Source organism: Lactiplantibacillus songbeiensis, assembly GCF_005405125.1.
Classification (GTDB): Bacteria; Bacillota; Bacilli; order Lactobacillales; family Lactobacillaceae; genus Lactiplantibacillus; species Lactiplantibacillus songbeiensis.
Map to the genome: position 1 here is coordinate 57672 of NZ_BJDL01000001.1, position 90073 is coordinate 147744.

At 45.3% G+C, this 90073-nt stretch carries 77 protein-coding genes and 1 other annotated feature (1 of these 78 running past the window's edge); of the genes, 18 read left to right on the forward strand and 59 right to left on the reverse strand.

The annotated features are described in order from the left end of the window. The 40 genes from FFM77_RS00235 to FFM77_RS00430 all read right to left on the reverse strand — a co-directional run. Positions 1-432 carry the start of a YdcF family protein gene (locus FFM77_RS00235; protein ID WP_137633738.1) on the reverse strand. The gene continues 591 nt to the left of window position 1, outside the view, so the window shows 432 of its 1023 coding nt (coding positions 1-432); it begins with the start codon at positions 430-432; the stop codon falls past the left edge of the window. A gap of 370 nt (positions 433-802) precedes the next feature. Further along, positions 803-1783 (reverse strand): ribose-phosphate diphosphokinase, encoded by a 981-nt coding sequence (locus tag FFM77_RS00240; RefSeq protein ID WP_137633739.1) that lies wholly within the window; start codon positions 1781-1783, stop codon positions 803-805. Between the two features lie 661 nt (positions 1784-2444). Continuing rightward, positions 2445-3827 carry a bifunctional UDP-N-acetylglucosamine diphosphorylase/glucosamine-1-phosphate N-acetyltransferase GlmU gene (glmU, locus tag FFM77_RS00245; protein ID WP_137633740.1) on the reverse strand — a complete coding sequence of 461 codons (1383 nt, stop codon included), beginning with the start codon at positions 3825-3827 and terminating at the stop codon, positions 2445-2447. Between the two features lie 119 nt (positions 3828-3946). Further along, positions 3947-4789 carry a pur operon repressor gene (purR, locus tag FFM77_RS00250; RefSeq protein WP_137633741.1) on the reverse strand — a complete coding sequence of 281 codons (843 nt, stop codon included), beginning with the start codon at positions 4787-4789 and terminating at the stop codon, positions 3947-3949. A 208-nt stretch (positions 4790-4997) separates the two neighbouring features. Further along, the gene (locus FFM77_RS00255; protein WP_137633742.1) at positions 4998-5795 is read right to left on the reverse strand and encodes a metal ABC transporter permease; all 798 of its coding nucleotides are present in this window, start codon (positions 5793-5795) and stop codon (positions 4998-5000) included. Beyond that, on the reverse strand, positions 5788-6480 hold the full coding sequence (locus FFM77_RS00260) for a metal ABC transporter ATP-binding protein (RefSeq protein WP_137633743.1): 693 nt from the start codon (positions 6478-6480) through the stop codon (positions 5788-5790). The genes FFM77_RS00255 and FFM77_RS00260 overlap by 8 nt, the downstream gene beginning before the upstream one ends. 388 nt (positions 6481-6868) lie before the next feature. Beyond that, the gene (locus tag FFM77_RS00265) at positions 6869-8125 is read right to left on the reverse strand and encodes a MucBP domain-containing protein (protein ID WP_137633744.1); all 1257 of its coding nucleotides are present in this window, start codon (positions 8123-8125) and stop codon (positions 6869-6871) included. Between the two features lie 49 nt (positions 8126-8174). Next, complete coding sequence (locus tag FFM77_RS00270) at positions 8175-10868, reverse strand: BspA family leucine-rich repeat surface protein (protein WP_137633745.1); 2694 nt, start codon at positions 10866-10868, stop codon at positions 8175-8177. 610 nt (positions 10869-11478) lie between these two features. Beyond that, positions 11479-12327 (reverse strand): glycosyltransferase family 8 protein, encoded by an 849-nt coding sequence (locus tag FFM77_RS00275; RefSeq protein WP_137633746.1) that lies wholly within the window; start codon positions 12325-12327, stop codon positions 11479-11481. A 19-nt stretch (positions 12328-12346) separates the two neighbouring features. Further along, entirely contained in the window at positions 12347-13294 is a 948-nt protein-coding gene (locus tag FFM77_RS00280) for an alpha/beta hydrolase (RefSeq protein ID WP_137633747.1), read from the reverse strand. Positions 13295-13447: 153 nt separating this feature from the next. After that, positions 13448-14314: a 4-(cytidine 5'-diphospho)-2-C-methyl-D-erythritol kinase gene (gene ispE / locus FFM77_RS00285; RefSeq protein WP_137633748.1), complete on the reverse strand. Its 867-nt coding sequence runs from the start codon at positions 14312-14314 to the stop codon at positions 13448-13450. A gap of 297 nt (positions 14315-14611) precedes the next feature. Continuing rightward, positions 14612-14866, reverse strand: a complete 255-nt coding sequence (locus FFM77_RS00290) for a Veg family protein (protein ID WP_137633749.1) — start codon at positions 14864-14866, stop codon at positions 14612-14614. 106 nt (positions 14867-14972) lie between these two features. Beyond that, the gene (gene rsmA, locus FFM77_RS00295) at positions 14973-15860 is read right to left on the reverse strand and encodes a 16S rRNA (adenine(1518)-N(6)/adenine(1519)-N(6))-dimethyltransferase RsmA (protein WP_137633750.1); all 888 of its coding nucleotides are present in this window, start codon (positions 15858-15860) and stop codon (positions 14973-14975) included. Between the two features lie 11 nt (positions 15861-15871). Further along, on the reverse strand, positions 15872-16432 hold the full coding sequence (gene rnmV / locus FFM77_RS00300) for a ribonuclease M5 (RefSeq protein WP_137633751.1): 561 nt from the start codon (positions 16430-16432) through the stop codon (positions 15872-15874). Continuing rightward, positions 16419-17195: a TatD family hydrolase gene (locus FFM77_RS00305; protein ID WP_137633752.1), complete on the reverse strand. Its 777-nt coding sequence runs from the start codon at positions 17193-17195 to the stop codon at positions 16419-16421. The genes rnmV and FFM77_RS00305 overlap by 14 nt, the downstream gene beginning before the upstream one ends. A 666-nt stretch (positions 17196-17861) precedes the next feature. Continuing rightward, a complete protein-coding gene (gene metG, locus FFM77_RS00310; protein ID WP_137633753.1) occupies positions 17862-19910 on the reverse strand; it encodes a methionine--tRNA ligase in 2049 nt (682 codons plus the stop codon). Between the two features lie 164 nt (positions 19911-20074). Next, a complete protein-coding gene (gene citG, locus FFM77_RS00315; protein ID WP_223876734.1) occupies positions 20075-20962 on the reverse strand; it encodes a triphosphoribosyl-dephospho-CoA synthase CitG in 888 nt (295 codons plus the stop codon). Continuing rightward, complete coding sequence (locus tag FFM77_RS00320) at positions 20955-21650, reverse strand: GntR family transcriptional regulator (protein ID WP_137633754.1); 696 nt, start codon at positions 21648-21650, stop codon at positions 20955-20957. Before FFM77_RS00320 ends, citG begins: the two co-directional genes overlap by 8 nt. Before the next feature lie 727 nt (positions 21651-22377). Further along, on the reverse strand, positions 22378-23757 hold the full coding sequence (locus tag FFM77_RS00325; protein ID WP_137633817.1) for an oxaloacetate decarboxylase subunit alpha: 1380 nt from the start codon (positions 23755-23757) through the stop codon (positions 22378-22380). Positions 23758-23771: 14 nt separating this feature from the next. Then, positions 23772-24320 carry a citrate lyase holo-[acyl-carrier protein] synthase gene (gene citX, locus FFM77_RS00330; protein ID WP_171001519.1) on the reverse strand — a complete coding sequence of 183 codons (549 nt, stop codon included), beginning with the start codon at positions 24318-24320 and terminating at the stop codon, positions 23772-23774. Continuing rightward, the gene (gene citF / locus FFM77_RS00335) at positions 24313-25845 is read right to left on the reverse strand and encodes a citrate lyase subunit alpha (protein WP_137633756.1); all 1533 of its coding nucleotides are present in this window, start codon (positions 25843-25845) and stop codon (positions 24313-24315) included. The genes citX and citF overlap by 8 nt, the downstream gene beginning before the upstream one ends. Position 25846: 1 nt before the next feature. Further along, positions 25847-26725, reverse strand: a complete 879-nt coding sequence (citE, locus tag FFM77_RS00340; protein ID WP_137633757.1) for a citrate (pro-3S)-lyase subunit beta — start codon at positions 26723-26725, stop codon at positions 25847-25849. Beyond that, a complete protein-coding gene (citD, locus tag FFM77_RS00345; protein WP_137633758.1) occupies positions 26713-27018 on the reverse strand; it encodes a citrate lyase acyl carrier protein in 306 nt (101 codons plus the stop codon). The genes citE and citD overlap by 13 nt, the downstream gene beginning before the upstream one ends. After that, positions 27005-28009, reverse strand: coding sequence for a [citrate (pro-3S)-lyase] ligase (gene citC / locus FFM77_RS00350; protein WP_137633759.1), 1005 nt, complete (start codon positions 28007-28009; stop codon positions 27005-27007). The genes citD and citC overlap by 14 nt, the downstream gene beginning before the upstream one ends. 428 nt (positions 28010-28437) lie before the next feature. Continuing rightward, positions 28438-28560, reverse strand: a complete 123-nt coding sequence (locus FFM77_RS14110) for an OadG family protein (RefSeq protein WP_137633760.1) — start codon at positions 28558-28560, stop codon at positions 28438-28440. Positions 28561-28575: 15 nt separating this feature from the next. Further along, entirely contained in the window at positions 28576-29697 is a 1122-nt protein-coding gene (locus tag FFM77_RS00360; RefSeq protein WP_137633761.1) for a sodium ion-translocating decarboxylase subunit beta, read from the reverse strand. Between the two features lie 13 nt (positions 29698-29710). Beyond that, positions 29711-30109 (reverse strand): acetyl-CoA carboxylase biotin carboxyl carrier protein subunit, encoded by a 399-nt coding sequence (locus FFM77_RS00365; RefSeq protein WP_137633762.1) that lies wholly within the window; start codon positions 30107-30109, stop codon positions 29711-29713. After that, positions 30109-30447: a hypothetical protein gene (locus FFM77_RS00370; RefSeq protein WP_137633763.1), complete on the reverse strand. Its 339-nt coding sequence runs from the start codon at positions 30445-30447 to the stop codon at positions 30109-30111. The genes FFM77_RS00365 and FFM77_RS00370 overlap by 1 nt, the downstream gene beginning before the upstream one ends. 233 nt (positions 30448-30680) lie before the next feature. Next, positions 30681-32027, reverse strand: a complete 1347-nt coding sequence (locus FFM77_RS00375) for a CitMHS family transporter (RefSeq protein WP_137633764.1) — start codon at positions 32025-32027, stop codon at positions 30681-30683. A 340-nt stretch (positions 32028-32367) separates the two neighbouring features. Continuing rightward, positions 32368-36438, reverse strand: a complete 4071-nt coding sequence (locus tag FFM77_RS00380) for a bacterial Ig-like domain-containing protein (RefSeq protein WP_137633765.1) — start codon at positions 36436-36438, stop codon at positions 32368-32370. A 249-nt stretch (positions 36439-36687) separates the two neighbouring features. Further along, complete coding sequence (locus FFM77_RS00385; RefSeq protein ID WP_137633766.1) at positions 36688-36948, reverse strand: hypothetical protein; 261 nt, start codon at positions 36946-36948, stop codon at positions 36688-36690. Positions 36949-37037: 89 nt separating this feature from the next. Then, entirely contained in the window at positions 37038-37880 is an 843-nt protein-coding gene (locus FFM77_RS00390; RefSeq protein ID WP_137633767.1) for a DUF72 domain-containing protein, read from the reverse strand. After that, positions 37877-38578 (reverse strand): NAD-dependent protein deacylase, encoded by a 702-nt coding sequence (locus tag FFM77_RS00395; RefSeq protein WP_137633768.1) that lies wholly within the window; start codon positions 38576-38578, stop codon positions 37877-37879. Before FFM77_RS00395 ends, FFM77_RS00390 begins: the two co-directional genes overlap by 4 nt. Before the next feature lie 150 nt (positions 38579-38728). Then, positions 38729-39688 carry an IpaB/EvcA family protein gene (locus FFM77_RS00400; RefSeq protein ID WP_137633769.1) on the reverse strand — a complete coding sequence of 320 codons (960 nt, stop codon included), beginning with the start codon at positions 39686-39688 and terminating at the stop codon, positions 38729-38731. 1 nt (position 39689) lies between these two features. Next, complete coding sequence (locus FFM77_RS00405) at positions 39690-40958, reverse strand: hydroxymethylglutaryl-CoA reductase, degradative (RefSeq protein ID WP_137633770.1); 1269 nt, start codon at positions 40956-40958, stop codon at positions 39690-39692. A 4-nt stretch (positions 40959-40962) separates the two neighbouring features. Next, positions 40963-41904, reverse strand: coding sequence for a Ppx/GppA family phosphatase (locus FFM77_RS00410; RefSeq protein ID WP_137633771.1), 942 nt, complete (start codon positions 41902-41904; stop codon positions 40963-40965). A 511-nt stretch (positions 41905-42415) separates the two neighbouring features. After that, positions 42416-43411: a tRNA dihydrouridine synthase gene (locus FFM77_RS00415; RefSeq protein WP_137633772.1), complete on the reverse strand. Its 996-nt coding sequence runs from the start codon at positions 43409-43411 to the stop codon at positions 42416-42418. Between the two features lie 294 nt (positions 43412-43705). Next, positions 43706-44587, reverse strand: a complete 882-nt coding sequence (locus tag FFM77_RS00420; protein ID WP_171001520.1) for an Abi family protein — start codon at positions 44585-44587, stop codon at positions 43706-43708. 172 nt (positions 44588-44759) lie between these two features. Further along, positions 44760-45779: a tryptophan--tRNA ligase gene (gene trpS, locus FFM77_RS00425; RefSeq protein ID WP_137633774.1), complete on the reverse strand. Its 1020-nt coding sequence runs from the start codon at positions 45777-45779 to the stop codon at positions 44760-44762. Positions 45780-46550: 771 nt separating this feature from the next. Further along, positions 46551-47327 carry a carbon-nitrogen family hydrolase gene (locus FFM77_RS00430; RefSeq protein ID WP_137633775.1) on the reverse strand — a complete coding sequence of 259 codons (777 nt, stop codon included), beginning with the start codon at positions 47325-47327 and terminating at the stop codon, positions 46551-46553. Positions 47328-47499: 172 nt separating this feature from the next. Between FFM77_RS00430 and helD the strand changes: the two genes are divergently transcribed. Then, positions 47500-49809: an RNA polymerase recycling motor HelD gene (gene helD, locus FFM77_RS00435; RefSeq protein WP_137633776.1), complete on the forward strand. Its 2310-nt coding sequence runs from the start codon at positions 47500-47502 to the stop codon at positions 49807-49809. 449 nt (positions 49810-50258) lie between these two features. Here the strand turns inward: helD and FFM77_RS00440 are convergent, their stop codons facing one another. Together FFM77_RS00440 and brnQ are read right to left on the reverse strand one after the other, a co-directional pair. After that, positions 50259-51434, reverse strand: a complete 1176-nt coding sequence (locus FFM77_RS00440) for a cation:proton antiporter (RefSeq protein WP_137633777.1) — start codon at positions 51432-51434, stop codon at positions 50259-50261. A gap of 42 nt (positions 51435-51476) precedes the next feature. Continuing rightward, positions 51477-52853, reverse strand: coding sequence for a branched-chain amino acid transport system II carrier protein (gene brnQ, locus FFM77_RS00445; protein WP_137633778.1), 1377 nt, complete (start codon positions 52851-52853; stop codon positions 51477-51479). A 157-nt stretch (positions 52854-53010) separates the two neighbouring features. Beyond that, positions 53011-53322 (reverse strand) — a binding site (T-box leader). Between the two features lie 286 nt (positions 53323-53608). Here brnQ and FFM77_RS00450 point away from each other — a divergent pair. The 4 genes from FFM77_RS00450 to FFM77_RS00465 all read left to right on the forward strand — a co-directional run bounded on the left by FFM77_RS00450 (position 53609) and on the right by FFM77_RS00465 (position 57149). After that, on the forward strand, positions 53609-54490 hold the full coding sequence (locus FFM77_RS00450; RefSeq protein WP_223876735.1) for an AraC family transcriptional regulator: 882 nt from the start codon (positions 53609-53611) through the stop codon (positions 54488-54490). Positions 54491-54584: 94 nt separating this feature from the next. Beyond that, a complete protein-coding gene (locus FFM77_RS00455; RefSeq protein WP_137633780.1) occupies positions 54585-55382 on the forward strand; it encodes a Cof-type HAD-IIB family hydrolase in 798 nt (265 codons plus the stop codon). Further along, positions 55379-56548 carry an MFS transporter gene (locus FFM77_RS00460; RefSeq protein WP_137633781.1) on the forward strand — a complete coding sequence of 390 codons (1170 nt, stop codon included), beginning with the start codon at positions 55379-55381 and terminating at the stop codon, positions 56546-56548. Before FFM77_RS00455 ends, FFM77_RS00460 begins: the two co-directional genes overlap by 4 nt. After that, a complete protein-coding gene (locus FFM77_RS00465) occupies positions 56535-57149 on the forward strand; it encodes a sugar O-acetyltransferase (RefSeq protein ID WP_137633782.1) in 615 nt (204 codons plus the stop codon). The genes FFM77_RS00460 and FFM77_RS00465 overlap by 14 nt, the downstream gene beginning before the upstream one ends. Before the next feature lie 117 nt (positions 57150-57266). Here the strand turns inward: FFM77_RS00465 and FFM77_RS00470 are convergent, their stop codons facing one another. The 4 genes from FFM77_RS00470 to FFM77_RS00485 all read right to left on the reverse strand — a co-directional run bounded on the left by FFM77_RS00470 (position 57267) and on the right by FFM77_RS00485 (position 62105). Continuing rightward, positions 57267-57752 carry a type III toxin-antitoxin system ToxN/AbiQ family toxin gene (locus FFM77_RS00470; protein WP_137633783.1) on the reverse strand — a complete coding sequence of 162 codons (486 nt, stop codon included), beginning with the start codon at positions 57750-57752 and terminating at the stop codon, positions 57267-57269. 236 nt (positions 57753-57988) lie between these two features. Further along, the gene (locus FFM77_RS00475; protein ID WP_137633784.1) at positions 57989-59320 is read right to left on the reverse strand and encodes a dihydrolipoyl dehydrogenase family protein; all 1332 of its coding nucleotides are present in this window, start codon (positions 59318-59320) and stop codon (positions 57989-57991) included. 288 nt (positions 59321-59608) lie between these two features. Further along, positions 59609-60577: an ABC transporter ATP-binding protein gene (locus FFM77_RS00480; RefSeq protein WP_137633785.1), complete on the reverse strand. Its 969-nt coding sequence runs from the start codon at positions 60575-60577 to the stop codon at positions 59609-59611. Between the two features lies 1 nt (position 60578). Next, the gene (locus tag FFM77_RS00485) at positions 60579-62105 is read right to left on the reverse strand and encodes an ABC transporter permease/substrate-binding protein (protein ID WP_137633786.1); all 1527 of its coding nucleotides are present in this window, start codon (positions 62103-62105) and stop codon (positions 60579-60581) included. Between the two features lie 203 nt (positions 62106-62308). On the opposite strand from FFM77_RS00485, the gene FFM77_RS00490 reads away from it, so the two are divergent. Beyond that, complete coding sequence (locus tag FFM77_RS00490) at positions 62309-62725, forward strand: Lrp/AsnC family transcriptional regulator (RefSeq protein WP_137633787.1); 417 nt, start codon at positions 62309-62311, stop codon at positions 62723-62725. A 37-nt stretch (positions 62726-62762) separates the two neighbouring features. Here the strand turns inward: FFM77_RS00490 and FFM77_RS00495 are convergent, their stop codons facing one another. Together FFM77_RS00495 and FFM77_RS00500 are read right to left on the reverse strand one after the other, a co-directional pair. Next, entirely contained in the window at positions 62763-63893 is a 1131-nt protein-coding gene (locus FFM77_RS00495) for a GGDEF domain-containing protein (protein WP_137633788.1), read from the reverse strand. Positions 63894-64003: 110 nt separating this feature from the next. Next, entirely contained in the window at positions 64004-65359 is a 1356-nt protein-coding gene (locus FFM77_RS00500; RefSeq protein WP_137633789.1) for an FAD-dependent oxidoreductase, read from the reverse strand. Between the two features lie 137 nt (positions 65360-65496). Between FFM77_RS00500 and FFM77_RS00505 the strand changes: the two genes are divergently transcribed. Continuing rightward, the gene (locus FFM77_RS00505; RefSeq protein WP_137633790.1) at positions 65497-66192 is read left to right on the forward strand and encodes an EAL domain-containing protein; all 696 of its coding nucleotides are present in this window, start codon (positions 65497-65499) and stop codon (positions 66190-66192) included. Positions 66193-66269: 77 nt separating this feature from the next. On the opposite strand, the gene FFM77_RS00510 is transcribed toward FFM77_RS00505, so the two are convergent. Next, a complete protein-coding gene (locus FFM77_RS00510) occupies positions 66270-67160 on the reverse strand; it encodes an oxidoreductase (RefSeq protein ID WP_137633791.1) in 891 nt (296 codons plus the stop codon). Between the two features lie 128 nt (positions 67161-67288). Between FFM77_RS00510 and FFM77_RS00515 the strand changes: the two genes are divergently transcribed. The 4 genes from FFM77_RS00515 (at position 67289) to FFM77_RS00530 (ending at position 70879) form a co-directional block, all read left to right on the forward strand. Continuing rightward, entirely contained in the window at positions 67289-68239 is a 951-nt protein-coding gene (locus FFM77_RS00515) for a Gfo/Idh/MocA family protein (RefSeq protein WP_137633792.1), read from the forward strand. 18 nt (positions 68240-68257) lie between these two features. Continuing rightward, on the forward strand, positions 68258-69169 hold the full coding sequence (rihC, locus tag FFM77_RS00520; RefSeq protein WP_137633793.1) for a ribonucleoside hydrolase RihC: 912 nt from the start codon (positions 68258-68260) through the stop codon (positions 69167-69169). Continuing rightward, positions 69169-69423 carry a hypothetical protein gene (locus tag FFM77_RS00525; RefSeq protein WP_137633794.1) on the forward strand — a complete coding sequence of 85 codons (255 nt, stop codon included), beginning with the start codon at positions 69169-69171 and terminating at the stop codon, positions 69421-69423. Before rihC ends, FFM77_RS00525 begins: the two co-directional genes overlap by 1 nt. A gap of 154 nt (positions 69424-69577) precedes the next feature. After that, positions 69578-70879 carry an ATP-binding protein gene (locus FFM77_RS00530; RefSeq protein ID WP_137633795.1) on the forward strand — a complete coding sequence of 434 codons (1302 nt, stop codon included), beginning with the start codon at positions 69578-69580 and terminating at the stop codon, positions 70877-70879. Positions 70880-70992: 113 nt separating this feature from the next. Here FFM77_RS00530 and FFM77_RS00535 read toward each other — a convergent pair whose 3' ends face one another. Beyond that, on the reverse strand, positions 70993-71475 hold the full coding sequence (locus FFM77_RS00535; protein ID WP_137633796.1) for a GyrI-like domain-containing protein: 483 nt from the start codon (positions 71473-71475) through the stop codon (positions 70993-70995). A gap of 92 nt (positions 71476-71567) precedes the next feature. On the opposite strand from FFM77_RS00535, the gene FFM77_RS00540 reads away from it, so the two are divergent. Further along, positions 71568-72476, forward strand: a complete 909-nt coding sequence (locus tag FFM77_RS00540; RefSeq protein ID WP_137633797.1) for a helix-turn-helix transcriptional regulator — start codon at positions 71568-71570, stop codon at positions 72474-72476. 59 nt (positions 72477-72535) lie between these two features. Here the strand turns inward: FFM77_RS00540 and FFM77_RS00545 are convergent, their stop codons facing one another. The 3 genes from FFM77_RS00545 to FFM77_RS00555 form a co-directional block, all read right to left on the reverse strand. Continuing rightward, the gene (locus tag FFM77_RS00545) at positions 72536-73072 is read right to left on the reverse strand and encodes an acetyl-CoA carboxylase biotin carboxyl carrier protein (protein WP_137633798.1); all 537 of its coding nucleotides are present in this window, start codon (positions 73070-73072) and stop codon (positions 72536-72538) included. Positions 73073-73179: 107 nt separating this feature from the next. Beyond that, positions 73180-73500, reverse strand: a complete 321-nt coding sequence (locus tag FFM77_RS00550) for a hypothetical protein (protein ID WP_137633799.1) — start codon at positions 73498-73500, stop codon at positions 73180-73182. A 149-nt stretch (positions 73501-73649) separates the two neighbouring features. Continuing rightward, on the reverse strand, positions 73650-74120 hold the full coding sequence (locus FFM77_RS00555; RefSeq protein ID WP_137633800.1) for an RrF2 family transcriptional regulator: 471 nt from the start codon (positions 74118-74120) through the stop codon (positions 73650-73652). Positions 74121-74248: 128 nt separating this feature from the next. On the opposite strand from FFM77_RS00555, the gene FFM77_RS00560 reads away from it, so the two are divergent. The 3 genes from FFM77_RS00560 to FFM77_RS00570 all read left to right on the forward strand — a co-directional run bounded on the left by FFM77_RS00560 (position 74249) and on the right by FFM77_RS00570 (position 77135). Then, entirely contained in the window at positions 74249-75445 is a 1197-nt protein-coding gene (locus FFM77_RS00560) for a DUF2075 domain-containing protein (RefSeq protein ID WP_137633801.1), read from the forward strand. A gap of 29 nt (positions 75446-75474) precedes the next feature. Continuing rightward, positions 75475-75984, forward strand: a complete 510-nt coding sequence (locus FFM77_RS00565; RefSeq protein WP_137633802.1) for a YbhB/YbcL family Raf kinase inhibitor-like protein — start codon at positions 75475-75477, stop codon at positions 75982-75984. Between the two features lie 233 nt (positions 75985-76217). Continuing rightward, positions 76218-77135: a hypothetical protein gene (locus FFM77_RS00570; protein ID WP_223876736.1), complete on the forward strand. Its 918-nt coding sequence runs from the start codon at positions 76218-76220 to the stop codon at positions 77133-77135. Between the two features lie 84 nt (positions 77136-77219). Here FFM77_RS00570 and FFM77_RS00575 read toward each other — a convergent pair whose 3' ends face one another. The 3 genes from FFM77_RS00575 to FFM77_RS00585 form a co-directional block, all read right to left on the reverse strand. Next, entirely contained in the window at positions 77220-77588 is a 369-nt protein-coding gene (locus FFM77_RS00575) for a DUF1304 domain-containing protein (RefSeq protein WP_137633803.1), read from the reverse strand. Positions 77589-77706: 118 nt separating this feature from the next. After that, positions 77707-79212, reverse strand: coding sequence for a multicopper oxidase family protein (locus FFM77_RS00580; RefSeq protein WP_137633804.1), 1506 nt, complete (start codon positions 79210-79212; stop codon positions 77707-77709). A gap of 1167 nt (positions 79213-80379) precedes the next feature. After that, positions 80380-80958 (reverse strand): matrixin family metalloprotease, encoded by a 579-nt coding sequence (locus tag FFM77_RS00585; RefSeq protein ID WP_137633805.1) that lies wholly within the window; start codon positions 80956-80958, stop codon positions 80380-80382. A 225-nt stretch (positions 80959-81183) separates the two neighbouring features. Between FFM77_RS00585 and rpiA the strand changes: the two genes are divergently transcribed. Then, positions 81184-81852 (forward strand): ribose 5-phosphate isomerase A, encoded by a 669-nt coding sequence (gene rpiA, locus FFM77_RS00590; RefSeq protein WP_137633806.1) that lies wholly within the window; start codon positions 81184-81186, stop codon positions 81850-81852. A 1172-nt stretch (positions 81853-83024) separates the two neighbouring features. Here rpiA and FFM77_RS00595 read toward each other — a convergent pair. Beyond that, the gene (locus tag FFM77_RS00595; protein WP_137633807.1) at positions 83025-84341 is read right to left on the reverse strand and encodes an ammonium transporter; all 1317 of its coding nucleotides are present in this window, start codon (positions 84339-84341) and stop codon (positions 83025-83027) included. Between the two features lie 441 nt (positions 84342-84782). On the opposite strand from FFM77_RS00595, the gene FFM77_RS00600 reads away from it, so the two are divergent. Next, a complete protein-coding gene (locus FFM77_RS00600) occupies positions 84783-85745 on the forward strand; it encodes an L-lactate dehydrogenase (protein WP_137633808.1) in 963 nt (320 codons plus the stop codon). Positions 85746-86129: 384 nt separating this feature from the next. Next, complete coding sequence (locus tag FFM77_RS00605) at positions 86130-86594, forward strand: hypothetical protein (RefSeq protein WP_137633809.1); 465 nt, start codon at positions 86130-86132, stop codon at positions 86592-86594. A 42-nt stretch (positions 86595-86636) separates the two neighbouring features. Here the strand turns inward: FFM77_RS00605 and FFM77_RS13940 are convergent, their stop codons facing one another. Then, positions 86637-88190, reverse strand: coding sequence for a glycosyltransferase (locus tag FFM77_RS13940; RefSeq protein WP_171001521.1), 1554 nt, complete (start codon positions 88188-88190; stop codon positions 86637-86639). 100 nt (positions 88191-88290) lie between these two features. Beyond that, a partial coding sequence (locus tag FFM77_RS00615; protein WP_171001522.1) for an Ig-like domain-containing protein occupies positions 88291-90073 on the reverse strand: 1783 nt, incomplete at its 5' end.

Sequence of the window (90073 nt, forward strand, 5' to 3'; positions counted from 1 at the left end):
AAAACTGAACGTAAAATAACCCGTTAAAATAAACGCCAGTCCCAATGCTTTCCACAACCACTGCCAATGCCAGGTCAGTGCGTTAATCACCGCTGACACCAGCATTAAGACCAGCAAAAAACCGACAATCGCCAGTAACGTATAGTGTAAGTGCCAGCCTTCTTTGTGTAGCAGACGATAACTATAACGCACAAAACTAATCGCGACAACTAAAATGACGATTGGCAAAATGATATAGCCAGCCAGCTTCAAGCCAACAATCAAAAACTGCCAAAACGGACTAGCTTGGTCGCTAACGGAACGGTAGCCGGCAAGTGCCAAACCAGCAAGTGCAATTAAAAATAAGTGGCCAGTCAACCAGCGGCGGCGATCCGTCAGTTGCAATGTCACCGCGCTCACTAGTGCAAGACTACCCCAATAAAACCAATCCACGTTAACCACCCTCTTTTTGTTCTATCAGTTTTAATTATAGCTAATTTCAGTGGTCGATACCAATTGCGAGTTTAATCAGTGCATGTTGTTAGTCAATTAATAAATTTACACTTAGTACTAGTTGGCTTAAATTGCCACTCTGGTTGGCCCAGAATCGGCTGGAACGTGGTGGCCACGTTTTCGAGCCACAGGGCGGTCTCGAAAGCCGGGCTTTATCTAAGTCGAAAACCACGACTAAGATAAACGACACCACTGAGCCAATTCTGGACCGCCCGTCGTTAATTAACGGACATTAGAAAAGGCCCATTAATACATTGTGGCAAAAAAAGACACGTTCAGCTTACGCCAAACGTGTCTTAAATTATTAGTCTTAGTTTTCTTCGTTGTGGAAACGATTCTTGAATAATGGACTAACCGGTTTGTTTTCATGGATAAACTTAATCGCTTGACCCATTAATTGACCAACTGAAACTTGTTCAATCTTGTCAATTTGCTTTTCAGCTGGTAAAGCGATTGAATCAGTCACAATTAACTTCTTAATTGGTGACTTTTCAATTCGTTCGATAGCTGGGCCTGAAAGTACGGGATGCGTACAACTAGCATAAACATCTGTCGCACCAGCATCCATCAAGGCTTGGGCACCTAATGTAATGGTCCCAGCGGTATCAATCATATCATCGATCATGATCGCGCGTTTACCCTTCACATCACCGATAATATTCATCACTTCGGCCACATTAGCACGTGGACGACGCTTATCAATAATAGCAATTGGGGCTTTCAAGAATTCAGCCAATTTACGAGCCCGTGTCACCCCACCATGATCTGGTGAAACAACAACGGCATTTTCATCTAAATGATGAGTAAGGAAGTAGTCAGCTAACAGTGGCGCACCCATTAAATGATCCAAAGGAATATCAAAGAAACCTTGGATTTGGGCAGCATGTAAGTCCAATGCTAAAATCCGAGTTGCCCCGGCAGTTTCCAACATGTTGGCAACTAACTTAGCGGTAATTGGTTCCCGTGAACGGGCTTTCCGATCTTGACGGGCGTACCCATAATAAGGGATGACCACGTTGATCGTCTTGGCACTGGCCCGCCGTAACGCATCAATCATAATCAATAATTCCATCAGGTTGTCATTAACAGGAGCGGAAGTTGATTGAATGATGTACACTTGGTCACCACGAATACTTTCCTCAATGTTAATGCGAATTTCGCCGTCACTAAAGCGATCGACTGATGTCTTACCCAATTTAACACCAACGGCTTCAGCAATTTTTTCTGCCAATGGTTTATTTGAATTCAAAGCAAAAATCTTTAACTTTGGATCAAAATACTGTTCTGACATAATTTCCTCCATTCGAAAATTTATTCTTACTAAATAATATGCATTTTAGCGTTGAAAATCAAGCCCCCTTAGCAGTTATAAATTGCGTCAGACTGGGCTGGAGGCGAATACTTCGGGTTTTCAGCGGGTTTGACTTTTTAATATTAAAGTTTCGTGAGGCTGATTTTATTGATTATGCCTATTAGCCCGGTCCTAGCGTAGGCCTCGATGGTAACGGTACCACCAAGTTAGATCAATTTAAAGTCTAACAACTGACTTATTGATACCCAACTACCTTTAAAACCCGAACATTTTTTGTAATTTAGCGAACTTATAAATTTTCCAATTCAGTCGTTTCCTAAAATGCTGATTGCAATGACTTAACGTTTGTTTACAAATAGCCAATATTTAACGTCGGGCGGGCTAGAATTGGCTCAGTGGTGTCGTTTATCTTGGTCGGTGATTTTCCGACTTAGATAAAGCCCGGCTTGGAAGACCGCACTCTGGCTTCCAAACGTGGCCACCACGTTCCAGCCGATTCTGGCCCAACCAGAGTGGCAACCTATATCCAACTAGTACCAAGCGCTAGTCAAATGCAGCGTTGGAACCTACCGAGTGACTGCTTTAAAAAAGCACCACCAAATTCACAAGAAACGTGACTTCAGTGGTGCTCAATAATTAATTACATATTTTCGGGTTCATGTGGTAATTTCTTCCAATAGTCCGGCTTGTTCGTCTGCCGAGCCCGGGCAATCGCCATATCGTGGACCTTCACATCATCGGTGATGGTTGAGCCAGCCGCGATGAAGGAATGATCCGCCACATCGACTGGTGCCACAATGTTAGAATTACTCCCAACAAAGGCAGAGTCACCAACATTCGTATGATGCTTATTGACACCATCGTAGTTGACAAAGACAACCCCACAACCAACGTTGATGTCTTTACCTAACGTGGCATTCCCTACGTAAGTTAAATGACCAACCTTCGTCCGATCGCCAATCTTAGCCTTCTTGATTTCGACAAAGTTGCCCAAGTGGACATGTTCACCAATCTCAGCTTCTGGCCGCAAATGACTGTATGGGCCGATATTGCTATCAGCATGCATAATTGAGTCTTCCAAAAATGATGACGTCACCGTGACACGATCTTCAATCGTCATATCATGAATTTCAGAATGCGCACCGATAAAGCAATCTTCACCAATCGTCGTGTTGCCTTTAATCAAAACACCAGGTTCGATAATCGTATCGGCACCAATCTTAATGCCAGCATCGATATACGTATCATCTGGGTTAATAATGGACACGCCATTTTCCATGTGGTGTTCATTGATCCGCTTTTGCATCACTTTAGTGGCTTGCGCCAAAGCTGCCCGCGTGTTAACACCCATTGATTCATCGAAATCTGACATTTGATAAGCCGCCACAATATCGCCTTGTTCCTTCATGATTTCAATCACGTCGGTCAAGTAATATTCACCTTGCGCATTATCGTTGGTAACTTGATGTAATGCCGCAAACAATGCTTGGTTATCAAAACAATAAACCCCGGTGTTAATTTCGTGGATTTCTTGTTCTTCTTTTGTCGCGTCTTTTTGTTCAACAATCTTTTCAACGATCCCTAAATGATTCCGAACGATGCGGCCATAGCCTTGTGGGTCTGGCGCATTGGAGGTCAAAATCGTGCCGGCCGCTTTTTTAGCTTGATGATATTCAAATAATTCTTCTAACGTTTCCGCGCGGAACAAGGGGGTATCACCACTAATGATTAAGGTCATCCCATCCTTATCCTTCAATAGAGGTTCAGCTTGCAAAACAGCATGGCCGGTCCCTAATTGTTCAGTTTGTTCCGCATATTTGGTCCGGTCGCCAAGCGCTTGTTCAACGTCTTTGGCACCATGGCCCACAATCGTCACGATGTTATCCATCGAAACGGCTTCAACTTGGGTCAACACGTGGTCGACCATCGATTTGCCGCATACTTGATGCAGCACTTTGACTAACTTGGATTTCATCCGCGTCCCTTTACCAGCGGCGAGGATAATTGCATTTTTGGTTGTCATAACAAATAAAGCTCCTTAGTCTTCAGATAACTCAATGATACCAAAGATTGATCTAATTGTCGCCGGTCTTTAGTAGCATTGGCTTGACATGTGTCCAAAGACAATCTTAAACCTGCACCCTACTTTTGGTCTTCCGCCCCGAAGACCTTTTCTAAGTAGTTACCGGGAATCACTTTAATGGCTTTTTCGTTGTCATTAACGTTGGTGACTCGCAATAATGACGTGTAATCATCGATCAATCGATTACCCGTAAAAGCCGCTTCTGCGAAAACGGTGATGCCGATTAAGTTCGCATCGAATTCTTCGATTAACGTCTTCATCCCGTTAATCGTCCCGCCGCCCTTCATGAAGTCATCGACAATCAAGACATTGGCGCCTTCTTGTAAGCTACGCTTGGATAATTCCATCTTCTTAATCCGTTCAGAAGACCCGGATACATAGTTCACACTAACCGTGGACCCTTCCGTAATCTTAGAATCGTTCCGAACGATCACAAATGGCACGTTTAAGTAAGTTGCCACGCTTTGGGCAATCGGAATCCCTTTAGTCGCCACCGTCATAACAGCATCGATCTTTTGGTTCAAGTATTGTGTCGCAATCACCCGGCCGACTTGCCGTAAGATTTCTGGTTGGCCCAAAATATCTGATAAATAAACGTAGCCACCTGGCAAGACCCGGCTTTTGTCGGCTACTAGATCCGTCATCTTATCAATGAAAGTTTGTGCTTCTTCTTTTAAAATATACGGAATGAACCGCGCCCCACCAGCCGCGCCGGGAATCGTTTCTAAGATCCCCGTCCCACGCATCTGGAAGGTCCGCTTGAGAATCGTCAAATCTTCACTAATGGAAGATTTCGCTGATTCGTAGCGTTCCGCAAAGAACGTCAATGAAACTAATGTATGGGGCCGTTCTAATAAATAGCGCGTCATATCAATTAAACGTTCGCTTCTACGTACTTTCATGTTTCCACCTCAACCTAAATCATCTTTTTTAAAGTCTATGCAAAATGATAACACAAACGTTCGGGAATTAGCTAGGCTTTCATTATTTTTTTCCAAAACAATCGGAATTTCTTAATAATTTCGCTTTAAAAAAGACTTTCACGGAATATTCACCCGGAATTTATGAACAATCACAAAAAAGAGCTAGTCAGCCGACTAGCCCAATGCCTTAACTACCAACGTGTAACCGTTGATACCCTAAGGCCGTAAAATAAAAGACACATTCAATCGCAGCAATAAAGAAACTGACCGGTAAATTGGTCACATACCCCAAATACAGGCCCAACCACACGCCGACGATGGCAAATAAAATCGAGACACCAATCATCTTGCTGACGGTGTGAACAAAGTAACGTGCCGCCGCGGCTGGCAACGTTAATAGGATAAAAATCAACAATGACCCAACAATCTGGGCCGCCACACTGACACTCATTGCGACTAGCACCAAGAAGACCACTGAAATCGCAGTCGTCCATAAGCCACTCACCCGTGCACCAATCGCATCGAATGAATCAAACTTTAAAGGCCGGTACAACGCCAACATCACGAGTAAGACAATCCCTGATAAGACAGCCACCCGTAACACATCACCAGCCGCAATTCCAATCACGCTCCCAAATAAAATGCTGGTCGCATAACTCGACGTTTGATTTGATAAGGATAAAAATAAAATCCCTAATCCAATAAATAACGCCGAAATTGCAGAGATTGAAGCTTCGCGGCGGGACTGTTTGACACTCATCTGCCCGACAATCACTGAACTGATCACCGTAAAGATCAACATCCCGGATAAGGCAGTCCAGCCCATAAAGATCCCGAAAGCTGCCCCGGCAAAGCCAATCTCTGACAAGGTATGGGTCAAGAAAGATAAGTTCCGGGCAATGACGAAGACGCCAATCGTGCCGCAAATAATGGCAATAAACGTCCCGGCCAAATACGCATTGCGCATAAACGCTAAACTAAACATCGGAAACCTCCTTCAATTGTTCAACCGACATTCCTGCCATCGCCCCAAATTCCTGTTGACCGGGTCGCAACGCTAAATAATGTTTGGCGTATTGCTTAGCTAACGGTAAATCGTGGGTAATAAATAACACGGTGATATGACTCGTCTGGTTGAGATTCTGAACAAGGTCTAATAATTCATATTTCATTTCATTATCTAAGCTGGCCGTGGATTCATCCAAGATCAATAATTGGGGGGCTTGGACAATCGCTTGGGCCAAGTATGCCCGTTGCTTTTCCCCGCCGGATGCCATTCCTAACGGCCGCTGTTTGATTTTCTTAACATTGGTCACACGTAATGCCGTATCGACTTGGCGGTGTTCAGCTTTCGAAAGCCACGGTCGCCAACCACGCATATTTAAGCTAACAAAATCTTCAATAGTTAACGGATATTCTTGGTCTAAATTTCGAAATTGTGGCACGTAGCCAACTTTAATCGCTTTTTTACTTGGAAAATACTTGATTTGACCACTCGTTGGTTTGAGCATCCCCAGCAAGGCGCGAATCAAGGTCGTTTTCCCGACCCCATTCTCACCGATGACCGTTACAAAGTCCCCTCGCTGAATCTCAAAGTTCAAATCTTTAAATACTTGGTTATTGGGAAACGCAATCCCCAAATGCTGAACAGCAATTAAGGGTGCCGTCATATTTTTGCCCCCATCTCTCTTATTAAGGTAAATAGTAATGATTACCATTTTAGTTTACCTGATTCGGTTGATTTGTCAATAGGTGGTCATAAAAACGACCAGCTCGAGATGAACTGATCGTTTTTGATTAGTGACTATACTTGCCACTCTGGTTGGCCCAGAATCGGCTGGAACGTGGTGGCCACGTTTTCGAGCCAAAGTACGGTCTCGAAAGCCGGGCTTTATCTAAGTCGAAAACCACGACTAAGATAAACGACACCACTGAGCCGATTCTGGGCCGCCCGTCGTTAATTAACCGCTAACTTCTAGACTACTCAATATTTTATTCCAGCAGTTGAAAAACTAACCAGCAAATGGCAACTTTAATCGACATCAACCATAATCTGATTTAGTTACGGCGACGCTTGCTTTCAATCCAGGTTCCTAATGTACCTAGCAAAAGCAGCACACCGGCCCAGCTACCAACTTGCGTGGACTTTTCAACCGTTTGTGGCAATTGCTGACCCGCTTTGATAACTGGCTTGGCTGGTTCAGTAGTTGGCGTTAGCTTAGTTGCCTGAGTTGATACAACTGCTTGCTGCTCGGAAATTTCAGCATCACCAGTTTGACCGGTCACTGTGGCTGGCTTAGTACCAATAACTGTAGGTTTCACCTGATGTTCAGGATCTGGCTGAACATTTGGTTTCGTCGCCGGCTGTGTCGGCTGAGGTTGCGTCACGGTTGGCTTAGGTTGAGGCGTTGGCGCTGGTTGTACCGTCGTTGGTGGCGTAGTCGGCGTCACTGGTTCAGTTGGCGCAACTGCCTGCAAGGTCAACGCGACCATCTTCGCCCGACCATCATTCGTTTGCAACGTAACCGTATAATGACCCGCTTGCGTGAAATCAACCTGACTGAAATCTGGTCTAACCGTTACCGCTTGACCAAACTTATCAGTCGCCTGAGCTTGAAAATCAGTCACTGTTGGCCGACTACCACCAAGCGTCATCGTATAATCAGCTGCTGTAAAGCTTTGCCGATTAGCTAAGACATGTAACATTACCTGCTTGATTTGTTTAGCAGCCGTTAAGGTCACTTGATAATCACCGGCTCGGTTAAAATCAACTTTGCTCAAATCAACGGTTACCGGCATCGCCGTCCCAGCTTCAGTCGTTGCTTTAGCCTGAAAATCAGTGGCAGTTGGCTGCACATCGCCCGCAATCATCGTATAATCTTGCCCAGTTAGACTGGCTTGTGACTGATATTGATACTCATAAGTGACCGTTTGCGCGGTGGCTGTGAATTGACCCTGCGCATTACCATAGACTCGTTTCAACTGATAATGGTCAAAGGTTAATGCGGTCGTCTGATACGTTGCACCAAGCTGACCAGTTAACGTTCGTTGATCAGCTAGCTGCTTACCGGTTGTATCAACATACCTAACCGTAATCAAAGCTCCCGCCGTTGGTGATGCAGTGTAAACATACGTAATCGTTTGTGGTTCTGCACCAAACGTTATATTCGACTGGCCAACGATTTGACTTAACTTGTAACCATCAATAGCAATTGGGGTGCTTTGATAAGTTGTGCCAATTGGCTGGGTGACGGTCTTAGCCGCTGCCAACACTTTTCCGGTCGTATCTTGATAATGAATCGTTAGGTTGCCCATCGCTATCGGGTCTTGCGTATAATGATACGTTAATGTCCGCGCCTGATTATCATAAACGCCACTCGGTTGAGTTGGACTTAGCCACTAAGGTGTAGCCCTCAAAGGAACGAGCCGTACTCTGATAAGCGTCCCCAATCGGCCCGCTTAGTGTCGCAGTAGCCAACATTTTTTGATTGGTATCATCAAAGTAAGCCACCGTGATTGGCGCACCAATTGTTCTGGTATAAACATACGTCACCACTTGGCTGGGACTATGCAGTACGCCATCTGGTGTATCGCCCTGTTGCATTTTAAACGTATAACCTGTAATCGTTGGCTTGGTTAAATCCAAATCTGGCAATGATCGACTGAGGCCACCAACTTGATACGTATCATTCACAACACCCCGGAATGACTGTGACGGTTGCAATTCTTTTTGATTTTCATCCTGGTATTGAATCGTCACCGTTGCTGGGACCGTTTGTTGCCAGACATAGGTCCGCATCGCGCCTGGTTTATCAGTGGCTAATACTTGCGCGGCCGTCTGCAGGTCACCTTCTGGATGATGGAGTGACGCTGTGGGCGTGTGATGGCCACCATCATCGACGAGTTGCCAGTATGGCTCGACATTGATGTAAGTCCCGGTGTCGTCGGTGAGCTGTGTATGGTTGCCGGGAGCATCTGGTAAACCAATATCAGATGTTAAAATTGTATTTGGACCCATCGTCACTTTCCAAAGAGACGTACAACCTGCAAATATATTGAATAATCTTGAGTAACCCTCTACATCATGAATTTGATCCTCAGCGCCACTCATATCAATTTTGCTTAAATCAATCTCAGTTAAACTGCTACAATCATTAAACATATATGCTAGTCCAACACCTTTAGCAGCAGTAAATCCAGTCAAATTGACTGACGTTAAACTAGTACAACCAGTAAAAAGGCTCCAAAGTATTGCTTCCTTATCAAAATTCCAATTTGAAATATTGGCAGTAACTAAACCAGTATCATGATAAAACATAAAGCGCATTGTTTCGATATTTCTAGTATCAAAATGACTAAGATCGATTGCAGTTAATGCCGTATCCTCACTAAACATTGATTCCATCATCGTTGCTGCACCTGTACCGAATTTATCCAAACCATTTATTGTTGTTAATTCAGGACAACCTGCAAAAGTAGAATTCATATTAATTGCCACAGAATTAGTTAAAGTTCCCAATGTTATGGTCTTTAAAAATCGATTTCGGGAAAACATAAAGCGCATATCAGTAACACTGTCCGTACTAAAGTTTTTAACAGATTTAGGTGATAAATCTAAGGATGTTAAAGCAGTATAGTCAAACATATTTCCCATATTAGTAACCTTAGACGTATCAAAGTTACTGATATTCAACGAATTCAGGTGCTCATTCGTTTCAAACATGCCTGACATGTCTGAAACCTGACTAGTATCAAAGCTAGATAAATCCAACTTTGATAACCAATACAAGTGATTAAACATTTGAGACATATTCGTTACATTTGACGTATTAAATTTAGCCAAATTTAGTGATGTAACACCGTCATTCATCGCAAACATTCTAGCCATATTTGTCACATGACTAGTGTCAAATCCTCCTACAATGCTTAAATCTTGACAATTAGTTCCATAGAACATACCGCTCATATTAGTCACGCGACTAGTAACAAACTTATCACTATACTTAAGAATCGGTGAAGAGCCTCCATAGAAGTCTCCGATAGAATCGAACATGTTACTCATATCAATAACATTCGACGTATCAAAATTAGTGAGGTCAATAACCTCTATGACCCTACAATCTTTGAACATATTAGACATATCACTCACTTGACTAGTATCTAGTTTAGTCAAATCAACATCTGCTAATTTTTCATCGCCATCAAAAAAGCTCGACATGTTCCAAGTTTTACTAGTATCCAATTTCGTTAAATCAATGGTTGTCGCATTTTTCAAGTTTGCAAACAACTCAGCTGCGTCTGGAGCAGCAACCACGCCATCTTCAACTACCACTGAAGTGATACGCTCGTCATAGTCACCCCAAGTTGGTTTAACTATTGTTGCATTACCAGTCTGACCCGCATGAATTGTCAAAACGCCAGCCGCATTAATATCCCAATTAGCCGTCCCATAAACACCATTGGCCGGCAAGGTGAGTTCAGGCGTATCTACAGTGACCGCCGCCATCCGTGATTGTTGTAAATTTGACCGTAACCTATTACTGGCTATACCATTTGCAGCCGACTTATCATTGGCAGGTGCCGCACTGGAAACTGACGCCGCTGAGCTGACTGGTTTAGCATTACTATCACTCGTCAGCTGCCCACCAGCTGAGCTAACACTGGTTGGGACACTAGCAGCCGAACGTTCATTGTTAGATTGATCACTGACTGCACCACCAGCTTCACTCGGCATTGCTGAGCCAACCGATGACGTGCCACCAGATTGCATACTTTGGGCTGAGCCAGCTGTTGCACTTGTTTGACTCGTTCCACTAGCGGCAGCTGATTGACTACCCTGACCAGATGTCTGGCTCAACGTCACTTCTTTAGGCTGTTCACTCCCAGGCACCACTTGTTCAGGTTGACCACTAGTCGCATTGTCAGGTGCATTCTCAGTATCAGCTTGACCAACTAGTTGGTGACCCGCTAATCCCGCAGTCATCCCAGTCGTAATCAGCAACATCGTCAACCACTGTTGGCAATCCTGATGTACATTAGTTTTAGTTTTCAAAGTCATTATAATAACGTCCCCTCGCAATTAATTAACTTGTTTAACTCAACTAAATGTTAACACATCGATCATTAAAATAGTTAACTATAATTATAGCCATATAAGCTACCACGTCATTTTCATGAATTAAGGTGATCGTAACAAGGTTTAGTTTGATAATTGAAAAATTAAAACGTTATTTTTAATAATTTTTTTAATTTTAAAAACCAGCATTTACTGAGAGTTACCCTAAAAATCTAATGTCTCTCACATTGCATTGTTGCCTCAGACACCGTATAGTCAACCTATCATCAGCTAGCAATCAATCTCACCGCTAAATAACTAGTAGAAACGAGGCCTGCACTTGAAATTTTTAAAACAACTTAAAGCAATCCGCCGTCAATCTATCATTCTGGACCTAACCCTTATTAGTAGTATCGGCCTGATAATCACGCTGATTGGTAGAAGCACCTACACGGCTGCACGTCATTATTTTCTGTTAGCTGTCATTTCAACAGCCATCTTCTTCAGCTGGTGGCTCTATCTAGTTATTCATTCAAGAAACTAAAAATAGCAGTGCGACCAGCTAAGCCGACCACCAATGGCCACTTAACTCGTCTCACTGCTATTTTAATTACTATTCAACTACTTGTTTTAAGCTCGCTAATAAGCGTTGTAACTGTTGCTGATAATTCAAAAACAACCCCGTAAACTTACCATCGCTGCTAGCATCCCAAGGCTTCGGTGTTCCACAGTAATGTAGAATCACCGTATTCGTCATCACCCAATGAATATCATGCTGTGTTAGATTGCGCGTCTGATAGATCAAATATTTACGGGTATCATAGTTCCAGATCTCTTCAGGAATCTCTAAAATATCGGTACCATACAAGAAGTTCAGAATATCTTGATCTGGCAAAATCAATTCACTTTCATGCGTTTCAATCGCGTTCGTAATATCATTAAGCCTAATCTTAGCACGGGCTTGATCCAAATCAATCACCAAGACACCCGAGTTAAAGTAACTAGTCGTCGTGCCTAATCGTAGCTGATTCACACTATCGACTAGCTTGGTCACCCCACGATGCGCCGCAGCGGCCAACATATGACCAGCTAAGTCCAGCTCCCATAATGGTCGTAACGAATTGATCACCAACAAATCCGGATCTAAATAGATCACGCGTTTCACTTCACGCGGGAGAATTTCACCACTTAATAAGCGGAAATACATCTCTTTAGGGTACCGTTTAATCAACGGTACGCCCGCCGTGAAGTCCGCGTCAACGGGCTCGTTACTGAACTGCCAGCCGAAACTTGCTGTCAGTTGTGCCACCGCGGCCACTTCCGCTGGCGTCAAACTCGCATGCAACAGCCACAGATGAACTCGTTCACCCGGATTATTGACATGCACCGAGTACAGCATCACTTTGAGCGGCGCCAAGTAGCCCGCATTCAACGTTACTAGTAAATTAATCTCATCAGTCAAAATGTCCACCGACTTTCGTTTATTCAGTCAGACCGACTTGTTCGGTCAAGAATTCACTCAACACCGCTTGATATCGGTCAGGATGCGTCCGCACTGCCTCAACATGACCGGCTTCCGGATCAATATATAAACTCTTCGTTTGTGTTAATTGATTGTATAAATGATGGGCATTACGCACCGGCACCGTCTGATCATGACTACCATGAATCATTAAGATTGGTAGGCCGCCTTTTTGAACTTGCTGTAAGATTTCGCCGTCACTGAACGCATAGCCCGCACTGCTTCGGGCTAACCGGTTCGCCATTGGCATAATTAGACTTGCCGGTAAGTGAAACTTATGACTAATCCGGAACTTTGCTTCATCATAAAGATTAGCATAGCCACTGTCTTCCACAATCGCCTTTACATTATCCGGCATCGGTTCACCGCTAGTCGCCATCACCGTCGCGGCACCCATCGAGATGCCCATTAGCACCAACTCCGTATCTGGTCCCAATTGTTCTAACGCCATGGCAATCCAACGCTGATAATCCAGCCGATCTAACCAACCATAGCCAATCGTATGGCCCTCACTATCGCCAAACGCTCGGGCATCTGGTAATAAGACCTCATATCCCAAGCTCATAAAGATGCGGGCATACGGAATCATTTGTTCGCGTGAATGTCCCAAGCCATGTGCTAGAATGGCTAAGCGGCCATTTGCCTTAGGATTCGGTAAGTAGGTGGCGACTAAGTTCAAGCCGTCAAATGACTGGACCAACCATTGTTGCTTAGGTTGTTTGTCATACCAGAAATTTTCAATCTCCGTATTTTCTGAACGGGACAACGCTTGCCCCCGTTGCTTTTGATCATCACTGACATGCATCGCCACATTATAGGCGACCGCGCCGCCAAGCAACGAACCCGTGTAGGTGGCCGCACCTACAACCCCGGCCAATTTCAAACTCAATTTCGTTGTTGCTTTCATCGTCACCCACCTCATTTCTTACCTTTAATTTAACCATAATTGACCGAGTTTGTGCATGATTCACGACTATCTTTCAGGATTTTTAACTTGGTAATAGCCTTTTAATCAATATAAAAAGCACCACCAACTAAACCTAGTCAGTGATGCCAACAATTAACGATCCGCCAAATTAACGGGCCGCACTAAATAAACTTCTTTGCAGAACCCCTTTAGCGAATTATAGACCCGCTGAGCGCGTGATTGTTTACGGCACACGCCAAAGACGGTTGGCCCCGTACCGCTCATTTGCGCAGCATCGGCCCCAAACGTTAATAATTGTTGTTTAATTTGCATAATCTCCGGGTAACGCTTCGCCGTAATCGGTTCGAGCACATTCCCCATGTTCTCAAAGACGCGCGCCAGTTCGCCAGTCTGAATGCCAGCTAGTAAGCCCTCAATATTAGGATGAGTCTTCAATTGATCATAATCAACTTGCCGCAAAATGTTCGGTGTCGACACACTGATCTTAGGTTTGGCCAACACAATCCACATCGGTGGTAGCTTAGGCAGTGGAGTGACAATCTCGCCCTTGCCCGTCACATGTGCTGTTTGGCTGTACACACAATATGGCACATCGGAATCAATCTGTAACCCTAATCTAGCTAACGTCGCTAAGTCTAAATTCAATTCCCACAACCGATTCAGTCCACGCAAGACGGCCGCAGCATCTGAAGAGCCACCACCCAGTCCAGCGGCGACCGGAATCGTCTTTTTGATCTTAATCTTCACGCCGCTATGAATCTGGTAACGCCGCTTCAATAAGCTCACCGCTTGAAAAGCCAAGTTGCGCCGATCATTGGGTAAAAAGCCGCTATCAGTCGCCACCTCGATCCGGTTAGCTTTAATCGTCTCAATTTGGACATAATCGGCCAAATCCACCGAGGTCATCACCATATTCCATTCCTTGTCGCCATTGTGATGCTCGAACAATGTATCTAAGCCTAAATTGATTTTAGCTGGCGCTTTTTCCACAATCTGCACGCGTCTCACCCTCTTCATCGGTTAATTAGTTGACTTGCCGAAGTGACTTGATTTGAATAACTATTAGTCAGCAAACATGTATAGTAACGATTACTTTAGCTAGCTAATTCTAGTCAAACTAACCAATCTTAGCCGCTAACTGTCAGTATTCACTGCGTTTATCCTGGGCAGTCAACATTGGCCCAACCAGAATGACAACCAACCGCAAGTCTTATTTCTTATAATTATACTAATTTAAGGGCAAAATAAAAAGACCTTGCTTGGGGGTCTTAATATTGGTGATTCGCGCAATGCGAATTAGGCTTCTTCAGTTGTTTCATCTTCGAAGGCGATTTGAACGTTCTTGGTTAACACATCCGTGTAACTATAGGAGACCCGTTCAAATGAGTTTTCTTGTTGGTCTAGATCAACGACAAACACAGAACGGTACGTTTCTTTTAAGATACCATGACGTTCAGTGGTCTTCTTCCGCCCGGCTTGGGCCACGACTTTCATCCGTTGGCCGATCCGAGAGTCGAGCTTATCTTTAATAGCAGCTAGTGAAATTGGCATTCAGAAACCTCCTCGTATGTGAAACTACTATACTAGCTTTTCATGAAAAAGTCAATATTATATCACAAGGTTTTCTGATGTGCAACTGTTTTGTCATAATTAAATGCTAAAGTAAATCAGCCGCATGTAAGGCATCGGTCAAGGTAATAAATTCATCAACCGTCAAGCGTTCTGCCCGGATTTTTGGATCAATACCAGCTGCGTCTAACGCTGTTTGAATCGCTGTTTTAACCTCTGGTTGTTTGCCAAATAAACTTTGCATATTATTCCATAAATTCTTCCGCCGATGGGCAAACCCAGCTTTCACAACCTTGAAAAATTCGGCTTCGTCGAACGGCACATGCGTCCGTTCCGGTAAGGCCGTTAACTTAACAATCGCTGAATCCACATTCGGTGACGGCACAAAGACTGTCCGTGGCACAACCATCGCTAATTCGGCGGCCATCCGATATTGCACAGCAATCGTCAATGAACCATACGCTTTAGTCCCCGGTTCCGCCGCTAAACGATCGGCGACTTCTTTTTGCATCATGACCACGATGTTATCAAAGGTCACACTACCCGCTAACACGCTCATTAAAATAGGCGTCGTAATGTAGTAAGGCAAGTTAGCCACTAGCTTCAATGGCCGATCTGGATCTAAATGTTCGGCAATCATAGCTGGCAAATCGACTTTTAAGATATCTTGATTGATGATTTCAACATTGTCATAATCGGCTAGCGTTTCATCTAAGATTGGTAATAACCGGTCATCAATTTCAAAGGCTAAAACTTGATGGGCGGCGCACGCCAAGTATTCGGTTAACGCCCCAATCCCAGGGCCGATTTCAATGACGTTATCTTCTGGACCAATGTCTGCCGTAGCGACAATGTTATGCAACACGTTTTGGTCGGTCAAGAAATTCTGACCTAAACTCTTTTTAACCCGTAATCCATAGGCATTCATGATTGCCTGAGTGCGGGCGGGGTTCGCAATATCGATTTCTTTACTCATTAATGACTCCTCTATTGTTCGTCGGTTAGTTGTTCAACCGCTTGCCAAAAATCAGCCGGTTGAATTTGAAATAGTTGTAGGCGTTTGGGTAATTGTTTCCCATTAACATAGCCAATTTTTAACAGTTCGCCCAATTGTTCACGTCGTTTGCGCGCAGCTGGGCCTGCTAATAAGCCGGCCTTAATCAAGTCCGCTCGTGAGATCAATAACGGTGCATCATCAGGCTTCTCAGTGTATAAATTAGCCAAGGCCGCTTGAATTGCAGCCGGACTAGCATGTTCAACGCCTAGACTGCCGCCTGCTTTCGTGGGTACGCCAGCTGCCCGTGGTAAAAAGGCATGTTGTACCCCCGGCACTGCTTTGGAGATGGTCTTACGAATTCGTTCCCCAGAATAATCTGGATCAGTGAACACGATTACCCCACGACTGGCTTGTAGCCGCTTAATTTGGGCCAACGTTTTGGTATTAATCGCGGACCCATTAGTTTCCAAGGTATCCGCATTGACGGCTAACGCGAGCCGCTTAGTGTCGTCCTTACCTTCGACGACAATCACTTCTTTAATCTTCTTCAATCTTAAATAATTCCTCAGCATTCTGATAAGTTTGTGCCGCAATCGCTTCCGGCGTGGTATCACGCAACTTGGCTACGGCTTCGACCACGTAACGCGTAAAAGCTGGCTCATTTTGCTTGCCGCGATACGGTTCCGGCGTTAGATACGGGGCATCCGTTTCCACTAATAGGCTTTCCGCAGGTGTTTGCTTCACTGATTCGTGAACGTCATCCGCATGCTTAAATGAGGCCACCCCACTGTATGAAATATGCATCCCCAAGTCCAAGAAACGCTTCAACCATTCTGGATCGCCATTGAAACTATGCATGACCCCACCTGTATCCCGAATATCCGCAGCCTTTAAAATCTTGTACGTATCTTCAAAAGCATCGCGATTATGCACTGAAATCGGGACCTGCATGTCTTTGGCAATTGCCACTTGGCGCGCAAAAATCTTGCGCTGCACATCTCGTGGCGATGTATCCCAATGATAGTCCAACCCAATCTCACCTAAAGCGACAACTTCGGGCAATTGTAACTGCTCAATAAGAACTTGCTCCGTGTCCTTAGTATAATTCTTGGAATCTTCTGGATGCCAACCAACAATGGCGACTAACTCGGGATATTTTTGCGCTAACTTAATGGCATCAGCATTCAACTGAGTATTCGAACCTACGATTGCCATGCGTTCAACCGATAGCGCTTTGGCCTGTGCCAAGTATTTCGGCACGTCATTAATAAATTCTTCACTATTTAAATGGGTATGAGAATCAAAAATCCGCATCTTAACACCCTCACTTTTAGTTTTTATAGTCTGTTACGCTTGGTACTAGTTAAAATTGCCGCCTACCGGTTGTTTTCTAAAATGCTGGAACGCTGTGAATCATTTTGAAGCCAAAGGTCAGTCTTCAAAACTGACCTTGGTCTAAGTCCGAGAAATTCGCTCAAGCTAAGGCCAACGACATGGCTGAGCATTTTAGAAAACAACCTTGCGGCTAAAGTAACTGGCTAAACATAACGCTTCAGTCATATACCAACCGTCCGATAATTAACGATAGGCGCTCAGTAAGACCGTCCTGCAACCAAGAACTGGTCTGCAAAGCACTCGTCCTGATTGCTCCGCCTATTTAACTGTCAAATAAGTTCGTTATCATCCATCAAAGACAACTGATCACCGGCTGTCAAAGCTAGCGTAGGGCGGGCCGGATGATGCTCAGTGGTGTCGTTTGACTTGGTCGAGTGGTTCTTTCTCGGCCTTAGTCAAAGCCCGGCTTGCGAGACCGCTCTTCGGCTCGCAAACGTGGCCACCACGTTCCAGCATCAATCCGGACCAACCGTAGCGGCAATCAACACTAAATCAAAACATTCTTATTGATTTTAACACGTTTCACGTCGTAATAAAAAAGCTTGAGCGTTTTACGGCCCAAGCTTTCAGAAAAATCGTTTAGTTTTATGAAATCAATGACCCGTTAACCAAGTTGTCGGGTACGGTGATCAATTGAACTTGACCATCGTGTTCCGCTGAAAGTAACATGCCTTGGCTGACTTCGCCACGCATCTTGCGTGGCTTTAAGTTACCCACGATAATAACTTTCTTACCGATTAACACGTCTGGTTCTGGATACCACTTGGCAATCCCAGAAAGAATCTGACGATGATCGGAATCACCGGCATCTAATCGGAATTGTAACAGTTTGTCGGCACCCTTTAGCTTCTGAACCGCAATGATTTCTGCCACCTTTAACTCCACTTGATCAAAGACTTTAATATCGGTCTCTGGCTTCGTTAAATTCAGTTTAGTTTCAGTTGGGTTCCAGTCGCCTTCAACTTCAGCCGCATGTTTCGCAGCTTCCATCGCGGCACGGCCCTTCTTCTTGTCGGACTTCGTCATTTGGCCCTTCAAGAAGTCGACTTCAGCGTCCATATCAACCCGTGGGAAGATTGGGGTCCCTTTAGCAACAACCGTTGCGCCAGTTGGCAAATCGCTGAATTTTAAATCAATCAAGCTGATTTCAGCTGCTGGCAACCCTAATTGCGTAAAAATTTCTTTAGGCGCATGCGTCATCACAGGACTAACCAAGCTAGCGATGACCCGCAAGCTGGCTGCCAAGTGGGCCATGACACTCGCTAACTTGTCCGCGTCTTCAGCCACATCACTCTTAGCTAATTGCCAAGGTGCCGTTTCATCGATGTACTTATTTGTCCGGCTGACCAGTTTCCAAACTTCCGCTAAGGCATCTGACAAGTGCAAGGCATCCATGCAGCTATCATAATTGGTGATGGTTTCGGCCGCAACGGCTTCTAAGTCGGCATCAAATTCAGTGACACCTGCTTTAAAGGCTGGCACTTGGCCATCTTCATATTTGTTAATCATCGCAACGGTCCGATTTAACAAGTTTCCAAGATCGTTAGCCAAATCATAGTTGACCCGGGCAACGAAATCTTCGGGTGTGAAGACCCCATCGTTACCATAAGGAATCGCGCGAACTAAGTAGTAACGTAAGGCATCTAAGCCGTAACGTTCGACTAAAGTTTCTGGATAGATGACATTGCCCTTAGACTTCGACATCTTACCATTACGCATCGTTAACCAGCCATGACCAAAGACCGTCTTAGGTAATGGTAAACCGAGCGCATGCAGAATAATTGGCCAATAAATCGTATGGAAACGTACGATTTCTTTACCGACCATCTGGACATCGGCTGGCCAATACTTGTTGAACAAGCTTTCATCATCGCCACCATAACCTAAGGCGGTGATATAGTTGATCAGTGCGTCTAACCACACGTAAACCACGTGCTTAGGATTACTCTTGACCGGCACACCCCAAGTAAAGCTAGTCCGTGAGACTGCTAAGTCTTCCAAACCAGGCTTGATGAAGTTATTGATCATTTCATTCATCCGGTTAGCGGGTTGAATGAAGTCTGGATGCGTCTGATAATAATCTAATAACCAGTCCGCATACTTGCTCATCTTGAAGAAATAAGATTCTTCCTTAACAAGTTCAACTTCATGACCACTTGGGGCTTTCCCACCGATAACTTTACCGTCATCATCACGGTAAACTTCAGCTAATTGGGTTTCGGTGAAATATTCTTCATCATCGACCGAGTACCAGCCTTCATAATGGCCCAAATAAATATCGCCGCTCTTTAATAAACGTTCAAAGATTTCTTGAACCGCTTTTTCATGGTAATCATCAGTCGTCCGAATGAATTTATCATTGGAGATTTCCAGTAATTGCCAGAGGTCTTTGATTTGTTTGACCATGCCGTCAACATATGACTTAGGATCAGTATTGAGCTTTTCGGCTTTTTCTTCAATCTTCAAACCGTGTTCATCAGTCCCAGTTAAGAAAAAGACGTCATAACCCTTGGCACGTTTATAACGCGCTAAGGTATCGCACGCAATCGTCGTGTACGAGTTACCGATGTGTAATTTCCCCGAGGGGTAGTAAATCGGCGTGGTAATATAATAGGTTGGTTTCGTTTCTGCCATGATTTTAGTTCCCTTCAAACAGTTATAAATTAGCTTATAATTTCATTTTAGTTAGATTCTTTCTCATTGTATCATACTTCCAACTATCAGTGGTGCTAGGCCGTAATCAGACCACTTAAAAAAGCAGCAAATCAGTTTAAAATTCGCTGCCAAAATCTCATGATTTAGATCAAAGTTAAAGGTGACACTTGCAACTGATCGAAGAATATCCCTAACGCTAACAAGTCGGCAGTACCACCGGGACTAAGATGCCAATCGATCAACTGCTGATCAAGATCCCGCAACGCTTTAACTAAAGTGGTCCCCGACAAATCAGCCACTTGCAACTCACGTGCCGCCGTCTGCACTTTAGCTAGACCCGCTTGGCCGCCACGATGTAATAAATTAACATCTTCTAGTTCGGCCATCAAGTATAACATCAACTTCAAATAACGCTCGGTAACTGGTAAATCAGTATGCAACCGTAACCACGGTAACGCTAATTGTTGTAACGCTGGATAACCAGCTTCAGCTTCCCCACGAATCCCAGTAACCCCATAACGCACATACAGTTCTTCACCGTATGACAAGTGGTCTTTAATGCTGACATGCTTAAAGTCAGCCGCCGTAATGCCGGCTGTCATCGTTTGAACGGCCGTAAAGACCGACTGAAAGTGTTCTGCTTGTAACGTGGCCAAAGTCTGCGTCTTCAAGCACCAGCCTAGTGCGCCTAATAAAACAGCGTACGAAAAATTAGCGCCTTTGTGCGTATTGACTTGATGGGTCGCCAGCAACATCATGCGTTCACCTTGAGAGCCAGCGCGCCGTAAACTGGCAAATAAATGCGCCAAGTCAGGGCTCGCTTGTCCTAATTTTAAATATAATTTCAAAAACGGTGACCAGGCTTGAATACTGGTCATAAATAAATCGTAATCCATATCGTCATGGGCGCCGGCTGAAAACGGATCAACTAGGCCCGGCTTGGGCGCTAGTGACACTTCAGCGACGAGCGATTGTTGGGCGAAGCGGCTGATCAACGTCAGCGTATCGGTCATTGGAGTCGTTTTAATCAAGGTGTCGTTCCCTCATCTCTTTAATGATAAATTGCAGTGACTGACCTAAATGCTCGCGAATAATTAAATTGATTTGAACTTCATCGTGATTAACCATCGCTTGGTAGATCCGCCAATGTTCTTGCAGCGCTAACGCTCGTCGTTCCCGTGACATGATCGAAATGTCCCGAAAATAGACGAGGTATGCCTGTAATTTGAAAACAATCGTGACCAGATGGGGCATGTCACAGTGATTATAAATAAATTGATTAAAGTCGGTAAAGTAGCTAACGACGGTTTGGTCAGGGACTTCATCAAGCTCGGCTTCCGTTCGTTCAAGTAACTTACGTAGTTCTTCAAAGTCAGCCGTCGTCATTTGTGACATGGCTTTACGAGTCGCGAGTGAATCAAGTTCTTTGCGAATATCAAAGATTTCATAGGCATCTTTGACCGTGATACCTTTGACCATCGTGCTGACCCCCGGCGCGCTGGCAACCAAATCCTCTTCTGCCAGTCGCCGTAATGCATAGCGAATCGGGGTTCGACTAACGTTGAGTTCTTCAGCGAATTTCTTTTCATTGATCCGGGTGCCCGCCGGAATATCTCCTAAAATAATTGTCTTCCGAAATGCTTCAAAGACCAAATCTTTTAGGGGCTGGTTCTGGGATAAATCCAAATTATTAGCAACAGCTTGCACGATAGCATCCATGCGGTCCCCTCCGTTCATCTTACGACCCGTGAGATTAGGATTCATTTTACTTGCCACTCTGGTTGGTCCAGAATCGGCTGGAACGTGGTGGCCGCGTTTATGAGCCACAGGGCGGTCTCATAAGCCGGGCTTTGACTAACCCGGAAAATCACCGGCTAAGTCAAACGACACCACTGAGCCAATTCTGGCCCGCCCGACGTTAATCAATAATCATTTATGACTTAATGCTTATCGATACCAACTAATACTAATCTCAGTCACCCTCCATTATATCAGACCACGAAAGCGTTTCCGTTACAGTCAGCTTACATTTTAAGGGTTTACAACCTAATTTTATGACGAACCAATTCAAAATCTAACAATTGCTGGTCAGTGACAGTAAAATTTGTCATGCTTTACAATGTAATTCGCTAACGCTAACTCATCAGCTAAACAGTCAACACAATCGCACACCGACTAACTGTGCTTGTCATACCGGCTTTAATTGCTAACCGTTATTAGCGTAGGGCGGGCTGGATGACGCTCAGTGGTGTCGTTAGACTTAGGCTGGGTGCTTTTTCCCCAGCCTTAGACTAAGCCCGGCTTGTGAGACCGCTCTTTGGCTCACAAACGTGGCCACCACGTTCCAGCGTCAATCCAGACCAACCGAAGCGGCTAACTTAACCCATTTTCAAACAACAAAACCCGTAACCAGTGGTGCAAGCTGGCTGCGGGTTGTTTCAGTCGGTTAGACTTCTGGTGCAAAACTCAAATCGATTTTTTGCACGGGGACATCGTAGAATCGGTCTTCACGCCGACCTAAGAAATCACGGCCTTGATCTGGGAATAACCCATAGATCAAGATGTCTTCCATGCTATGTGCATAGTCGCCAATCTCGGCTTTAAAGCCCGGTAATTGTGGCGCGATATCATCAGCCGGCCGCGTGGTAATCGGCTGTTCGTCGCCAATGATGGTCTTGATCATATCAGGTGCAATCGCTACTGGCGGGCGGCCGTATAAGCCACGCACGTAATCTTTGATTTCATTTGGAATCAACTTATAGCGTTCGCCACTCATCACGTTCATCAATGCTTGCGTCCCAACCATTTGTGACAATGGTGTCACTAATGGTGGATAGCCTAAGTCGCCACGCACTTTCGGCACTTCGTCCAAGACTTGTTCGTACAAGTCTTCTTGACCCGCATCTTTCAGTTGGGCCAATAAGTTAGACAACATCCCACCCGGCACTTGGTACCGCAAGGATTTTGGTTGAACGTCCATTACTTTAGGATTTAAGCCGCCATCACGACGAAAACGGTCACGAATGGGGGCAAAGTATTCGGCAATTTCAGCGGCCAATGTTTGATCAACTGGCACATCATAACCGAGATCTTTTAACGCCACTAACATTGATTCGGTCGCTGGTTGACTTGTCCCCCCAGCAAATGGTGAACTAGCGGTGTCAATAATATCAGCGCCGGCTTCCACGGCCTTGATATAAGTCATATCCGCAATGCCAGAAGTCGCATGGGTATGGATTTCAATCGGAATCTCAATCGTCGCTTTTAATTCACTGACGAGGTCATAAGCCCGTTGTGGGGTTAAAATACCGGCCATATCCTTGATGCACAAGGAATCAGCTCCCATATCAGCCATTTCTTTTGCTAGCTTAACGTAGTATGGAATCGTATGAAAGTCACTCGTGGTATACGAAATCGTCATCTGCGCATGACCACCGTATTTCTTGGTGGCCGCTAAAGCAGTACGTAGATTACGCGTATCATTTAGCGCATCGAACATCCGAATAATATCGATTCCATTTTCGATCGACTTTTGGACAAAGGTTTCGACCACATCATCAGCATAGTTCTTGTAGCCAAGAATGTTTTGCCCACGTAATAACATTTGGAGCTTGGTGTGTTTGACATGCTTACGAATCTCGCGTAGACGTTCCCACGGATCTTCATTCAAATACCGCAAGCAGGAATCAAAGGTGGCCCCGCCCCACACTTCAAGCGCGTGATAGCCGGCTTGATCCATCTTGTCCAAGATCGGTAACATATCACTAATCGGCATCCGGGTGGCAATCAGGCTCTGTTGACCATCCCGCAAAACAGTTTCCATCATTTCAACTTTTTGACTCAAACTTCTCGCCACCCTTCTGTAATTAAACCATCAACGGCTTGTTGGACTTCCAATAACCCATGTTTTCGTGACCGGCTACAAGCCTTGGCATCGCCACCGCAAATCAGGCACGGCCGGACGGGTAAGGCGAGTCCGTGACGACTGGTTTGCGTTAAATTGCCAGCGTCCAAGGTCAACACATCCAGATCACATAATTGGGCAAAGCCAGCTTGCTGTTCAAACTGGATCAACGCCCGTTTCACTTGCGCGGCCGGCACATCCAAGACCAAGTAGAATTCAAAACCCGTTGGCCGATCAAAGCTCATCTGAACTAGGACAGCAGCGCCATATTGGTGCGTCAGACTAGTCATAATTGCTTGATACTGCTGGGTCAATTGCGGTCCCGTCTTAATCGGTCCGGGGATCCGGACTGATGACCAGACGAGCGTCGCACTTGGATGGGCTTGCAAGACGGCTAACTGCTCCGCCGCGCGCCAATCACGGGTTGCTAACATTTGTGGCAACGTGATTTCGGGACCAGTTAGATTTTGGAACGTGCTAGACATTTTTGACCACATCGATCAAACTGCCATCGCGATATTCAATTAAAGCCACTGTTTGGTCACCGTATTCGATCTTTTCAGGCACACCGGTAATCGCATAAGCTTTATCTTTTAAATCATCAATCGTCAGTTGCGGCACTTTTAAGTCTTTGAACATTTCGACTAAGTCTTGACGTGCCGGATTAATGGCAATTCCCAATTCTGTCACGACAACGTCCACACTAGAACCTGGAGTAACGACCGTCGTCACAGCGTCCACGATAGTTGGGATGCGGCCCCGGACAACCGGTGCAATCACCATACTCAACTTGCAAGCAGCACTAGTGTCAGAATGGCCACCAGACGCGCCGCGAAGCACCCCATCAGAACCAGTAATAACGTTCACGTTGAAGTCAGTATCAACTTCCAGTGCGGATAAAATGGCAATATCTAGTTGATTGATGACCGCACCCTTGCTCAGTGGTGACGCATACATATTGGCATCGATTTCGTAATGATCTGCATTTTCAGCGAGGGAGATGGCTGACGGATGATCAAAGTCTTGCACATCGATCAACTTGTCGACTAAGCCTTCTTTTTGCATTTCGACCATCGCATTGGTGATCCCGCCTAATGCAAAGCTCGCTTTAACATCTTCGTCAATCATTGTTTGGCGGAGGAAGCGACTAACCGCTAAGGCCGCACCGCCACTCCCAGTCTGGAAGGAGAAGCCGTTCTTGAAATAGCTCGATGCGGTAATCACTTTAGCGGCATATTCAGCAATCAATAATTCTTTCGGATTCTTCGTAAACCGAGTTGCGCCCTTCGCAATCCCATCTGGATCACCAATCGCATCAACTTGGACCACGTAATCAACATCCGTTTGCGGAATGCTAATCGGCGTGTTCGGATATGGCATCAAACTGTCAGTAATCGCCACAACCTGGTCGGCATACTTCGCATCAACCATCGCGTAACCTAATGACCCACAAGTCGCTTTGCCTTTAGTCCCATTGATATTACCGTATTCATCAGAACTTGGCGCGCCTAAGAAAGCCACGTCAATATGAATGTCACCGCTGGCAATGGCCCGCGCACGACCACCGTGCGACCGAATCACGACTGGATTCGCCATAATGCCACTCGAAATTGCGGCGCCAACTTTGTCTCGTAACCCACTCGACGTGATATTGGTAACCACGCCATTCTTGATATGATCAATCAACGGTGCATGCACATTTGCAATTGAGCTAGGGGCAATCGACAAGTTCTTGATCCCCATCTTGGCAATTTCGGCCAAGACCATGTTCATCACAAAGTCGCCTTCGCGGAAATGATGATGGAAGGAAATCGTCATGCCATCTTTTAAGCCAGTCTTGACGATGGCTTCATGGATACTGCCTAATAGTTTACTCTCGTTAGGTTTGATCGGTTTAATGGTTTTAGTGGCGGCCTGATAGCTGTCGATATGGGCAAATTCGCCATCATAAACGCCGTATTGGTCGGCATATTTAGCCGGAATCTCACGTTTTAATTTATTTTCAACCATCTTAGTCCACCTCCATATTAGTGGCCTTGGCTAAGGCTAAGACCCGTTCGGCCCGTTCAACAATTGGTTTATCAACCATTTGGCCGTTAACTGCAATCACACCAGACCCTTTGGCTTCGGCTTCACGAATCCCCGCCATGACTTCTTGGGCTTTTTGCACTTCTTTAACGGTTGGCGCATAAATGCCATTGATTACTGGAATCTGACGCGGATTGATGACGGACTTGCCATCAAACCCAAGTTGCTTGATCAATTCTGTTTCATGACGCAAGCCTTCCTCATTATCAACATCGGAATAAACCGTATCGATCGCTGCAATTCCGGCAGCCCGAGCGGAATGTAAGATGTAGTTACGAGCAAAGGACAATTCCGCCCCATCTGGATAACGGCGGGTCTTTTGACTCGTCACATAATCTTCAGCGCCCAGCGCAATCCCAATCATCCGGTCGGAAGCTTTGGCGATTTCACGCGCATTCAAAACGCCTTCTGCGGATTCGATGGCCGCCATCATATGGGTGGTACCGGCTGGAATATCGTATTTAGCTTCCACCGCGGTAATCACGGCATCTACGTCGATAATATCTTGCGCGGTTTCCGTCTTTGGTAACCGAATGACGTTAATGCCCCCCAGGACCATCGCTTCGATATCTTGCTTACCACCAGCATCTAAGGCGTTAACCCGCACGACCGTTTCAACTGATGAATAATCAAACGTTTTCAATGCTGAGTAAACCAAGACCCGCGCCGTATCTTTTTCTTTTAGTGAAACGGCATCTTCAAGGTCAAACATCACTGAATCGGCCCCATATAAGACGGCATCGCGTAACATTGCTGGATTCGCCCCGGGGACGAACATCATTGTTCTTCTTAAACGTTCCATGAGTTCAACGCCTCCCAATCGTAATCCGTCTTGCCTTGTAAGCGATAAGCTGCTGCAATCGTGCGGGCCTTGATCGTGCAATCTAAGGCGCCTTTATCAACAGCTTCAACGGCAATATCATTAATGCCTAATTTTTGTAAAACTTCAGTCATCAGTGCTGTAATATGCGCACCGAATTGTTTCTTAACGTTACTGTCGAGGTCAATGGTAATGCCACTGGCGTTGGGCTTTAAGGTAATCATAATGTCGCTAGATTCCATGGTCCCCACCGTGACGGTTTTAGCTGTTTGCATGTGGTTGACTCCCCTTCAAATAGTGATAACTAGTGGCTGGCACTAGTTTTTTAACGGTGTCCCAGTCATTAGCCGCGAGTGCTTGCCGCACCTTCGTGGCGCTGACGGGTTGCGCATCGACTGTCAATCGTGGGACAACAGTCAATTGCAGTTGACCAGTTAAGACTTGCGCCAACTGGTCATTGTAGACTTTGGTAACGGGCGAATAAGGCTCGTCACCGACAAACCGGTGATGAATGTCCAAGATTGGACTGATTTTACGTAAGAATAACGTGGCATCGAGTTGTGCTTGTTCTTTAGCGACCGCTAAGTCTGCCTGATCTTTCAAGAAGTACGCTGGGAACGTGGCGTTGGCTACCAAATAATGATTTGTTGGCAACACAATCACCCGCGGCTGGTCAGCAACGGCTTGTTGGACCATCTTTAACCTTGCCTGCGTATCAAATTGCGACCGGTCTTCGGAAACAACGAAGACGTAAACCACATCGCAAGTTGCTAAAGCAGTCTGGATTAGATGCAAATGGCCATTCGTAAACGGATTGGCATTCATCACAATCGCCCCTGCATTAGTACTCGTAACTTTCCGCTGATCTAATAACAATTGGTAGGCATTCAGATCCGGGTACCCGCGTTCAAGCAAGACCACGTGCGTCGTGGCGACCACGGCTTTAAATCCGAGCGCTTCGAAATACGGAGCTGTACATGGCTTGGTATAGACAAAGGCCTGTGACTGTTGCTGTTCATCTAATTGATCAAGTAACGCTTTAATTAGCGGGGCTAATAAATTTTGGTGCGTTTCCGTTGTGGCAACGGCCACGCATTTAATAATGTTCTGATAAAGCGAACCAGTCGCGACCAAGTTGTCATCATCGTATAAACCGATCGTATAATCAACTTGCTCATCCGCCATTAAGCCCGCCTGCGTCAATAGTGTTTGCCATTGTCGTTTCGCTGTCGGATTAATGTCGAACCACAGTCGTTTAAGTTGCATGCCGTCACCTCCAAAAGTGTCGTTGTTTTATTGTCGCTCCGGAAAATCTGGATTGACGCTGGAACGTGGTGGCCACGTTTGTGAGCCATAGTACGGTCTCACAAGCCGGGCTTTTACTAGTCCGGGATAGATCGCCCGGCCAAGTAAAATTTCACCACTGAGCATCAATCCAGATTTTCCTGCGCTAGCAGCTACTTAAATTTAAGTCGGCTTTAAAAGCTAACTTCTAATCTCATGACCGATTCACCAAGCTATCAACCGAATTAACGCCGGGCGGGCCGGACAATGCTCAGTGGTGTCGTTTATCTTAGTCGATGATTTTTCGACTTAGATAAAGCCCGGCTTGGAAGACCGCACTTCGGCTTCCAAACGTGGCCACCACGTTCCAGCATTGCTCCGGACCAACCAGAGTGGCAACTATTAGCTACTTATTTAGCTGGAAAGACTTTGATCAAGAGCTTGGAAATCAGGTAAATGACGAAGAGGACTAAGAACACGCCACCCATCCCAAATCCCATTAGTTCAAATGCGATTTCTAAATTATGAATCATGGTGTTAGCCTCCCTTTACATGAAGAATGATAGCAACAGGCCACCAGCGATAACTGAGCCAATCTGACCAGAAACGTTGGCACCAACGGCATACATTAAGACAAAGTTCTTTGGATCTTCTTCGGACGCCATCTTTTGGATCACCCGACTAGACATTGGGAAGGCCGAAATACCGGCGGCCCCAATCATTGGATTGATCTTTTCTTTCCGGAAGACGTTCAATAACTTGGCGAACAAGACCCCACCGATGGAATCCATAACGAAGGCCACGAGTCCAAAGGCGATAATCATTAACGTTTGTAAGTTTAAGAATTGGTCAGCCTGCAGTTTAACGGAAATCGTTAACCCTAACAGGATACTGACAATGTTAACCAATTCATTCTGCGCGGTATTGGATAAGCGGTCTAAGACCCCACATTCCCGCAGCAAGTTTCCAAACATTAAGAAACCGACCAATGGTAATGAGATTGGGGCGATAAAGCCGGCCAAAATCGTGACGATAATTGGGAAGAGAATCTTGGTTTGCTTCGAAACGCTTTCGGCTTTGTAAGTCATCCGAATTTGGCGTTCCTTCTTAGTCGTGACAGCTTTAATAGCGGCCGGTTGGATAATCGGTACCAACGCCATGTACGAATACGCCGCCACGGTAATCGGCCCCAGCAGATTCTCTGCTAACTGGTTCGAAACGAAGATGGCGGTTGGACCATCCGCGGCGCCGATAATCCCAATAGAAGCTGCTTCCTTAATATCGAAACCAAATAAGACGGCCACGATAATAACGAAGAAAATCCCAAATTGCGCCGCAGCGCCAAATAAGAGCATGAACGGATTTTGTAATAATGGTCCAAAATCAATCATCGCACCAATCCCAATAAAGATTAAAAGTGGAAACAATTCGGTCGTGATTCCGGCTTTGAAGAGGACATCCAAGACCCCTTCGGCTTTGGTGCCACCGACAGTTTGGGTTAAAACCCCGGTCCCTGGAAAGTTAACCAGAATGGACCCCAGCCCCATTGGAACTAACAGTGTTGGTTCATATTCTTTTTTGATACCCAAATACATCAAGATGCCACCAATCAGCATCATCGCGATTTGGCCTAAGGTAATTGAGGTAATCCCCTGAATTAAGGTTTCCACATGCTTACTCCTTTCAGCTGATCTTAATCAGCGCGTCACCGGCATTCACCGTGTCATTTTTATCGACAAATAATGTTTCCACAACGCCAGCTCGATTGGCAACGATTTCATTTTCCATCTTCATTGCTTCTAAGACTAATAATGGCTGGTTTTCAGTAACTTGGTCACCTGGTTTAACTAGGACTTTAATAATCGTCCCTGGCATCGGTGCATCCATCGCATCGGCCACGTCAGCGGGTGCTGCTTTCGGGGCAGACGCTGGGGTTGGTGCGGGGGTAGTTGCAGGTTGTGGCGCGGCAGTTGGTGCGGGTGCCACGGCGACTGGGGCAACTGGTTGCGCCACACCGCCGATTTCTTCCATTTCAACCAAGTATTCTTTACCATCAATGGTGATCTTAAATTTACGTAACATTAGTGCTGGTCAACTCGCTTTCTGATTGTTTTGACGACGAATTGACCGTCGCCGGTAGCTAAAGCACAACTGCTCGCAATAACGCTAACAAGCTGGGCTTCCGGATTTTGCACATAGAGCTTTTTTAACACTAACTGACTATCGGGAACCGCGGTTGCCGTCACGCTGGCAGCAATCAGACTTGGAATGAGATGGTCATGTGGATCGACTTCCAAGTACTTCGGGACGGTCACCCACGTTTCAGCTGGTTCAGCCGGCACAGTCGGTGTCACCGCCGGCTGGTCGGCCGGGGCGCTGGCCGCTTCGTGATGAAATAACGTTTGCCAAAAACTAGCCATGCGGATCACTCCTTTAATTTGTTTAGTCAGCGGCAACTGGTAAATCGCTTACAATTTAAAACTGACCACTCATTGCCGCTGAACCCTTGCTTCCATCATATAACCAAATGTTGATTCAGATTGTTCTTTTAATGTTCTATCGACATCCTATGAGTTGACCCGCAGCTTGCTTATTGGCCATTTACGCGGCTAAGCAGGTTGCGGGTCAATGGCGTTGCGTTACCGAATTAAACTCATTGTGGAATGTAGAATGGCATGTGGCCGGTCAAGAGAATCGTAACCACGAAGATGGCGAAGACGCCGAGTGCGTACTTGGCGGTTTCCTTTTGCCAAGCCCCCATGTCCAAACCAGTTAAACGTAGTAACAAGTAGATAAAGGCTACTAATGGACTGAGTAAATGGAACGCTTGACCCATCAAAGAAGCGAGCGCCATTTGCATGTTGGTAAAGCCGTATGCCCGCCCAGCTTGAGCTAAGACTGGCAAGACCCCAAAGTAGAACCCGTCGTTTGATAGGAAGAAAGTCCCAGGAGCAGAAATCGCAGCAATCACTAAGCCCCAGAAACCGGCTAATTGATGCGGGATAATTTGGGTAAAGCTTTGAGCCAAAGCCGTCGCCATCCCAGTTCCTTGGAAGAGACCCATGAAGACCCCCGCCGCGAAGACTAAGATAACCACTTGCACGGCGTCACCACCGTTAGCACCAATTCGCTTGGATTGGTCTTTGAGCTTTGGATAGTTGACCATCAACGCGATACAAGTTCCGACTAAGAAGAGCAACAATGGTGGCATTTCTAAAGCTTTGATGAATGAACCGGCAACTAACCAAGCAATCAAAACAATGGTTAAGATACCGTTGAATGCAAAGTTCTTTGGCCGACGAATCTCAGCAACATCTGGATCAGTGACTTGGGTCATCGCATCGATTTCAGCTGGTGATAATTCTTTAATACCTAAGCGTTTACGTTCTTTACGACCCATACTAGGCGCAACGATAAAGGTGACGTAAAGTAAGGCTAAGATCATCCCAGGCATCACGTAAGCTAAGATACTGGCATCAACATCTAAGACGGCCATTGCTCGTGCAGTTGGCCCACCCCATGGGAGTAAGTTCATGATCGTGTTTTGTAAGATAACCAAAACCCCTAAGTTCATCATTCGCATGTTTAACTTCTTGTAAATCGGAATAAAAGCCGAACAACAAATCAAGGTGGTAGTCGTCCCATCCCCGTTCAAGGAAACGGCCGCCGCAACGATGGCTGTGGCCATTAGGACTTTCATTGGATCACCTTTAGCGAAGAGAATCATCTTCTTGGTGATGGGATCAAATAACCCCGCGTCCAGCATAATCGAGAAATAAAGAATCGCAAATAATAGCATGATCCCGGTGTTGGCAGTGGTCTTGATCCCTTCGAGGACGAAATCACCGATTGTACCTTTTTTGGCAACGCCGGCGACCATCGCAATAATGGCGAAAACTAATGGAACCAATACTAAGGCGGTAAATGGTGATAATTTCTTCTTCATGATAATGAACATGAAGACGACAATCATGGCATATGAGATAACTGTTAGTAACATGGTTTCAACTCCTTTTATTTTTCTACAAGCAAATCATATCGGATTGAAAGCGCTTTTACTACCGTTTTTGTGCGGAAGTACACAGAAAGAACACTTTGATATTCCAGTTCACAGCAAGTTTCGTTGCGCGAAAATGTATGTACATTTAAGTCTAAAGGTGTTGTTATGATAGGCATCATTGGCGTTTTCACGTTAACGCAACCATGCACTTCCGCTAACGATCGGCCTAGGCCGCTTGCTCACTACTCAACAATGACTAAGCTTTAATCCTAACCAAAAACAATCACCAAGTCTGCTAAACTTGGTGATTGCATGATGATTGAACTTATTCAAGTTAATTCTAATTATGGCGCCGTTTCAATGTAATTCCTAAGGTTGCTAAAACTGCTGTCGTCGCTAATAAAATGGTGCCTGTTAGTGAAGGTTTGGTTTCACTCGTTTGTGGTAACGGCTTTTCCACCATCGCCTGCTTGCCAACAGTTAATTTATCGACAGCCTTTAATTGTGCTTTGGCTGGTCTAATCGTCGCCATCGCTGATTGCGTTGTTGCCGATTTATTTGTGACCATTACTGCTTGAGTTGTTGCTGCTGGTTTGATTGTTGCCGTTACTGATTTCGTCGTCACTGATTGCGTCGTCGCTGCCAAATCAATGGTAGCCATTGCTACTTGCGTCGTTGTTGCGGATTTAATCGTAGCAGCAGTCAGTTGACTTTGCTTAAGGCCAGTCTTAATGACAGATTGACCAGTCTTTTGATTAGCCGACTTGACCTTAACAACCGTCTTAACAGCTTGCTTGGTGCCATGTTTGGCCGGTGAGACGATTGGTTGATCTGGCTGGTCTACATCAGTTGGGGGCGTCACGATTCCACCATTATTCGGATGATCTGGTGTTGGCGTTGTACCGGGATCAGTCGGTGTTTCTGGATTAGTCGGTGTACTTGGATTAGTTGGTGTCTCTGGATTAGTTGGTGTACTTGGATCAGTCGGCACCTCAGGATCAGGCGTTGACGCCAACACCGTAACCGTCATTGACTTAGTCAGTTGATGGCCAAATCGATCTTGGTTCGTCACTTGCAACTGATACTTGCCGGGCACAGTGGTGTTAACCGTTCCAGTAATCGTTAATTGACTAGCTGAGATCGCTTGACCTAGCGCATTCGTCGCCAGTTTAACGAGGCTCGCTGGATCAAAGGTTGTCCCTTGAGTCACAGTTAGGGCATCCGTTAATTCCAAACTCAGCGCACTCACATTAATCGTTATGGGTTGCTTGACTGTATTTTGATATTGGTCACGATAACTGACCCACATCGTGTAAGTGCCGCCTTGCTTGAGATTAACCTGACTGACGTCGTAGCTTAACGCCGTCTTAGCTAGCGGTTGACCATCTATGCCGGTAGCAGATGTAACCGCACTAGTTGGCTCAAAGTTATCCCCAAGTAATAAGTTAACTTGTGGCACTGTTTGAATCGCAATTGGACTAGCTTTTACCGTTACCGTCAAGACTCGTTGCAACGTATTACCATAAGCATCGGTATAGCTTACCGCCACCGGATAGGTCCCTGCTTTGGCCGTATTCAATTGGCTCAAGTCAATTGTCAGGTCTGCTAGTGCTACCGCTTGCCCCGTCGCATCTTTTGCGGTGATGAGTTGAGCGGCTAGATCCAAAGGTTCGCCAACAATTAATTCAGTCGTTGGTTGCACAGTCAAGGCTAACCGACTAGAAACAACGACGATTTGAACTTGTTTCGTCAACTGATTGCCAGAGTTATCCTGATAACTGACCGTTACCGTATAAGTCCCGGCTTTTTGCGGATCAACCGTGTTATCGATAGTTAAGCCATTCGCTGTTGTCATGTCAGTCCCCATGGCAGTTACGGCGGTGGTAATGACACTTGTCGGGTCAAAGGTTGTTTTTGGTCCGGCAATTAATGGCTGGGTTGGAGCCGTTAAGTTTAACGTTGCCGTATTTTCAATCACGCGAACCGTCGTTGTCGCTGTGACCAGATTACCAACCGTATCCGTGTAATCAGCTGAGATGGTATAATCGCCAGCTTTAGTTAAATCAACTTTATCCACACCAGTAAACGTAACACCGGCAGCGTCATCAACTGATTGCCCAGCAGCATTTATCAGGTTATCGAAATAATCAGCTATTGATAATTTAGCAGTTGGTCCAATAATAATCGTTGGTGCTTTTAAATTAATCTTAGCCTGACTTTCAACCAAGGTTAAAAAACTAGTTTGTGTTAGCAAAACATCATCTGTATTGCGATAACTAAAAACAAACTTATAAACAGCAGGAATCGTATAATCATTAGTTGTTATCGGACTACCATCCGCATAACTTTCAATAACTTGTACCTGGTCCTGGCCAACAACCATGGGACTACCACTATCAATAGTCCCAGTGAGTAATTTTGGAATTACAGCTTGCATTGCCGCCAAGTTGGCTTCTGCGTCTGACCCTATAACAACAGTGACATCTTGGCCACCGATAGTCGCTTTACTTTTACGTTCAATAACATTGACATTAATTGGCGCCGAAAATTGATTACCTAGTGCGCTAGTATAGGTCAACGTTATTGGATACTGACCTAACTTAGTTTGATTAACTGAACCAGTATAACTAAACTGACTGGGGTCAAAGTTAAACACGTCTTCACCACGCGCATCTTTCAGGCTAGCAATCCCAGATATCACGCTCCAATCGGTATTCTGATAGATATTAATGTCTTGTCCCGTCAATTGGGTCCGATCGCTATAATCTTCTTGAGCAAGATAGGTCTCAGCAGTACCTGTAGCGCCTTTCCGATAAAAATCATCAAGCTCTTGATACGTTAAAACTTCACTCGTGCGCGCATTAACCCATTTACCCGTATATGGGTATGTCGTAACTTGACCGATATTGTTATACCAAGAGAAGTCCTCAGAAATAAATTTAAATGTCGGACTGACCTTTAACTCAACCAGATCAAAAGTATTACCTTGACCTGACGCATACCCCATCATTTCACTATTGTCAGTTACCTTTGTCATGTTCCAAGTGCTTAAGTCAAGATATGTCACACCTGAGAATTCGAACATAGATGCCATAATCGTCGCACTTATAGGCGTCCAAGAACTAACATCTATATTCTTCAATGCCGTTGTGCCATAAAAAGCTCGCCAGAACGTAGTTACCTTGCTAACGTTCCACTTACTAACATCCACATTTGCTAACTTCTCTGAGTTCTCAAAGAGTTCCGACATATATTCGACTTTACTTGTATTCCAGTTAGTTGCATTAACTGTAACCAAATCACTTGATCTTAAAAACGTCCCATCCATATTAGCTAAGTTATCGGTATGCCAGTCATTGACTTCGATATCAGTTACACCGGTCGTATAGGAAAATAGTTTCGACATATCGGTAACGCTATGGACATCCCATCCATTCAGATTAACGACATCATCTAGCTTCGAACCAAAAAACATAGAATTCAAACTAGTAGCCTGACTAACATCAACTTGATTCAGGCCGGTGACCCCATTACTCAAATATGAAAACAAGCCCACACCATTCAGGCCAGTAACCACTAACTTTCCAGTCACTGCCATCGACTTAATATCATCACGATTCAATTTTTGGAGAGCGTTGTCTGCATCGGTATACGTAAAGTCGGGACTACCAAGCGTGCCACCGCCTAAGGTTAACGCCCCGTTACTAGCATCAAATGACCAGGCAACGTCACCATTAACGCCTTTAATAGCCGTTGATACCGCAGTATCGCGTAATAAAGCACTACGACTAAGTTGTCTGGGGGCTTGGCTGGTGACCATTGCCTTAGCAACTTGACTAGTTTGACCGGTAGTCGCCGTTGATGCAGCCTGTTCAACAGTCAATTGTTTTGTATTATTATCCTTAGCACTCATCACGGCTGAGCTTGCAGGTGCCACATCACTTGATTGATCTTTCGGTACTACACTGGCCACTGCTTGACTCGACTGACTAGTCGCACTTTGACTGTTACCATCAGTTTGACTTTGAGCTGCTGAACTAGCTCCTGATGTTACCGACTGAGATTCAGTTGCGCCAGATTGAGATTGCTGACTACTGGCGGCCGAACTAGCAGCTTCCGAACTATTGGCAGTGCTATCAGTACTGGTCGTAGCCGACTCCGCCTGACTGTAATTAGATTGTGTCGATGCTGGTGTGGCTGACAACTTGACACTGTTACCCTCACCACTAGTAGTTGCCGCTGCCACCTGAGTCGTGGCAGTTGCCGGCTTAGCAGTCGTCCCAGCTGTATCCGCCTGGGCAGTCGTTGTATTCCCAATCTGCCAAGTTAATAACGTTAGACCTGCAAAGACCCAGAAACGTCCCTGTTTGTACATCTTATAATGCAATTTTGATCCCATTTTTTTTGCCATTCTAAGAACCCCTCATCATTCAAACAGTAGCTTTAACTTATAATGTTCGTATAGTTAACCCATAAACTCATTATACGGCTAAAATATCGAAAATATTATATTTTTCAACAAAAAATATTAAGAATGCCAAGAAAACTAAGTCTAAAACTGACCTTGAATATGAGATGACACTTTAAGCTATGACTTGGATGTACCTAAGAACACAAAAAAAGCACCCACAAATGTGAATGCTCTTCAACCTTATTCGCTTTACCAGTCACCGAACTTCTCATCTTTAAGTTCAGTCAATAGCTTCTGATAACGTTCTGAATTCATTGCCCCTTCAAAATGGGCATTTTCTAGCTTATTAAACCGATCCGCTAAATAATACGCGGATAAATAAAGTGTTAACTTACGTTTCACAATTGCTTCGGGATCTAAATCATCCGAAACTTGATGTGAGCTAACGACCATTTCAGCAAACTTACGCCGGTCTAATGATAAGTTGCAACTGTCTTCTGATTCTGTCATGTCTGATACCCCCTTGATTAATCAGTCTTTCCATACGTTCAGGGTATCATAATCCATGACTTGACCACTGTTTTTTAAGTGTTCTTTTATCAGAACAAGTCCAACTGCTGCGGCCCTAGATCACCGAATGACACGCCCAATAGATCCTTTAAAGCCAGTGCGTTATCCGCGGCATCACCACCGGAATTATTATTAAAGATCACACAGACTTCATCCGTCTGGGGCTGCAAGTCTTCGACCATTGTCTTAAAGGCCATCAACTCCGTCTCATTATAACGATACAACGTGCGTTGACCGCGCCAATCTTTTCCTTTAGCTGACCAACCTTGCTGATTACGACCATGGAGTCGCATAATTGCTAATTTAGGGCTGGTCACAACGGGTTCCATTGATACCCCATCATTCATGGCGTGCGGTTCATCGACAATGACATGAATCAGGCCTAAATCTTTCAAAAAATCAAAAACCGAATCCTTAACACCGGCTTCATACCAGCTTTGATTCCGAAACTCGACCGCAATCGGCACGCCTGGCAACCACTGCACCATCCGCTGTAAATAATGGAAATTCCGCGTTGACCGTTCGAAAAACGGTGGAAATTGGAATAAGACGGCCTTCAACTGACCATGCTGAATTAACGGTTTCAACATCGCGCGGTATTCACGATAAGCCGTCTTTAAATCGTCCATCGAAAGGCCATCTTCATAAGTATCATGCAGCGTCATTGTCTGATTAGCTTTTAAAATAAATTGGAACTTGGCTGGAACTTCTTTTTGCCATTTAGCCACGGTACTAACTTTCGGAATCCCATAAAATGGGGTATCAACCTCGACAACTGGTAGCACTCCTGAATATTCCGTCAATGTTAAGTTATCCGTACCACCCAGCAAGCTAGGATGTTCTGTCCAAGTCGTTAATCCAAGTGTAATCATGTTAGCGTCAGTCCTTCAAAAAATTCAACCGCATTTAATTGGACCATCTCAAAGTCAAATGGCAATTGTAACGGCTCTTCATTAATCGCCATCACTTTCGCGTCAGTCGCGCGGTAATCGATCAATCCGGCAAAGGGATAGACCCGAAACGAGGTCCCACAAATCACGACCAGATCAGCTTGTCGCAACAAAGCCAACGATCGGTCAACATTTTGCTGATTAATCCCCTCATCGTACAAGACGACATTGGGCCGTAAGTACCCGTGGTCTGTCGTATGATACGGTGACTTTAAGTAGTCCGCCCACGGCACTGCTTGTCCACACTGCGTACAGTAGACCTGGTACAAGTTACCATGAAATTCGACTAAATTTTTAGTTTCGGCCACTTGGTATAAATTATCAATATTTTGCGTAATCACCCCAGCCTGCCCGCGTTGCGTCAACGCCGCCATCTTTTCATGAATAACGTTAGGCTTGGCTTCTGGATGATACAAATTTTCCTTTAGATAATGGTAAAAGCCAATGGGATCAGACTCGAGATAGGCATGACTGAGATAATATTCGGCATTATGATGGCCGGTGTACAAGCCATTCCTAGATCGATAATCCGGAATTCCTGATGGTGTCGAGACCCCGGCACCAGTCATGAAGACAATGTGCTCGGCCGATAGTAGGGTCTGTTGAGCTTTAGTTGTCATGATTTGAGAACCTCCTTTGCGTTAGTTTGCTGAAACGTGTTCGGCCCGACTGCGTCCTCCGCTTGCTACGCCAAGCAGCCATACCGGAAGTTCACCGGTATCACTGTTTGGCTAGGCAATGCTCAGACGCAACCCGTCGAACCTCTCACTCTATCTAGTCGTAAACGGCACATGCAATCGGGCAAACAAATCCTTAACCTGCATCCCATACAATTCCTTAAAGAAGTCATCACTCTGCTTTTCAGCTGGTGCTGGTATTACGAAGGCATTTTGTCGGTCACCTTTATTCAAGCCGATAAAAGCCCGCGTGTGTTGTTCCGTTTCAATCATTTCTGAATGATAAATATCGAACAACTGACGCACTTCTAGTCGTTGTTGTCGGTCACTAAGCACGCTTTGCATCGTCACGAATTCACTGCCATGCAATAATGGCAAATCCCAGTCCAACATTTGATCATCGAACGCCTTGAATAATTTAACAACTGTCCGCCGCATGGCAAATGGCGTTTCAACCGGTTTGGTATCAATCACTGCGTACAACTTTTTAGCTGCGGCCCATGACTTTGGAAAGTCCGCTTCAATCTTAGCCAAACGTTGATCACCTAAGTCACCATTAAAGAAGACCAATAAGTCCGTTAACGTTAATAGCCGTAACGTCATCATCGCATCGTCTTGATTAGGGTCTTCAGGATCAATCGTGGCATAAATACCTTTGAAGTATAAATCTTCAATCTCGCTATCGATTAAGTCATGTTCTCGTTGCTTTTGGACAATCAACACATGGGCAACGGCATCATAAAGTTCAGTCGCAATCGCCATCAATTGTTCATCTAATTGGGCATTGTTCGTTGTTAAGTTAAACGTCATCTGTGGGAAACCTTGCAACAATAGTAAGAGGTGCATGATTTCGTGTGACGCCGTATAGTTAGGCGCCATAATGTCACTGACATGCACTTCAATATCGCCATTCTGCATCAATTGGGTCGCTTGGTCATGGCGTACATAACCGGCCTTTTGGTCACCGAATGTAACGGTCACGTTACCTGGGAAAATGGAATTTGTCGCACTTAATAAGTCTTTTACTTGTTGTGATACTTTTAATTCAGTCATCTTAATTTTCATCCTTTGTTTGCCGATACGTGGCAATGAGTTGTTGTGTTGTCGCTAAATCTTGTTGTGGCGCTTGTTCAAGCCGCTGGAGAATAATAGGCAATTCACTCGGTGTTGCCCCGGCCGCCAACGCTAGTGATTTCAGTTGCAAGTGCATATGGCCTTGTTGAATCCCAGTTGTCACTAACGCGCGTAACGCCGCTAAATTCTGGGCTAATCCCACGGCCGCCATTGTCTTCGCTAAATCACCCGCGGTCGTAATCCCTAGTAACCGCTGATTCAATTGAGCGAGTTCGTTAATTTTAATCGACCCACCAACCACACCAACGGGTAACGGCATGGTCAACGTGCCACTTAAAACTCGGCCATCGGTGGTCCAAGTACTCATGCCGCGATACTGACCATCTTTAGCAGCATAGGCATGGGCACCACTTTCAATTGCCCGCCAGTCATTTCCGGTCGCGATTGCGACGGCGTCAATGCCATTCATGATGCCTTTATTGTGGGTCGCCGCGCGATACGGATCAATCTGAGCAACCGTGCTAGCCGATGCAATCTTTTTGGCGACCAAGTCACCCGCATAACGACCGGCTTGTAACAACGAAACTGGCAGTTCACAAGTCGCCGTTACCAGACTAGCCGTGGCAAAATTAGATAAGATACTCATCAACGCATTCGTCTTTGTTAAAACACCGATTGATTTGGCGACCGCCTCCAACATGGTATTGAGCATATTAGCGCCCATCGCGGCCTGAACGTCAACGAACAGATCAATCGACAAGTAACCTTGACCTAACTGCCGTACCCGCAACTGCCGGGCCCCACCGCCACGCTTTTTCAAGCTTGGATGGGCATCATCAGCCACTTTTAATAAGCCCGGTGCATGGGCCTTGATCAAATCTGCCGTTTTTTCGGGTGCCGCTAACTGTTCTAACACGATTTGACCGATCATCTCACGTTGGTTTAATTCCGTCTTAAAGCCACCAGCCCGTTTGATAATTTTGGCACCATTGCTAGCTGCCGCAATCACGGACGGTTCTTCAGTGACCATCGGGACAATTCTTGGCTGGTCATCAATCACAAAGTTCACCGCGACGCCCATGGGTAATGGATAATCGGTTAAATAATTTTCAATAATCTCATGATGTTGCGTCAAATAATATTTTTTGAATAAAGCCGCTTCAGTTGACGATAAGTGGGCATTTTCGGCCACGATTGCGGTCCGTTCCGCCCAGCTCTTTTGATAAAAATGGCGAAAATCAGCCGTCATATAATCATTCCTTATCTTTAGGTTCCGTTTTCTGATTTAAATGTTCAGAGATAATGCCTTCGCGCACGCCACTTTCAGAGAAGATGACCCGATCACTGTCAAGCATCTGCAACAAGGTCACTAATGGCAACATGCCACCGACAATGATGTCAGCGCGGTCATATTCCATTCCTGAAATATCTTGGCGGCCAAGTCGCGACCGCGTCAAGAAGTCAAGGAACGTATGATAAACCGTCTCCGTCTTTAAGCGATAGCCATGAATATCTTCGACTTTAAGCTTCTGTTGACGTCGACGATTGATGCGCGCTAACGTCCGATTGGCCCCGCCAAGTAAAATAATCGGAAAGTGCATGGCTTCCGTCAGCCACCAAATATCTGCCAATCGATTGCGAAGAAACATCTGCGCTCGAAATAAGTTAGCTGAGGGCACGACATCATCTAGTTCAAATTGTTCCGATAACGTAACCGCGCCAAACGGCACACTGATCAGTTGCTTGGCCTGACCGCCCTTGACTAGAATCAGTTCACAACTAGCACCGCCAGTATCGAGAATCAAGCAATCATTGACGACCAACGAGTTTGCAACGCCTAAATAATCATAATAAGCTTCATCATCGCCAGATAGGACTTTCAGATCCAGACCAACTTCTTTTTTAACCCGTGCTAAGAAAGCCGCCTGATTCTGCGCCATCCGAACCGCGGCCGTAGTAATCCCAATAACATCGGTATTGGGCATCCGCGAGTAGATCCGCTTAAAGTGTTGCAAAGCTTTGATGGTGCGATCAATGGCCGTGGCACTTAATACGTGTTGTGCGCCCATTCCTTCTGACAACCGGGTATCCTCTTTAATCCGCTTAATCTCATCCGCCGTTCCATTCGGGTGTAGTCGATTAACGGCCATCCGCGCCGAATTCGATCCCAGGTCCACAATTGCTAAATTCTTCATAACACCACGCTCGCTTTTCATTTTAAGTCACTCGGTTATTTTAGCTTAAGGCGATCATATCATTCAAAAGTCGCGCCTTAAAACCAAACATTCTGTTGTATTTATTTTACCATTAAATTCCCAGCGTGTGATGGTCAACGGTCGCGTCTCACCAGACCGGTTAGTCCATCAAAAAAGCCCAACACACCACTTGTATGCTGGACTTTCTTACAAATAATTCAGTTTTCAGACTAGATTGAATTTGCATCTACCAACTAGCCGCTAAGCCGCCATGAATCATTTTAGAAACCAACAACTCGACTAATCTTGTACCTTAAACTAAACATGCACATCGTTCATAAAGTGCCAGTTAATTAACGCCGGGCGGGTCAAAATTGGCTCAGTGGTGTCGTTTATCTTAGTCGGTGGTTTTCCGACTTAGATAAAGTCCGGCTTGGAAGACCGCAGTTTGGCTTCCAAACGTGGCCACCACGTTCCAGCCGATTCTGACCCAACCAGAGTGGCAATCCGCCTAGTTAGCTAACGGCGACTCATCCAAAATCTGTCGAGCTTCTGCGGTGGACTTGGCATCCATCATCGCGTTGCGTAATTCAGTCGCGCCTAACTCTGGACGCGCATAGATCTTGAAGAAGCGTTTTAATGATGGGAAACGCGGCACATCGTAGCGTTGGCTAAAGTCGTCGAACAAATCTAATTGATAACGCAACAGATCCAATAATTCTGCCAATGAATGTGGTTGGGGCTGTTGCTCAAACGCAAACGGACTCGCGAAGACGCCACGGCCAATCATAATGCCATCTAATCCGGGATGCGCTTTGGCTAAAGCCACTCCAGCCTGATAGTTCTCAATGTCCCCATTAATTTGCAATAACGTCTCCGGTGCAATCGCATCGCGCATCTTAATCAACTCATCGATCACCTCAAAATGGGCGGGGACTTTACTCATTTCTTGTTTCGTCCGCAAATGAACGGTCAACACCGCCACGTGCTGTTCTAGCAACGTCGGAATCCAAGTCTGCATCTCATCGAGTTTACTGTAGCCTAAACGGGTTTTCGCACTGACGGCCAACCCCGATGACTTAGCAGCCGCAATCACATCAACCGCCCATTGCGGATTACGAATCAAATCGCTGCCACCGTGATTCTTAATGACCGTACCATCGGGACACCCCATGTTAATATCAATCGCCTGATAGCCTTGCGCTTTAACCGCTACCGCAGCACTAGCAAAATCCGCCGGGTCGTTGCCCCATAGTTGAACCACCGGCATTTGAGATTCAGCTGGCGCCACGTATAACCGACCGTGTACCGGAAACTTCGTCTTGGGATTCGTAATACCTTTAGCGTACACAAATTCCGTAAAAAATGCATCGGGGGCAGCGGCACGACTGATGACTTGCCGAAAGACAGTGTTACTAACGGCTTCCATCGGGGCCATCGTAAAAAATGGCCGCTGTTCAGCGCGAGCCTTAGCTGCAATTTGTTGCCAATATCCTGATTCTGTCACGTTTCAGATGCTCCTCTAGCTAATTAATTATGGGATTAAGTTTAGCATTAATCGCTAGCACTTGCAGAGTCAATGTTTTAGGTAATTCCAACAAGCAAGTTCTCGGTTCAAGCAATACATTAGGTGCTTCCCACCGCCACCAAATACTAGTCAATTTCCCATAAAAAATCTTCACAATAAAAAAGTCATGCATATTCGACCAAATCAACAAAGATCCGGTCGAATATGCATGACTAATCAATATTAGAATGACATATATTATTATGACACAAGATAGATTAATCTTGACAAAGCTTACTTTTTTAATACCTCACACCAATCTTCAGGAAATCCCCAGTCGTTTAAACTGACATTTTCCAAGGTTCTTGTATAATCACAGAGTTCATCAATACAAGAATTATAATATGCTGAACTGAAGCACAGTTCGCGTAAAATATAAAAAGCTGGAAAAACGGTTGCTTTCCTTAATTCTGGACAAGATGTTATATCTGTTTTAAAAAATTTAGGCGAAGTAGAAAAGGTCCGTTTAAATGTCCGACTATTATGTGCACAGCAGTTACGCGCCAATGTTAAATAATGTAGCCAGTTCTCCAACCTTTTATTAGTTAAGCCACCATATGTGCCTCTAACGAAATCCTTTTGATCTTCAGTTTGTAAATCTGAAAAGAACTTAGAAAATGTTCCTAGCGAACACATCTCAAATACAACCCATAACGGAAATGTATTCTCGTAGTCATCTCGATAATGTTTAACATATAATTCATTACGCGTCCCAGCCTTCTTTGCATCATCACTAATTTTATCTAAAAAATCAGTTTTATAGTCAATTGCGCGGAAGAATCCATCATCCGCATAGCAGAGAGGATCATATTTTAACGCTAAAAAATTACCTAATCTTGACTTAATCTGTGTTTCGACACGTACGATTAAACTAAGTAACAACATATGCATTTTTTGATCCAACATGTAGGCACCATACACTTGCTCAAATGTCACATTATTATCAAAGTGATCCTTTGAATCATAGAATGGAAAGCAGTACCCTTTAAACTTGAAATAACCAATATTTTCAAGTTTTTGTTTTACTTCTTCTGAGTTAGTAACTTTCAACCCTCGTTGGAACAAAATATCGACTTGCTGCCCAACTGTTGTTGCGGCACGTTCATATTTTCCCATTATATTTTCTCCAATGTACAAAAAAGTCCTCACTTGGGCCACATTGCTAAGAGGTGTGTGAGGTGCTGTTGATATCATAGTACCTTACACTCTAATTTTTTTCAAGCATAGCATCACTCTAATAAAAAAATTGCCGCCGCTTTTTTTAAGTGACGACAATTTTTATTAAGCCTTATTTTTCAAAATAATTAATCCCAATGGCCGCTTGCATTTCACGCCAAGTTTGGTCCGCAACCACGTTGGCTTTGGCAGTCCCAGCCTTTAAGATCTGCATCACTTGGGCAGGATCAGCTTCATAGATGGCACGTCGTTCGCGGATCGGCCGTAAGACCCCATCCAATACTTCGATCAAGTAACGTTTGATCTTCACATCGCCTAAGCCACCATGTTGATATTGGGCCTTTAAGTCGGCAATCTTGGCTTTATCTTCACCGAAGATATCTAAGTAAGTGAAGACCACGTTGCCTTCAATTTTACCAGAATCTTCAACGTGGATATGATCAGGATCGGTGTACATCGACATGACTTTCTTTTGGACCGTATCGGCATCGTCAGCCAAGTAAATCGCATTGCCTAAAGACTTACTCATCTTAGCGTTACCATCTAACCCTGGAATTCGGCCTAACCCTTTAGGTGGGAAGTAGCCTTCTGGTTCAACCAAAACATCTTGTTGATACGTCCGGTTGAAGCTCCGCACGATTTCGCGCGTTTGTTCCAACATTGGTTCTTGGTCATCACCAACGGGAACCGTAGTGGCTTTAAAGGCAGTGATATCGGCAGCTTGGCTCACCGGATAAACAAAGAAACCAGCAGGGACACTTTCACCAAACGCCTTTTGCTTGATTTCTGTTTTAACGGTTGGGTTCCGATTCAAACGCGCCACCGTCACTAAGTTTAAGAATTGGTTCATCATATCCGTTAACGCAGGAATTTGCGATTGCACTAAAATGGTTGATTTTTCAGGATCAATCCCGACAGCCAAGTAATCCATCGCCACTTGTAATAAACTCTTCCGAATCTTTTCTGGATCATGCGCGTTATCCGTCAACGCCTGGTTATCTGCAATCATAATGTATGAATCGTAATCACCGGTATTTTGTAACGCGACCCGGTTACGTAATGACCCGACATAATGACCAATGTGTAACCGGCCAGTGGGGCGATCCCCAGTTAAAAATACTTTTTTTGTCATGTTAATATCCTCCTATTTATTGATACAAAAAAATCCCAATCAACTATTACTAGTCAATTAGGACGCATTACCGTGGTACCACCTAAATTGCAGAAACTGTTTCTGCCACTCATTACGCCGATAAGGGTGGGTACCCGGTCTAAACTCCGAATCTCCAAAAAGCCAATTCGATTGTCCCTCCTAGCTTGCAGCAATTGCTAGGTCTCTGTTGGTTGGACGCCCTACCGTTCTTTTCTTCAACGATTATTTGATACTAGTGTAAGCGTTACGCGCGCTGGTGTCAAAGTTAGTTTTTCAAGTAATGATTTTTGTTGAAATCTTCAAAAATCATTAGCGTTTATCTAATTTTAATACGCTTGGTACTAGTTGAAATTGCCGCCTGCCGGTTGGATTCTAAAATGCTGGAACGCCATGGGCCATTTTGAAGCCAAAGTGCGGTCTTCAAAACTGGCCTTGGCCTAAGTCCGAGCACCCCACTCGCACTAAAGCCAACGACACGGCTGAGCATTTTAGAATCCAACCTCTCGGCTAACTAACAGGAATCAAATAATTAATCGTTAATTTTTTAATTTCCGTTAGTTAACGCCGAGCGGTCCAGAATTGGCTCAGTGGTGTCGTTTATCTTAGTCGGTGATTTTCCGACTTAGATAAAGCCCGGCTTGTGAGACCGGTCTGTGGCTCGCAAACGCGGCCACCACGTTCCAGCCGATTCTGGGCCAACCAGAGTGGCAATTTAAGCCAACTAGCAACAAATCAATTTTATCCTAAATGCTAATACAACTCAGTCCGCCGATCCGCAAAGACTGGCATACTCCCCCGAACGGCAGCCACCTGCTGCAAGTCTATTGTCGCGGTCACCACAGTTGGTTGATCCTGCGTTTCGGCGACCACTTGCCCCAGCGGATCAATCACTAATGATTGACCGCCAAAGTCATTATCAGGATCACTACCGACGCGATTAACTGCCACAACGTAGGCCTGATTTTCAATGGCCCGTGCTTGCAACAGGAGCCGCCATTGTGGCAGGCGCACGGTTGGCCACTCGGCTGAGACAAAAATTACTTGTGGTCCCTGGGCAGCTTGCTTGCGTAACCATTCGGGGAAACGGATGTCATAACAGATGACGCCCATCGCTGGCACCTCATCGAGTACAAATCGATTCTCAGTCCGACCAGCTGTAATATAGCGGTCTTCACGCATCAATCCGAAACGATGGACTTTATCGTAGCGACTCAGTAATTTCCCTTGCCGATTAACAACTAACATTTCATTATAGTAGTGACCGTTGCGGGCCACCGCCACCGAACCACCTACGATATTAATCTGGTATTGCCGTGCCAAATCAGTTAGAACCGTTTGCGTCCGAACGCCATTGAAATCTGCCAATTGGTCAAGCGCTGTTAAGGCATAGCCGGTATTCCACATTTCTGGCAAAACGACCACATCCGCCTGCTGAACAGCGGCCTGTTTGATTGCGGCCGCAACGCGACGATAATTCTCATCTGGATCACCGAACTTAATATCAATTTGTGCTAACGCTACTTGCATCTCGTCACCCGTTTTTTATTAGAATTATTAAAATAATCTTAGAATAAAGTGGCATTAGTTGCAAGCACATTCATTCGTTAAAATGCAGGCGCTTTGATTGACAGCGCTCCTAAATCCGCCTAGAATTGTTCAAGCTATTTACACGAGAATTTAAACGGGAGGCTGGCTGCCAATGACAACACCAGATCAAGAACAACAACAAGAACAGCGCCGAGTAGATACGGTCGTTAAACAGATCAAGGCTCGCGCTAAAGAGACCGACCGTTTGGTGGCTAAGGCCCACCATGATACCGACATCATTCAAAAAAACTACGGTGACAACAACTCCGTCAATACCTTTGAAGTTGATGACCGGATTGAAACCAACGCCGAACTGCAACAACAAAAACAAATGGTCGAACGAGCTGTCGAATCTGAAGCCATCTTAAATCGACAAGTTGGTGTTTTAAAAGACCTCAGCAACTCACCTTACTTTGGCCGCATTGACATCCAAGATGACCCCGCAGATGATCCCGAACGCCTCTACATCGGGACCGCTTCGTTTGTCGATGAACATCAAAACTTTCTCGTCTACGACTGGCGCGCCCCAATTTCTTCCGTTTACTATAATGGGACGCTCGGCAAAGTCGCCTACCAAGCACCCGCTGGCGAACAAACAACCGAGCTATTGAAGAAACGCCAATTCCAGATTGATCATGGTCAGATCAACAACATGTTCGATACGAACGAGACCGTTGGTGATGAGATTCTGCAATCCGTTCTCGGAGAACAAAACGATGCCTATATGCAAAACATCGTGGCCACGATTCAAAAAGAACAAAATGATATCATTCGTGATACTTACAGTGACCTATTAGTCGTCCAAGGCGTCGCCGGGTCTGGAAAGACCTCCGCGATCTTACAGCGGATCGCCTTTCTGTTATACCATTCACGCGCTTCACTCGAAGCTGACCAGATGGTGTTATTCTCACCTAACCGGCTATTCAGCCACTATATTTCGGAGGTCTTGCCGAGTTTAGGGGAACGTAATATGCGCCAAGTGACGTTAGCGGAATTCCTCAGTGCCCGTTTTCAAGGCCTAACCGTCCAAAGTCTCTTTGAACGCTACGAAAGTGACCAACAAGCCCCAGCGACCAGTGCGGCGATTCGTGACTTTCAAGAAGGGGCCGCCTTTATGGCCCAAGTTGACGCCTATTGTCACCAGTTACCGGCTGACAAGCTGCGGTTCACTAACATCGTCTTCAACGGCGATGTCTTCTTCACCCGCGCAGAAATCACAGCGATTGCCACTAGCTTACCCACTGCCATGCAACCAGCTGACCGGTTCTTAGCTATCAAGAACACGTTGATCAAACGACTTAAACACCGCATCGATCATGAAGCTCAAGCTGATTGGGTCAACGAACAGATCGACCAATTATCGGATGAAGCCTATCACGACTTACTTGGTGACAAACGCCGTGGCGCCTTTCAATCGTTGGATGATGAAGTCTTCTATATTGGTAAGCAAATCGTAACCAAGCGCTTGCGCCAAGTTTATGATGCCATTTATAACGGCTATTTCTTAGATACTTATGAACAATACAATGATTTCTTAGCTCAAGTCGACTGTCCAGCCGCGGTTACCGAAACCGATTGGAACGCACGAATCAAAGCCTTCCGTGCCGGAATTGAATACCACCGGATTGACTTAATTGACTGCGCGCCGCTCTTATTATTACGCGATATTTTAACCGGTAGCGGACAAAATCGACGCATGCAATACCTATTCGTCGATGAGATGCAAGATTACTCGTTAGCGCAATTGCTTTACATTAAGCACGCCTTTCCACTTGCCAAGTTCACCCTACTAGGTGACAGTGAGCAAGCCCTATTCAAAGGAATCGAACAACCTAAACAGTTACTAGAACGTTTACGCGATGCCTTTCAGGTACGGCGGGCTAATTTAATTACGTTGAATAAGAGTTATCGGTCGACCTTACAAATCACGAATTTCGCTAAAGCGCTTTTACCAGATGGCGACCAGATTCAAGCCTTTACACGAGAGGGCGCCTTACCGAAAGTGATGATTCGTTACGATGAAGATAGTGCCTTACAAGGTTTACTGACGGAAGTTCATCAGCAGCTTGAACACACCCACACGGTCGCTGTTTTGACACGGAATATGGCAGATAGCAAGAAAGTCTACCAATTCTTGAAACATCATACCGTGGCGACATTGATGGCGGATAGTGACCGGACGATGCCACAGGGCGTCATTGTCTTGCCGATTTACTTAGCTAAAGGGTTAGAATTCGATGCCGTCATTGCCTATGACATTTCCGCTCAGAACTACCCAGATGCGAATTCAGTTGGCTTACTCTATACGATTGCGTCACGGGCAATGCACCACCTAACGCTACTCAGCGTTGGTGATGTCTCACCATTAATCGTACATCTTGATCCCACGTTATTTACCATTGAACATCAAGTCCGCGTCTAACTACCGGGCACTAAAAAACATCTTCAGCTAATTTAGCCGAAGATGTTTTTTTAATAAGTTAAGTTTTGATTGATGCAAATTGCCACTCTGGTTGGCCTAGAATTGGCTGGAACGTGGTGGCCACGTTTTTGAGCCACAGAGCAGTCTCAAAAGCCGGGCTTTATCTAAGTCGGAAAACCACCGACTAAGATAAACGACACCACTGAGCCAATTCTAGTCCGCCCGGCGTTAAAAAGTCTTACTTTCAAGTTAGTCGTCAACCATATTAATCCGATCATTCAGCGTAGGGCGGGCTGGATGACGCTCAGTGGTGTCGTTTGACTTGAGCTGGGGGATTTTTCCCAGTTCTAGTCAAAGCCCGGCTTGAAAGACCGCTTCTCAGGCTTTCAAACGCGGCCACCACGTTCCAGCGTCAGTCCAGACCAACCGTAGCGGCAACCTAAACTAGTTTACGCCGACTTATCGCTAACCACTAACTTTGGTGCCCGGTTAATGGCGTCTTTTAGGACAAATGGTGCAATGATGGTGACCAGAATAATGACTAAAATAACGTCTGAATAATAATCGCCGGATAATAAATGCGCAGAGAATCCAATTTGAGCCGTGATCAATGCCATTTCACCACGAGAAATCATCCCCGCACCGACCAGATAATTACTCGACCCACTAAAACCGTTCAAGCGAGCGCCCAGGCCACAACCGACTAATTTCGTTAGGACACCCAAGACCGTCATCACCGCAATGAATGGTAGTGCTGCCCAGAAACCGTCAAACGTCATATTCAACCCAACGCTGGCGAAAAACAACGGAATAAACATCGTATAGCCGACCGGTTCCACACTGATATCGACTTGGTGCTGATAGTCAGTTTGAGCAACCGCGACCCCGGCGAAGAATGCGCCAATCGCACCACTCAGGCCGACTAAATCCGCAACCCAAGCCATTGCCAAACAAATGATAATCGCTATAATCGTGGGACTGGCTGCCATCAAAAGATGGTCACTCAGTTGCATCAAATACGGTGCAACCCACTTCACTAATAAGAAGACGCCCACAAAAAACGCGACTTGTTCCAATAAGACGATACCGATATTAGATTGCGTCCCACTACCAGAGTCACCCATCATCGAAATCATCAGACTTAACAAAATGACCCCAATAATATCATCCGCGACGGCTGCACCGAGAATCGTCGCGCCCTCTTTAGTATCCAGTGCCTTGAACTCTTTTAACACTTCGACGGAAATAGAGACTGACGTGGCCGAAAAGATCACGCCGATAAACAATGACTCAAACCACGTAAAGTGAAATAACCGACTCGTGACCCCCATAATTACGACTGGAAAAATCACACCGATGACGGCCACAATAATAGCTGGCCGCAAATACTTCTTTAGCAACGTCAGATTACTTTCCAAGCCACCAATAAACATCAGGACAATCACCCCGATGTCCGAAAACGTTTGGACGAGGGTATTGAGCTGGACCCAATTTAAAATCGCCGGTCCCAGCAAAACGCCCACCAAAATTTCCCCAATCACGGCCGGAATCCCGGCACGATGGGCAAAGTGTCCCGCTAAGGTCGTCGCAACTAATAATAAACACAAAGTTCCTAAAAAGCTCACTGCCATCCATCCTTTAAATATGTCGTAAGTTCATGATACACCTTAATCTTGATTCGTTTTGTAACTGCGCGCTGCCAAGGTCCGTTGAATCAGGTAGCCACCCAGGCCAATCGCTAATCCAATCAACGCTGGGACCACCCAGTCCATACCCAACTTCGCCATCGGTAAAGTTTTCGCATCCCAAGCTAATAAGTGTTGCGCCCAACCTTGTCGCGTCACGATTGCGGGAGCCGAACCCAGCGCATCGAATAATGCTGGTATCAAAGTAAACCCAGTCGTCCAACGATAGACACCCGTATTACGATGAAATAGCGGTGACAGAATCGATAAGACGATCAACGTAATCGCTAAAGGATACAAGAACATGAGCATTGGCGTTGACCAAGCGATAATCTGATCCAAACCAATATTGGCAATTAAGAACGAGGCGCCACAAGAAAGCCGATTCCAAGTTCGATAGGAAATCTTTGGGAATTTCACATGTAACGCTTCTGAAAATGACGATGCCAAGCCAACCGCCGTCGTTAAACAAGTTAACGTAGCCATAATCGCTAACATAATCTCCCCAGGAACGCCGAAGAACGCCTTGGCAATTTGTGAAAAGGCAATCCCGCCATCGACTGACAACTTAAAGTGGGTTAACGATGTCGCGCCAAGCCAGATTAAGCCGAGATAGATCAGTGCTTCTAGCGAAATGCTCAACAAACTAGATTTAGCAGCCGTTTTCGCAATCGCCGTTGGGTTATGCTGTCCTAACCCACGAATAACCGTGACAACGGCAATCCCGAATAGTAAAGCAGCTAAGGCATCCATCGTATTATACCCTTGTAAGAAGCCATTCAGAAAAGCATGTTGCTGATAAGCCGTCGTCGTAGCGGTCATTTTCGCAATACCTAAAGGATGCGTAAACGCCATCCCAAAGATAACCGCTAGCAGAATCAAAAAGGCCGGATTGAGCAACTTGCCGATCATGTCCACAATTCCCGTTGGTTTCCGGGAAGCCCAATAGGTGATACTGAAGAAAATCAATGAATAAATGAACAAGTAAAACGGGGCTTGACTGGTACTGATATGACTAGCAATCCCAATCTGAAACGGCGTTGTGGCCGTCCGTGGTGTTGCAAACAACGGGCCAAGGGTGGCGCAAGTTAGCATCATAAATGCTGTGGCGTAATGTTTGCCAATTGGCCGGGCAAGATCATAAATACCGGTACTGCGGGTAATACTAATCGCAATAATGCCGAGTAACGGTAAGAGTGTCCCGGTCAATAAGAAGCCCCAACCAGCCGTTAACCAATGACTACCGGCCAATTGACCTAAATGAATCGGAAAGATAAGATTACCGGCACCAAAGAACATGCCGAACAACATTGAACCGATAATGAGATAATGTTTGAATGTTAATTTTTGATTGGACATAAGCAAAGACTCCTCGTGTGTTGACTGTAGTAACGACAGCTAATTCGTCATTGCTTGGCACTCGACTAAGACCACCATAACTTGTTGTTTGAAACATGCACTCGTCCTCCTTCATCATCAAACGAAAAAAAGCGCCCTTTGAAAATCACTAGGATTTTCAAAGGGCGCTTGCGCGCGGTACCACCTTTGTTTGTGCTGGACATTTGTGTGTCCGGCAGCTTTGATCGCGTACAGTAGGGGTTGAAATGTGTTCGGCTCGACTACTTCTTCCACTTACTTAGAAGCAACCCGTCGCGCCTCACAGACTACGATACGTTCACACGATAATGGGTGTCCCCAGCCGACACTTACTGACGCTCGCATCGGCAGTTCACAGGTTACTTTCATGACTGGCTCAAGACTGACTTCCACTACCCGTCAGCTCCCTAGACTTGATCCCAGTTATTACTTTCCTGATCATCACAATTGTTTTCTCATTTATTTTTAATATTTGCAATCATAAACTCATTTTAATGTTTTGTCAACATCTGGTGCTAAGTTCATTTTTAACTGTTCTTCCAACCAGATTGATGCTTACCATTGAAATTTGTTTTGACCGACCAATCAAAAAGCGGTTACAATACCTATAGTACGACATTTAGTGCTAGTTAAAAATATCGACTGATCGTTCATTTATAGCAACCCAGTCATTAACGACAGACCCACCAGGATTGGCGATTTAATCCAACTAGATCCTGTCAGATTTCTATATTGAGGTGACACCATTGCAAATTCAACATGAAGCCGTCCAGTCTATGCCACGACTCCCTTTTAAATATTATGAACACGACCCGCTAACGACCATTAATGTCGCCCCGCATTGGCATCAAGGTATTGAACTCAACTACTTGCTCGCCGGTGACACCTTAACCTTTGTCACGGACGGACAGACACAACAGTACCAACCGGGCGACATCTGGGCGACGAATCGCCGCAGCGTCCATAGCGCTACTGGTAGCCCAGACGCTGACTGGGATGAATTCGGGCTGATTATCGATGATGATTACTTGTTGACGCAACTGCCAGCTAGTGCCAATTGGCAACTAACTTTAGGCTTGACCACGGCTAAGACAACGCACCCTACTAGCTATACCGTGATCCAGCAACAATTATTGACCATCCATGACTTGCTCCAGCACCCTGTTACCGACACCGTTCGCTTACAAGTGTTGAGTCACTTCTTTCAGCTATTAATTGAACTAGATCAACATTTCGTCATTTTGAAAGACGACACGACAACGAGTCCCAATCAATCACTAACCGATACCGTTATGACGACCATTAATGACCACTATGCTGAACCGATTAGCGGCACGACTTTAGCTGAACAATACCACGTTTCACTAACGACCTTGAACCAACAATTCAAGACCAATTTACAACTATCCGTTAATCGCTACTTACGGCTGGTTCGCTTAATGAATGCCCGGCGTTTACTACTATCAACGGATATGAAAGTTGATTACATTGCCGTCCATTGCGGGTTCACTTCCGCTAAGACACTCAACCGCAATTTTAAAGCTTGGAAAGGACTGACGCCAACCGATTATCGTCAAGCCTACCAGCGCTATCATCAAATTGATACCAATTGCCTTTAAAAATGACCCCTATTCAAAATTTCAGCATGCTAAACTACGTTCGGTTACTTGAAACCGAGCGTTTTTATTTTAAAAATAAAAGGAGTTTTCCCTCATGATTAAACTAATTGCAACTGATATGGACGGGACATTTTTACGACACAATATGACTTATGACGAAGACCGCTTCGCCACTTTACACGCACAACTGCAGCAACAAGGGATTCGCTGGGTCGTGGCCAGTGGCAATCAATACTACCAATTAAAATCATTTTTTAAGCAATATCCGGATACGATTTACGTCGCTGAAAATGGCGCTTATATTCGTGACCTTAAGCAGATTTACGCGGTGCATGCCTTTGACCCTATCGCTGTCGCAGCCATTTTACCGAAACTTCAAGCGATACCGCATTTGCAGATCACCGTTTGCGGCGTCCGACGCGCCTATGTTCTCACTACGGAAGACCCGGTCCACATGGCAGATGTAAATCGCTACTATCCAGAACTAGCAAGTGTCGACCACTTTACCGACATTGATGATCAAATCCTCAAATTCGCCATCACTTGCCCAGTTGCCGAAACCGATGCGATTGTTGCACAATTACGAACGGCTTTGCTAGGCCTCGCCGTCCCGACTAGCAGTGGTCACGGTGACATTGATGTCATCCAGATTGGCACCCATAAAGCGGCGGGACTACAAGAATTAGGTAACGTTTTGGGTATCGGTCTCAATGAGATGTGCGCCTTTGGCGATGGCGGTAATGACTTAGAAATGCTGCAGAAAGTCGGTCTCGGGGTGGCGATGCAAAATGCCCAAGCGCCCGTCAAAGCCGTCGCTGATGACCAGACGACCGATAATGAAAGCCAAGGCGTCTTAAACTTTATTAGTGATTTACTGGTTAATCCGCAATGAAGACGCCCAGTCAATTAACCACCGCGAGCATTTTAAGTCTGTCATTCGTCAGTGCCGTCACCACGGTGATTACCGGGATCATTCCGCAACTAACCGCTGAATTTCCACAAATCGCGCCAACGTTGATCGAATGGCTCGTCACGAGTGCGAATCTAAGTGCGTTGGTCACCTTGTTGCTCAACCCTTGGCTGACCCGCCGTTTCGGCAGTCGGCAGCTGGTGATTAGCGGCTTGCTAGTGAGCGCCGTGGCCGGAACCCTCCCCATACTCGTCACTAATTTTGCCGTACTGATGGCCAGTCGAATCGTGCTGGGACTCGGGATTGGCCTATTCTCACCACACGCGATTGGTCTGATTGCACACGTCTACCACGGTGAGCTGCGGGCCCGGCTGCTGGGCTATCAGACCGGCCTGTCAGCGTTAGGCAATGCGATTTTACTCGTCTTAGCCGGCTGGTTAGTCATTTTAAGTTGGCGTGCCGTCTTCTTACTGTACCTGATTTTAGCCGTTTTGGCGCTGCTAGCAGTCAAAGCATTGCCGGATTTTCGACCGACTGCCTCGACCACTAACCAAGCTGAATCCTTACCAGCTTCTAGATGGACTCTATTAGTACTGACTTTTGTCACTTACATGCTGATTTGGGGCGTTCAGTTAAAATTACCAACGCTATTTACCGAACGCCACTTTGGTAATACCAGTGTCTTGAATCTCACTTTAGCCGCGATGAACTTAGGTGGTCTCATTGCCGGGTTGTCATTTGGCAAACTCCACCAGCACTTGCATCGCTACACCTTAACGCTCGGCTATGCGGGCGCAGCAGTGGCGGTTCTGGTCCTATGGCAAACGACCAATGCGGCTTTAGGCATCATCGCCGCCATTTTCTTTAACTTTATCTACTCATACACTGGTCCTTACTTAGTCTTTAGCAGTCAGGCCAGTTTGACTGGTAATCAAATTGATACCATGAGTAGTCGCCTGACGATTGCGACCATTATCAGTGCCTTTTTCGCGCCCCTCGTGTGGAATTGGCTCGGTAATTTTGGCCCGCAAACTCTAACAACCAACGTTCTAGCTTGGATTGCCGGCTGTTTAACCTTGATTACATTACTGACCGGCGTGTGGGCATACCACATGCAGAAAGGACCCACTAACCATGTCGAATCTTGAAAAAATGCACACGGGGGACCTCTATCTACCAGATGATCCCACAATCGAAATCCAGCAAAAACAATTGCTGAATCGCTTATATGATTACAACCAAACCCGTGTCACCGAACCCGAAAAACAACAAGCTATTCTATCCCAACTGTTCGCTGAAATCGGTCCACATTGTTACATTGAGCCGCCATTTCACGCCAACTTTGGCGGTCATCACGTCCATTTTGGTGCCAACATTTACGCCAACTTCAACCTGACACTAGTCGATGACACCCATATCTATATCGGTGATCATACGATGATTGGCCCGAATGTGACGTTGGCAACCGCTGGGCACCCGATTCTACCAGAATTACGGGAACAAAATTATCAGTATAATAGGCCAGTGCATATCGGCCGCAACTGCTGGCTAGGCACTGGCGTCATCGTTTTACCAGGTGTGACCATTGGTGATAATGTCGTAGTCGGCGCTGGCAGCATTGTTACTAAGAATTTGCCAGATCATGTCGTTGCAGTTGGCAATCCTTGTCAGGTGATGCGCCAAGTCAGTGACCATGACCGGCAATATTACTTTAAGGATCGGCAAATTGATCCGAAATTATTAAAATAGTGTACAAAAAAATGGAGACCCTGTATTTGAATCAGCGTCTCCATTTTTATATCGAGATAATTTTTTTCATTTAATACAACTATTGCAAATCACTAGCTGGTATCGGCTAAAACTTACTTATCGATCAAATAATAATGATTTTTCTTCAAGCAGTTTAAAATCCAAGCACATTCTGTTGAAGAAATCGATATTTTTCTTATTTTTCAACTGATAGACCTTTGAAGCCTGCCTTGTAATTTGTGCCTCACGAGGTCGAATATAGTTAATTTCATTAAGCATCAATTGATATTTTAATACATTGCGTTCCTTTTCAACCTCCATATCTACCAAAGTATAATTAGCCTCGTTGATAGGAATCATATCATTAAGCAATAAAAAGCTTAGTGGTGCTGTATCTGATTGAGAACTACCCCAAACTTGAACAGCAATTCGTTTATTTACATGTTTACCAGACTTGGCAGTTTCCAATGGTGCAAAGTACGTAAATTCATTAAACTTAAAAACAATTCCAACATATGGTCGATGACTCTTATTCCATAAAACTCGACGATTAAACCTTCTCAAATACGAAATATAATCACTATTTACATAATAAAGATTCATCTGTCCTCCAAAAATTTAGAAAAAAAAAGGGCCGCCATGCAGCCCCCCTTCATACTAAGGTTCTCACTTACGGTAGAGAATCACCAATTTTAAAAGTCTCACTTACGGTAGAGAATCACCAAATACTGGACTTCTATTCTATACAAATTATACAACATTCTCGAAAGAAGTAAATGGACTTGCACCATATTAATTGTACACAATGATGACCGTGAAACACGAGTTATTTATATTCACTAATACAAATACTGCAAATCACTAGCCGGCGTTGGATAGGCCAAAACTAACTTCTGCAATTCAGCTAACGTGACTTGTTTATCGATCAACAAAGCCACGTAATTAATCAGTTCATCGGCAATCTCACTCAGGAAGCTGGCACCGAGCACGAGTCCGGACTGTTGATCCACAATTACCTTCGCTAAAGCTTGCGGCGTTTGTAGCCGATAGTACGTAAACCAGTGGGTCATATCCAACTCATTGACTTGGTATTGATTGGACTTTGCTGCTTGATCCGCAGTCATGCCAACTTGTGCTAGCTTAGGTTCAGCGTACACCTCAGTCGGAACAACCGGATAGCTGATTGGTGCACCAGCTTGTGTTAACTCACCGACTAAATAGCGCGCTTCATAACCTGCCAGCGGGGTTAATTTTGGTACCGGCGTATCGCTCACATCCCCGATCGCATAAATATGTGGATTAGCGGTCTGTAAATGATCGTTGACTTGTACGCCGTGTCGATTGTAGCTGACCCCGACATTCTCCAAACCTAAATGATCCGCATTTGGCACCCGCCCAGCGGAACAAACCACTAAGTCAGTTGTGAGATCAAAACCGTGATCATCTGTTAAGTGTAGACCATCTGCTTGTTGCATAATTTTGTTTAAGTCCACATCTAAATCAAAGGTGACTCCTTGTTGCGTTAAATTTTGCATCAACGCCTTAACAAGGGCCGGGTCAAAGGCCTTCAATGGCCGCTGATTATGATGAATCAAATGAACTTCAGCACCCGCTGAACGTGCAATCGTTGCTAATTCAAACCCAACATAGCCACCACCAACAAATGTGACCCGGCTAGGCATCGTGTCTAAATCAAGAAAGTCCGTACTAGTGGCAAAATACTCGTGACCGGTGATTGGTAAGATACTTGGCCGTTGACCGGTCGCAATCACATAGTCAGTCGCATTGACGACCTCACCATCTACGGTCAACTCGCCATCAGCCCGAAAATACGCTTGCCCATGCAAGGTATCAATCTTTTGGGCCTTTAAACCGTTCAACGTGCCACTCGGGATCTGATCCGTATACCCGCGCTTGGTTGCCATCAAAGCTGGCCAATCAATCGTTGGGACCCCAGTCAACCCATGACCAGCTAAATTCTGGGCATGGCGGCGGGCTTCAACGGCACTGAGTAAAATCTTTTTTGGGTCACAACCACGGTTAGGACAAGTCCCACCCCATAAGTCATTTTCGACAATCAATACTGATTTACCTTGAGCTTTTAGACCACTTGCCATGGCGGTACCGGCTGGGCCACCGCCGATAACGATAACGTCAACTTGTTTGGTCATTTTTGGAACTCCTTTGCTTGAGATTTTGTTTTTGCTAAACTTGCTGAAACGTGTTCGCTCGGGCTGAGGATTCCGCTTGCTACGCCAGTCAAGCATGCGGAAGTTCACCGCATCATTGACTAGCTAGGCAATGCTCAACCTCAACCCGCCCTCACTCACACTCTTTTTTGAAACGTGCTCAGTCCAACTGCGCCCTCCGCTTGCTACGCTAAGCCAACCATGCGGAAGTTCACCGCATCATTGTCTTAGCTAGGCAATGCTCAAGCGCAACCCGTTGGCCTTCACACTCTAATCTGGTTCATGCGTACTCAAATACCCCATCACGGTCTGCCGATCCAAATATCCCCGTACTTGCTGATCTTCCGTCACGGCCAAATAATCATGCGTCGTCAACGCTTCAAACGCGGTGCGTAAGGTCGCTTGCCCGTCAATCGCTTGAATCCGACCGGCAGCAACATTCGGTTTGACTTTTAAATAACCTTGTTCCAAGCCCACTCGACCGACATAGATATCGTAGACTTTCTTCGCACGACTGGCACCAAAGAATTCGCGAACGAAATCATTGACGGGATGCTGGGCAATTTCACTTGGCGTATCGACTTGGAGCAATTCACCATGACGCATCACGCCGATTCGGTCACCTAATTTTAACGCTTCATTCATATCATGGGTGACAAAGACAATCGTATTGCCGAAACGTTGATGCAACCGTAAGACCAAATCTTGTAACTGTTGCCGTGAGATTGGGTCTAACGCACTGAATGGTTCATCCATTAAGACCGTTGCTGGTTGTGAGGCAAGTGCCCGTAAGATACCGATCCGTTGCTGCTCACCACCAGATAGTTCATCGGGCATCCGATCGCGATATTCGGCAGGATCTAAACCGACTTCAGTCAGTAATTCATCAATCGTTGTACTGATTTCTTTTTTTGGTGTTCCTTTCATTTCGGGAATCACCGCAATGTTTTGCGCCACGGTCATCGTCGGAAACAACGCGATTTGTTGCAAGACGTAGCCCATATCCCACCGTAACTCGCGGATAGGCACTGTCGTTGCATCGGTGCCATTAACTAGGATTTTCCCGTCCGTCAACGGCTCCAAGCGATTAATCATTTTCAATGAGGTCGTCTTGCCGCTACCAGAAGTCCCAACCAGCACGAATAGCTCCCCTTGCGACACGGTTAAGTTCAAGTCAGGAATCACATTGTGACCGTTAAAGTCTTTCTTAACATGCTGAAACTCAATTGCACTGGTCATCTTAGTGTCCTCCTTCTAATAAGCCATGTTGCACCAAATAATGATGGGCAACCGTCGCCGCCGACTTATTCTGTACGTTAACTTCATAGTTCATTTCTTGCATATCCGTTTCTGAGATCTTGCCAGCCAACTTATTCAACGCCTTGACCACTTGCGGATGTTTGTTCGCAAAGCTGGTCTTCATTAACGGTGCCCCTTGGTAAGTTGGGAAGAAATGCTTATCATCCTTTAAGATGGCCAAGTTATATTGCCGCAACTCACTATCGGTTGAATACGCATCGACCAAGTTGATCCGGCCTTTACTGATCGCCGTGTACCGTAAGGCTGGTTCCATCGACTTGGCAGTCACATTTAAGCCATACGCCTGCTTCAAACCTTTCAAGCCGTCATCACGGTCAATAAATTCTAACGTCATCCCGGGATTCAACAACGATTCAACTTGCGTCAGATCACTAATCGTCTTTAAGTTGTGCGCTTTTTTAAACTTCTTCGTTACTGCCAAGGCGTACGTATTGTTGTAAGCCATTGGTTGCAATAATCGCATCTGGTCTTGAGACGCTAACCGGGTCTTCGCCAATTGATACGTCTTTTCAGCGGTCAAGCCTTTCGGATGGCTGCCCTTAACTAAGGTCTCTAGCACTGAGCCCGTAAATTCAGGATAGATGTCAATTTGATCATGTTTCAAAGCACTAAATAAAAACGTCGTCTTCCCAAAGTTAGGCTTTAACGCCACTTTTACATGATCATTATTAGCTTCAATCAGATCTTTATACATATTAATGAGAATTTCTGGTTCAGAACCTAGCTTCCCGGCAATCGTAATGGTTTCCGTTCGGTTGGCAAACACACTATACGCACCGCCCCCGCCAAGTAAGACCACAATTAAGGCAAACACGGTTAGCGCACGCTTGGGTTTCGCCGTTTGGAACCAGCGAATCAACGCGCTCAACGCAATCGCTAGTAACGCCGACGAAATTGCCCCAATTAATAAAAGCGACGTATTGTTCCGGTCAATTCCGAGCATAATAAAGGTCCCTAAGCCCCCAGCACCAATTAAAGCGGCTAAGGTGGCGGTCCCGATAATCAAGACAACCGCCGTCCGAATCCCGGCGATGATTTGTGGCATCGCAATCGGCAGTTCGACTTTAAATAATTTCCGCATCCGCGACATGCCAAACGCATTGGCCGCTTCTTCAATCGACTCATCGATCTCGTTGATCCCTAAGTAAGTATTTTGAAAGATAGGTAGTAGCGCATAGATAACTAAGGCAATCACTGCCGGAACCGTCCCAATGCCGACTAATGGAATCAATAACCCCAATAAGGCTAACGATGGGATCGTCTGAAGCACGCTGGTTACCTGTAACAAAAACTCGGCCATCTTAGGTCGACGAACGGCCCAGATTGCCAATGGAATCGCAATCACCATCGCAATGACTAGCGCAGCAAGTGAGATGCCTAGATGTTGCCAAAGCGCCGTCAATAAATCCCCGCGCCGCTCCATAAATGTCTGTATCAAGGTTTGCATAATTTCCTCCCCGAAGTCTGCTTTCTAATGTGTCTAATCGTAGCATAATGCCGCCCAAAACCGCAGTAAAAAGCGTTTTGATTTTCGGCTCACTTGTAACTTTAAAAGTTCGATATACCTAGCCTATCAGTTTGCCGAAAAACTGTTAAGATTAAAAAGAAAGGATTTTCCGTCCAAAACTTTAAAAACGAAGGTGTTCCCGCATGCTCGATCCAACTGATATTGAGATCTTAAAAATTTTAAACCGTAATTGCCGCATTAAACTCAACCATTTAGCAAAGGAAGTTCACCTAACACCCCCGGCCGTGGCCTCCCGGGTGGAACGGCTTGAGGCTACCGGTGTCATTCGCAAATATACCATTGAAGCCAATCTCGCTGAAATGGGCTTCCAACGCCAAGTCTTCATTCAAGCCGGCCTCAAAGCTAACCAGAAAAAGGCCTACCTAGCATTGATCAAACGTTATCGCAACACGATTCGCCACCACTATCGAACGACCGGTGAGATGAATGCCTTGATTGAAGCCGCATTCTTCACCGCCGCTGATTTGGACGATTTCTTACAACAACTGAGTGTCGTCGCAACTTACCGCGTGATTGATATCGTGGCCGAAGCTTTTTAAGCTAAAAAAGACGCTACCTAGTTTAGGTAACGTTTTTTTAAGCGCTCGTAATCTGCATCCGACCATGACGCTTCGAATGATATAAATTACGATCAACGCGATTATAAAAATCAAGTAATTCCTGATCTACAGCCCGTAACTCGGACACGCCAACTGAAATCGTTGGTTCAATCGGCTGCCCATCTGCGACAACTCGTAGGTGGTTAACTGCATTGAAGATCTGCGCCACAATCGGCTGCGTGGCGGCCAAGTGATAATCGGGGAACAAGAGATTAAACTCCTCGCCCCCGGTTCGAAAAAGTTGAATTCGCGGATCATTTTCATCAAGCACTGTTTGAACGGTCGTCACGACTTGCTGTAAGACTTCATCCCCTGCCAGATGTCCATGCGTATCATTGATCTGCTTAAAATGATCAATATCAAACATCATCATCGTTAATGGCTGATCCGTATTTTTGCTCTTCTCGAACCAACACGTCCCCACATCAACATACGACGCGTAATTTTCCGCCTTGGTCAATGAATCATGACTGGCAAACCGTTTTAACCGTTGCTTCAGTTCACTATCATGGGTCAGCATAATCACATAGCTATACAGCAAGATGGCAAAAACGACCAGATACAACCACTGCAGGGTCAGCATCTTCCAACTCAACTGATACTTTAACTTCATCCAATACCACAACAACCAACCAAATGGGATGATAATGGTGAGATAGATAACCGGGGCTAAGCGAGACGTATGCCACTTGCGATAAGCAATATTCAGCCCCCAGAACAGGAGACATAACGTCACCGTATGCCACCAAGATAACCAAGACGTCATTGAATGATTATAGATCATAAAAATAACCACGGTGGGGAATAACCAAATACCAGCTACCCGATCACTCAAGAAGTAACCGCAAAAGATAATCGCAATCAATTGGAAGTTCATAAACTGCCAATCATAAGTCTGACCAATCACGAGGGTTTGCAAGCTAAACGTGAAAACGACCATGTAGAGCACACCATACCAAGTTTCGATCGTGCGATCCGTAATCTCCCAGTGGTGCCCATGCACCCAGCGCTTCAGCCACCCCACACTCGCCCAGTACAATGTTAAGACCCCTAAAACAAAGAAAACACTGGTCGTAAATGGTGCCACGTGCCAGTTCGTCCAGGTCATCACATCACCTCCCTCTTAAATTGGTTAGGACAGCTTAATTGATGAGCGCCAAAATTAGCCGATCACGCACAACCAAACTCCCTATCGTCGTTCATTTGTTTAGCGATAACCTAGCTACGGACATAACCGCCTTCTTGTTCAACCGCAATCTGACCAACTAGATTCAAGTAATCAAATGGGTTGTTGAAGTTCGGCGAGAACAACATGTCGACCATTGCCAACTGATCAATCGTGCCATTATTTTGCATCAACACGGAGACCACGTTGGCCGATTGTGACACGCTATGCTTGCTCATCAGCTGAACGCCAAGCACTTTACGACTATTCCGATCGTAGACCAGTTCAATATTGACATTAAACGCATCGGGCATAAAGTCCGGTCGATACGGACCGTCATAGTGCGCGGTCGTCGCATTCAAATGGGCTGCTAAAGCTTGCTTTAAGGTTAAGCCGGTACCGGCGATCGTTTGTCCGAATAAAATAATGCCAGTTGTAGATTGCGTCCCAATCGTCCGCACGCGTCGTTCACCAACGTTGATTCCAGCCAACGTTCCTTGCCGAATCGCATGTGAAGCTAATGGAGCATAAACCTGAGTATGCGTTGGATTAGAATGAATGACCGTCGCATCACCAGCCGCTAAGATTGCTTCGTCAGACGTATACATATAATCATCCGTAATAATCGCGCCTTTCTTGGTCATCTTAACTTGACCTTCCAAAAGGTTGGTATTCGGTAACATCCCGGCGCTGACCGCCGCCATATCGACCACAAAGTCGCCAGCCGTCGTTGCGACCACTAAGTGACCCTCAGCATCATCATCAAAACTAGTCACCGTCGTATCCGTCACCACGTGAACCCCGTTATCGGTTAACAAGGTCATCACCGCCGTCGACAAGGCTGGTTCTAAGTAATCATTCAATAAATACTTTGGCCGCTGGAACAGCGTGACTTGATGGCCCGTCTTCGCATAGCCTTCAGCGAGTTCGACGCCGATATGACCGCCACCTAGAATCGCAATTCGCGGTTGATCGTTGGTCGCGGTACATAAATCGTGCGCTTGATCATAAGTTTTGCAAAGCATCACTTTTGGATTTTCAATCCCCGTAATGGCTGGAATCGCGGTAATGGAGCCAGTTGCCATGATTAACTTGTCGTAGCTGGTGGTTTGCATTTCTTTAGTGATTAGATTCTGAACCAGCACCGTCTGCTGCTTAGCATCAATTTTAATGACATCATGCTGAATCCGCATGTGGACACCTTGCTTGGTAAAATCAGCCGGTTCGGCGTAAAAGGTATCCTCCAGACGCGGCACCGTTCCTTCAATATGCAAATAAGTGGCACATGATAGATAAGAAATATTCGCTTGACGTTCATAGACTGTAATATCCGCTGTCGGATAAGTCTTCAGAATTTGTTTAATCGCTGCAATTCCTGCGTGTGTACACCCGACTACCACAATATTCATAGGCAAAAGCCCCTTTCTTTTTTTAAAAGATTAGTTTATTATATTAATACGCATATACGTTTATAGTTATTAAATATACAACCTTAACATTATACTAACTTTCAACTTAAAAGCAAACTGCCAGAGGAGGCCCTCTATTGAACCCAACTTACCGTTTTTTTGTTCAACCGCAAGTCAATACGCTCACCAAAACCATTGCCGGCTATGAATTGTTAATCCGGCAACAGACAGCGGCAGGCTGGCGTTTACCAGCTTCTTTCACCGCAATCGATCCCGTGGTTTTCGCCGACTTATTAATCCAAGCTACCAAGGTTTTAGGCAACAAAGTCCAACATTGTTCGGTGAACATCAGTCGTCAACAATTAATGACCACTACGATCGCCCAAGCCTTAATCCAATGTCAGATTCAACTCTATCCAACCAAATTAGTTGTTGAATTAACCGAAGACGAAAGTACTGAAGACTACTGTACTGACGCCGTTCTAGCGCATCTCGAAATGTTCGTTCAACACGGCATTGAAGTCTCATTGGACGATGTTGGCAGTGGTGAAAACTACTTCACTGAGATTCGCGATTTATTGCCATATGTCAGTGAAATTAAGTTTGCGTTACAAAACTTCAAACAACACTTTCAAGATCCCGAAATGCTACGACGCGTTCGTTTCTGGCGTGCCATTAGTAACGAATATGCTTTACGAATGGTGCTTGAAGGTATCGAAGATCAACCAGACAATCAACTAAGTAACCAGCTCGGTATCGGCGTTAAACAAGGCTATTACTTTGGTAAGCCGCGCTTATTGCAACTACCAGCAAAGACAACTTACTGCGCCTAAACTTTAAATCTAATCGCATAAACGGTGTTCACAGTACTCTTAACTGAGTTATTGCGAACACCGTTTTTTATTTAACCTTACCCATGCCGGTAGTGTCGACTGCCAGCCCGCTTCACATCTTTACGCGCAAAATGGGTTAACTTTGCCGCCCCAACTGTCGCCTGGTTCATTAACTTATCGAACTGGCGATCAGACAACCAATGCCGCGCCGTTAATGACACGCCAGCGCCCATCCCAGCGTGATAGCGAGTCTTTGGCTTCACATCGTTGACTGCTCGAACCATCAGCTTCGCAATCACACCTGGATTAGACGCGAACGTATCGAACAACGAGAGCATTGCCCCCACGTTACGCGCTTGCTTGCCATAAGCCGTTTCACCAGACACTTCTAGTAACTTCTTTTCAGCGATACCGGCCCATTCGGTCTTAATACCACCTGGTTCAATGATCGACACGTCAATGCCAAACGGTGCTAGTTCCATCCGCAACGCATCGCTCATCCCTTCGATCGCATGCTTGGTACCCATATACCACGCACTCAACGGCTGATAAATCTTCCCACCGATGGACGACACATTAATAATCCGACCACGGTGTTGCGCCCGCATGATTGGTAAGACTAATTGCGTTAAGCGCATCACGCCAAAGACATTCACTTTGAATTGATACTCACCTTCAGCTAACGGCACATCTTCCAGTGCCCCATACGAACCATAACCGGCATTATTGATGAGCACATCTAAACGGTGTTGTTCCACCTCAATCGTTTTGACCGCTGCAACCAAGGTCGCTTCATCCGTCACATCCAACTTCAAGACGTGCACCCCCGCAGCCGCTAGATCCGTCATTTTTTCGACTCGCCGGGCGGCACCATAAACAATATTGCCTTGCGCCTGCAACTTTAAGGCCGTCGCTTTCCCGATTCCTGATGATGCACCCGTGATTAGAATGACCCGTGGCTTTGCCATAAGTTTTGCCTCCATTATTCTCAACTAATTAATGCCATGCTACCCCTTACTAGCGCGAAATGCAATCGGATTCATAACCAGAGATATGCTAAAATAATGGTAAGCAGTTTTAAAAAGGGGTTGGGAAAATGTCCGTTAACTTTGGAATTTTAAGTGCCGCTTCAATTGTTCCCCGCGTGGTCACCGGCATGCGTGAATCATCCTTGGCCACGCCGCAAGCTATCGCCGCCCGTTCACGGGTTAAAGCCGAAATGGTGGCTTTACGTTGTCAGTTGCCGACCGTCTATGACGATTACGAGACCTTATTAAGTGATCCGCAACTTGATGCCATTTACATTCCAACTTACAATGCCGGACACTTTCCGTTAGCCAAGCTGGCCTTGCAGCACCACAAACCCGTCTTACTCGAAAAGCCATTCACCCTAACCGCTGCCCAGACACAAGCCTTGTTTGACTTAGCTGCGCAAGAACAGGTCTTATTAATGGAAGCACAAAAGGCCATCTTTTTACCGATTACGCAGCAAGTCAAACATTTATTGGCTGCTGGAACACTGGGACACGTGCGAACGATTAACATTACCGAGTACCATCCTAGCGGTAATCCAACTGGCTGGTTCACGAATCGTGCGGCGGGTGGCGGGGCTTTATATGGCAGTGGTGCCTATCCGCTAGACTACTTGCAATACTTATTCGCACCGACTGATTTAACGATGACCGGCGTCGCAACGATTCCGACCGGCTTAACCGATACCCAAGCCGCACTCAGCTTACAGTTTGGCGACTGCCTAGTGACCTTATTGATCACCTCAGCGCAGCCACAGCCTAGCCAGATGGTCATTCATGGTGACTTAGGAACGTTGACGATTCCTAACTACTGGAAGACGGATCACGCGACCTTGGCCCTCAACGACCAGCCTGTGAAGACGCTCCACGCCGATCAACAAAGTGAATTTCGCTTTGAAATCGATCACTTTTGTCAGCTGCTCATGACCGGTCAAACAACGAGTCCCGTCATGACACCAGCAATCACGAAACGGACCATCCAATTAATCGAAGCTTGTTACCAGCAATGGTTTTAAATATGAGGAGGAATTTTCATGCCAATTAAACTAATTATGGACACCGATCCTGGAATTGATGATGCCGCTGCAATCACGATTGCCTTGAATCATCCCGACCTAGAATTACAATTACTCACGGCCGTTGCCGGCAATGTCACCGTTGATAAGACCACACTGAATGCCTTAAAACTTGTGCGTTTCTTCAATAGTGATGTACCGGTTGCTGAAGGTGCCGCACAACCCCTGATTAAGCCTTTTGAAGATGCTGCCCGGATTCACGGGGAATCTGGCATGCCAGGGTATGACTTTCCAACTGACTTACCCAAACCACTGCCAATGACCGCGGTTGAAGCTTTACGCGATATATTATTAGCTGCACCCGAACCACTTACCTTAGTACCAACCGGCTCCTACACGAATATCGGCCTACTGTTAAAAACGTATCCCGAAGTCATCCCACATATTAAACAAATCGTGGCGATGGGCGGCTCCCTCGGTAAGGGCAATATGACCAGTGCCGCTGAATTCAACGTCTTCACCGACCCCCATGCGGCAGCGATTATGTATGCCTCAGGGATTCCAATTACGATGGTCGGCCTTGATGTCACCATGAAAGCCTTGTTAACTCCAGCGACCATGCAGACGTTACCAACGTTAGGTCGGACTGGGACCATGTTGCACGCCCTCTTCACGCATTATGGCGATGGCGACCAGACTGGCGTACCGATGCATGATGTCAATACGCTCTTTTACTTATTGCATCCCGAAGCATTCACGACCGAAGCGATGTGGATCGATATCCAAACTGATGGTCCGGCCATCGGTGAAACGGTTGGCGATATTCGCGGGGCTTATCATAATGGCCGCACGAACGCGACTGTCTGTGTCGATATCGACGCGCCAGCGTTTAATAAGTGGTTCTTAGCCACTGTTAAAGCAATCGGCTAATGAAACCAGAAAATACTTGGATCTTGCAATTCGGCGGGATCTTAATTTCAGCCGGGGTCATTTTAGCGGCGTTCGGCTGGTCCAGTTGGCCACTGGCTGCGATGACTTTGACCGCTTTACCACTCAGTTGGGGATCGGTTCAACTAACGAAAGCTTACAGTTCATCAGCTTTGAAACGTTTCTTCCTATTAATAGGATTAGTACTGATTTTAGATCTGATACTTGGTTTAATTTGGTTTCGACGGATTTTGTAATAAAAAGACGGCTACGGTCGCCTTTTTTTGATACGCATTCTTTACGCAAACAATACATGATCATGCTATTGCCAACTCCGAATTGGCGGCATACTATCATTAGTTACTACCGTCACTTTCAAAGGAGCTGGACGTTATCTTAACTGAACAAGATATGCCGTTTCCAAATGAAAATAATCAGCTAGAATACAAAGAACAGTTTAACGAAAAACTCAAAAAAGAAATCGCAGCTTTTCTAAACGGTCAAATGACCGGCTACATTTATCTGGGTGTCAACGATCAATCACGTCAACTCACCCATTCATTTACACCTCACGAAGCCCATCAGATTGAAGAAACCATTAGTCATTGGCTGACCAGTTCAATCTATTATCCCAGTCCAGTGGGTTTAGTTACTGTCCATACTGACAATAGTCCGCTCTGTATCTCAGTAATAGGCGGTGATTACCAACCTTATGCCCTTGACGGAAAAGTCTATATTCGAAATAATTCCGAATCCGTTAAAGCTTCCGCTGAACGTGTTCAAAAGATGTTACGGCAAAGCAGTCTAGGCACCTATGATAAATCAGAATCAGCACAACAAGCCCTGACGTTTAAATATTTAGATATTATGACTGACGCCGCCGAATTAGACTTTAAACAAAATGCGCTTGGCTTTCAGTTAAGCAACAGTCAAGCCTACACCAATACCGCCTTTTTAATGAGTGACCAATGCGACTTCTCCGTTAAAGTCGCTGTGTTTGAAGGCTTAACCGTTGATCAATTCAAAGACCGCAAAGAAGTTCGCGGCCCCATCCCCAAACAGATTGATGAAGTTCTCGCCTTCTTAAGTCTCAATAATCAACTCTCTTCAGTGATCACTGGTGCTGGTCAACGAACCGATCAACAGAGTTATCCGACAGTCGCAATCCGTGAAGCCGTGATTAATGCGATTGCACACCGTTCATACTTTAGCCGCGCAATGGTTCAAATCGAACTTTTCGACGACCGTTTAACGATTATGTCTCCCGGCCCATTGCCAGGCGGCCTGCAACCAGCCGCGATGTTGAACGGCCAATCGGTTCCTAGAAACTACAACATTCTCAATTGTTTATTCCGTTTAAAATACATTGAAAACTATGGGACTGGCATGCGGCGTATCTTCAATAGCTATCACGGAACTGGTCAGAAACCTAGTATTCTAGCGATGGAAGACTTTGTTAAGCTGACATTACCTAATTTGAACTACACACAGGTAGTTCAAAATTTAGAACAAAATCCAACACTTATCATTAATCCCAATCAACAAAAAATCATTGATTACTTAAAGCAACATCAAATTGCTACTAGAAATGATATTCAGAAACTACTCAAAATTAAAGACACTCAAGCAAATGCCTATCTAAAAGATTTGGTTACACAAGATATCATCAAAAAGACTGGGATTAATCGCAGCACTAGATACCAATTATCCTAGCCCAACCGGGAGCAAACCGGGAGCAAACCGGGAGCAAACCGGGAGCAAACCGGGAGCAAACAAAATCCCCAGCTCTAACGCTAACCGCGCTAGGACTGGGGATTTTTATTTAACTATTCAGTAACCGTCGTGGGTAAGCGTAATTCAACAACCGCATCCATCGGTTTTCCATTTAGCAATGCCTCGACAATAAAACTATCACCGGTATACAACTCTGGGCGCTTAGGTAAGATTTTACCAAAGAACTCACCAATCAATTGGTCAAACAATTGTCGACTAGACCCACCTTGTGCCCGCATGACAATATAATTACCAGCTGGTAACTCACGGATTTCCGCATCGTCAGTGGTGACGGTCGTATTAGCCCCAGCAAAATAAGTAAACTGTTCATCGTGAGTTCCACTCACAGCGTAGCCAATTTTGTCTCGACTGCCGGCCATCAAAGCGCCAAACTTGCCACTTTGTGCTAAGCTGCCAAAATGCGTGGTTTTCAATTGTGAGACCGTTTGAATATTGGTCATGGTTGGTAATGGTAATGGTGTTGCGTAGCCAGTTAACGTCACTTGGTCAAAAGATTTGATTTCATAATTAGTCATTAGTTTAAGTCCTGCTTTCGATTTGATAGACTTAGTTTAACAAGTTATACTTGCCAACTAGCTGTCAGGTATTAAAAAGTTAGGAGAAAAAATTGCGAATTGCACGTTTAATCAATCTCATTATGTTACTCTTACGAACCGAACAAGTCTCTGCCACTGATTTAGCCCACCGATTCGAAGTTTCCGTAAGGACAATTTATCGTGATGTCGAAACTTTGAATCTAGCGGGCATTCCGATCTACACGACTCGCGGACGATACGGCGGCATCGGTTTAATGTCGAACTATAAAGTGGATAAAAAGTTGCTGACTGCAGCTGACATTCGCAATTTACGCACCGCGCTCAATAGCGTACATAGCTTAATCGACAGTCCTGAAGTTAAAGCCACAATTCAAAAAATCGACGCGTTCTATGTCGCCGACCAAGCTGATGACCACCTATTCATCGACCGTCCCAACTGGCCAGGTTCTCGAGAATTAAAACAACTGGCTGAACAGATCGAACAGGCCATTGCGCAACATCACTATTTAACCTTCACTTACAGTGATCGTAACGGTCATGGTTCTAGCCGGCAGATTGAACCTTACCGTCTGATTTACAAAGGCGAACGCTGGTATGTTCAAGCTTATAGCCTGGAACGTCAAGCTTTTCGTATGTTCCGACTATCACGAATGCAAGCCATCCAGTTTTCAACCGATCATTTTGAGTCCCGCCAAGTTCCTGAATTAACATTTGACTTCGTAGCCAAACACCGGCCAACGTTAGTCACAATTACCGTTCAAGTCGACAATTTAGTGCGTGATCAGGTCGTCGAGCGCTTTGGCCAATCAGTTATCCAGCACGACACTAAAACTGGCTTTGTGGCAGCCATCAACCTACCCAATAATGAAAATGCCTATCGGTTTATCTTGTCATTAGGCACGCATGCTAAGATTATTGAAGGTGCCGACTTTTTAGCTGGTTTTCAAGCCTATTTACACCAACTAGTCACAACCTACTAACCATCAAAACCACCCGCAAACTGAGTCTCCTCAGTTTCACGGGTGGTTTAGTTTTAAGTTTAGATTTCACCTAAGTTGTCCGGTACTAATTCGATCAATGGCTGACCAAAGTTAACATCATCGCCGTTCTTTACTAAGAACCGCTTGACTTGACCAGACTGCTTAGCCACAACGGGCCGCATCATCTGCATTGCTTGAATCAAGCCAACTTGTTGACCCACACTAACATGATCACCCACCGTTACATAGGGTGGTTCTTCTGACGAGTGGGCTTGATAGTAGATACCGACTACCGGGGCCGTTACGCATTGTTTCGGATCAATTTCGTCTAACGGGGCCGCGCTCACTGGCGTTGGCGTCGCAGTTGGTGCCACCGAAGTCGCTACTGATGCTACGGTTGGCTGTGGCGTAACCGGTGCCTGACTAGCTGCCGGGGCATTCGGAATTGGTGCTGGTTGCGCCGGTGCCGAGGTAACGGCATGGGCTTTACCCTTTTTGCCTAACTGAATCTCAAAATCTTTGTCGCGGTATTCAAAACTCGTTAAGCTGCTTTGTTCGAACTTATCCATTAATTGGTAAATCTGATCTAATTCCATAAAAACAACCCTCCAATAGTTTACGTTAATAATTATAACGCTAAGTGTATCGCAGGATTGTTATGGAAATGTGATGAGTTCATTAAGAATCTTTCAAATTATGATGACTACGCCGAGGCCAACTGTTGCGCTGATGCCGCGACTTTAAACAAGAATAATGGTGCCGGTGATTTGCCAGCATCGGCATAGGCCAAGACAGCATCAACATGGTCCAACTGCATCAAGCGATCATCCAACTGCCACAAGTCGCGTTGATAATAATCATGACAATACTGAATGAGATTCGTCAAAAAATTGCCAATGGCTTCATTGACCGTATCACCACGTCCATCGACACCCCAAAAATCCGCTGACTCAAGCCAATAACGTTGTTCGGCCAATTCACGATAATGGCCTTCTTCATGAACTAAAACTAACCGTGTTCGCATTGCCAGGCCCCCTTCAAAACGTCCTAACTTTTAATGGTTCTTAAGATACCACCAGGACTGCTAACTGACAATACGAAACAACGAACCCGTTTGAAATTAAGGTTCTTAAGTGGAACCACCTTAGTTTGCAAACAAGTCCGCTATTTTGATTAAGAATCTAAACCGGCTTCCTGAGCTAAAAAGTAGCCGTGATGTTGAATATCCTGCTTCAAATCAGCCATTGTGAATTGATGATAATACGCCCGATATTGCCGATCAGCAACCGTAAATAAATCCGTTAAAGTTTCGCTGATATTCGCCGCAATCGCTGACTTGTCCGCCGCATCGTCCGTTTGTGAATGCCCAGTAATAAAGCGCGCATAACTCAGCGTTGGCGGAATCGTGACATCGTATAACTCGCCGACGTTCATCGACGCCAGATCTTTCTCCAATTGATAACCGCCGTTTTTACCCACGGTTCCAATCAGATACCCCTGCTTATGTAATACTGATAAGATGTTGCGAATCATCACTGGATTTAAGTGCAGTGACTGTGCCAGTTCGCGACTGGACACTTTTTGTGGTCGGTGTTCATCTAGGTACAATAAGCTATGTACCGCCACCGAAAAATCAAGTTTCATAAACAATCCCTCCAGATTATCTGAAATTCGCCAAACTTACATTAGCCTAATTTTACCACCAATTGTAATTAGTATCATTTCAATTAACACAGCGCTTACGTTATAATGACGCTCAGGGGGTCTTTTCTATGACAACTGAACTTAGCGCCGCTACTTTCAAACTGGCAGATACCGCGGCGTTATCACCTGCCCAGCAGCAACTTGAACACCAGTTATTCACGTTTATTAACGAACATTTACACACACCGCAACCCGGCCTTTTTGTGATTCACGGCGATGCCGGCACCGGTAAAAGTGCCGTCTTAGCCGCCGCTTTTGCCCGTTTACAAGCACTCAGCCGTAGCCAAACAGCTAATCCACTCCAAGGCATGACCAATTATCTGGTCGTTAATCATAATGAAATGCTTAAAATCTATAAACGCTTAGCCGGTGAAGATGACCAGTTACGCAAAAAGGATTTTCAAAAACCGACACCTTTAATTAACCGACTAGCGAAGACTAATCAACTAGCTGATATCACCTTTATTGATGAAACCCATCTGTTACTGACACAACCAGATCGGTATAATCGCTTTAATCAGCACAACCAACTCAGCGAACTAATCCAGCATAGCCGCGTGGTGGTGATGGTCTTCGATGAACACCAAGTCTTAAAGCTAAAGAGTTACTGGCAGACTAGTGCCCTGCAACCTTTCTTAGCCGCCTATCCTCATCAGCAGTTTAATCTGGATACTCAATTTCGCGTGACTGGCAGTACGGATGTCGTTGACTGGATCAATAACTTCACCCGTGGTCATTTGACGGCCAAGCCACACGTCCGCGACTTTGACTTTCGCATCTTTGAAGACGGCCAACCGATGTATGACTTGATTCGCCAACGTGATCACACAGTTCAACTCTCCCGGATGATTGCGACCGCTGACTTTCCATATGTCGTTAACCACGGCACTTGGTATGTGACCGCGGGCAGCTTGAAGCTTCCTTGGGACAAGGTCAACTTAACGGATGATCCGTGGGCGCTACGCCCAGAAACTTTGAATGAAGTTGGGTCCATCTATACCATTCAAGGGTTTGACTTGAATTATGCAGGCGTCATCTTAGGGCCATCGGTTGGCTATGATGCCACAACTGATCGGGTAATCGTCCGCCCTGAGCGCTATGAAGACCAAGAAGCGTTTAAAAATCGTGATGACTTGGGACACTTAACCCCATTAAAAGCCCAGATTATCTTCAATTCCATTAACGTTTTAATGAAACGCGGTCGTTACGGCCTATATCTTTATGCCGTCGACCCGGCCCTACGCCAACGATTATTAGCGTTATAATAGAAGTAAACTTACGAGGAGGGATTTTTATGCAAGTCTCAATTCCAACTGAAAATGGGGTCCTAGCTGCGAAATATGCCAAACAAGCAGCGGCCAATCAACAGTATAAAGGCCACCCCATTATTTCGTTTCCAGTTCATATTCAAGCTGTGCCCGCTGGTACCAAAACCTTGGCGTTTGTTTTTTACGACCACGATGCGATTCCGGTCGGTGGTTTTACGTGGATTCACTGGATTGCAGCTAATCTACCGGCAGACACCACGCTGATTCCTGAAAATGCCAGCCAAACGGGGGCTGTGACCATGGTTCAAGGTAACAACTCAACCGCTGGTGGCTATACTGGCGAGACCGATTTAAAGGTTACGCAACATTACGTTGGGCCTTATCCGCCTGATCAGGATCATGACTATACCTTCAAGTTATACGCCTTAGACACTGAGTTGCCCTTACAACCCGGATACTGGCTAAATGACTTCTACAAACTTAGTGCTGGCCATATCTTAGCCACCGCTAAAACGGTCGTTGTCGGTAAAAAATAAAGAGATTTAGCGATCTGATTTAAAAAAATCAGGTCGTTTTTTTATCACGCAAATTAACCGTTGCCAAACGCTGTCTAGTCATATTTTAGTCCATAATTGATATTTAGAAGTAATATTAATGCGGTCAAAACGTACTATATTCAACCTGAATATTTCAAAAAAGTATGTTATACTCGAATTCGTTGTTTATCAAATATATTATAATTTTATATCAAAACTAGTAGGAGATTACTTTGAATATACACCTTAGCAAATTAGAAATACGCGATTACCTTATCGGCTTTGCATTAGTCCTCACCATGGTCGGTATCGCCACTTGGCAACATGACTACGAAATTATCTTACCCGAGATTGGCGCCTTAACCACTGGTACTTGGATCTATCATAAAAATGACTGGGTTAACCAACCGTTCAAAATTTTCTTAGCCCCATTTGGCACGGCGGTGCTAGGTTTCCTAGTGAATCAGCTAGCCATCGGTTACCCAGAAAAAGTCTTGTTGACCTTGATTGCCATGTTAATTTGGCTACGCATCGTTGGTTCAGCCTTAGCACCTTCATTTGCGACCGGGTTGTTACCCGTCATCGTTAACGCAACGCACTGGTCATTTATTGTCGCAATCTTTGCCTTTACCGTCATTTTGATGCTGGGCGTTTACATCCGCGGCTTACAACACGGCTGTAAGCCCGGTGAACCCTTGCATTATCAATCCATGCTGATCTTTATGGTTGTTGCAGCAGCGTGGGTCGGCGGTGTTTGGCTAGTCGGTCGTCCACAGATGGCCGCAATTCCACCTGTATTAGTTGTCTTTTTTGAAGTCCTTCAAAAGCCGACTTACAGCGGTAAACTAATGTTCAAACAGATCATTGCCCTAAGTCTTGCAGCCACAATTGGTGTATTGATCCACATCGGCTTGGCCTCATGGTTACTCACGACCTTAATCAGCCTGCCACTAGTTTTCATACTACTACAGCTACTTGATATCAAACTTCCCGCTGCCTACGCGTTTCCATTGTTGGCACTCGTCTTACCCGCTAATATGTTTAGCCACTTACCGGTCACCGCAGTGCTAGCAGCCAGCTTCTTCTTAGGACTGGTCTATGGTTATAAAAAGTTGGCAACGGTCATCAAATTCGCTTTGGCAAACGATTAGCCTAGCAAAAAAGTTAGCTCATCCATAATACTTCGGCTGAGCTAACTTTTTTAACTTTCCCTTGCCAATTAACAGTGGCACTAATTAGGCTAAGTAAACTAAAATAAACGCGATCAACGCCGGTAAGCCTTGTATCACAATAATCGACTTGCTGGCCGTGGCACTGCCATAGACCGCTGCGACCATGACACAGGCTAAGAAAAACAGTGTCACGCCGGTACTAGCTGCGGCCGGTACCACAAACAAACTGAACAAAATTCCCACCGCTAAGAAACCATTATATAACCCTTGATTACCTAATAACGTTTGCACCGTTGGATCTTGTAATAGCTTGCGTGGGACGCCAAATGCTTGCGAGGCCATTTCACTATCGGCGTTAAACATCTCTAACCATAAAATGAAAAAGTGTTCTAAAGCAACGATGATTGCCATAATCATTGCAGCAACTGCCATGAATCCCAACCCCTTTATTTTCTAATTAACTTTAGTCTACCAAACTAACCTCCCCAGACAAACCACTAACGCTCAAAAAAACGGCCAGCACCTAGCTGGCCGTTCTAAACTTAACTTTTTACATGCCGGGCATCCAAACATCTTCAGGCTTAACCCCTTGTTCTTCTGCGAAGGCTTTCGTTAACGTGTCCATATCCATTAAATGGTACGTCTTTGGATGATCTGGATCATAAGATTCGATTTGAGCCATCATCCCACCATCTTCATGTTCAATGATGTGGCAATGATACATGTAAACTCCGGTCAAATCAAACTTCACTTGAATCCGGACTGTTTCGCCAGGGTTAACCCCCACGGTATCCTTCAAGCCATGTTCATTCGGATAAACTGGGCCATCGTTGCGCGCTAGCACTCTGAATTGCGTCCCGTGAACGTGGAATGGATGCACCATCCCGTTCTTCGTACTATTAGTATTGCGAATCTCCCAAATAGCAACATCGCCGACTTTTTGCCGGGCATCGATTCGTTGCATGTCAAACTTCTTGCCGTCCATTGCAACTTGTTCGTCCATCCCGTCCATCGTAATCTTCCGAACTGGAAGGCCTGGGGTTGGCTTTTCTTCCGGAATATCCACTAGATGTTCTGGCAACGTGGTATCGTCAGGCGTATAGTCTTTGATCCGGAAACGAAGTAATGGCGTATCGTCAGTCATCAAAGTAACTTCATCACCTGGCTGATACTTGCCAAAGTCCAAGACCAGTTCATCACGTTCCGCACAAGTAATCATCAAATGCGTCATGTAGACTGGTGATGGCATGATTCCGCCATCTGAACCAACTTGGGCAAAGGCCAGATCGTCATTAAAGTGTAACCGCCATTCACGCCGGTTGGACCCATTTAAGATCCGCAACCGCACGCGTTGGGTGGTGACATCAAAGTAAGGATTAACAGTCCCGTTAACTAACGCGGTATGACCTTGAACACCATCGGGATCATAATCCGCCCGATAATTAAATTGATTATCTTCATGGAATTCTCGGTCTTGCAAAACCAACGGAATATCATCGACCCCGTAGTTGCGTGGTAACGGTAACTGATCTTCGACATCGTCTTTAATAATCACCATCGCGGCCAAGCCTTTCCAAACTTGGGTCGCGGTTGATGGGCATGGATGGGCATGTAACCAGATTGAAGCGGCGGGCTGCATCACATCAAAATCGATATGGTTAGTCTTGCCGGGATAAACTGGTGCATGACAGCCACCATCCGTAATTGGACCGGGGACATTCAACCCATGCCAATGGAACGTGGTTAATTCTGGTAACGCATTTTTTAAATCGATATGGGTGTGTTTCCCATTACGAAACACAATCGTTTGCCCTAAGAAACCGGCATTATAGCCCCAAGTCTTGGTCTTTTTACCAGGTAAAAATTGGGTCTCACTTGCTTCAGCCTTGACAGTGTAGTAGTCATCGGTCGCCGTTTGCTTGTCCGGCTTCAATAATGGTGGTACAGCCAGTGGTTGAGGAGCAACCTTCGGCGTAACTAACGGAATATACCCGCCATCATGGGTATTAAAAGCTGGTTCATCAAAAAAATAATCAGTATAGACTTTCTTTGCCATTGTGACATCCCCTCTAAAATTCTAAACAGTCTTTATTAATTGATTCCAATACGCTTGGTGCTAGTTGGCTTAATTTGCCACTCTGGTTGGGCCAGAATCGGCTGGAACGTGGTGGCCGCGTTTGGAAGCCAAAGTGCGGTCTTCCAAGCCGGGCTTTATCTAAGTCGGAAAATCACCGACCAAGATAAACGACACCACTGAGCCAATTCTGGCCCGCCCGGCGTTAATTAACGGGAATTAATGAGGATCTATTGTCGACCATCAATTTAGCCAAGCCGTTGGTTTCTAAAATACTCAGCCGTGTCGTTGACCTTAGTGCGAGTGGTCTGCTCGGACTTAGGCTAAGGTCAGTTTAGAAGACCGCTTTTGGCTTCAAAATGACCCATGGCGTTCCAGCGTTTTAGGAACCAACCGGCAGGCGGCAATTTCAACTAGCACCAAGCGTAGTCCAATCAGATGTCAGCGCTTACTGATATCTGTCCTTAGTTTAGAATTGTTTTAATTGAGTGTCAATCCCTGCCCAAAATCTGATTCAAGTTCAAACCTAAAAACCCGATTAATCGTAAATCGGCGGTACCCGCTAACAACGCCACCCTGGGACAACCATAATGGCAATTTAATCCAACTAGCATCAAGTGTAAGTATCATAACTCAGCTTAAATTTAGGCTAAGCACCTCATTTTAAGCTGTCAGAAATCAGTTATATTGGCCAAGAGCTTCAATAACCACATTTTCCATCAGTTAAAGCAGTTCACTCTAACCTTGCCAGTTATTTAACGCCGGGCGGGTCAGAATTGGCTCAGTGGTGTCGTTTGACTTAGGCGAGTGCCCTTCTCGGCTTAGCCAAAGCCCGGCTTATGAGACCGCCCTTCGGCTCATAAACGTGGCCACCACGTTCCAGCCAATGCTGACCCAACCAGAGTGACAAGCTCGATCCAACAAATAATCATTATATATAGAAGAAAAAGGGCGAAAAAAAAAGAATTCAGTCCCTAACTAGACTCAATTCTTAGTTTATTTTCCTAATTTTTAGGCCGAACCTTGGTTGCTGAAAGCCAAGGCCGGAAGATCTGCCAGTCACTAGGTACCTAGCAACTGAGTGGGGATTTCAATTTTAAGTTAAGGGCGACCTTCCAGATTGATAGCTGCCGCCAGATGAAGCTAAGTTTATTGTAAACTTAGTGAACTCTTCCCAACTGCCATAATGTCCCGTTTAGCAACTGCTGATTTATCAACGCCTGCAATTGCATTGTACCGATTATTCGCCATCATGACGCTATGTGAATTAGTGCTATGTTGCAACCCAATCACATGGCCTAGCTCATGTTCGGCAACGTGGACCCGGTCAGCTTTGGAATACTTATAAGTGGCAAGGTTCTTACGGAGTAATTTAACCGTTGCACTAGTGAAATAGCCGACCGAATTAGCTTTAGTAAACGTAATCCCGGCTAGCATATTATACTTGCCAGTCGTCGCAGCACTGGTTGTCAAGACAACGTCATGATCCTTGGAAGTCCCAGCAATAAATTTGAAATCACCGGTCTTATTCCATGCCTTGATGGCTTTTTTGTAAATACTGCGGTAATAATTGGATTGCGTTTTAAAAACGTAAGTCACTTCTGGTTGCCGCCAGCGGTGACTGCTAAATGGGGTGGCTGCTGATGATGCTTCAACGATACTCCCTAAGTTTAATGATAATATCACGGTAAGCACCATTAAAACCAACCGCATTCTCTTTCTCTTCATCGTATGGTACCTTCTTTCGCTTCACTGAAGGTAGCTATCAATGTACCTATATTTTAGGACAAGCTACCTGTATTTTTTTATTCAGTGTCTGGAATTCCCCAAAAATCACACATCTTCTGAATTGTTTTTGTTAGTTAATTGCTGGTTCCAATTTCCAAAGCAAGTCGCGTTCAACTTAGTGGTATGATGGAAACATCTTTGGATGAATTGGAAGTGTAACCTAATATGTCTATCAGCAAATTTATAGTACAACAGGCAATTTCACTTATCAAACCCGGAATGACTGTAGGATTTGGTGGTGGTTCCACAGTTGGTTTGTTAGTTAAAGAATCCGCCAACCTAGTTAACCAAATACAAGTTTTAACCCCTTCACCAACTACTCGACAGTTAGCAACTGTCCTTGGTTATACCGTGATTGATTCCCAATATTGCGATCGCATCGATATTGCTTTCGATGGTTGTGACCAGCTAGATCACCGTCACTCCGCACTTAAGAGCGGTGGTGGCATTCATACTAACGAAAAAATTATTGCAACGCTCGCCGATGAATATTGGTTGTTGGCACCGAAAAACCGCTTAGTAACGCAGTTTAGCACCGATATACCATTAGTCTTAGAAGTATTACCAAAAGCTTTGGCACTAGTGATGCATCGAGTTGCCGCTTTAGGTGGACAGCCAACCGTTAGAACCGCAAGCAATCGCGATGGTTTGACCCTGACTGACAACGGCAATCTCTTGATTGATTGTCATTTTCCAAGCTACGATCAGCTTCCTACGCTTAACCAACAGTTATCAGCATTAGCTGGTGTCGTTGAGACCTCTTATTTCGATCATTTAGTCACCAATGCCATTCTTGGTGATCCCGACACCAATGCAATAAATTACTTATATTAAATTTTGTTTACAACAGTAAATCCGACTAAAAAAGCCATTTTTATCCGACTAATTGTGTAAAATTAGTTCGCATAAAATGGCTTTTCATATTATCAATACTTATTATGCTGTCGGCTAACTTGGGTTATCAGTTGACAACCTAATTTGATTAAAACACTGATGTAGTCGCATTTCAAGCTTTTTAAGTCATTTTTGTAAACTACATTGACAAAACTTTTATTATAAAGATTAATAATACTTATTCTGAGTGCTATCGTTTATATGTTAATTTAACCTCACCAAAGTAGTATTATAAATGCTTATAATTCTACCGGTATTTTTATATCTAAGCTGTGCTTATCAGGCGTATTTTAACGTTCATTCAAGCAAATGAACTGGACGTTTACCCAGTTTGACTGTTAACCACAGCTTAGCGTGCGACTATCAATAATTAAGTTGCGATTTTTCAGCTAATCGACTACCCGTTAGTCGTACGAAAAGCCCATTAAATCAGGAATCGGTTACATAATCCGCTTTAGTTTTATTTAATTCGTTAACTTATCATTTTGACAGTGATTTCATTCAGACTAAACTGCTAGTTTAAGGCTAAACTACTTGTCACAGGGCTTTATGCAGTTAACATCGAATTTCCCATTATAAGATTAGTTTATATTGAGGAAAATCGTCACTTGTTCAAAACTTATATACCAATAATTTAAAATCAGGTGATTTTCGGTATCGGTTCACGACCTTGCCTATTGTATTTTCGCCTATATAGCCTAGTACGCTTGGTGCTAGTTGAAACTGCCGCCTACCAGTTGGTTCCTACAATACCGGACGCCATGGACCAGTCTTCAAAACTGACCTTGGCCTAAGTCCAACAACACGGCTGAGTATTTTAAGAACCAACCTCTTGGCTAAATTTGTGATCGATAATAGATCATCATTAATTTCCGTTAACTAACGCCGGGCGGGCCAGCATTAGCTCAGTTATCTTGGTCGGTGATTTTCCGACTTAGATAGCCCCCAGCTTGGAAGACCGCTCCTTGGATTCAAAACGTGGCCACCCCACTTCCGGCACAGCCAGAGTGGCAATTTAAGCTATCTAGTAGTAGTCACTATTCTAAGTAAAAAAGCTCGGCCAACATCATTTCAGCTTTGAAATGATGTTGGCCGAGCTTTTTATAATTCGACTACCGAAACCGTTGATGACCATCTATCAATCGTGATAGTTGGCCTTTAAATTCATCACTATGCCGTTCAAATTCAGTCAGCTGTGAACTCATCGAAACCGTGTAATCCGCAACCTCACCATGTTCACCTTGGTCCAGTCCTAGCTTTTCTTCATCAACATCAACCCGCATCTTAACCACTCGTTTTAAAGCAACGATAATCAGCATGCAAAGGCCAGTTGTAAACGCAATCGTGAACACAGTCGCCAAAACTTGTAGCCCAAACAATTTAACGCTCCCACCATACAAAAGCCCATTCAGGCTGATAGTTGGGTTAGCTGTCTTCGTGGCAAAGACACCAGTTAAAATGCTACCAACGATGCCAGAAACGCCATGACAACCGAATGCATCCAAGGCATCATCAATCCCCAATCGCGGCTTCAATAAGGTGATAAAGCCGTAACTCGTTAAAGTGGCAATCAGGCCAATCCAGAAAGCTCCCGCAGCAGTGACGTAGCCGCAAGCTGGTGTAATCCCAACAAGGCCACATAACGTCCCGGTACAAACCCCAACTAAGGTCGGCTTACCTTTAGTGACCATGTCCATGACCATCCACGTCATCATCGAAGTCGCGGTTGCAACCGTCGTCGTTAGAAACGCTTGAATCGCAATATCATTCATGGCGAGCGCCGAACCTGCATTGAAACCATACCAACCAATCCATAGAATCGCGGTTCCAAGTAAGACCCACAAGATATTATAATGCTGCGTCTCACCCTTACCATAGTTATAACGGGGTCCCAAGAAGGCCGATAAAACCAATGCCGTAATCCCAGCATTAATATGCACGACCGTCCCGCCCGCAAAATCCAGCACCCCTAAATGTGCCAGCAAGCCATTATCCCAGACCATATGCACCATGGGATAATAAATCAAGATTGACCAGCAAGCAATGAATGCCAATAAAAACTTGAATCGAATCCGGCCGACGACTGCGCCCACAAATAACGCTGGCGTAATAATGGCAAACATCATCTGAAAAATCATATATAAACCGTTCGGAATCTTCGTCGGCGTCAAAGCGGTCAAATCAACCCCATGCAACCAGACAGCTTTAAGATCACCAACAACCCCTGCAAAGTTACCGGAAAACGATAATGAATAACCAACCAAGAGCCAAAGCAAAATCGCTAAGCCACAAATCATAAATACTGACAGCATCGTATTAACAACGTTGCGTTTGGACACCAAACCGCCATAAAAGAAAGCTAATCCTGGCGTCATGAACAGTACCAATATACTTGATAGAACTAAAAACGTTGAATTTGCAGCGTTCATATTGCCAACTCCAATCTGTACCATTTGATGTTAGAAATTATAACATTAGTAATAAGAAAATCACAGTATTTTTTAATAAATATTTTTATTTTTACAGTTTTGACGCCTATGATCAGTTAATTAAGTAGCTTTTAACAGCTAATACGTTAGGTTTTCTAACACTAATATTTTTTTGATGACTGCTGAATTGGCCTATAACTACACTCACGACATCCCAGCATTTGGGACCAGGTAACTCTCATCAAGGTTAATTATCTTAAGTTCCAACTCTTAGCTGATGGGTTCAGGTTAGCATCAGACTTAATATAATGAAGAGATACGCAATAAATCGTTTCCAATATTGACTTCTATTTTGACACATTGTAAGCTTACTAGCGTTCTATTAGAAAATGATTAGACAGATACTTAACTTCTTAATAATTAAAATGGAGGTACATAGTTATGCGAAAATATGCGATTATTGGGGTTGGCCATGTTGGGGCAACCATTGCTTATACGTTAGTTTGTAAAGGGATTGCGGATGAATTAATCTTAATTGATACGAACGCTGGTAAGGCCCGCGCTGAACAATTGGATTTACAAGATGCACAAGCCCGCTTGGATAGTCGAACCATTATTAAAATCAACGATTACAGTGAATTAGCCGATACTGACATTCTTTTCATTACTAGTGGCAACATTCACGCCTTAGATCATGCTTCCGGTAATCGTTGGGCAGAATTTGAATACACCAAGACCATTGTTCAAGAGATTGCTCCGAAAGTTAAGGCCTCTGGGTTTAACGGTGTCGCGATTGATACCATGAATCCTTGCGATGCGATTACCCATTATTTCCAACGCGCAACCGGCCTCTCACGGGCACAAGTCTTTGGGACTGGAACTTTCTTGGATACCGCTCGGATGCAAAAAGTCGTCGCCGAAGTCTTCGATTGTGATCCGAAAAACGTCAGTGGTTATGTCTATGGCGAACATGGCGAATCCCAATTCAGCGCTTGGTCGACGGTTCAGGTCAACGGTATTCCCATCACTGACTTAGTCACGTCACATCACCTCGACTTGGATGCCTTGGAAGCCGAAGCTCGGCACGGTGGCTGGGCGGTTCACTCCGGTAAAGGATATACCAGCTTTGCTATTGCCACTTGTGCTGTCAAATTAAGTGAAGCTGTCTTCGCTAATGCCCGACTGGCTTGTCCAGTATCTGCTTACAGTGACCGCTTCGGGACCTATGTTGGTCAACCCGCCATTATTGGTCGTGATGGTGTTGAAAGCGTCACGACATTAGCTTTGACCGCTGATGAAGAAGCCAAATTCCAAAATTCAGCCAATACAATTATTGAAAAGTTCCACGCCTTTGATGATGTCTTAGATTCCAAGACCGCATCGGCGCAACGAAAACCAGCTTAAAGATAGCTTAAAGCCCAGGCTCGCATCACTAGTTGATACGAGCCTGGGCTTTAGTTATTTAAACCTTACTTTTCAAAGGCCATTACCATACACTTAGTACTAGTTGAAATTGCTGCCTGCCGGTTGGTTCCTAAAACGCTGGAACGCCATGGGTCATAATTGGCTCAGTGGTATCGTTTATCTTGGTCGGTGATTTTCCGACTTAGATGCCCCCCGACTTGTGAAGGACCGTACTTGGCTTCCAAACGTGATCACCACGTTTCAGCCGATTTGGGCCCAACCAGAGTGGCGATTTAAGCCAACTAGCACCAAGCGTATTATCGCCTATTTAGTCCCGACAAGGTTATAATAAGGCCAATAAATTGGCTAATCGGGGGACTTACTTTGAAAAAATTCACAGTGTTGACTGGCATCTTAACCATTGCGCTCTTACTGACAGTGGGATCACTATCCGCACAAGCCGCAACTAAATGGCACATTGGCGCACCTAAAGTTGTGCGAGGCACTTGGCGAACTGCCTATACGCATAACCATCACTATAATCCGTTTTCATATTACTTTCGTGATACCTTCACCGTCAACATGACTGACACGGCCGGGGGAACCACCATGTATAATCGCCATCATCACCACGTTAGCAACGGATCTGGCTGGGGTGCTAATGCCCAATTGCACTATCGGCAGTTGACTAACCATACTTACCAGCTTCGTTCCTACGTTGATGTTAAGCATCACAAATTACCGCTCACCTATCGCATTACCTTGAGCCATCATAATCAGCAACTCAACCTCACCCGATTAAACGGGAGGCCAGCGAAACTAGGCCGCTTTTATAAAGTTGCCAACTAAAGAATCTGCCGTTAAGTCGGCGGATTTTTTAGTTAGTGTTCATCAGCCACGATCCGTTTCAATAACTTGTTGGTGCCACAATTGCCAGACATTTTCGGCTGCAAAATCACTCGCCCGTTGATAGGCGCCCGTACTGAGCCGTTGCCGTAAATTGGCATCAGTCATCACTAGCACAATCTTAGCCGTCATCGCCGCTTGATCACCATACGGCACCACATAGCCGTTTTGGGCCTGCTTGATAATATAAGCGGGACCGTAATAAGTGTCGTATGAGATGACCGGTACCCCGTGAGCATTAGCTTCCAATAAGGCTAATGCAAAGCCTTCCAAACGACTTGATAGCAGCATCAATTGCGCCTGTTGATAAACCTTTTCAAGCTGTGGCGTGTAGCCTTTAAAGGTCACAACTGCTTGTAATCCAGCTTGTTCGACGAGCTGGTGTAACCGTTGCGTTTCCTGATTACCATTGATGACATCATCGTAGCCATAAATATCTAACGTCAACCACGGTAATTGCACTTGCGCGGCTTTAAACGCTAAGATGGCCTCACTTAAGTTTTTTTCGTAGAACAGCCGTGCCACAATCACAATCTTCCCTTTAACCCGCGGTGCTGCATCAATTGGTACTGGCTTAGTGTGTAGCTGAGCCGCCGCGACCGTGCCAACTGGAATATTGACAATCGGGACCTGCGTTCGTAAACGTTGCCGTAATGCTTGGGCTTGCTGCGGGGTGGCCGCAATAATCAAGTCAGTGCGACTCAATTGATCCGTATTGCGCAAGGAATCATAGACCAACTGCGAGCGCAACGGATCACGATAAGCGTCAAAGTGGATACTATGCAGATATTCAACTTTACGAGCGGGCGTTTGCATCAAGGTCATTGGTAGATTAACGACGGCAGTCCGATCAGATATAAAGGTATTGCCACCACCATCGCGCTGATTTAGGTCATCATAGAATTGGGCAATCATTTGATGCTGAGTCACATACGAGCTTAATTGACCGGCCTTCGTTCTTAGTCGATAATTAGTAGCCACAATCCCCGTTTCTCGTTGTTGATAGGTAATCTCTAAATAAACTTGCCCCGTTAACGTATAAAATTGTTCCAATGCTAAATGAGTCTTAGTCGAGTCATTAGCAGTGGTCCAATACTTCGTATACGCATGAAACCCGCGTTCATCGTAGATATCCGTGCGCACTTTTTGATTAGTCGCATCAAAATAAGTCACGGTACTAATCACTGCTTGCCGATTGGTTGCGTACCGAACCGTTGCAACGCACCGCTGACCGTCAAAAAAGCTGACCGTCAGCGATTGCTTTTCCAGACGATAGCTCTGCTGCGCAATTGGTAAATCCGTTAAAGATAGCGGCTTAGCAGTGTAGGACTCGGTACCAGCATAAAAATCATAGAGATTAACAAAGTTACGTTCCGCCAACCGCCAAACAGCATTATCGCGACGTGTTGTGGCCGAATAATCAATCGTCACTAACTGAGCTGGCACCCCAAATTGATTAAACAATTGGATCCGTTTCAACTCCGCATGTTCCACTCCCGATGCGAGTTGGCCGAGATGATCGTTTAAGAAATAATACATCGTTACCCTCACTTTCACTGTGACCATCTAAAAACAGGCAATTCATCACTGAATTGCCTGCCCGTTTAAGTCACCTCTTTTGAATAAAAACTAGCTTAAATTAGATGAGTTCTTCACGCCGTTGTCGCGCACCTAATAAGCCAACCAAACCTAACATAATGGTTCCGGCCACCGCTAATGACCCTTCGACGTTATCATCAGTTTGTGGTAACGCCCCAGCATGACCTGTACTTGACCCAACTGGGTTAGCTGCTGAACTTTGCAGGTCACCGCCGCCCGCATTGAGATCAGTGCCAGCCGCAGTCATCCCGGTACCAGCCATCGTTGGCGTTGATGTAGCCACGCCAGTTCCACTGGTTATACCATTGCCAGTAACGGTATGAGTGCCTTGATTCAACCCGTTACCACTACCAAGAATTGTCCCCTGACCGGGAGTGGCACTAGTATGCAACGTTCCGGCATTAGCATTGGTACCACTAGTCAGCTGGTGCCCATTGCTACCCATATTAGTTCCAGTCGTTGTACCGGCCCCAGCATGGGTACTGCCAGCATTAGGCTTAGTATGATTACCAGCAGTTATACCGCTACCATTGGCTAACTGATCCTTAGCCGGTACCGTCACAGTGATGGCTTTACTTGGTACGCCAGCATGGGTCGACGTCAGATAAAGTTTATCACCAGGTTTTAACTGCGTACTTGGCACTGTCAAGGTAAAGTGACCATCAGACCCAATCGTCGTGGTCCCTAAAGCATGCCCTTGACCATCTTTAATGGTAATGATTGCCCCTGGCTTGCCGGTTCCAGAAATGGTGACACCATTAGTATCGTGCTTAACCACGATACTGCCTGGTTGTTCACTTGGTACAGTGATTGTAATGGGGTTACTATCAGTACCAGCCGTTGTTTGTGTAATTACAACGGTTTGACCAGGTTTAATGGCGCCCGCTGGCACAGTAATCGTAAAGGAACCATCCTTACCCACTGTGCCAGTCGCTACTTTATGACCATTTGTATCCGTAACGGCTACTGTCGATCCCGGTTGACCATGACCACTAACTGTGACATTGCCACCTTGATTATCAACAACCACACCAGTTGGTTGTGTCGACGGTACCTTGACACCAATGGCAGTGCTCAGCCCACCATCCGTCGCCTGTACGACTGCCAAAGCAGTTCCCGCCTTGCTGTTATCAAGCGGTACCTGAACATCAAAGCTACCATCATTACCAACTCTACCGGCAGCTAACGTATCACCATCAGCAGTAAAAAGATAGATGGTTGAGCCAGGTGTCCCTTTACCAGCAACATGGGCATGCCCATTGGTTGCGACGGTAACCGTCAAATTAGTCGGTTGATCCGCTGGCATCGTGAGCGTAATAGTCTGACTATGTTGATCACCTTTAACTTGAGTTAACGTGACCTTTTGACCAGCTTTAGCCGCTTCCTTTGGTACCGTTAATTTGAAAGTACCATCACTGCCGAGTGTACTGCTAGTAATCGTCTTACCAGTCGCATCGCTAACCGTGATTGTTGCCCCAGCAGTGCCTTTACCACTGATGATTACTGAACCATCTGTTTGTTTATCAGTCGTGATATCCGATGGTGATGACAATAAATTGCTTTGATTATTGCCGGTATTTGATCCAGCGCCAGTGTTTGAGCCAGAGCCGGTATTCGAGCCGGAGCCGGCGTTTGAACCTGAACCAGTATTTGAACCAGAGCCGGTGTTTGAACCGGAGCCCGTATTTGAACCGGAGCCCGTATTTGAACCGGAGCCGGCGTTTGAACCGGAGCCGGCGTTTGAACCAGAGCCGGCGTTCGAACCTGAACCAGTATTCGAACCAGAACCAGTATTCGAACCAGAGTCGGTATTTGAACCAGAG

Bases quoted from the DNA above. Each gene is read 5' to 3' on its own strand.
- FFM77_RS00240 (WP_137633739.1), bottom strand. From the start codon at position 1,783: ATGTCAGAACAGTATTTTGATCCAAAGTTAAAGATTTTTGCTTTGAAT.
- glmU (WP_137633740.1), bottom strand. From the start codon at position 3,827: ATGACAACCAAAAATGCAATTATCCTCGCCGCTGGTAAAGGGACGCGG.
- purR (WP_137633741.1), bottom strand. From the start codon at position 4,789: ATGAAAGTACGTAGAAGCGAACGTTTAATTGATATGACGCGCTATTTA.
- FFM77_RS00255 (WP_137633742.1), bottom strand. From the start codon at position 5,795: ATGTTTAGTTTAGCGTTTATGCGCAATGCGTATTTGGCCGGGACGTTT.
- FFM77_RS00260 (WP_137633743.1), bottom strand. From the start codon at position 6,480: ATGACGGCACCCTTAATTGCTGTTCAGCATTTGGGGATTGCGTTTCCC.
- FFM77_RS00265 (WP_137633744.1), bottom strand. From the start codon at position 8,125: ATGGGCAACCTAACGATTCATTATCAAGATACGACCGGAAAAGTGTTG.
- FFM77_RS00270 (WP_137633745.1), bottom strand. From the start codon at position 10,868: ATGACTTTGAAAACTAAAACTAATGTACATCAGGATTGCCAACAGTGG.
- FFM77_RS00280 (WP_137633747.1), bottom strand. From the start codon at position 13,294: ATGAAAGCAACAACGAAATTGAGTTTGAAATTGGCCGGGGTTGTAGGT.
- FFM77_RS00290 (WP_137633749.1), bottom strand. From the start codon at position 14,866: ATGCCAATTTCACTAGCTGCTATTAAAGATAAGCTCGACTCTCGGATC.
- rsmA (WP_137633750.1), bottom strand. From the start codon at position 15,860: ATGAGTAAAGAAATCGATATTGCGAACCCCGCCCGCACTCAGGCAATC.
- FFM77_RS00305 (WP_137633752.1), bottom strand. From the start codon at position 17,195: ATGCGGATTTTTGATTCTCATACCCATTTAAATAGTGAAGAATTTATT.
- metG (WP_137633753.1), bottom strand. From the start codon at position 19,910: ATGGCAGAAACGAAACCAACCTATTATATTACCACGCCGATTTACTAC.
- FFM77_RS00320 (WP_137633754.1), bottom strand. From the start codon at position 21,650: ATGGATGCTATCGTGCAAGCTGTTGCTAATAATTTGGATTTATCCCAG.
- FFM77_RS00325 (WP_137633817.1), bottom strand. From the start codon at position 23,757: ATGATGGAAACTGTTTTGCGGGATGGTCAACAGAGCCTGATTGCCACC.
- citX (WP_171001519.1), bottom strand. From the start codon at position 24,320: ATGTCTAGCACGTTCCAAAATCTAACTGGTCCCGAAATCACGTTGCCA.
- citF (WP_137633756.1), bottom strand. From the start codon at position 25,845: ATGGTTGAAAATAAATTAAAACGTGAGATTCCGGCTAAATATGCCGAC.
- citE (WP_137633757.1), bottom strand. From the start codon at position 26,725: ATGGAACGTTTAAGAAGAACAATGATGTTCGTCCCCGGGGCGAATCCA.
- citD (WP_137633758.1), bottom strand. From the start codon at position 27,018: ATGCAAACAGCTAAAACCGTCACGGTGGGGACCATGGAATCTAGCGAC.
- citC (WP_137633759.1), bottom strand. From the start codon at position 28,009: ATGCAACTTAAACGACTGTGGTTCGACATTAATCCGACAGCGAAACGA.
- FFM77_RS14110 (WP_137633760.1), bottom strand. From the start codon at position 28,560: ATGATTCATAATTTAGAAATCGCATTTGAACTAATGGGATTTGGGATG.
- FFM77_RS00365 (WP_137633762.1), bottom strand. From the start codon at position 30,109: ATGTTACGTAAATTTAAGATCACCATTGATGGTAAAGAATACTTGGTT.
- FFM77_RS00370 (WP_137633763.1), bottom strand. From the start codon at position 30,447: ATGGCTAGTTTTTGGCAAACGTTATTTCATCACGAAGCGGCCAGCGCC.
- FFM77_RS00375 (WP_137633764.1), bottom strand. From the start codon at position 32,027: ATGTTACTAACAGTTATCTCATATGCCATGATTGTCGTCTTCATGTTC.
- FFM77_RS00380 (WP_137633765.1), bottom strand. From the start codon at position 36,438: ATGGCAAAAAAAATGGGATCAAAATTGCATTATAAGATGTACAAACAG.
- FFM77_RS00385 (WP_137633766.1), bottom strand. From the start codon at position 36,948: ATGACAGAATCAGAAGACAGTTGCAACTTATCATTAGACCGGCGTAAG.
- FFM77_RS00390 (WP_137633767.1), bottom strand. From the start codon at position 37,880: ATGATTACACTTGGATTAACGACTTGGACAGAACATCCTAGCTTGCTG.
- FFM77_RS00395 (WP_137633768.1), bottom strand. From the start codon at position 38,578: ATGACAACTAAAGCTCAACAGACCCTACTATCGGCCGAGCACATTGTC.
- FFM77_RS00400 (WP_137633769.1), bottom strand. From the start codon at position 39,688: ATGACTGAATTAAAAGTATCACAACAAGTAAAAGACTTATTAAGTGCG.
- FFM77_RS00405 (WP_137633770.1), bottom strand. From the start codon at position 40,958: ATGACGGCTGATTTTCGCCATTTTTATCAAAAGAGCTGGGCGGAACGG.
- FFM77_RS00410 (WP_137633771.1), bottom strand. From the start codon at position 41,904: ATGAAGAATTTAGCAATTGTGGACCTGGGATCGAATTCGGCGCGGATG.
- FFM77_RS00420 (WP_171001520.1), bottom strand. From the start codon at position 44,587: ATGGGAAAATATGAACGTGCCGCAACAACAGTTGGGCAGCAAGTCGAT.
- trpS (WP_137633774.1), bottom strand. From the start codon at position 45,779: ATGACAAAAAAAGTATTTTTAACTGGGGATCGCCCCACTGGCCGGTTA.
- FFM77_RS00430 (WP_137633775.1), bottom strand. From the start codon at position 47,327: ATGCAAGTAGCGTTAGCACAAATTGATATTAAGTTCGGTGATCCAGAT.
- helD (WP_137633776.1), top strand. From the start codon at position 47,500: ATGACAACACCAGATCAAGAACAACAACAAGAACAGCGCCGAGTAGAT.
- brnQ (WP_137633778.1), bottom strand. From the start codon at position 52,853: ATGTCCAATCAAAAATTAACATTCAAACATTATCTCATTATCGGTTCA.
- FFM77_RS00455 (WP_137633780.1), top strand. From the start codon at position 54,585: ATGATTAAACTAATTGCAACTGATATGGACGGGACATTTTTACGACAC.
- FFM77_RS00460 (WP_137633781.1), top strand. From the start codon at position 55,379: ATGAAGACGCCCAGTCAATTAACCACCGCGAGCATTTTAAGTCTGTCA.
- FFM77_RS00465 (WP_137633782.1), top strand. From the start codon at position 56,535: ATGTCGAATCTTGAAAAAATGCACACGGGGGACCTCTATCTACCAGAT.
- FFM77_RS00470 (WP_137633783.1), bottom strand. From the start codon at position 57,752: ATGAATCTTTATTATGTAAATAGTGATTATATTTCGTATTTGAGAAGG.
- FFM77_RS00475 (WP_137633784.1), bottom strand. From the start codon at position 59,320: ATGACCAAACAAGTTGACGTTATCGTTATCGGCGGTGGCCCAGCCGGT.
- FFM77_RS00480 (WP_137633785.1), bottom strand. From the start codon at position 60,577: ATGACCAGTGCAATTGAGTTTCAGCATGTTAAGAAAGACTTTAACGGT.
- FFM77_RS00485 (WP_137633786.1), bottom strand. From the start codon at position 62,105: ATGCAAACCTTGATACAGACATTTATGGAGCGGCGCGGGGATTTATTG.
- FFM77_RS00490 (WP_137633787.1), top strand. From the start codon at position 62,309: ATGCTCGATCCAACTGATATTGAGATCTTAAAAATTTTAAACCGTAAT.
- FFM77_RS00495 (WP_137633788.1), bottom strand. From the start codon at position 63,893: ATGACCTGGACGAACTGGCACGTGGCACCATTTACGACCAGTGTTTTC.
- FFM77_RS00500 (WP_137633789.1), bottom strand. From the start codon at position 65,359: ATGAATATTGTGGTAGTCGGGTGTACACACGCAGGAATTGCAGCGATT.
- FFM77_RS00510 (WP_137633791.1), bottom strand. From the start codon at position 67,160: ATGGCAAAGCCACGGGTCATTCTAATCACGGGTGCATCATCAGGAATC.
- FFM77_RS00515 (WP_137633792.1), top strand. From the start codon at position 67,289: ATGTCCGTTAACTTTGGAATTTTAAGTGCCGCTTCAATTGTTCCCCGC.
- rihC (WP_137633793.1), top strand. From the start codon at position 68,258: ATGCCAATTAAACTAATTATGGACACCGATCCTGGAATTGATGATGCC.
- FFM77_RS00525 (WP_137633794.1), top strand. From the start codon at position 69,169: ATGAAACCAGAAAATACTTGGATCTTGCAATTCGGCGGGATCTTAATT.
- FFM77_RS00530 (WP_137633795.1), top strand. From the start codon at position 69,578: ATGCCGTTTCCAAATGAAAATAATCAGCTAGAATACAAAGAACAGTTT.
- FFM77_RS00535 (WP_137633796.1), bottom strand. From the start codon at position 71,475: ATGACTAATTATGAAATCAAATCTTTTGACCAAGTGACGTTAACTGGC.
- FFM77_RS00545 (WP_137633798.1), bottom strand. From the start codon at position 73,072: ATGGAATTAGATCAGATTTACCAATTAATGGATAAGTTCGAACAAAGC.
- FFM77_RS00550 (WP_137633799.1), bottom strand. From the start codon at position 73,500: ATGCGAACACGGTTAGTTTTAGTTCATGAAGAAGGCCATTATCGTGAA.
- FFM77_RS00555 (WP_137633800.1), bottom strand. From the start codon at position 74,120: ATGAAACTTGATTTTTCGGTGGCGGTACATAGCTTATTGTACCTAGAT.
- FFM77_RS00560 (WP_137633801.1), top strand. From the start codon at position 74,249: ATGACAACTGAACTTAGCGCCGCTACTTTCAAACTGGCAGATACCGCG.
- FFM77_RS00565 (WP_137633802.1), top strand. From the start codon at position 75,475: ATGCAAGTCTCAATTCCAACTGAAAATGGGGTCCTAGCTGCGAAATAT.
- FFM77_RS00575 (WP_137633803.1), bottom strand. From the start codon at position 77,588: ATGGCAGTTGCTGCAATGATTATGGCAATCATCGTTGCTTTAGAACAC.
- FFM77_RS00580 (WP_137633804.1), bottom strand. From the start codon at position 79,212: ATGGCAAAGAAAGTCTATACTGATTATTTTTTTGATGAACCAGCTTTT.
- FFM77_RS00585 (WP_137633805.1), bottom strand. From the start codon at position 80,958: ATGAAGAGAAAGAGAATGCGGTTGGTTTTAATGGTGCTTACCGTGATA.
- rpiA (WP_137633806.1), top strand. From the start codon at position 81,184: ATGTCTATCAGCAAATTTATAGTACAACAGGCAATTTCACTTATCAAA.
- FFM77_RS00595 (WP_137633807.1), bottom strand. From the start codon at position 84,341: ATGAACGCTGCAAATTCAACGTTTTTAGTTCTATCAAGTATATTGGTA.
- FFM77_RS00600 (WP_137633808.1), top strand. From the start codon at position 84,783: ATGCGAAAATATGCGATTATTGGGGTTGGCCATGTTGGGGCAACCATT.
- FFM77_RS13940 (WP_171001521.1), bottom strand. From the start codon at position 88,190: ATGTATTATTTCTTAAACGATCATCTCGGCCAACTCGCATCGGGAGTG.